This is a genomic window from Promicromonospora umidemergens, assembly GCF_024171995.1.
Taxonomy (GTDB): Bacteria; Actinomycetota; Actinomycetes; order Actinomycetales; family Cellulomonadaceae; genus Promicromonospora; species Promicromonospora umidemergens.
The window spans coordinates 170130-285472 of the sequence record NZ_JAMTCT010000001.1 but is presented as its reverse complement, the minus strand read 5'-3'; the positions used below and the strand labels follow the sequence as shown (position 1 = coordinate 285472).

Annotated in this window: 104 protein-coding genes (2 of these 104 cut by a window edge); 40 read left to right on the top strand and 64 right to left on the bottom strand. The window is 72.4% G+C overall.

The window, feature by feature from the left end:
- Window positions 1-3, bottom strand: partial view of an ABC transporter ATP-binding protein gene (locus APR04_RS01320; RefSeq protein WP_253867350.1) — the 5' portion only. 774 nt of this gene lie to the left of the window's left edge; 3 of the gene's 777 nt are visible here — the first part of the coding sequence; the start codon lies at window positions 1-3; its stop codon lies off the left edge, out of view.
- Between the two features lie 302 nt (window positions 4-305).
- Here APR04_RS01320 and APR04_RS01315 point away from each other — a divergent pair, with 302 nt between their 5' ends.
- The gene (locus APR04_RS01315) at window positions 306-1553 is read left to right on the top strand and encodes a helix-turn-helix domain-containing protein (RefSeq protein ID WP_253867349.1); all 1248 of its coding nucleotides are present in this window, start codon (window positions 306-308) and stop codon (window positions 1551-1553) included.
- A 174-nt stretch (window positions 1554-1727) separates the two neighbouring features.
- On the opposite strand, the gene amaB is transcribed toward APR04_RS01315, so the two are convergent.
- The 7 genes from amaB to APR04_RS01280 form a co-directional block, all read right to left on the bottom strand.
- Entirely contained in the window at window positions 1728-3275 is a 1548-nt protein-coding gene (amaB, locus tag APR04_RS01310) for an L-piperidine-6-carboxylate dehydrogenase (protein ID WP_253867348.1), read from the bottom strand.
- Complete coding sequence (hglS, locus tag APR04_RS01305; protein WP_253867347.1) at window positions 3272-4681, bottom strand: 2-oxoadipate dioxygenase/decarboxylase; 1410 nt, start codon at window positions 4679-4681, stop codon at window positions 3272-3274. Before hglS ends, amaB begins: the two co-directional genes overlap by 4 nt.
- Window positions 4682-4697: 16 nt before the next feature.
- Window positions 4698-5930, bottom strand: a complete 1233-nt coding sequence (locus APR04_RS01300) for an NAD(P)/FAD-dependent oxidoreductase (RefSeq protein ID WP_253867346.1) — start codon at window positions 5928-5930, stop codon at window positions 4698-4700.
- A 100-nt stretch (window positions 5931-6030) separates the two neighbouring features.
- Window positions 6031-6429 carry a Fur family transcriptional regulator gene (locus tag APR04_RS01295; protein ID WP_253867345.1) on the bottom strand — a complete coding sequence of 133 codons (399 nt, stop codon included), beginning with the start codon at window positions 6427-6429 and terminating at the stop codon, window positions 6031-6033.
- Window positions 6429-7364: a metal ABC transporter permease gene (locus APR04_RS01290; RefSeq protein ID WP_253867344.1), complete on the bottom strand. Its 936-nt coding sequence runs from the start codon at window positions 7362-7364 to the stop codon at window positions 6429-6431. Before APR04_RS01290 ends, APR04_RS01295 begins: the two co-directional genes overlap by 1 nt.
- Window positions 7361-8197, bottom strand: a complete 837-nt coding sequence (locus APR04_RS01285; RefSeq protein WP_301311942.1) for a metal ABC transporter ATP-binding protein — start codon at window positions 8195-8197, stop codon at window positions 7361-7363. Before APR04_RS01285 ends, APR04_RS01290 begins: the two co-directional genes overlap by 4 nt.
- A complete protein-coding gene (locus tag APR04_RS01280) occupies window positions 8194-9174 on the bottom strand; it encodes a metal ABC transporter substrate-binding protein (RefSeq protein WP_253867342.1) in 981 nt (326 codons plus the stop codon). The genes APR04_RS01285 and APR04_RS01280 overlap by 4 nt, the downstream gene beginning before the upstream one ends.
- A 182-nt stretch (window positions 9175-9356) precedes the next feature.
- Here APR04_RS01280 and APR04_RS01275 point away from each other — a divergent pair, with 182 nt between their 5' ends.
- From APR04_RS01275 to APR04_RS01250, 6 genes are all read left to right on the top strand, one after another.
- Complete coding sequence (locus APR04_RS01275) at window positions 9357-10769, top strand: glycine--tRNA ligase (protein WP_253867341.1); 1413 nt, start codon at window positions 9357-9359, stop codon at window positions 10767-10769.
- 337 nt (window positions 10770-11106) lie between these two features.
- Window positions 11107-11679 carry a hypothetical protein gene (locus tag APR04_RS01270; protein ID WP_253867340.1) on the top strand — a complete coding sequence of 191 codons (573 nt, stop codon included), beginning with the start codon at window positions 11107-11109 and terminating at the stop codon, window positions 11677-11679.
- A gap of 109 nt (window positions 11680-11788) precedes the next feature.
- Window positions 11789-12835 (top strand): FecCD family ABC transporter permease, encoded by a 1047-nt coding sequence (locus tag APR04_RS01265; protein WP_253867339.1) that lies wholly within the window; start codon window positions 11789-11791, stop codon window positions 12833-12835.
- Window positions 12835-13866 (top strand): FecCD family ABC transporter permease, encoded by a 1032-nt coding sequence (locus APR04_RS01260; protein WP_253867338.1) that lies wholly within the window; start codon window positions 12835-12837, stop codon window positions 13864-13866. The genes APR04_RS01265 and APR04_RS01260 overlap by 1 nt, the downstream gene beginning before the upstream one ends.
- On the top strand, window positions 13863-14660 hold the full coding sequence (locus APR04_RS01255; protein WP_253867337.1) for an ABC transporter ATP-binding protein: 798 nt from the start codon (window positions 13863-13865) through the stop codon (window positions 14658-14660). Before APR04_RS01260 ends, APR04_RS01255 begins: the two co-directional genes overlap by 4 nt.
- 152 nt (window positions 14661-14812) lie before the next feature.
- Window positions 14813-15862, top strand: a complete 1050-nt coding sequence (locus APR04_RS01250) for an iron-siderophore ABC transporter substrate-binding protein (protein ID WP_253867336.1) — start codon at window positions 14813-14815, stop codon at window positions 15860-15862.
- Window positions 15863-15928: 66 nt separating this feature from the next.
- Here APR04_RS01250 and APR04_RS01245 read toward each other — a convergent pair whose 3' ends face one another.
- The 4 genes from APR04_RS01245 to APR04_RS01230 form a co-directional block, all read right to left on the bottom strand.
- Complete coding sequence (locus tag APR04_RS01245) at window positions 15929-16729, bottom strand: isoprenyl transferase (RefSeq protein WP_253867335.1); 801 nt, start codon at window positions 16727-16729, stop codon at window positions 15929-15931.
- A complete protein-coding gene (recO, locus tag APR04_RS01240; RefSeq protein ID WP_253867334.1) occupies window positions 16729-17475 on the bottom strand; it encodes a DNA repair protein RecO in 747 nt (248 codons plus the stop codon). The genes APR04_RS01245 and recO overlap by 1 nt, the downstream gene beginning before the upstream one ends.
- Window positions 17476-17702: 227 nt before the next feature.
- Complete coding sequence (locus APR04_RS01235; protein WP_253867333.1) at window positions 17703-18332, bottom strand: hypothetical protein; 630 nt, start codon at window positions 18330-18332, stop codon at window positions 17703-17705.
- A gap of 58 nt (window positions 18333-18390) precedes the next feature.
- A complete protein-coding gene (locus APR04_RS01230) occupies window positions 18391-19146 on the bottom strand; it encodes a cytochrome d ubiquinol oxidase subunit II (RefSeq protein WP_253867332.1) in 756 nt (251 codons plus the stop codon).
- Between the two features lie 165 nt (window positions 19147-19311).
- Between APR04_RS01230 and APR04_RS01225 the strand changes: the two genes are divergently transcribed.
- Window positions 19312-20286, top strand: a complete 975-nt coding sequence (locus APR04_RS01225) for a type IV toxin-antitoxin system AbiEi family antitoxin domain-containing protein (protein ID WP_253867331.1) — start codon at window positions 19312-19314, stop codon at window positions 20284-20286.
- A 56-nt stretch (window positions 20287-20342) separates the two neighbouring features.
- Here the strand turns inward: APR04_RS01225 and APR04_RS01220 are convergent, their stop codons facing one another.
- Window positions 20343-20861, bottom strand: coding sequence for a nucleoside deaminase (locus tag APR04_RS01220; protein WP_372496047.1), 519 nt, complete (start codon window positions 20859-20861; stop codon window positions 20343-20345).
- 75 nt (window positions 20862-20936) lie between these two features.
- Between APR04_RS01220 and APR04_RS01215 the strand changes: the two genes are divergently transcribed.
- A complete protein-coding gene (locus APR04_RS01215) occupies window positions 20937-21908 on the top strand; it encodes a DUF2332 domain-containing protein (RefSeq protein ID WP_253867330.1) in 972 nt (323 codons plus the stop codon).
- Here APR04_RS01215 and APR04_RS01210 read toward each other — a convergent pair.
- The 6 genes from APR04_RS01210 to APR04_RS01185 all read right to left on the bottom strand — a co-directional run bounded on the left by APR04_RS01210 (window position 21905) and on the right by APR04_RS01185 (window position 27281).
- On the bottom strand, window positions 21905-23032 hold the full coding sequence (locus tag APR04_RS01210) for an amidohydrolase family protein (protein ID WP_253867329.1): 1128 nt from the start codon (window positions 23030-23032) through the stop codon (window positions 21905-21907). The genes APR04_RS01215 and APR04_RS01210 overlap by 4 nt on opposite strands.
- A 16-nt stretch (window positions 23033-23048) precedes the next feature.
- Window positions 23049-23567 carry a 2-oxo-4-hydroxy-4-carboxy-5-ureidoimidazoline decarboxylase gene (uraD, locus tag APR04_RS01205; RefSeq protein ID WP_253867328.1) on the bottom strand — a complete coding sequence of 173 codons (519 nt, stop codon included), beginning with the start codon at window positions 23565-23567 and terminating at the stop codon, window positions 23049-23051.
- A gap of 100 nt (window positions 23568-23667) precedes the next feature.
- The gene (locus tag APR04_RS01200; RefSeq protein ID WP_253867327.1) at window positions 23668-24447 is read right to left on the bottom strand and encodes a metallophosphoesterase family protein; all 780 of its coding nucleotides are present in this window, start codon (window positions 24445-24447) and stop codon (window positions 23668-23670) included.
- A gap of 9 nt (window positions 24448-24456) precedes the next feature.
- The gene (locus APR04_RS01195; protein WP_253867326.1) at window positions 24457-24963 is read right to left on the bottom strand and encodes a DUF4383 domain-containing protein; all 507 of its coding nucleotides are present in this window, start codon (window positions 24961-24963) and stop codon (window positions 24457-24459) included.
- A gap of 117 nt (window positions 24964-25080) precedes the next feature.
- Window positions 25081-25704: a TetR/AcrR family transcriptional regulator gene (locus APR04_RS01190; RefSeq protein WP_253867325.1), complete on the bottom strand. Its 624-nt coding sequence runs from the start codon at window positions 25702-25704 to the stop codon at window positions 25081-25083.
- Window positions 25701-27281, bottom strand: a complete 1581-nt coding sequence (locus APR04_RS01185) for an FAD-dependent oxidoreductase (RefSeq protein WP_253867324.1) — start codon at window positions 27279-27281, stop codon at window positions 25701-25703. The genes APR04_RS01190 and APR04_RS01185 overlap by 4 nt, the downstream gene beginning before the upstream one ends.
- A gap of 134 nt (window positions 27282-27415) precedes the next feature.
- On the opposite strand from APR04_RS01185, the gene APR04_RS01180 reads away from it, so the two are divergent.
- Together APR04_RS01180 and APR04_RS01175 are read left to right on the top strand one after the other, a co-directional pair.
- Window positions 27416-27796, top strand: a complete 381-nt coding sequence (locus tag APR04_RS01180; RefSeq protein WP_253867323.1) for an ArsR/SmtB family transcription factor — start codon at window positions 27416-27418, stop codon at window positions 27794-27796.
- A complete protein-coding gene (locus APR04_RS01175) occupies window positions 27793-28314 on the top strand; it encodes an SRPBCC family protein (RefSeq protein WP_253867322.1) in 522 nt (173 codons plus the stop codon). Before APR04_RS01180 ends, APR04_RS01175 begins: the two co-directional genes overlap by 4 nt.
- A 110-nt stretch (window positions 28315-28424) precedes the next feature.
- Here the strand turns inward: APR04_RS01175 and APR04_RS01170 are convergent, their stop codons facing one another.
- Complete coding sequence (locus APR04_RS01170; protein ID WP_253867319.1) at window positions 28425-29402, bottom strand: hypothetical protein; 978 nt, start codon at window positions 29400-29402, stop codon at window positions 28425-28427.
- 108 nt (window positions 29403-29510) lie between these two features.
- Between APR04_RS01170 and APR04_RS01165 the strand changes: the two genes are divergently transcribed.
- Complete coding sequence (locus APR04_RS01165) at window positions 29511-31094, top strand: serine/threonine-protein kinase (RefSeq protein WP_253867317.1); 1584 nt, start codon at window positions 29511-29513, stop codon at window positions 31092-31094.
- A gap of 82 nt (window positions 31095-31176) precedes the next feature.
- Here APR04_RS01165 and leuA read toward each other — a convergent pair whose 3' ends face one another.
- The 8 genes from leuA to APR04_RS01125 form a co-directional block, all read right to left on the bottom strand.
- On the bottom strand, window positions 31177-33003 hold the full coding sequence (leuA, locus tag APR04_RS01160; RefSeq protein WP_372496046.1) for a 2-isopropylmalate synthase: 1827 nt from the start codon (window positions 33001-33003) through the stop codon (window positions 31177-31179).
- A 229-nt stretch (window positions 33004-33232) separates the two neighbouring features.
- Window positions 33233-35404, bottom strand: coding sequence for a DUF7937 domain-containing protein (locus APR04_RS01155; RefSeq protein WP_253867316.1), 2172 nt, complete (start codon window positions 35402-35404; stop codon window positions 33233-33235).
- 388 nt (window positions 35405-35792) lie between these two features.
- Window positions 35793-37346, bottom strand: a complete 1554-nt coding sequence (locus tag APR04_RS01150; protein ID WP_253867310.1) for an alpha/beta hydrolase family protein — start codon at window positions 37344-37346, stop codon at window positions 35793-35795.
- 507 nt (window positions 37347-37853) lie between these two features.
- The gene (era, locus tag APR04_RS01145) at window positions 37854-38822 is read right to left on the bottom strand and encodes a GTPase Era (RefSeq protein WP_253867308.1); all 969 of its coding nucleotides are present in this window, start codon (window positions 38820-38822) and stop codon (window positions 37854-37856) included.
- Window positions 38819-40216, bottom strand: coding sequence for a hemolysin family protein (locus tag APR04_RS01140; protein WP_253867307.1), 1398 nt, complete (start codon window positions 40214-40216; stop codon window positions 38819-38821). Before APR04_RS01140 ends, era begins: the two co-directional genes overlap by 4 nt.
- 5 nt (window positions 40217-40221) lie before the next feature.
- On the bottom strand, window positions 40222-40674 hold the full coding sequence (gene ybeY, locus APR04_RS01135) for an rRNA maturation RNase YbeY (protein ID WP_253867305.1): 453 nt from the start codon (window positions 40672-40674) through the stop codon (window positions 40222-40224).
- Window positions 40671-41735 carry a PhoH family protein gene (locus APR04_RS01130; RefSeq protein WP_253867302.1) on the bottom strand — a complete coding sequence of 355 codons (1065 nt, stop codon included), beginning with the start codon at window positions 41733-41735 and terminating at the stop codon, window positions 40671-40673. Before APR04_RS01130 ends, ybeY begins: the two co-directional genes overlap by 4 nt.
- Before the next feature lie 113 nt (window positions 41736-41848).
- Window positions 41849-42199, bottom strand: coding sequence for a histidine triad nucleotide-binding protein (locus APR04_RS01125; RefSeq protein ID WP_253867300.1), 351 nt, complete (start codon window positions 42197-42199; stop codon window positions 41849-41851).
- Window positions 42200-42443: 244 nt separating this feature from the next.
- Between APR04_RS01125 and APR04_RS30850 the strand changes: the two genes are divergently transcribed.
- The gene (locus APR04_RS30850) at window positions 42444-43745 is read left to right on the top strand and encodes a helix-hairpin-helix domain-containing protein (RefSeq protein ID WP_253867299.1); all 1302 of its coding nucleotides are present in this window, start codon (window positions 42444-42446) and stop codon (window positions 43743-43745) included.
- Entirely contained in the window at window positions 43742-44581 is an 840-nt protein-coding gene (locus tag APR04_RS01115) for an OmpA family protein (RefSeq protein ID WP_253867298.1), read from the top strand. The genes APR04_RS30850 and APR04_RS01115 overlap by 4 nt, the downstream gene beginning before the upstream one ends.
- A 99-nt stretch (window positions 44582-44680) precedes the next feature.
- Here the strand turns inward: APR04_RS01115 and APR04_RS01110 are convergent, their stop codons facing one another.
- Genes APR04_RS01110 through hrcA form a run of 3 tightly spaced genes read right to left on the bottom strand, consistent with a single transcriptional unit; the run spans window position 44681 to window position 47640 of the window.
- Complete coding sequence (locus APR04_RS01110; protein ID WP_253867297.1) at window positions 44681-45448, bottom strand: 16S rRNA (uracil(1498)-N(3))-methyltransferase; 768 nt, start codon at window positions 45446-45448, stop codon at window positions 44681-44683.
- A gap of 10 nt (window positions 45449-45458) precedes the next feature.
- Complete coding sequence (dnaJ, locus tag APR04_RS01105; RefSeq protein WP_253867296.1) at window positions 45459-46580, bottom strand: molecular chaperone DnaJ; 1122 nt, start codon at window positions 46578-46580, stop codon at window positions 45459-45461.
- Window positions 46581-46620: 40 nt separating this feature from the next.
- Entirely contained in the window at window positions 46621-47640 is a 1020-nt protein-coding gene (hrcA, locus tag APR04_RS01100) for a heat-inducible transcriptional repressor HrcA (RefSeq protein WP_253867294.1), read from the bottom strand.
- Between the two features lie 349 nt (window positions 47641-47989).
- Between hrcA and APR04_RS01095 the strand changes: the two genes are divergently transcribed.
- From APR04_RS01095 to APR04_RS01080, 4 genes are all read left to right on the top strand, one after another.
- Window positions 47990-48181 carry a hypothetical protein gene (locus APR04_RS01095; RefSeq protein WP_253867292.1) on the top strand — a complete coding sequence of 64 codons (192 nt, stop codon included), beginning with the start codon at window positions 47990-47992 and terminating at the stop codon, window positions 48179-48181.
- A 102-nt stretch (window positions 48182-48283) separates the two neighbouring features.
- On the top strand, window positions 48284-51205 hold the full coding sequence (locus tag APR04_RS01090; RefSeq protein ID WP_253867290.1) for a helix-turn-helix transcriptional regulator: 2922 nt from the start codon (window positions 48284-48286) through the stop codon (window positions 51203-51205).
- Window positions 51206-51288: 83 nt separating this feature from the next.
- On the top strand, window positions 51289-52152 hold the full coding sequence (locus tag APR04_RS01085; protein ID WP_253867289.1) for a DUF3097 domain-containing protein: 864 nt from the start codon (window positions 51289-51291) through the stop codon (window positions 52150-52152).
- A 24-nt stretch (window positions 52153-52176) separates the two neighbouring features.
- On the top strand, window positions 52177-52734 hold the full coding sequence (locus APR04_RS01080) for a DUF4870 domain-containing protein (RefSeq protein ID WP_253867287.1): 558 nt from the start codon (window positions 52177-52179) through the stop codon (window positions 52732-52734).
- A gap of 72 nt (window positions 52735-52806) precedes the next feature.
- On the opposite strand, the gene APR04_RS01075 is transcribed toward APR04_RS01080, so the two are convergent.
- The 4 genes from APR04_RS01075 to lepA form a co-directional block, all read right to left on the bottom strand.
- Window positions 52807-53655: a DUF2189 domain-containing protein gene (locus APR04_RS01075; RefSeq protein WP_253867286.1), complete on the bottom strand. Its 849-nt coding sequence runs from the start codon at window positions 53653-53655 to the stop codon at window positions 52807-52809.
- A 91-nt stretch (window positions 53656-53746) separates the two neighbouring features.
- Window positions 53747-54733 (bottom strand): hypothetical protein, encoded by a 987-nt coding sequence (locus APR04_RS01070; RefSeq protein ID WP_253867283.1) that lies wholly within the window; start codon window positions 54731-54733, stop codon window positions 53747-53749.
- A gap of 129 nt (window positions 54734-54862) precedes the next feature.
- Window positions 54863-56212: a radical SAM family heme chaperone HemW gene (hemW, locus tag APR04_RS01065; protein WP_253867281.1), complete on the bottom strand. Its 1350-nt coding sequence runs from the start codon at window positions 56210-56212 to the stop codon at window positions 54863-54865.
- On the bottom strand, window positions 56213-58093 hold the full coding sequence (gene lepA / locus APR04_RS01060; protein WP_301311941.1) for a translation elongation factor 4: 1881 nt from the start codon (window positions 58091-58093) through the stop codon (window positions 56213-56215).
- Between the two features lie 122 nt (window positions 58094-58215).
- Here lepA and APR04_RS01055 point away from each other — a divergent pair, with 122 nt between their 5' ends.
- Entirely contained in the window at window positions 58216-58770 is a 555-nt protein-coding gene (locus tag APR04_RS01055) for a type 1 glutamine amidotransferase domain-containing protein (RefSeq protein WP_253867280.1), read from the top strand.
- Between the two features lie 6 nt (window positions 58771-58776).
- Here the strand turns inward: APR04_RS01055 and APR04_RS01050 are convergent, their stop codons facing one another.
- On the bottom strand, window positions 58777-59805 hold the full coding sequence (locus APR04_RS01050) for a CNNM domain-containing protein (protein ID WP_253867278.1): 1029 nt from the start codon (window positions 59803-59805) through the stop codon (window positions 58777-58779).
- Window positions 59802-61181 (bottom strand): hemolysin family protein, encoded by a 1380-nt coding sequence (locus APR04_RS01045; protein WP_253867277.1) that lies wholly within the window; start codon window positions 61179-61181, stop codon window positions 59802-59804. The genes APR04_RS01050 and APR04_RS01045 overlap by 4 nt, the downstream gene beginning before the upstream one ends.
- 258 nt (window positions 61182-61439) lie before the next feature.
- Here APR04_RS01045 and APR04_RS01040 point away from each other — a divergent pair, with 258 nt between their 5' ends.
- The 5 genes from APR04_RS01040 to APR04_RS01020 all read left to right on the top strand — a co-directional run bounded on the left by APR04_RS01040 (window position 61440) and on the right by APR04_RS01020 (window position 65187).
- On the top strand, window positions 61440-61988 hold the full coding sequence (locus APR04_RS01040; protein WP_253867275.1) for a hypothetical protein: 549 nt from the start codon (window positions 61440-61442) through the stop codon (window positions 61986-61988).
- Window positions 61989-62344: 356 nt separating this feature from the next.
- Window positions 62345-63085 carry a maleylpyruvate isomerase N-terminal domain-containing protein gene (locus APR04_RS01035; protein WP_253867274.1) on the top strand — a complete coding sequence of 247 codons (741 nt, stop codon included), beginning with the start codon at window positions 62345-62347 and terminating at the stop codon, window positions 63083-63085.
- Window positions 63086-63256: 171 nt separating this feature from the next.
- Window positions 63257-64045 carry an alpha/beta hydrolase gene (locus APR04_RS01030; protein WP_253867272.1) on the top strand — a complete coding sequence of 263 codons (789 nt, stop codon included), beginning with the start codon at window positions 63257-63259 and terminating at the stop codon, window positions 64043-64045.
- Between the two features lie 88 nt (window positions 64046-64133).
- Window positions 64134-64565, top strand: a complete 432-nt coding sequence (locus tag APR04_RS01025; protein ID WP_308292309.1) for a type II toxin-antitoxin system PemK/MazF family toxin — start codon at window positions 64134-64136, stop codon at window positions 64563-64565.
- A gap of 67 nt (window positions 64566-64632) precedes the next feature.
- Window positions 64633-65187: a type II toxin-antitoxin system PemK/MazF family toxin gene (locus APR04_RS01020; RefSeq protein WP_253867271.1), complete on the top strand. Its 555-nt coding sequence runs from the start codon at window positions 64633-64635 to the stop codon at window positions 65185-65187.
- A 13-nt stretch (window positions 65188-65200) separates the two neighbouring features.
- Here APR04_RS01020 and APR04_RS01015 read toward each other — a convergent pair whose 3' ends face one another.
- Window positions 65201-66325, bottom strand: a complete 1125-nt coding sequence (locus tag APR04_RS01015; protein WP_253867270.1) for a calcium:cation antiporter — start codon at window positions 66323-66325, stop codon at window positions 65201-65203.
- A 234-nt stretch (window positions 66326-66559) separates the two neighbouring features.
- On the opposite strand from APR04_RS01015, the gene rpsT reads away from it, so the two are divergent.
- Window positions 66560-66820 (top strand): 30S ribosomal protein S20, encoded by a 261-nt coding sequence (rpsT, locus tag APR04_RS01010; protein ID WP_253867268.1) that lies wholly within the window; start codon window positions 66560-66562, stop codon window positions 66818-66820.
- 113 nt (window positions 66821-66933) lie between these two features.
- Here rpsT and holA read toward each other — a convergent pair whose 3' ends face one another.
- From holA to APR04_RS00980, 6 genes are all read right to left on the bottom strand, one after another.
- A complete protein-coding gene (gene holA, locus APR04_RS01005; protein WP_253867265.1) occupies window positions 66934-67941 on the bottom strand; it encodes a DNA polymerase III subunit delta in 1008 nt (335 codons plus the stop codon).
- Between the two features lie 82 nt (window positions 67942-68023).
- Entirely contained in the window at window positions 68024-68929 is a 906-nt protein-coding gene (locus APR04_RS01000) for a neocarzinostatin apoprotein domain-containing protein (RefSeq protein ID WP_253867264.1), read from the bottom strand.
- Window positions 68929-69618: an N-acetylmuramoyl-L-alanine amidase gene (locus tag APR04_RS00995; protein WP_253867262.1), complete on the bottom strand. Its 690-nt coding sequence runs from the start codon at window positions 69616-69618 to the stop codon at window positions 68929-68931. The genes APR04_RS01000 and APR04_RS00995 overlap by 1 nt, the downstream gene beginning before the upstream one ends.
- 10 nt (window positions 69619-69628) lie before the next feature.
- Window positions 69629-70420, bottom strand: coding sequence for a hypothetical protein (locus tag APR04_RS00990; RefSeq protein WP_253867260.1), 792 nt, complete (start codon window positions 70418-70420; stop codon window positions 69629-69631).
- Window positions 70421-70589: 169 nt separating this feature from the next.
- Window positions 70590-72974, bottom strand: a complete 2385-nt coding sequence (locus tag APR04_RS00985) for a ComEC/Rec2 family competence protein (protein WP_253867258.1) — start codon at window positions 72972-72974, stop codon at window positions 70590-70592.
- On the bottom strand, window positions 72971-73945 hold the full coding sequence (locus tag APR04_RS00980; RefSeq protein WP_253867256.1) for a helix-hairpin-helix domain-containing protein: 975 nt from the start codon (window positions 73943-73945) through the stop codon (window positions 72971-72973). The genes APR04_RS00985 and APR04_RS00980 overlap by 4 nt, the downstream gene beginning before the upstream one ends.
- 247 nt (window positions 73946-74192) lie before the next feature.
- Here APR04_RS00980 and APR04_RS00975 point away from each other — a divergent pair, with 247 nt between their 5' ends.
- Entirely contained in the window at window positions 74193-75071 is an 879-nt protein-coding gene (locus APR04_RS00975; RefSeq protein ID WP_253867254.1) for an alpha/beta fold hydrolase, read from the top strand.
- Between the two features lie 133 nt (window positions 75072-75204).
- On the opposite strand, the gene APR04_RS00970 is transcribed toward APR04_RS00975, so the two are convergent.
- Together APR04_RS00970 and leuS are read right to left on the bottom strand one after the other, a co-directional pair.
- On the bottom strand, window positions 75205-76086 hold the full coding sequence (locus tag APR04_RS00970; RefSeq protein WP_253867253.1) for a DegV family protein: 882 nt from the start codon (window positions 76084-76086) through the stop codon (window positions 75205-75207).
- A gap of 119 nt (window positions 76087-76205) precedes the next feature.
- Window positions 76206-79145: a leucine--tRNA ligase gene (gene leuS / locus APR04_RS00965; protein ID WP_253867983.1), complete on the bottom strand. Its 2940-nt coding sequence runs from the start codon at window positions 79143-79145 to the stop codon at window positions 76206-76208.
- A gap of 150 nt (window positions 79146-79295) precedes the next feature.
- Between leuS and APR04_RS00960 the strand changes: the two genes are divergently transcribed.
- Window positions 79296-80594, top strand: coding sequence for an alkaline phosphatase family protein (locus tag APR04_RS00960; protein ID WP_253867252.1), 1299 nt, complete (start codon window positions 79296-79298; stop codon window positions 80592-80594).
- Window positions 80595-80658: 64 nt separating this feature from the next.
- On the opposite strand, the gene APR04_RS00955 is transcribed toward APR04_RS00960, so the two are convergent.
- From APR04_RS00955 to APR04_RS00940, 4 genes are all read right to left on the bottom strand, one after another.
- A complete protein-coding gene (locus APR04_RS00955) occupies window positions 80659-81318 on the bottom strand; it encodes a vitamin K epoxide reductase family protein (protein ID WP_253867251.1) in 660 nt (219 codons plus the stop codon).
- A 46-nt stretch (window positions 81319-81364) separates the two neighbouring features.
- Window positions 81365-82591 (bottom strand): MFS transporter, encoded by a 1227-nt coding sequence (locus APR04_RS00950; protein ID WP_253867250.1) that lies wholly within the window; start codon window positions 82589-82591, stop codon window positions 81365-81367.
- Between the two features lie 74 nt (window positions 82592-82665).
- Window positions 82666-83400 carry a metal-dependent transcriptional regulator gene (locus APR04_RS00945; protein ID WP_253867248.1) on the bottom strand — a complete coding sequence of 245 codons (735 nt, stop codon included), beginning with the start codon at window positions 83398-83400 and terminating at the stop codon, window positions 82666-82668.
- Between the two features lie 9 nt (window positions 83401-83409).
- Window positions 83410-85080, bottom strand: a complete 1671-nt coding sequence (locus APR04_RS00940) for a metallophosphoesterase family protein (RefSeq protein WP_253867246.1) — start codon at window positions 85078-85080, stop codon at window positions 83410-83412.
- Between the two features lie 358 nt (window positions 85081-85438).
- Between APR04_RS00940 and APR04_RS00935 the strand changes: the two genes are divergently transcribed.
- Complete coding sequence (locus APR04_RS00935; RefSeq protein WP_253867245.1) at window positions 85439-86170, top strand: SRPBCC family protein; 732 nt, start codon at window positions 85439-85441, stop codon at window positions 86168-86170.
- A 5-nt stretch (window positions 86171-86175) separates the two neighbouring features.
- Here APR04_RS00935 and ku read toward each other — a convergent pair whose 3' ends face one another.
- Window positions 86176-87060, bottom strand: a complete 885-nt coding sequence (gene ku / locus APR04_RS00930; RefSeq protein ID WP_253867244.1) for a non-homologous end joining protein Ku — start codon at window positions 87058-87060, stop codon at window positions 86176-86178.
- 69 nt (window positions 87061-87129) lie between these two features.
- Window positions 87130-87453 (bottom strand): glutaredoxin family protein, encoded by a 324-nt coding sequence (locus tag APR04_RS00925; protein WP_308292308.1) that lies wholly within the window; start codon window positions 87451-87453, stop codon window positions 87130-87132.
- A 101-nt stretch (window positions 87454-87554) separates the two neighbouring features.
- Between APR04_RS00925 and APR04_RS00920 the strand changes: the two genes are divergently transcribed.
- The 3 genes from APR04_RS00920 to APR04_RS00910 all read left to right on the top strand — a co-directional run bounded on the left by APR04_RS00920 (window position 87555) and on the right by APR04_RS00910 (window position 92158).
- Window positions 87555-90047 (top strand): ATP-dependent DNA ligase, encoded by a 2493-nt coding sequence (locus APR04_RS00920; protein ID WP_253867242.1) that lies wholly within the window; start codon window positions 87555-87557, stop codon window positions 90045-90047.
- A gap of 121 nt (window positions 90048-90168) precedes the next feature.
- Entirely contained in the window at window positions 90169-91158 is a 990-nt protein-coding gene (locus tag APR04_RS00915; RefSeq protein ID WP_253867241.1) for an SMP-30/gluconolactonase/LRE family protein, read from the top strand.
- A gap of 76 nt (window positions 91159-91234) precedes the next feature.
- Window positions 91235-92158 carry an NADP-dependent oxidoreductase gene (locus APR04_RS00910; protein WP_253867239.1) on the top strand — a complete coding sequence of 308 codons (924 nt, stop codon included), beginning with the start codon at window positions 91235-91237 and terminating at the stop codon, window positions 92156-92158.
- Window positions 92159-92274: 116 nt separating this feature from the next.
- Here the strand turns inward: APR04_RS00910 and APR04_RS00905 are convergent, their stop codons facing one another.
- The 4 genes from APR04_RS00905 to APR04_RS00890 form a co-directional block, all read right to left on the bottom strand.
- The gene (locus APR04_RS00905) at window positions 92275-92691 is read right to left on the bottom strand and encodes a VOC family protein (protein ID WP_253867238.1); all 417 of its coding nucleotides are present in this window, start codon (window positions 92689-92691) and stop codon (window positions 92275-92277) included.
- Between the two features lie 108 nt (window positions 92692-92799).
- Window positions 92800-93762 carry a hypothetical protein gene (locus APR04_RS00900; protein ID WP_253867236.1) on the bottom strand — a complete coding sequence of 321 codons (963 nt, stop codon included), beginning with the start codon at window positions 93760-93762 and terminating at the stop codon, window positions 92800-92802.
- Between the two features lie 126 nt (window positions 93763-93888).
- Entirely contained in the window at window positions 93889-94764 is an 876-nt protein-coding gene (locus APR04_RS00895) for a siderophore-interacting protein (RefSeq protein ID WP_253867234.1), read from the bottom strand.
- Between the two features lie 19 nt (window positions 94765-94783).
- Complete coding sequence (locus APR04_RS00890) at window positions 94784-96172, bottom strand: DHA2 family efflux MFS transporter permease subunit (protein WP_253867233.1); 1389 nt, start codon at window positions 96170-96172, stop codon at window positions 94784-94786.
- A 189-nt stretch (window positions 96173-96361) separates the two neighbouring features.
- On the opposite strand from APR04_RS00890, the gene APR04_RS00885 reads away from it, so the two are divergent.
- The 7 genes from APR04_RS00885 to mqo all read left to right on the top strand — a co-directional run bounded on the left by APR04_RS00885 (window position 96362) and on the right by mqo (window position 102210).
- A complete protein-coding gene (locus tag APR04_RS00885) occupies window positions 96362-96997 on the top strand; it encodes a GNAT family N-acetyltransferase (RefSeq protein WP_253867230.1) in 636 nt (211 codons plus the stop codon).
- Between the two features lie 115 nt (window positions 96998-97112).
- Window positions 97113-98318, top strand: coding sequence for a GNAT family N-acetyltransferase (locus tag APR04_RS00880; RefSeq protein WP_253867228.1), 1206 nt, complete (start codon window positions 97113-97115; stop codon window positions 98316-98318).
- 89 nt (window positions 98319-98407) lie between these two features.
- Entirely contained in the window at window positions 98408-98626 is a 219-nt protein-coding gene (locus APR04_RS00875) for an SCO4848 family membrane protein (protein ID WP_253867227.1), read from the top strand.
- Between the two features lie 66 nt (window positions 98627-98692).
- The gene (locus tag APR04_RS00870; protein WP_253867226.1) at window positions 98693-99253 is read left to right on the top strand and encodes a TetR/AcrR family transcriptional regulator; all 561 of its coding nucleotides are present in this window, start codon (window positions 98693-98695) and stop codon (window positions 99251-99253) included.
- On the top strand, window positions 99250-99903 hold the full coding sequence (locus tag APR04_RS00865) for a pyridoxine/pyridoxamine 5'-phosphate oxidase (protein WP_253867224.1): 654 nt from the start codon (window positions 99250-99252) through the stop codon (window positions 99901-99903). The genes APR04_RS00870 and APR04_RS00865 overlap by 4 nt, the downstream gene beginning before the upstream one ends.
- Window positions 99904-99943: 40 nt before the next feature.
- On the top strand, window positions 99944-100621 hold the full coding sequence (locus tag APR04_RS00860; protein ID WP_253867222.1) for a maleylpyruvate isomerase family mycothiol-dependent enzyme: 678 nt from the start codon (window positions 99944-99946) through the stop codon (window positions 100619-100621).
- Window positions 100622-100719: 98 nt separating this feature from the next.
- Window positions 100720-102210: a malate dehydrogenase (quinone) gene (mqo, locus tag APR04_RS00855; RefSeq protein ID WP_308292307.1), complete on the top strand. Its 1491-nt coding sequence runs from the start codon at window positions 100720-100722 to the stop codon at window positions 102208-102210.
- A gap of 113 nt (window positions 102211-102323) precedes the next feature.
- Here mqo and APR04_RS00850 read toward each other — a convergent pair whose 3' ends face one another.
- The 5 genes from APR04_RS00850 to APR04_RS00830 form a co-directional block, all read right to left on the bottom strand.
- On the bottom strand, window positions 102324-103604 hold the full coding sequence (locus APR04_RS00850; RefSeq protein ID WP_253867220.1) for an MFS transporter: 1281 nt from the start codon (window positions 103602-103604) through the stop codon (window positions 102324-102326).
- Between the two features lie 49 nt (window positions 103605-103653).
- Window positions 103654-104238 (bottom strand): ArsR/SmtB family transcription factor, encoded by a 585-nt coding sequence (locus APR04_RS00845; RefSeq protein WP_253867219.1) that lies wholly within the window; start codon window positions 104236-104238, stop codon window positions 103654-103656.
- A 99-nt stretch (window positions 104239-104337) separates the two neighbouring features.
- Entirely contained in the window at window positions 104338-105816 is a 1479-nt protein-coding gene (locus APR04_RS00840) for a condensation domain-containing protein (RefSeq protein WP_253867218.1), read from the bottom strand.
- A complete protein-coding gene (locus APR04_RS00835) occupies window positions 105797-107323 on the bottom strand; it encodes a hypothetical protein (RefSeq protein ID WP_253867217.1) in 1527 nt (508 codons plus the stop codon). Before APR04_RS00835 ends, APR04_RS00840 begins: the two co-directional genes overlap by 20 nt.
- Window positions 107320-108777: a condensation domain-containing protein gene (locus APR04_RS00830; protein WP_253867216.1), complete on the bottom strand. Its 1458-nt coding sequence runs from the start codon at window positions 108775-108777 to the stop codon at window positions 107320-107322. The genes APR04_RS00835 and APR04_RS00830 overlap by 4 nt, the downstream gene beginning before the upstream one ends.
- Window positions 108778-108954: 177 nt before the next feature.
- On the opposite strand from APR04_RS00830, the gene APR04_RS00825 reads away from it, so the two are divergent.
- The gene (locus APR04_RS00825) at window positions 108955-110352 is read left to right on the top strand and encodes a hypothetical protein (protein ID WP_253867215.1); all 1398 of its coding nucleotides are present in this window, start codon (window positions 108955-108957) and stop codon (window positions 110350-110352) included.
- Between the two features lie 29 nt (window positions 110353-110381).
- A complete protein-coding gene (locus APR04_RS00820) occupies window positions 110382-111803 on the top strand; it encodes a hypothetical protein (RefSeq protein WP_253867214.1) in 1422 nt (473 codons plus the stop codon).
- A gap of 30 nt (window positions 111804-111833) precedes the next feature.
- Here APR04_RS00820 and APR04_RS00815 read toward each other — a convergent pair whose 3' ends face one another.
- From APR04_RS00815 to APR04_RS00805, 3 genes are all read right to left on the bottom strand, one after another.
- On the bottom strand, window positions 111834-112262 hold the full coding sequence (locus APR04_RS00815; RefSeq protein ID WP_253867213.1) for a hypothetical protein: 429 nt from the start codon (window positions 112260-112262) through the stop codon (window positions 111834-111836).
- 153 nt (window positions 112263-112415) lie between these two features.
- A complete protein-coding gene (gene pntB / locus APR04_RS00810; RefSeq protein WP_253867212.1) occupies window positions 112416-113819 on the bottom strand; it encodes a Re/Si-specific NAD(P)(+) transhydrogenase subunit beta in 1404 nt (467 codons plus the stop codon).
- Window positions 113816-115343, bottom strand: the 3' portion of a protein-coding gene (locus APR04_RS00805; RefSeq protein WP_253867979.1) for a Re/Si-specific NAD(P)(+) transhydrogenase subunit alpha. Its footprint extends 98 nt past the window's final position; 1528 of the gene's 1626 nt are visible here — the last part of the coding sequence; its start codon lies beyond the right edge, outside the window; its stop codon occupies window positions 113816-113818. The genes pntB and APR04_RS00805 overlap by 4 nt, the downstream gene beginning before the upstream one ends.

The window sequence follows — 115343 nt, the reverse complement described above, 5'->3', positions numbered from 1 at the left end:
CATGGCCACACTCTGCTGCGGGACCGGCACCGGGTCCGCTGTCAGGCGTCACCGGTCCGGCATGACATCCGTCATCTCGTCGTCCGGCGGCAGCACCCGTCCCATGATCGACGACGCCATGACCAGCCCCGGCTCGTCCCGGACGGCCGACGGCGAGGTCTGTTGGCCTCGATCTCCTGCGGAAAGAGCACAAAGGGCCCAACATGGTCCAAGATCAGCCTTGCACCACGACGGCGGCCGAGATCCGATCACGCGCCCCGCCCCAGACTCACCCACCCGTACCGACGGAAAGGGATACACCCATCATGGCATCGGAGAAGCGCCCCCGACGCGTTCCTGCGGTCATCGCCGATATACGCAGGAACCCCGGATTCTTCCTGGGGGCCTTCGGGCTCTCGGCCTGGGCCTACATCGGCATGTCACACACCATCGCCGCCTATGAGGGGCCAGAGCTCGGCTACGCGCTCGGTGTCGCCTACGAGGCCCTGGTGATCGGCCTGGCCTGGGAGGGACGGCGCCGAGCCGACCGAGCGCTCGAGAGCGGCCGTCCGCCGACCGGGCACGGGCGCTGGCTCGGCGGCGCGATCGTCGTCGGCGTCCTGTCCGGCGCTCTCGCCGCCTGGCACGGCTGGCTGCTCGGTGAGGGCATCTTCGCCGCGTCGCGCGCCGTCGCTCCCGTCCTTGCAGCGGTCGCGGTACACCTGTTCTTCCAGTCGGCGTCGAGCGCGCGCAACCTCGATCGGCTGGCTCAGATCGAGACAGACCGTGAGACGGCGGTGCTCGACATGCTCGACGCGGTACGGCTCGCGCAGATCGCTCCCGAGGACGAGCGTGACGCACGCATCGCCGAGGTGAACGCCGCGGTGACGCGGGTCCACCGCCATGTGCCCGCCGGCGTCACCGCGGAGGTGACGCGCCCGCACCTGGAATCGGAACGCACGATCCGTGACGTCGTCCAGGAGGCCGCCTCGTTGGCCGGCGAGTGGATGCCGGGGCCGAAAGCACCCGAGCAGGCTGCGACCGGCCACGCGCTGACCCGCGTGAACCTGCCCGAGCTCGTCCTTCCCGCTGGTGTCCAGCTCGGCCTGGCCGTGACCGACGGGGGCGAGCACGACAGGTCCGCGCACGACGAGCCGGCCCTGCCCGGCAGCCCCGAGCCGGAGCCGGCCGCCGCGCCCGAACCGATCCGGTCCGAGCCCGCCCTGACCGGAGAGATCGAGCGCGTACAGCTGGAACGCAAGTACGCGCCCGTGAAGCCGGCTGCGGACCAGGGGGCCGCTCCGGCGAAGCGGCAGGACCCGGATCTCGTCAAGGGCTGGGACACTCTCTCCGCCAGCGTAACGACGCCCGCGGTCACCAGCCCGGCGCCGGAGCTCACCACGCAGCAGATCAGCGAGATCCGCGTGCTCCGGTGGGAGCAGAACCTCTCGCTCGAAGAGGTCGCGGAGCGGGTCGGGGTCCCCACCAGCGCCGTGAACAGGTACGCCCCGAGCACCGACGTGCCGACCACGGAGACCGGTTCGGTGGCGAGGGTCGGAGCAAGCCTCTTCTGACCACTTTCTGACCACTTTCGTCGGTCGAGCTTGTCGAGACCTCTGAACGGGTCTCGACAAGCTCGACCGGCGACGGGGCGGCTTGATCAGGCTCTTGGATATCGGCTGAGCCTGCGGTTCCGCTCCGGGCGCATGCCTCGTTCCTCGGCCCGCACCCTGCGCTACACCTCCGGCTCAGCCGAAGTTGACGCCCTGCGCCAGCGGCAGCTCCGTCGAGTAGTTCACCGTGTTCGTGGCGCGGCGCATGTACTGCTTCCAGGCGTCCGAGCCGGACTCGCGACCGCCACCCGTGGACTTCTCGCCGCCGAACGCGCCACCGATCTCCGCACCGGAGGTCCCGATGTTGACGTTCACGATGCCGCAGTCCGAGCCGACCTCCGACATGAACGTCTCGGCCTCGCGCACGTCGAGCGTGAAGATCGCCGACGACAGGCCCTGGGGCACGTCGTTGTGGACGGCGATCGCCTCGGAGAGCTCCGAGTAGGACAGCACGTACAGGATCGGCGCGAAGGTCTCGCGCTTGACGACGTCGGCCTGCGTCGGCATGCGCACGATGGCCGACTGCACGTACGCCGCGTCGTCGGCGCCGGCCACTGTCACCGCCGTGCCGCCCACCACGAGCTCACCGCCCGCGGCCACGGCCTCGTCGATCGAGGCGAGCATGCGCCTCTGCGCACCGGCGTCGACCAGCGGGCCGACCAGGGTGCCCTCGGCGCGCGGGTCGCCGACCGGGAGCCCGGTGTAGACCTTCGCGAGCCGGGCCACGACGTCGTCCACGATCGACTCGTGCACGATGAGGCGCCGCAGCGACGTGCAGCGCTGCCCGGCCGTGCCCGCGGCGGCGAACACCGCGCCGCGCACGGCGAGGTCCAGGTCCGCCGACGGCGCGACGACCGCCGCGTTGTTGCCGCCCAGCTCCAGCAGGTACCGGCCGCCACGCGCGGCGACGACGGGCGCGACCTGCTGGCCCATCCGCTCCGAGCCGGTCGCGGAGACGAGCGCGACGCGCGGGTCGGCCACGAGAGCCTCGCCGGCCTCGCGGTCACCGAGGAGGAGCTGCGAGACGCCGGCCGGGAAACCGGCCTCGTCCAGCGCCCGGTCCAGCAGCGCGGAGGCGCCGACCGCCGACAGCAGCGTCTTCTCGCTCGGCTTCCACACCACCGTGTCGCCGCAGACGAGCGCCACCGCCGTGTTCCAGGACCACACGGCCACCGGGAAGTTGAACGCGCTGATCACGCCGACGACGCCCATCGGGTGCCACGTCTCCATGAGACGGTGCCCCGGGCGCTCCGACGGCATGGTGCGTCCGCCGACCTGCCGCGACAGCCCGACGGCGTAGTCGCAGATGTCGATCATCTCCTGGACCTCGCCGAGGGCCTCGCTGGTGACCTTGCCCGCCTCGAGGGTCACGAGCTCGGCCAGGTCCGCCTTGTGCTCGGTGAGCAGCTCGCCCAGGCGCTTGACCACCTGGCCGCGCACCGGGGCTGGCACGGAGCGCCACGTCGTGAAGGCGTCGGCGGCCTGTCCGACGGCGGTGGCCGCCTCGGCCGCGCCGTCCCTGCGCAGGTGCAGCAGCGGCTGGCCCGAGAGGGGCGAGACGACGGGGAGGCCGGCCTCGGCAGCCTCGACCACCGCGGGTGTGGCGCCCAGCCGTTCCAGGGCGGCGAGGGCGGCGTCCCGCAGCTCGGTCGTCAGCGGGGTGTGGGTGGTGGTGCTGGTCATCGCGATGCTCCCGTTGTGCGGTTGGGCGTGGTGAGGGTGGCCGGGTCGACACCGAGGGTCTCGGCGGCTCCGGCGAGCGACCTGTCCACCTGGTCGGCGTACAGGTCGAAGGGGTCGTTCAGCTCGCGGCCGAGCGCGCCGGCCATCCAGTCGGCGTCCCGATCGGTGCCCTCCTGGCTGGCGTCCTTGGCGCCGTCGGAGGTCAGGTTGGACTGGAAGATGCCGGCCGCCGAGCGGGGCAGGAAGTCCTCGTAGACGACGGGTTCGCGGACGACGCCGGAGCCGCCCGGACCCACCTCGTAGGTGAACCAGCCCAGCTCCTGGGCGGCGAGCTCCGCCTCCGTCGTCGGGAAGGTCTGCTGCCAGACGCCGCGAGCGATCTCCTGGCGCTCCGCTTCCGTGAAGCCGGGGTCCTCTGCGCGGGCCGCCGCGGCCTTCTCGTCGATCTCGAGCACCGCGACGTCGTAGGCGGCCCGGCCCTCGCGGGTGAGCGCGATACCGCGTGCCTCGACCTCACCGAAGCGCACCCGGAGGGAATCGTGCACGACCGCTCCGTCGGCGGTGCGGAAGGTCCGCGGCTCGGCGAGGGCGCGGAACGACGTCTGGCGCAGCAGCACGTCCGGGCCGGCCCAGCGCGGCGGGCCCTGGACGGCGTCGATCATGGTGATCCCGCGCGCCTCCATGCGGGCGTACAGGTCGTCGATGTCGAGCACGCGGGGCGTGAGGTGGTTGATGTGCGTCGAGGCGATGCCGCCGATGTCCGCCGCGACGGCGCTGACCGCCTCCAGCTCGCGGTACCAGGACTGGTCCACCGGCTCGTCGGACAGCTCGAACGCCTCGGTCGCCAGGCGCAGGAACTCCGCCGCCGCGTCCTCGGGCAGCCCGCCTCCGGCCTCGGCGCGGTCCGCGAGCGCCAGCAGCTCCGGGCCGAACAGCGTGCGGGCGCCGAGGAAGGTCTCCAGGCGGCGCTCCAGGTCCGCGGTGAAGAACCGGCGGTCCGCCGTGACGAGCATCGACGTGAAGACCCGGAACGGGTTGCGGGCCAGCTCAGCGCGCTCGACCGGGCGGAACGCCGTCGAGATCACGGGGACCGAGCTCGACGACGCGTCACGGAGGTCGTAGAACCCGACCGGGTACATACCCATCGCGCCGAAGATCCGCGCGACCTGCGACATCTCGGTGGGCGTGCCCACGCGGATCGCGCCGTGCCGCTCCGCCGTGACGCGCGCGATGGAGCCGAGCCGCTCGGCGTCCGCGCCGTGCTGGGCCACGAAGTCCGCGTTGACCTCGTGCGCCACGTCGAGCAGCGTGGTGTAGGCGGGCACTTCCTTGCCGTACATGTCCGAGAGGCTGCGTGCGAACGCTGCCCTCAGCTGCCAGGGCTCGAGGAACGTCGGTGCCGACATCGATCTCTCCTGTTCGTCAGATGATGTTCGCCTCAGGGCCCCGTCGCCCTGGGCTCGTGGTGGATGGGCTCGTGGTGGTCTTCTCCGCGGTGGGTCCGGCGAACCGGTCCCCGCTGAACCCGGACACGTCGATCAGGGGCGTGCGGCCCGCGTACAGGTCGCGCACCACCTCGCCGACGGCGGGCGCCTGCAGGAACCCGTGGCCGGAGAAGCCCGCTGCGTACAGGACGCGCCCGGGAACTCCGGTGGCCTCGCCGATGAGGGCGTTGTGGTCCGGTGTCATCTCGTAGAGCCCTGCCCAGCCGCGGGCGACGGGCACGTCCACCAGGTCGGGAGCGCAGATCCCGAGCGCGCCGCGCAGCAGCGGCAGCCAGGACGCGTCGTAGGTGCGCTCGAACGCGATGGGCGTCGTGGGGTCCGCGATGCCGAGCAGGAGGCCGTCGGGCTCGGCGTTGTGGAAGTAGAACGTGGTGCCGTAGTCGATGGTGAACGGGACGCGCAGCGGCGCGGGGTCCAGCGCCGGGGTGAAGCCGATCTGCCGCCGGTACGGGTCGACGGGCAGGTCGAGACCCGCCTTGGCTGCCACTTCCCGGGTCCACGCGCCCGCGCACAGCACGACGGCGCCGGTCCGTACGCGGCCCTGGTTCGTCCAGACCGCGACGACGCCGTCGTCCCTCGTCTCGACGTCGGTGGCCGTGACGTGCGTGCGGACCGTCCCGCCGAGGCGCTCGACGCCCACCGCGTAGCCCTCGACGACGGCCTGTGGGTAGGCGTATCCGTCGCGCGCCGCGTAGGCGGCCCCAGCGTAGCTGTCGACGTCGACGTACGGGTTGAGCCGGCGGACGGCGTCGTGGTCGAGCATGCGGCTCGCCACCCCGTGCTCGTTCTGCATGGCAACCGACTGCTCGAACAGCGCGACGTCGTCGGCGTCGGGCAGGAGGAACAGGTAGCCGGGCTGCTGCAGCCGGATGTCCGCGCCCGGACGGTTGGCGAAGTCCTCGTACAGCTCGAGGCTGCGGTTGCCGAGGTCGACGTTCGCGGGGTCGGAGAACTGCGCCCGCACTCCCCCGATGGGCTTGCCCGAGCTGCCCGAGGCGAGCTCGTCGGCCTCCAGGAGCAGCACGTCGACGCCGTCCTCGGCGAGGTGGAACGCCACCGACGCGCCGATCGCGCCGCCGCCCACCACCACCACCTTAGCCCGCGCGGGAAGCGTGCCCCGCCGGTCCGCGGGGCGCCGTGCTGAGGTCATGCACGCATCCTGCCACGTGCTCCTGCAAATACGGACACCCGCCGGAACTATTCCTGTCCTGACCGACGACTCCGGGGAAACAGTTGCCGATCAAGGCCTGTCAGCCGGCCGACGCCGCGCGGCAGTCCGCGCAGGTGCCCCAGAGCTCGATCGTGTGCTCGATGTCGTCGAAGCCCTGCGCGGCGGCCACCTTCGAGGCCCAGGCCTCGACCGTGGGGCCGTCGATCTCGACGGTCCGGCCGCAGTGCCGGCACACCAGGTGGTGGTGGTGCTCGCGGCGCGCACAGCGGCGGTACAGGCTCTCGCCGTCCTCCGCGCGCAGGACGTCGACCTCGCTCGCCTCCGCGAGCGCCTGCAGCGCCCGGTAGACGGTCGCGAGGCCGACGGACTCCCCACGGGCGCGCAGGGTCTCGTGCAGCTGCTGGGCCGAGCGGAAGTCCGCGAGCTCGTCGAGCGCCTCGACGACAGCTGTCCGCTGGCGGGTCATACGTGCGGCCATCAGCGGCACTCCTTCGCGGCGGCCACCGCACGTTCCGTTGCGGCAGCCGGCAGGTCGACATCGTCGGGCAGATCAGGATGTGGGTCGTGCACGGGACGCCGTCGGGTCACGAACGGCGCCACCAGGGAGACCACCGCGTAGACCCCGATGGCAAGGACCACGATAGTCGCGCCGGGCGAGACGTTGTACCAGTAGGTGATGCTCAGTCCGGACACGCAGACCACGACGCCGACCACGCACGCGGTGAGCATGGTCCGCCCGAAGGCGTGCGTGACCTGCTGGGCCACGGCGACCGGCACGATCATGAGTGCGCTGACCAGCAGCAGGCCGACGACACGCATGGCTACCGTGACGGTGAGGGCGGACACGACGGCGACGACGATGTTCAGCGCCCAGACGGGCAGACCCGAGGCGGTGGCGAACTCCTCGTCGTGGCTCACGGAGAACAGCGCGTGCCGCAGGCCGACGCCGACGGCCAGCACCACGAGGGAGAGCACGACGGTGAGCCAGAGGTCGCCGTCGGTCACCGTGGAGATGGAGCCGAACAGGTACTGCATGAGGTTCCCGGAGGAACCGCCGGCGATCCCGATGAGGAAGACGCCGCCGGCGATGCCGCCGTAGAACATGATGGCGAGCGCGAGGTCGCCGGAGGTACGGCCGCGGCGTCGGACCACCTCGATGAGGACGGCACCGATCACCGCTGCGACGACGGCGCCAGGAATGGCGAGGGCGTCGTTCGGCGTCAGCCCCATGCCCGCGCCCACGAGCCAGCCGAGGGCGACGCCGGTCAGGGCGACGTGCCCGATGCCGTCGCCGAGCAGGGAGAGCCTGCGCTGCACCAGGTAGGTGCCGACGACGGGCGCCGTCACGCCCACGAGGAGCGCGGCGATGAGGGCGCGCTGCATGAACGGGTCGGTCAGCATGAGCATGATCATGGGCGTACCTCCAGGTCGAGCGCCCTGGTCTCGGCGGTGTCCCGCACCACCCGACCGCCGTTGTCGTCGCCGTGCGGGTGCTGGTGCCGGTGTCCGACCCGGTCGTGGTCGTCGCGGGCGCGCGGCGGGGCGCCGTCGTGCACGACCTTGCCGTGCCGCAGCACGACGGCGCGGGAGACGAGCGGCTCGAGCTCGCCGAGCTCGTGGAGCACGACGAGCACGGTCAGACCGCCGTCGACCAGCCGCTCCATGGTGGCGGCGAAGGCCTCCTGGCTCGCGACGTCCACACCGGCGACTGGCTCGTCCAGTACGAGCAGGTCCGGCTCGCGGACCAGGGCGCGCGCGATGAGGATGCGCTGCTGCTGCCCGCCCGACAGGAGGTGCACCGGGTCGCGCACGCGGTCGGCGAGCCCTACCTGCTCGAGAGCGTTCGCCACCTGGTCGCGCCAGCCGCGCGGCAGCCGTAGGCGGCGGCCGTGCAGCAGGCCGGAGGCGACGACCTCCTGCGCGGTCGACGGGATGCCGCCTCCGGCGCCGGCGCGCTGGGGCACGTAGCCGATGCGGCTCCAGTCGACCCCTGCGCCCCGCCGGCCGGCCCCGAGGGGCTCGCCGAGCAGCCGGACGGTGCCCTCCGACGGCGTGTTGATACCGACCAGCGCCCGGACCAGGGTGGACTTGCCCGAACCGTTCGCGCCGAGGAGCGCGACGACCTCGCCGCGGTCCACCGTCAGGTCGATGCCGCGCAGGATGTGGCTCGCACCCGCGCGAAAGTGCAGGCCGCGGGCCTCGATGACGGCTTCGCTCGACTCGGTCACCTGCCTAGTGTCCGTCATTCGCAGACCAGTCCTCCCTCCAGCGCGGCCAGGTTGGCCCGCATCACGGAGACGTAGTCGTCGCCGGCGGCCGTGGCGTCCTCGGACAGGCCCTCCAGCGGGTCGAGCACAGCGGTCTCGACGCCCAGGTCCGAGGCGAGCGTCTCGGTGACCTTGGGGCTCACGAGGGTCTCCGAGTAGAGGGTCTTGATGCCGCGCTGCTCGACGATGTCGCCGATCTCGCGGAGACGGGCCGGGGAGGGCTCCACCTCGGGGTCGAGCTCGGAGATGCCCACCTGCTCCAGCGCGTACCGGTCGGCGAGGTAGCCGAACGCCTCATGGCTCGTCACGAGCGTGGCGCCCTGGCAGGCGGCGAGCCCGTCAGCGAACTCCTGGTCCAGCTCGTCGAGCTGCTGCCCAAGGCGCAGTGCGCCGGCGGCGTACTCCTCCGCGTGCTCCGGGTCCACCTCGGCCAGCTCGTCCGCCACTGCCTGTCCGACGGCGGCGAGCCGGCTCGGGTCCAGCCAGAAGTGCGGGTCGGTCGCGCCGTGGTCGTGAGCGTCGCCCGCTTCGTCGGCGTGCTCCGCGTGCTCCTCCTCGGTCTCCCCTGCGTGCTCCTCCTCGGCGTCCTCCAGCAACCCGGCCGCGCCAGCGGCGTCGATCACGTGCTCGGGCGCGCGGGCCTCGACGCCCTCGTCAACGGCGTTCTGGAAGCCGGACAGGTAGACGACCAGGTCGGCGGTGCCGATCTCGCGGACCTGTGCGGGCGAGAGCTCGAGGTCGTGCGGCTCAGCGGCCGGGGGCGTGAGGTTGTCGACGGTCACCAGGTCGCCGCCGATCTGCTGCGCCACGTACTGGAGCGGGTAGAACGACGCGAGCACCGTGACACCGTCGGACTCGTCCGCCGGTCCACCCTGCGTCGAGCAGCCCGCGAGAGTCACCGTGGCGGCGAGAGCGAGGCTGGTGAGTGTGGCGCCGACGGCGCGGGACGATGTCATGAGAACGATTCTCACCTTATTGAGAACGGCTGTCAAAGTTCCCTGTCGAGAGGTCGGTCACGCGCCCGGCGCGCTCTCTGGTCGAGCCCGTCGAACCAGGTCCCGACAAGCTCGACCTCCGGGAGCGGACGGTAGGCTTGGCAGACATTTGTTTCCCGTCTGTTCCCCTGGAGAGAGCCCTCGTGTCCGACAAGTCAGTGCGCTCTGCGCAGACCGCCAAGCTCGACGCCGTCGTCTCGCTCGCCAAGCGACGAGGTTTCGTCTTCCCGTCGGGTGAGATCTACGGCGGAACGCGTTCGGCGTGGGACTACGGCCCCCTCGGCGTGGAGCTCAAGGAGAACATCAAGCGGCAGTGGTGGCGCTCGACGGTCACGAGCCGGGACGACATCGTCGGCCTGGACTCTGCGGTCATCCTGCCCCGCCAGGTGTGGGTGGCCTCCGGCCACGTCGGCGTGTTCACCGACCCGCTCACCGAGTGCCTCTCGTGCCACAAGCGCTACCGCGTGGACCAGATGCAGGAGGCGCACGCTGACAAGAAGGGTCTCGACGACCCGGACGCCGTGCCGCTGACCGACCTGGTGTGCGTCAACTGCGGCAACCGCGGCCAGTGGACCGAGCCCCGCGACTTCAACATGATGCTGAAGACGCACCTCGGCCCCGTCGAGGACGAGTCCGGCCTGCACTACCTGCGCCCCGAGACCGCCCAGGGCATCTTCGTGAACTTCGCCAACGTCGCCGGCGCGGCCCGCAAGAAGCCGCCGTTCGGCATCGGCCAGATCGGCAAGTCGTTCCGCAACGAGATCACGCCGGGCAACTTCATCTTCCGCACGCGCGAGTTCGAGCAGATGGAGATGGAGTACTTCGTCAAGCCGGGCGAGGACGAGGAGTGGCACCAGTACTGGATCGACTACCGCACGGCCTGGTACACGGACCTCGGCATCTCGGCCGACAACCTGCGCCACTTCGAGCACCCCAAGGACAAGCTGTCCCACTACTCGACCCGCACCGTGGACATCGAGTACCGCTTCGGCTTCCAGGGCAGCGAGTGGGGCGAGCTCGAGGGCATCGCGAACCGGACGGACTTCGACCTGAAGACCCACACGGAGAGCTCGGGCAAGGACCTGTCGTACCGCGACCCCGTGACCAACGAGAAGTACTTCCCGTACGTCATCGAGCCGGCTGCCGGCCTGACCCGGTCTCTCATGGCCTTCCTCGTCGAGGCGTACGCAGAGGACGAGGCGCCGAACACCAAGGGCGGCGTCGACAAGCGCACCGTGCTGCGCCTCGACCCGCGCCTGGCCCCGGTCAAGGCAGCGGTGCTGCCGCTGTCCAAGACGGCGGACCTGCTCCCGGCGTCGGAGGCCCTGGCCGCCGAGCTGCGCAAGTACTGGAACGTCGACTACGACGTGACGCAGGCCATCGGCAAGCGCTACCGCCGACAGGACGAGATCGGTACGCCGTTCTGCATCACGGTGGACTTCGACACGCTCGACGACCAGGCAGTCACCATCCGGCACCGCGACTCCATGCAGCAGGAGCGCGTCGCGCTGGACAAGGTGGTCAGCTACCTGGCCGGTCACCTCGTCGGAGCCTGAGGCCTCGACCGGCTCGGCTCGCGACTGCAGACTTGGTCGCGGGCCTCCGGCGCGAGTGCAGACATCGTTGCGGTTGCAGCCCCTCAGACCGCGACCAGGTCTGCAGTCGTCGACCGGCGACGCGCCGAAGTCTGCAGTCGGCGGCGAGGACCCGGGCAAGGACCCCGTGAGGACCCCCGCAAGGACCATAAACCGGGTCCCGCCCGGGGACCGGCCACGCCGCCCGCCTATCACCCGGGTGAGGTCCGGCCGAATTGGGCCAGTTTGAGCGATCTGGGGTGCCGGTGCCCGTAGCGTGCCGCTCCTGGCACCACGAGCTCCAGGAGAGGTTGGCCCCATGATCCGCCGAACCGTCGTCGCACTGACGAGCGTTCTCGCACTCACCCTCACGGCGTCCGTGCCCGCGTACGCAGCGTCCGCACCCGCCCACGCACCCACCCTCGCCGTCGCGGCCGACTACGACACCAACGTCACCGCCAACGCCGGACCCGAACCGGTTGCCGAGGGGCGGACCCTCACCGTCAAGGGATCCCTGAAGCGCAATACGGACGGGCAGTGGCGCCCGTACTCGGCACGGGTCCTCACCGTTCATCACGACCCCACCGGCAGTGCCGGGTCCCGCCAGGTCGCCACGGTGCGGACCACCAGCAACGGCAGCTACACCCGCCAGTTCACCGCGTCCCGCTCGGGCACGTGGACCGTGAAGTTCGGGGGCAACAGCTCCCACCAGCCCGACCACGCGGCCGACGGCATCTGCGTCTACTCCGCCGGCCGGTGGCAGTGCCCCGTCTCGTCGACCAACCCCGACCTCGACTGCGCCGACGTCGGCGAGAGGGTCTGGGTGGGATCCAAGGACTATCACCGCCTCGACGCCGACGACGACGGCTGGGGCTGCGACTCCTTGGGGTGACCGTCTTCCGCTGGTCGAGCGTGCTGAGGCACCGGCCTCGGCGCGCTCGACCAGCGGGCCGGTGACCAGCGCGTCGTGACCACCCTCTGGCTTGTGGAAGACTTAGGCAATGCTTACCTCACCTGCGGCAGCGCCCGCGGGACGCCGTGAGGGTGCGGAAGCCGTAGCTCACCGTGCCCGGCGCAGGACGATCGCGTCGGCCACGGCGCTCACCGCCCTGCTGCTGGTCATCCTCGCAAGCCTCGCGCTCGGCGTCCGCGACATCAACCCTGCGGAGGTCTGGCGCGCGCTGACCGCGCCGGTCGCCGGGTTCGTGGACCACGACGTGGTACTGGACCAGCGGCTGCCGCGCACCATCGTCGGCCTCGCGGCCGGGGTGGCGCTCGGCGCGGCGGGCACCCTGATCCAGGGCGTCACACGCAACCCGATCGCAGACCCCGGCCTGCTGGGCCTCAACTCCGGCGCCTCGCTCGCCGTCGTCTGCGCGGTCTGGCTGTTCGGCATCACCTCGCCCATCGGCTACGTGTGGTTCGCGTTCCTCGGCGCCGCCGGCGCAGCGGCGATCGTGTTCTCGGTGGGCCGCGGCCAGCCCGTGCGGCTCGCGCTGGTCGGCGCCGCCGTGACCGCGCTCATCACGCCGCTCATCACGCTGGTCCTGCTCCGCGACCAGCAGGCGTTCAACCTGTACCGGTTCTGGTCCGTCGGCTCGCTGACCGGCCGCGGCCTGGACACCGTGACGGCGCTCTGGCCGTTCATCGTGGTCGGGGTCGTCCTGGCCGCTGTGCTGTCGCACCGCCTCAACATGCTGGCGCTCGGCGACGACGTCGCCACCGCCCTCGGGCAGCGGGTCGGCACCACGCGGCTCTTCGCGGCGGTCGCCATCGTGCTGCTCGCGGGGACGGCGACCTCGCTCGCCGGGCCCATCGCGCTCGTCGGGCTCGTCGTCCCGCACGCGGCTCGGCGCCTCGTCGGCACGGACTACCGCTGGATCATGGGGATCGGCATGCTACTGGGCCCGGTGATGCTGCTGTCTGCCGACGTCCTGGGCCGGCTGATCCTGCCCCGCGCAGAGCTCGAGGCCGGTGTGGTCGCCGCGCTCCTCGGTGCGCCGGTCCTGATCGCCGTCGCGCGAAGCAAGAACGTGGTGGGGGCCTGATGAGTACCAGCACCAGCACCGCCGTCGCCGACCTGCGCACCGTCCGGCGCCGTCGTCAGGTCCTCGTCGTGGCCGGGATGATCCTCGTGGTGCTCGTCGCGGGGACCGGCGCACTCCTGGTCGGCGCCGCCGGCCTGTCCCCCGGCCAGGCGATCGCCGGCGCCCTGGGCCTCGGTGACAAGGGCGACGTCTTCATCATCCAGAAGCTGCGCCTGCCGCGGATCGAGGCGGCCGTCGTGGTCGGCGCGGCGTTCGGCCTGGCCGGCGCCCTGTTCCAGGCGACCCTCCGCAACCCGCTCGCCTCCCCCGACATCCTCGGCATCTCCAGCGGCGCGAGCCTCGGCGCCGTGATCGGCCTGCTGGCGCTCGGCCTGAGCGGGGTCGCCCTGTCCGGGCTGGCGTTCGCGGGCGCCGGCATCATCGCGCTCGCGATCTGGCTGCTGGCCTGGCGCAAGGGCCTGCACTCGATCCGGTTCGTGCTGGTCGGCGTCGGCTTCGCCTACCTGTGCTCCTCCCTGCTCGCGTGGGCCATGGCGCGTTCGCAGGAGCACGAGGCGGCAGCGGTCCTGACCTGGACCGTCGGGTCCGTGTCCGACATCCGCGGCGAGCAGCTCGCGCTCGTCGCCGCCGGAACCCTCGTGCTGTCCGCAGCGGTCGCCGTCGTCGCACGGCTGCAGGGACCGCTCTCGCTCGGGGACGACAACGCGCGCGCCCTCGGCGTGCACGTCGACGCCGCCCGGATCGGCACGCTGCTGCTCGCGGTGGCGCTCGTCGCCCTCGCGACCAGCGCCGCCGGCCCGATCGCGTTCGTCGCCCTGGTCGCCCCCGCCATCGCCCGCCGCCTGGTGAACGACGGCGGCGCCGCGCTCACCGCGTCCACCGCCACCGGTGCCGCCCTGACCCTGGTGGCGGACGTCGTCGGGCAGCACGCGCTGCTCGGCGTCGCCGCGCCCGTCGGCATCGTCACGGGGCTCGTGGGCGCCCCCTACCTGCTGTGGCTGCTCGCCACGACCGAGAAGAGGAGCCGATGACCAACCTGCGCGCCGAGAGCGTCAGCCTTGGCTACGACGGCCTACGTGTCATCGAGGAGCTCGACCTGACACTGCCCGACGGCAAGATCACCGCCGTCGTCGGACCGAACGCCTGCGGCAAGTCCACGCTGCTGCGCGGCCTGGCCCGTCTGCACCCGCTCGACGGCGGCCGGATCACCCTCGACGGCGCCGACATCACGGCGATGCCCCGCAAGGAGCTGGCCCGCAAGGTCGGCATGCTGCCGCAGTCGTCCATCGCGCCCGACGGCGTCCGTGTCGCCGAGCTCGTCAGCCGCGGCCGGTACCCGCACCAGGGCTGGTTCGGCCGGCACTCCTCCGACGACGACGCCGTGGTCACCACGGCGCTGGAGTCCACGGGCGTCGCGGACCTCGCGGACCGGCCGGTCGCAGAGCTGTCGGGCGGTCAGCGCCAGCGCGTATGGATAGCCATGGTCCTGGCGCAGCAGACGGACATCGTGCTGCTCGACGAACCGACGACGTTCCTTGACGTGCGCCACCAGCTCGACCTGCTGGACCTGCTCACGGAGCTCAACCGGGACCGTGGCACCACCGTCGCGATGGTGCTGCACGAGCTCAACCTCGCCGCGCGGTACGCGGACCACCTGGTCGTGATGGCCGCGGGGCGGATCGTCGCGGAGGGAGCGCCGTCGGACGTGCTCACCCGTGAGGTGGTGGACGAGGCGTTCGGGCTGCGCGCCCAGGTCGTGCTCGACCCGGTCGCCGGCTCGCCGCTCGTGGTCCCCGTTGGTCGCTACCACTCCTCCGCGGGCTGATCCTCCGCAGGCTGAGCCCTGCTCCACCGGCACGTGGTTTTCCTCACCTCGAACCTGGACAATTTCGCAACATCGTCGTTACCTAATGAGGTTAGGGTTACCTCATTAGACCGGCGCCTGTCGGTCATCGACCGAGCATCCAGGAGAAACCCGTGCGCCATCGCCGTTCCTTCGCGGCGGCCGTCGGCCTTGTCGCCGCGTCCGCCCTCGCCCTGTCGGGCTGCGCGTCCGAAGCCCCGACCGCTGACGGCGCGACGCCGTCGGGCAACGCTTCCGGCGCGACCGACGAGTTCCCCCTGACCATCGAGCACGCCCTCGGTGAGACCTCCGTCGAGGAGGCGCCCGTGCGCGTCGCGACGTGGGGCTGGGGCTCGACCGAGGCCGCGATCGCTGCGGGCGTCTACCCCGTCGCCGTCGCGGAGCAGACCTGGACCGTCGGCGAGGGCAACCTCCTGCCGTGGGTCGAGGACGCCTACGACGAGGCAGGCATCGAGCACCCGACCGTCCTGACCGACGCCGAGGCGGGTGCGTCGGTCCCGTACGAGGAGTTCGCCGCCGCCGAACCCGACCTCATCGTCGCCCCGTACTCCGGCATCACCCAGGAGCAGTACGACCTGCTCAGCGAGATCGCACCGACGGTCGCCTACCCGGAGACCCCGTGGCAGACGCCGTGGGACGAGATCATCACCGCGACGGCCGACGCCCTGGGCCGCAGCGCCGCGGGAGAGGCCAAGGTCGACGAGATCAACCAGTACCTGGCCGACGAGGCGGAAGCGCACCCCGAGTTCGCGGGCAAGACGTTCGCGGCGATCGTGGACTCGCCCGAGGAGGGCCTGATCTACGTCTACCGGGCCGGTGACCCGCGCGCCGGATTCCTCGAGGGCCTCGGCCTGGAGAGCGCCCCTGCCGTTGAGGAGCTCGCGCCGGACGACGGCGAGTTCTTCTACACGCTCTCGTACGAGGAGCTCGACAAGCTCGAGTCCGACATCGTCGTCGCCTATACCTACACCGAGGAGGAGGCGGAGGCGCTCCCGACCAAGAAGGAGCTGCAGGCTCTTCCTGCCGTCAAGGACGGCATGGTGGCGCAGCAGATCGGCACCGTAGCGGTCTCAGCGGTCTCGCCGCCGACGGCGCTCTCGGTCCAGTACCCCGAGGGCATGCCGAAGCTGATCGACGCCCTGACGGAGACGCTCGCCGAGTAGCGCACGCGCGGCTGCTCGACCGGCGGAGCCCGCTCCGCCGGTCGAGCTCGTCGAGACCCGGCTGCGTTACCTCGCGGCGTCCGGGCTGTCCAGCGCCCCGCCGTAGCGGCGGTCGCGCCTCGCGTACTCCTCGACGGCCTTCCAGAGGTGCCGGCGGTCGACGTCGGGCCACGGCTCGTCGAGGAACACCATCTCCGCGTACGCGGCCTGCCACAGCATGAAGTTGGACGTGCGCTGCTCGCCGGACGACCGCAGGAACAGGTCCACGTCGGGCAGGTCGGCCAGGTACAGGTACTTCTGCACGGTCTTCTCGTTGACCCGCTTCGGGTCGAGCTTGCCGGAGGCGGCATCTCGCGCCATGGCCGCCGCGGCGTCCGCCAGCTCTGCCCGGCCGCCGTAGTTGACGCACATCGTCAGGGTGCAGAGGTCGTTGTCCTTGGTGCGCTCCTCGGCCTCCTGGAGCACGTTGATCACCGACTTCCACAGCTTCGGCCGGCGTCCGGCCCAGCGGATGCGCACGCCCCACGACGCCATGACGTCGCACTGGCGCCGCATCACGTCCTGCGTGAAGTTCATCAGGAAGCGCACCTCCTCGGGCGAGCGCTTCCAGTTCTCGGTGCTGAAGGCGTACGCCGAGACGTACTTGACGCCGACGTCGACGGCCCCGGCGACGACGTCGAGCAGCGACATCTCACCCGCGCGGTGACCCTCGATGCGGGGCAGTCCACGGGCGTTCGCCCAGCGCCCGTTGCCGTCCATGACTATGGCGACGTGCTGCGGCACGAACTCCTTCGGGATCCGCGGGGCCTGCGCGCCGGACGGGTGCGGGAAGGGCGCTACCAGGGCACGGCTCGCGGTCCGGGCCATCAGCGCTCCACCATCTTCAACGATCGCAACGTTCTCTCCAGGTAGTACTGGCCGTAGGCGGCGACGAGGCCGCTCGCCTCCTTGCGGTGCCGCGCGTCGGACGCGTCGGCGGTCACCCAGTCCCCTGCGAGCAGCGAGGACAGCAGGGCGAAGGTCTCGGGCGCGGGCGCGGTGGAGCCCGGCGGCCGGCAGCGCGGGCAGACGGCGCCGCCCTGCGCGACGTTGAACGAGTGGTGCGGCCCGGGCTCGCCGCAGCGTGCGCAGTCCTCGAACGACGGCGCCCAGCCCGCCACCGCGAGCGCGCGCAGCAGATAGGAGTCGAGCACCAGGTTGGCATCGTGGTGCCGCTCCGACAGGGCTCGTAGCCCGCCGGCGAGCAGCCAGTACTGCTGGACCGACGGCTCGTGCTCCTGCGCGACGAGGCGGTCGGCAGCCTCCAGCATCACGGTGCCCGCCGTGTACAGGCCGTAGTCCTGGCAGATGGTGCGTGCGTACGCCCCGATGGTCTCGACCTGCGTCACGGTGTCGAGCCCCATGCCGGGCCGCGGGCTGCGGCCGGTGTGGAACTGCACGTCGACGGCCATGAACGGCTCCAGCCGCGCCCCGAACTTGGACGACGTGCGCCGCACGCCCTTGCCCACTCCGCGCACCTTGCCGTGCTCCCGCGTCAGGAACGTGATGATGCGGTCCGCCTCACCCAGCTTGTGGGTGCGCAGCACGATCGCGTCGTCTCGGTACAGGGGCACGGGTCCATCATCCCAGGTGCGTCTGACAGTCCGGGCCGACCTCAGCGCTCTCCATCTTATGGTCGCGCTGACGCTGCGCTCCGCTACGGCCGGGTGCCTCGTTCCTCGGCCCCCACCCTGCGCTGCAGCCTTCGTCAGCGCTCTCCATCTTCTGGTCGCGCTGACGCTGCGCTCCGCTACGGCCGGGTGCCTCGTTCCTCGGCCCCCAACCTCCGCTGCGCTCCGCGTCAGCGCTCCACGAACCGTGTGCCGTCCGGCGTCAGCTCCGGCTCCCACACGAACCGGTGGATCACGTGCTTCTCGAGCACGCCCCGCGCGATCAGCGCGACGGTGCCCCAGATCGCGAAGAGCAGGACCGTCTGCAGGAAGTTGTTGCCGATCTTCTCGAACCCGCTGAGCGCCAGCGTGGGGATCAGGAACACCAGGCCGAGGAAGGCGGGCAGCAGGTGCACGCCGACCCACTGCACCACCGACAGCAGCTCGATCCGGCGTTCGGCGACGACGCCGTGGAAGTCCATCACGTTGACCACGTGGTCGGCACGCCACTTGGCGACGTGCCGGGCGACGGTCCACTGCGCGTCCCGGGCGTCGAGGGCTGAGCTGCCCGAGGGCAGCCAGATCCCGAGGATCTGGTGGATCTCGGCGGGTGTCAGGTAGCCCTTGTCGAGGATCGAGAGGCTGTGCACGGGCGGCTGCCGCGTGTTCGTCGGCAGCACCAGCGCGGCGAGGAACAGCAGCACGCCACCGGTGCCGAGCAGTCCCACGAGTGCGTCCGGGAGCCACGGCAGGAGCAGGGTCGCGGTGGCGACAGCCAGCGCGCCGAGCAGCGCGCAGACTATGCGGTTCTTCATCGTCATGGTGAGCAGGACTTTACCGGCATCTCACCCCGGCCGGTGGCGAAAGTCCGGTGACCGGTCAGAAGACCTGCGTGTCCCGGCCACCCAGCGGGCGGGACACGAGCCACCACGCGAGGCCCTGGAGCGCGAGGACCACGGGGAGCACCACGAGTGCCACGAGCCCGAGCGATGCCATGGCCTGCGCGGAGACGCCGCCCTCGACCAGGTGCGGCCACGCCGAGACGGCCGTGCCCACCACGGGAGCCGTGATCATCACCGAGGTGACGACCACCGGCAGCGGTCCCGTCCGGCGCAGGCGCCACGCGACGACGGCGTCGCCGTGCAGGCGTGTCACGACCACCGCCACGATGCCGAGGACCAGCGCGGCCAGGCCGCTCCCCCAGGCGATGCCGAGCAGCGCGCCCCAGCTCCCGGCGAGCACGATGCTCGCCACCACCAGCGCGACGTCCCACACGTCCCGCCAGACCCGACCCGGCCGCCGGCTGCGCAGCCAGATCCCGGCATCGCGCAGCACCCACGACCCGACGAGCATGATCACGACGGGGTACCCGGCGTCCAGCAGCTCCGCCCCAGCCTGCGGGAAGACGCCGACCAGCACCGCGACAGCGGCCACGAGCCACACCTCACCGGGCAGCAGCAGCGGCCAGACGGCGCCCAGCACCACGCGCCGCTCGGCCGGCTCGCGCCGCCGGTCGCCGCCGTCGTGGTCGCGCTCCTGCAGCAGGGTCGCGCCGGCTCCCTGGATCGCGCCGTCGAGCAGCACCCACCCGGCCACCAGAACGGTCAGGAGGACGGACCAGGCCGCTGCGTTCATCGGACCACCTCCGGCTCGTCGGGCACCGCCAGCCTAACGAGGTGCCCGCTGATGGGCCTGCGAGAACGGGGTTGTGTCCGCCTCACCGTGCGAGAGGAACACAACCCCGTTCTCACCTTACCGAGCCAACCAGCACGATCAACCATCATGTGGTCACATATACCGGTGATCGACATCCCTGCCCAGCTCCTTGGCCTCGCGCGCCGGCAAGCGGGGCTCGTCTCGTCCGCACAGTGCGACGTGCACGGAGTGACCAACGGACGCCGGCGTCGGCTGGTAGCGGCCGGTCGCTGGCAGCGGCCGACGCGTGGGGTCTTCGACACGGACCTGCCGGATTCTGGCCTGCACCCGTATGACCTGAGCCGCCTCCGCTCAGCCTGGCTGGCGCTGCTCGCCTACCCTGGATCGGCCGCGGTCGGAGCCTGTGCACTCGCGCTTCTCGGGGCCGCCGGGCTCCCCCGGGACATCACGCCAGAAGCCGCGTTCCCCAACGGGTCCGGTCGCGAGCCGCGCGACGGGATCCTCCTCCGGCAGTACCGATGGTTCCCCCGCGTGGCCGTGGACGACCACTTCGCGGCCGAGCCCGCCCACGCCCTTGCCCAGGCGCTACCGCTGCTCGACCGCGAGCACGGGGTGGCGGTCATGGACTCGCTCCAGAACAAGCGGATCCTCACGCAGTCCGGCGTGCGCAGAGCACAGCGGCTCACCGAGAGCCGCCGGCACCGCACCAGGTCTCGCACCTGGTGGGGCCAGTCCAACGGCCGGTCGCAGTCCCCGGTCGAGACAGCCGCACGGCTACGCCTGGTAGATGCCGGGATAGGGCCCGACGACCTGCAACGCGACCTGTTCGACGCCACGGGGCAGTTTCTCGGCCGTGCCGACCTGGCCTGGTACCTCGGGAACGGACGCTGGCTGCTGGTCGAGCTGGACAGCGACGAGTTCCATACGTCGCCGGATCAGGTGCGCCCGGACGCCGTCCGCCAGAACGGGCTGCTCCGGGACGGCCGGCACGTGCTGCTTCGGTTCTTCGCCCGGCACGTCCACGAGGGCAGCACCATGGTCGACACGGTCCGATCCGTGCTGGACCGCGAGGGCTGGGCGCCGGGCCGCCCGATCCCGCCCCGTGACCGACGAAGGTGACCGAGAACGGGGTTGTGTTCACCTGTCCGGGCGAAAGGAGCACAACCCCGTTCTCGTCAGTACGGGTCGCGTGACGGGAGTGCTCGCCAAGCCTCGAAGGGTTCGACCGCCCTGGCGATCCGGTGCTCGACGACGGGGCTGGGCCACGTCGACCGGTCACGCGCGAGCAGCTCGTAGAACTCGCGGTCGTCGAACCCCGCCCTTTCGGCGTCGTACCGGTTCGCGGCGAACACGACCCGGTCCACGCGGGCCCACAGCGCCGCGGACAGGCACAACGGGCAAGGTTCGCACGAGGCGTAGAGCGTGGCCCCGGCCAGGGAGAACGTGTTCAGGGCGCGGCACGCGACCCGGATCGCCACCACCTCGGCATGTGCGGTCGGATCGAGGTCGCGGGTCACGCGGTTCCCCTCGGCCGCCACCTCGGCTCCCGCTCGCACGACGACGGCGCCGAAGGGCCCACCGCCGTCGGCCACGTTCCGCGTGGCGACCTCGACGGCGCGGGCGAGCCAGACGCCGTCGTCGGGATCGCCGGGTGTCACGGACCGGGTGCCGGGCTTGTCGCTGGGGCTGCTCACCGTTCGATGCTCGCACCGCAGCGTTTCATCGGCGTTTCATCGGCAGGCGCACGCCCACTGGGTACCGTGACCGGCATGGACACCGCCGCCGTCTACGCCCAGTTCGCCGAGAGCCAGGCCTTGAACGGCGGGTCCCCGACCTACCAGGACTGGGCGCGAGGTATCGCCGCCGATCCCGAGCTCCGCGCCCTGCTCGACACGTTGCCGCCGGCCAAGCGGCAGCCCAACCTCCTTTTCGCGGCGGCCCGGCTGGTCGGGGCACCGTCCGCAGGCTGGGCCGAGGTGCGGCCCTGGCTGCTGGCCGCCTGGGACGACGTCGAGCGGGAGATGCGCACCCGCACCACCCAGACGAACGAGCCGCGGCGCTGCGCGACGTTCCTGCCGACGCTCGCGGCGCTCGACTCCCCGGTCGCGCTGATCGAGGTCGGCGCCTCGGCGGGGCTGTGCCTCTGTCCCGACCGGTATTCCTACCTGTACACCTCGCCGGACGGCACCCGGACCCGCGTCGACCCTGCCGACGGCCCGAGCGAGGTGCTGTTGCACTGTGCCATCGAAGGACCGGCCCCCGAGCGGATGCCCGAGATCGTGTGGCGCGCCGGCCTCGACCTGAACCCGCTGGACGTGCGCGACCCCGCCGACCTCGCCTGGCTCGAAGCCCTCGTGTGGCCGGAGCATGCCGACCGGGTCGAGACGCTGCGGGCCGCCGCTCGCGTGGTGGCGAGCGACCCACCGCGCGTGGTCGAGGGTGACCTGCTGGTCGGCCTGCGCGACCTCGTCGACGCCGCGCCGGCCGAGGCCACCGTGGTGGTGCTGCACTCGGCAGTGCTCTACTACCTCACGGAGCCGGACAGGTCGACGTTCGCCGGCTTGATGAGCGACCTGCGCCGGAGTCGTGGCGTGGTGTGGCTCAGCAACGAGGGCTGGACCGTCCTGCCCGACGTCGCGGCGCAGCTTCCCGAAGGCCTCTCGCCCCAGTTCATCCTGGCTGAGGACGGCGCGCCGGTGGCTCTCACCGATCCGCACGGCCGGTCGGTCCGGCTGCTCTAACGCCCGGTACCGGGCCTGCTGAGCAGCGAAGGGCCTGGCCCGACCGGCGCGGGGTCGACCGCATCCCGAGCGGCAGGGAAGGTGGTGCCCGCCTCGGGGTCGTAGACGATCAGGTCGGCGGCGGCGCCCTCTGCGATCACTCCCTTCCGGCGCGGCCCCCGGTCCAGCCCTACGAGCGCGGCGGTGTTCGCCGAGGTCCAGCGGGAGACGTCGGCCAGCGGCACGCCCCGACGTCGGGCGGCGTCGGCAAGGGCTGCCAACCCGCTCCCCCCGGGCGAGCCGACGCCGCCCACGCAGTCGAGCGCACCCTCCCGGAGCGCGTACCAGAGCGCGTCCTGGTCGCCGCCGTCGCGGACGGGCGAGCAGCACGTGTCCGCGCCGCCACCGCCGCCCGCACCGCCGCCGCCGGCGATGCCCTCCACGTCGAGGACCAGGTTGTGGTGGCAGGTCTCGGCGGTGACCGGGAGGCCCTCGTCCTTGGCCTCGGCGATCAGGTCGAGCGCCCGCGCGGAGGACAGGTGCGGCACATGGGTGCGCGCGCCGGTCTCGCGGACGGCGTCGAGCAGGCCGGCCAGCGCTGCCGGGCCCTCGGCGTGCACCGCCAGCAGCCCGCCGAACCAGGCGATCCGGCCCATGGCGTCCAGGAGCTCGTCCGGCGCGAGCGGCGGAAGCGCCGACACACCCGAGCCTGGGAGCACGCACCTGAGGCCGAGCACCCCGGCGGCCCAGAGCGGCTCCAGGTCCTCGGCGTTGCCGGGGACCACGCCACCCCAGAAGCCGACGTCGCCGTGCAGCTCGCCGCGCGCTCGCGCCGCCTCGGCCGCCGCACGCCTGGCCTCCAGCGCGCGCACCGTGGTGGTGGGCGGGAGGGAGCCGAGCGACAGGTGCGTGTCGACGACGCCCGGCAGCACCACCCGGCTGCCCAGCGCGATGGTCTCGCCGGAGACCTTCGCCCTCGCGGGATCGGCAGAGCCCCACCACACCTGGTGGACCGCGCCCTCCTGGATGCTCAGGACCGCCGGCTGGAGCTCGCCCTCGATCAGGACCCGTTCGGACGCGAGGACCAGGGTCGGCGGCTCCGCTCGTGGCGTCCCGCCGAGGATGATGTCGTCGTCGAGGCTCATCCGAGTCCCCCGCCGGTCACGCCGAGACCGCGACGGCCGCCGTCATGGGTTCCTCGACGAGGGTCTCCAGGCGCCGGAGCGCTATCTGGCGCAGCTGCTCCGCGGTCACCAGGGCCTCGGTGGCGGGGTCGTTGGCGAGGCGTTCGGTCAGGTTGGCGAGGATGTCCTCCGCGGTGCGCCCGGCGGCCCGGACCAGGAAGATCCGGCCGAACCTCGCCTCGTAGGCGGCGTTGCCGTCGGCGATCCGGGCGGCCGTCTCATCGGCCGCCGCCGGCTGCTCCTTGCGGGACAGGCGTGCCTCGGTACTGTCGCCGGAGGCACGCTCGCCGATGCGGGGATGGTGCGCGAGCGCCGCGTCCACGTCGGCGGTCGTCCATTCGGCGGCGGCTCGCATGGCGCGCAGCAGCAGGGAGTCACGGCACCGGTACGGGCGGCCGGCCACGACGTCGTCGACCCAAGGGCCGATGTCGGCGCACGGCCGGACCGTCGCAGCGGCGTCGGTGGCGGGCAGGGCGTTGAAGGTCGCGAGGTCCACGGGGCAAATCTATGGTTCCGACGCGGTGCAGGACGAGTACCTGGGTTTCCGGCCCGTAAATCTTCGGCCGCTGCCGCTGCCGTTGCCGACGCCGGGCCCGTCAGGGCAGCCGACCCGTACGCAGCATGTGTGCGAGGTCCGGCCTGCCGAGCCGCTCTGCCGACGACGCGGCCTCCTCGTAGTCGTACGGGACAGCGAGCAGCTCGGCCGTCCAGCCGCCGCCCCCGCCGTCCTCCGTCCGCGACAGGATCGCGAACCGGGCCTCGGGCGCTCCCGCCTCGACCCGGTGCGGGTGGGGGTGCTCGTCCGCGTACGCGGGCCAGCCCACGCTGCCGGGGTTGACCAGCAGCGAACCGTCCGGGAGCGGCCGGGTGCGCGCCTGGTGCGTGTGCCCGCACAGGTACAGCCCGTACGCGCCGTACGCCGTCCCGAGGCGTTCGACGAGCTCGCGGTCCGTCGCCTCGCGCACACCCTGCGGGTTCTCCGCCGTCGGCGCGACGACGGTCTGGGTGAGGTACGTGGCGTCGTCGTCGGGCACGGCGTGGAAGGCGAGCACATCAGGGGCTGGGCGGACGGTGAGCGGGAGCGAGCCGAGCCACGTCCGGTCGGCGTCGGTCAGCACGCCTGAGGCGATCCGGTCCGCGCCGCCCATCTCGTCGTACGACAGCGTCAGTACCTGCCGCTCGTGGTTGCCGCGGACGGTCACGATGTCGGGGCGCTCGGCGAGCAGGTCGAGGGTGCCGCGCGGGTCGACGGCGCCCGCGACGATGTCGCCGAGGTTCAGCACGAGATCGACCGCCTCGGCGTCGACGGCGGCGAGGACCGCCGCGAGCGCCGGGGTGTTGCCGTGGATGTCGGAGAGGACGGCGATGCGGGTCATCCACGGAGGCTAGCGGGCCGGCGGCCCTGCTTCACCGGTATGCGGACCCCGGACCTCCGGCGGCATCGCCTCCGAGGTTCCGGGCTGCTCGACGACGCGGGCCGGGGCCGGCCACACGGCGATCAGCAGACCGACCAGGGCGCTGCCGAGGTGCAGCCAGTTGTCGGCCTGGTTGATGTTCAGGTAGTTGATCTCCGGGTTGTTCACGGCGAAGAGCCCGTAGACGAACGCCGCGCCGTAGCCGAGCAGGAGGAGCCAGCCGAAGGTGCGCGCGCTCGCCGATCTGGACCACGCGCCGATGCCCAGGATTCCGATCACCAGGTGCACGATGTTGTGCAACGGGTTGATGGCGAAGCCCAGCAGCGTCTGGTCAGGGTCGTGCTCCATGAAGCCGGCCATGTCGAACCCGGTCACGAAGAAGCCGGCTATCCCCACCAGCAGGTAGACCACGCCGACCACGAGGGCGAGCCACTGGTGGGCGCCGCGGGGGCGCCGAGTAGCCGTCGTGTGGGTCATGATGCCTCTCCCGTCCGTCTGGTATCCCTTCTGGATCCCACAGTCACGCGGTCCGGGTCCGCTCGCACGCTGGGGCTGCGCCGACATTCTGAACGGCCGGGCCTGGTCCCCGCTGGGTCACTGCCCCGGGATCATCCCCGCCTGCGCATAGACGGTGCGCAGGTACTCCAGCAGCTCGTCCGCGTCGGGGGGCTCGGGGCGCAGCAGCCGGTAGACGACCGCGCCGACCGTCATGTCGATGAGCGCCTCGATGTTCGTCTCCGCCGGCAGCACGCCCTCCTCCACGGCCCGCGACAGCGCCAGGTGCGCGGTATGCCGCCGGGGCAGGAGGTGGTTGCGCCAGAAGGCCGCCATGACGCCGGGATGGGTGACGCTGGAGCCGAGGACTTGGGCGAGCATCGCCCGGTAGCCGGGCTCGGCGAGGGTCCTGGCGCTGACCGGTAGCGCGTCGACGATCACCTGGGAGATCTCGGCGTAGGACAGGTCTGCCAGGTCGTCCGGGCCAGGGCTGGGGATCTCGCCGCGCGCCGACTCGACGGCCGCCGCGATGAGCTCGTCCTTGCTCGCCCAGCGCCGGTACACGGTGAGCTTGCCGACGCCCGCCTGCCGGGCGATCTGCTCGATGCTGGTCCCGGCGTGGCCGTGCTCGGTGAACAGCTCGAGCGCAGCCCGAAGGATCGCCTCGTCGGTTCGGGGGTCTCGCGGCCGCCCGCGGCCGCGGCGCACGTCGGCGGCGGTCATCGGGCGCTGCCCGTGCGCAGGACCTCGGCGAGCCACGGTCCCGACTCCGCCGGGTCCACGCCGCGCCAGGCCAGGTGCCCGTCCGGGCGCACGAGCCAGGCCTCGGGGACGCCGTCCGTCCGGGTGAGGCGCGCCGGCTCGCCGTCCGGCTCAGCACCGGTCGCGCCGTCCGACGGCGGCACGAGCAGCGCCCAGCGCCCGCCGAGCTCTGCGTGCAGGCGGGTCGGCGCCCCGTCCGCGCGGACACAGCCGAGGTTCGGCACGCGGTCGCCGACGCACGTCCGACGCCGGAGCCGGGCGGCGACCCGCTCGGCCGGCCCGACCCCCAGCGGCCCGGACCGGTAGCTCACCCAGAGCTGCGAGGTCGTGAACGTGGCCCAGCGCTGGATCCACGGCTGGTTGAAGAGCCGGATCAGCACCTGGTCCCGCAGGAACCGGCCGACGGGGCTGGTCGCCACGTTGATCCGCGTCACGTTGGCGGTGCCGCGCAGCACGTCGGTGGCCAGCGGACGCCGCTCGCCCTCATAGGTGTCGAGCAGCCCGTCGGACGCCCGGCCGCGCACCACGAGCGCCAGCTTCCAGGCCAGGTTCTCGGCATCACCGAGCCCGGTCAGCATGCCCTGCCCGCCGAACGGCGCATGCGCGTGCGCTGCGTCGCCTGCGATGAAGACCCGGCCGCGCCGGTACTGGTCGGCCAGCCGCCGATGGATGGTGAACTCGGACAGCCACTCGCTGTCCAGGACCCACACCTCGCGGCCGGTGCGCTCGGGCAGGATCGCGCGGAACCGGTCCAGGATCTGCGCCTCGGTCAGCCGGCTGCGCCGCCCGTAGGCGTCAGCGGCCCTCGGCTCGGCGGCATCCGGCGGGGCCTCCGACAGTGCGCTCTGCGGGTCGTACGCGATCAGCCGCCACAGGTCGGCCCGCCCGTCGTCGTCGGGCATCGGCATGGCGCCGAGCATCCCCGTCGGGTGCACCCAGCCGGACGTCCCGGTCCGGTCCACGTCCCAGTCCAGGTGCACGTCGGCCAGCAGGAACCGTTCGCTCAGGCGCACCCCTGGGGCGTTGATGCCCGCGGCGCTCCGGACGGCACTGCTGGTCCCGTCGCAGCCGACGAGCCAACGGGCCCGCACGGTCCGCCCGTCGTCGAGCTCCGCGGTCACGCCGTCGTCGTCCTGCACGAGACCCGTGAGCGACGCGCCCCACTCGGGCGTCACGCCCAGCTCCGCGAGGCGTCGGCGCAGCTCGCCCTCCACGAGGGCCTGGGACACCACCATCGGTGGTGCAGCGGTCCGCAGGCCGGGATCACCGAACCGGATGCGCATCATGGGCTCGTCGCCAAGGTAGGTGGTGATCCGCATCGCCCGCACCGCACGCTGCGGCAGGTCCCCGAGGGCACCGAGCCGGTCGAGCACCTCGGACCCGCGCACGTGCACGAAGTTGGCGCGCGACGTCGTCGCCGGGGCCGGCATGCGGTCCACGACCCGCACGTCGACCCCCTGCAGGCGGAGCCCGCACGCCAGCGCGAGGCCCGTGGGTCCGGCGCCGACCACGAGCACGTCGGTGACCGCTTGCGTCATGGCTGCTCCTTTTGTTAACGGACCGGTACCGTTAACAAATTAGCGCAGTCCCGCCGTGACCGGAAGGGCCGGGATGCTTTGTGCCACCGATCCCGGCCTTGACAGATTGGTAACCCACGGGTTACCAATAGTCCATGGACGCCTTCACCGCCCTCGCCGACCCGGTCCGCCGCGAGCTGCTCCGGCAGCTCGCGGCCGGTCCGGCGAGGGTCGTCGACATGGCATCCGCTCACCCGATCAGCCGTCCGGCCATCAGCAAGCACCTGCGCGCCCTGGGTTCGGCAGGACTCGTCGTCGCCGACGACGTCGGCCGCGAGCGGCACTACCGGCTCGACCGAGCAGGGATCGCACCCGTGACCGCACTCCTCGCCGAGCTTGCTCCCGCCCCTCCGATCGGCGAGCGAGCGCTCGACGGGCTGGAGCTGGAGGTGCGGCGCGCGGGCCGGGACCGCCAGGCGGCCGAGGGCGCACGACACACCGACGACACAACCCGCACCACGGAGGAGACAGCATGAGCACCAGCCCAACGGCCACCGGCCGCAACGAGCGGCGCGGCGACGGCACGTACATCGTCCTCACCCGCACCTTCCGTGCCCCGATCGAGGACGTGTGGGCAGCGATCACCGAGCCGGAGCGGCTCGCCCGCTGGATCGGGCGGTGGACGGGCGACCCGGCACAGGGCACCGTGCGGTTCGAGATGCTCTTCGAGGGTGAGGGTGTCGAACCCGAGGAGTACACGATCGACGCGTGCGACGCTCCGGCCCGCCTCGAGCTCACGTCCCGCACGGCCTACGACGAGCAGACGCCGGCGACCTGGCACCTGCAGCTCGACCTGACCGAGGCGGACGGTGTCACCACGCTCACGTTCGCCCAGTCGATGGACGACCCCGCCATGGCCGAGAACGTCGGGCCCGGCTGGGAGTACTACCTGGACCGGCTCGTCGCCGCCGAGACGGGCGGCGACCCGGAAGCGATCGACTTCGCCGACTACTACCCCGCGCTGGCCGGGCACTACCGCGCCCTGTCCGGCTGATCAGTGTCTTCGGGCGGCAGCCGCCACGCGTCGTGGTGCCTCTCGTGCCAGACGCTCAGGTCACCAGGGTGACCTGAGCGTCTGGCACGGAGCGAGACGAAGTGCTCGGGTCAGCTCTGGACCTCGAGCATCCGGCGCCGCGCCCGGACCAGCGCAGCGCCCGCCGCCGTGAGGGCGAGACCAGCGGCAGCCACGCCGACGACCTGGCCACCGGTCTGCGCCAGCGCGCCCGGCGCCTGCGCCTCCCCGGCTGACTGGATGGGCGTGACGGGGTTCATCCCGGCCTCGGCGCCGCCGCTGCCCGGGTGACCGATCGGAAACGTGCCACCGTCGCCGGAGCCGTCGTCCCAGCCGCCGTCACCCGGGTCGCCTCCGCCCGGACCGCCGTCACCCGGGTCGCCTCCGCCCGGGTTGCCTCCGCCCGGGTCGCTGACGTACACCGGGCTCTCCAGCAGGTCGTCCACGACGCCGTCCGGGCCGGCGACCACGCCGACCGTGCCCGGCACGTCGGCGTTCCCGACGTTCTCGCCGACGGAACCGATGTCGTTGATGATCTCTGCGGGCAGGTTGTCGGTCACGCCCTCCTCGGGTGCGTCAGCGCCCAGGACGTCGTCCGCGGCACCGTCGTCGCCGGCCACCGCGTTGACTGCGCCGGTGACACCGTTCGCCACGTCCTGGACAGGTCCGCCCGCGTTGGCCGACGCAGGAGCCGCTGTCGCGACGACCTCGTCGGACCGCGCCGACGCGCCGCCACCTGTCACGCCCTGCACGACGTCCTCGACCGCGCCGTCCTTGCCGGCCGCCGAGTCGACGACGCCCGTGACACCCCGCACGGTGTCGTCCACGGCACCGTCCTTCTTGGTGACCTGCTGGGCCGTGTCCGACACCTGGTTCAGCGTGGTGTCGACCGCGCCGTCCTTGCCGACGACCGATTCGACGGTGCCTGTGAGGAGCCCCCCGAGTCCCCCCGTCGACTGCGCGGCGTTCGGCGCCTCGTCAGCCGCCGTCGCGGACGTCGCGCCCGCGATGATCAAGCCGCCCGCGACGAGCGCGGACGGGAGCGCCCGGCTCACGAACTTCCTCTTCATGTGTCCCCCTGTATCGGTATCTCTGTCTAGTTGCCCGCTCTGAGCGGATGCGCGATCACCCTGGCCGATAACCCGGGTGAATTCAAGGACATCGGGTATGTTTCCCCCATGATCGTGCCAGGCTCAGGGGCAGCCCCGCAGATCCAACCGCTCGAACCGTCCGACCCGCAGGAGCTGGGTGGTTATCAGCTCCTCGGACGGATCGGCGCTGGCGGTATGGGAGTGGTGTACCTCGCAGAAACCCGAACCGGACGGAAGCTGGCCGTCAAGGCCATCCTGAAGGAGTTCGTCCAGGATCTGGAGTTCCGCACCCGGTTCCGCAGAGAGGCCGCCGCGGCGATGAAGGTGCGCGGCCGACATCTCGCCACGCTGATCGACGCCGATCCGGACGGCGCCCAGCCGTGGCTGGCCGTCGAGTACGTGGCGGGACCGGCGCTGACCGCCGTCGTGCAGGCCGACGGCCCGCTGCCGGAGCCCGACGTGCGCCGCATGCTGGCGGGCGTGGCAGAGGCCTTGCGGTCCGTGCATCAGGCCGGCATCGTGCACCGGGACCTCAAGCCGTCCAACATCCTGCTCGGCGAGGACGGCCCGATCGTCATCGACTTCGGGATCGCCCAGGCGTCCGACTCGACGTCCCTGACGCGCACCGGTCTCAAGGTGGGCACGCCCTCGTTCATGGCGCCGGAGCAGGTACGTGGGAGCATCGCGACTCCGGCGGCCGACATCTGGGCGCTGGGTGCCGTCGCCCTCTACGCCGCGACCGGCCAGCGGGCGTTCGGCGAGGGCGACACCACCGTCGTCTACTACCGCGTGGTCCACGAGGAGCCCGACCTCAGCGCCTGCCCGCCCTGGCTGTTCCCCCTGGTCCGTGCCTGTCTCGACAAGGATCCCGAGGCCCGGCCGGACCTCCAGGACGTGCTCGACTTCCTCAACGAGGTACCGGCCGGCCTCCGGGCGACGAAGATCGCTCCGGGACCCGCCGTCAGCCCTCTCGACGAGGAGACGACGCTGCGCGACGACGCCACTGTGGTCAAGGCGGAGCAGGTGTCCCCCGCGGAGCCCACGCCGGCCCCCGACCCGGCCGCTGCCGAGCCGGAGGAGGCCCGCCGCGGCCTGCTGTCCCGGCCGACCACGTGGCTCGTCGCTACCGGAGGTGTGCTCGTCGTCGGCGCGATAGCGACCGCGTTCGCGCTGGGCCTGCCGCCCGGCACCCCGGACGCCGCTGCCACGACGTCGGCGTCGCCCTCCGGGGAGGCGTCGCCGGTGGCCATCGACGAGTGCCTGGTGGGCGAGTGGCGACTGGACAGCCTGACCACGAAGATGCGCATCGAGGCTCTCGACGAGACCGTGGAGGCCAGCGGCTTCGACGGGCGGGTGACCGAGTTCCGCGCCGACGGGACCCAGCTCGTCCACTACGACGACGCCCAGCCGGCCCGCGCGGAGACCTCGCTCGGGGTGCTCACCGAGACCTGGAGCGGCACTGCGAAGTACCTCGTCACGACCAGCGACGACGGCATCCTGACGACCGCTGGATCAGACTTCCGGGACGTCACGCTCACCATCGCCCTCGCCGGGGAGAGCGTCGAGCGCCAGCCGAACGCCCCGACACAGGAGCTGCGCTACACCTGCGACGACCAGACCTATACGGAACAGGCGGACGGCTTCGAGGCCACCTACACCAAGCTCCGTTGAACCAAGCTCCGTTGAGTGCTGGAGACTCGCCCTTCTGGGCCGGCATACGGGCGAGTCTCCAGCACTCAACAGGGCAGGAGGGTCAGGCGGTTCGTTCCGCTCGGTTGACCGCCGAGACGATCGCCTTGAGCGACGACAGCGTGATGGACGGGTCGATGCCGACGCCCCACAGGACGTCGTCGCCCACCGCGCACTCGACGTAGGCCGCCGCGCTGGCGTCCCCGCCCTCCGACAGGGCGTGCTCCGTGTAGTCCAGCACGCGGACGTCGACGCCGACCTGGGCGATCGCGTTCACGAACGCGTCGATGGGCCCGTTGCCGGTACCGGTCAGCGTCAGCTCCTGACCGCGGTCGATCACGTCGACCTCGAGCGTGTCCTGCTCACCCTCCGCCGACACCGCACGGGTTCCTCGCAGCGTGAGCCGGCCCCAGTGCTCCAGGCCGGACGGCGCGCCCTCCTCGACGGGCAGGTACTCGTCCGTGAAGATGCGCCAGATGTCCGCACCGGTCACCTCGGTGCCCTGGGTCTCGGTCACCTTCTGCACGGCGTGCGAGAACTCGATCTGCAGGCGGCGCGGCAGGTCCAGCCTGTGCTCGCTCTTGAGCAGGTAGGACACCCCGCCCTTGCCGGACTGCGAGTTGACCCGGATGACGGCCTCGTACGAGCGTCCGACGTCGCGCGGGTCGATCGGCAGGTACGGCACGCCCCAGTGCAGGTCGTCGACGCCGACACCGGCCGCCTCCGCCCGCCCGGCCATGTGCTCGAAGCCCTTCTTGATGGCGTCCTGGTGCGAGCCGGAGAACGCCGTGAACACCAGGTCGCCCACGTACGGGTGCCGCTCGTGGACGGGCATCTGGTTGCAGTGCTCCACGGTCCGACGGATCTCGTCGATGTCGCCGAAGTCGATCTGCGGGTCGATCCCCTGCGAGAACAGGTTCAGGCCCAGGGTCACCAGGTCGACGTTGCCGGTGCGCTCACCGTTGCCGAACAGGCAGCCCTCGATGCGGTCGGCACCTGCCAGGTAGCCCAGCTCGGCGGCCGCGACGGCTGTGCCGCGGTCGTTGTGCGGGTGCAGCGAGAGGATGACGTTCTCGCGGTGGTGCAGGTGCCTGCTCATCCACTCGATCGAGTCGGCGTAGACGTTGGGCGTGGCCATCTCGACCGTGGCCGGCAGGTTGATGATGACCTTGCGCTCCGGCGTCGGCTCGAAGACCTCGATGACCTCGTTGCAGATGCGCGCGGCGAACTCGAGCTCGGTGCCCGTGTACGACTCCGGCGAGTACTCGTAGTAGATCCGCGTGTCCGGGACGGTCTCCTCGAGCTTGCGGCACAGCTTGGCGCCGTCCAGCGCGATGTCGACGATCCCGTCCTGGTCGGACCGGAACACGACCTCGCGCTGCAGCACGGACGTCGAGTTGTACAGGTGCACGATCGCCTGCTTGGCACCCGCCAGCGACTCGTACGTGCGCTCGATCAGGTGCGCACGCGCCTGGGTGAGGACCTGGATCACGACGTCGTCGGGGATCCGGTTCTCCTCGATGAGCTTGCGCACGAAGTCGAAGTCGATCTGGCTCGCCGACGGGAAGCCGACCTCGATCTCCTTGTAGCCCATCGACACCAGCAGCTCGAACATGCGGAGCTTGCGCGCCGGGTCCATCGGCTCGATGAGGGCCTGGTTGCCGTCACGCAGGTCGACCGCGCACCAGCGGGGTGCCTGCTCGATGCGCTTGGCGGGCCAGGTCCGGTCGGGGATGTCCACGCGGATCTGCTCGTGGAAGGGCTGGTACTTCTGGATCGGCATGCCCGACGTCTGCTGCGGGTTGTCGGCGATGATCCCGCCCGCTGCGCCGTGCACTGCTACGTCGTGAACTCCGCCGGGGGTGGTGGCGGTGATGCTGTTCTCCATCATGTGTCCTTCGCTCGGTGAGGTTGGCCGGCACACCAAGCCTCCGCGACGAGGGACCGACCTGTCTAGGCCTCGTCGCGGCAGCGAAGGAGAAGAATCACCGTCGGGCGCACGCTGTCACTGTACTCCTGGTGCCTGTTCCGGACGCCAGTCCCGCCCATGATGCGGACGACGTGTCGGACGTGCAGGTTCCCTGGGGGCCTGCACGTCCGGCACGTCGTCAGGAGGGTCGTCAGCGGCGGTTGCGCAGCGCGGCGTCGACCTGCGGGTCGCCGAGGGCGCCCAGCCAGTCGAGCAGCGCCGGGTAGGTCGACGGGTTGGCGGCGACCTGCGGACGCAGGTGCGGCGCCTCCTGCACGATCTTCGCCAGGTCGGCCAGCGGGGTGGCCGGGTCGAGCGCCAGCGCGGCGCTCCACCTGCCGCCCACGGGCGGCAGCACAGCGGTGTGGCCCGCCTCGGCCCCGTTGCCGGACGCCGCGGCGCCCTGCCCGTGCCCGTGCCCCTGCCCCTGCCCCTGCCCGACGACGGTCCGGCGCGTGACCTGTTCCTGCTCCCGGCCACCGGCCGCGCTGCCCGACGGCGCCTGGGCGACCGGCTGACCGCTCGTCGCCGGCCCGGTGGCCGCCGTCTGCTGCACCGGAGCCACCGGCTGCTGCGCGGACACCGGCCGCCGTGCGGGGGTGGCCGGCGCCGCGCCCGACCGGATCGGGGGCATCGTCGCCGTCTCGCCCATCGAGGAGCCCGCAGGCGGGCCTGCTGCCGGCATCTCCTCGACGGTGCGCATGGCGGAGAGCGAGACCTCGCCGGACTGCGGCTCGACGGTCTGCACCGGAGTCGCCCCCCGCTGAGCCGCCGCGGCACCCGCGACGGTCCGCACGGCGCCCGTCGAGCTGACCCGGCGGGGCTCCGCGGGCCGGCGCAGCTCCGGGGCGGACCGCACGGGCTGCTCGGGGAGCGCGACCGGCGGAGCCTTGTTGCCCTTGGGGCGTTGCGGGGCCCACAGGTAGGCCTGGCTGCGGTCGACGTCGGTGTCGCCACCGATCCCGACGGTCTGGAAGTGCTCGCGCACGGCCTTGGGGACCATCAGCGCGGAAGCCGCGACCACTGGCAGGCCGAGGGCCATCAGCAGGTCGCCCAGGTTCACGCCGAGGCTCGCACCGGACGTCGCGATGACCACGACGAGCCCGAGCACGCCCGCGATGCACGCGGCACCCACTGCGGGGACGTGCCCCGTCCCGGGGTCGCGCTGCAGCGAACGGCGCGCGAACCAGGCGATGCCTGCCACGACGACGCCGAGGACGAGCCGCACCACCAGCGGCACGCCGGCACCGGAGCCGATGAAGCCCGGGTCGATGAGCTGCACGAGCGCGGCGAGGGCGCTGCACACCGCGAGCAGCACGATGATGTCGAAGGCGCGGATGGCCACTCGCACCCAGAGGCCCGCGGCGCGCTCGATGCTGGCATCGGCCTCGGCAGCGGGATCCCTGCGCACGGCGGGCGAACCCGCGACGGCCGCGGCGAGCGGCAGGAGCACCAGGCCGAACCGGCTCGGGTCCGTCACGCCGGGGCGCATGGACTCCAGCCCGGCCAGCGAGTCACCCGAGGTGAAGATGAAGAGCAGGGCCAGCACGATACCCGCGGCGACCAGCACGAGCCGCGAGGGGCGGTCGTGCCGCACCGTGCCGCCCACCAGGAGCCACGCCAGGCCGACGACGAGCACGAGCCACACGGGCGACAGCAGCCGGTCGCCCAGCGTCGCGTCGGCGGCGAACTCCGCGAGCAGCGTCGAGGTGACGGCGCCCACCGCGATCAGCACGCCGACCCCGGCGAGCCCGAGGCGCCAGCCGCGTACCACCGCGCCGTCCTGCTCGACGGGGCCGAGCTCGCTGTCGCGCGGGGTCGCGGCGAGCGCCCCGCCCGCCAGTGCGAGGCCGAGGCCGGTGCCGACACCCGTACCGCTGCGGACGTCGAAGACGAGGTGCAGCAGGCCGATCACGGCCAGCGGGAGCCCGGCGAGCAGGCGTGCGCGGCGCGTCGAGTGCACGGTCCACGTCGCAGGCAGCGCGCCGAAGCGCGCGAGGTACGGCAGGCTCAGCGAGGCGAGGGACAGCGCGACGGCCAGGACCACCTCTACCCGGTCCGCCGAGCGGTCGGCGAGGTTCCAGGGCAGCGCCAGCGAGACGAGCAGGGCCAGGGCGGCGATCGCGTCCCGCACGTAGTCGGCCACCGCGATGTTCGCGAAGGGTCTGTCGGTGTCGGAGCTGTCGGGCTCGGGCCCGGACCCGATCTCGGGCGAGATCATGGCGACGTACTCGTGGTCGAGGCTCTCCGTGGGTGCGCCGTTCGTGTCCTGCGCACCGTCGGCCGAAGCTCTCTCGTCACGCTCGGAAGCGTGCTGGTCCATCATCCGTTCACTCCTCGATAACGCCGCTGGTCGAGACTGGGAAGGGTGGCTGGCGGCGCGGGGTCCCTGACGTTTGTACCCGCTCGGAACGGAACCTGTCAGGCCAAACGACGGCGAGTCCGGTCACACCCCGCAATTCTGCGCACGTCCATCACATTCGGCATGCGCAGAACACCACCGTCGGCGGCAGCCGACGGCACGTCGAGGTCACAGGAGAACGCGCTGGGCTCGGCTGCCGCACCAGCATCCCGCACCTGCGACGTCTGGCTCGTTCCGATCGGCCGCCGAAAAGCCTGGACGCGCTTGCTGACCGTACCGGATCGGGAGCACGTCGTGGGCCTCGACGCGGTGGCCACCACCGTCCGTCCTCGGTCAGCGTCGCGGCGCGTCAGATGCCGAGCTGGTATGCGCCCCAGTACGCCAGAGTCACCAGGAGCGCCGTCGCGCCGAGCACGGTGAGCCAGAAGCCGGTCGAGACGACGGCGGTGGCCCGCACGCCCGGATCGGTCCCCGGCACGAGCACGACCCGTCCGCGCAGGTCGCGGATCCGGTCGAGCAGCAGCGCCGCCGCGACGACGGTCACGACGCCGAGCAGCCGCACGCCGAGCCAGCCGCCCTGGACCACTACCGCGTCCTTCTCGTACTCCAGGGCGAGGCGTGCGACGACGGCGAGGTACGCGACGAGCGCGACCGTCGTCGCGGCAGCGCCGACGCCCAGCCCCGCCAGTGGCGCGCGCAGCCCAGGGGCGAGCCGAGCGCCCGGGCGACCGGAACGCCGTCGGGCGAGGCGGCCCGTCAGCACCGCACCGCCCACGAGCAGCGGGCCGACGACGAGCAGCCCGCCCGCGGTGATGACCACCCCGACGAGCCAGTCGCCGTCGCCGTACCAGTGCGGCTGGGGCACCGGCGCCGCGAGGTAGAGCTGCTCCGGCTGGGCGCCTGCGACCTGCGGCGGCGCGGACGCCGTAGCGGGCAGACCGAGCAGCCAGCCGGCGACGTCGGCCGCGAAGTCGGGGTGCAGCAGCAGCCCGTCGGGTGTCTCCACGTTGATGCCGTGGTTCGCGCGGTCGTAGAAGCGCACGGTCACGTCGTCGGCGGCCTCGACGAGCTCCCGCGTGCCCTGCTCGAGCGGCATCGAGGCGTCGTTCGTGCCGTACACGGCGAGGATCGGGTCCTCCTGCTCCCGCAGCCACGGCCGGACGTCGAAGTCGGCGTACTCGAAGCCGCCGCCGGGCACCTTCATGCCCACCGCGCGCGGGATCGCGCGGAAGACGCCGGCGGGCACGTCCGTGTTCCGCAGGTAGTTGTCGACGGCGTACGCGGCCTGCTGCCGTGGCGGCACCACCGGGGCGGAGACCAGGACCTGGAACGCGAGCCGCGGGTCGTCCACCATCATCACCGGCGACACCCACGCGCCCTCCGACTCCGCGTACAGACCGACGGCGTCGGGGTCGACGCCGGGGACACCGCGCAGGTAGCTGACCGAGTGGGCGTAGTCACGCGCCATGGCCTCGTAGTCCCGGTGACGGGTGGAGTAGTTGTCCAGCCGTTTGTCGGGCACGAGCGTGGTGATCCCCGCGCTGGCCAGGGCGGTCGCGGCCAGCGTGAACGCGTCGGCGGCCTTGCCGGTGCCCGCGCCGTGCACGAACACGATGCCAGGGCGGTCCTCGGCACCGGCCTGCCCGTCGGCGCCGACCGGCTCGCGGAGCAGCCCGGCCACCTCGAGCCCGTCGGCGAGCGGGATCGTGACGGCGGACTCGCGCACCTCGTGGTCGCCCGGCTCGCCGCCGTCGGCCGAGGTGCCACCGATCGCCGTCGACACGGTGGCCGGCTCCAGATGGTCGGTGACGGGTTCGGGCTCCCAGGCCGGTCCTGCGACCGCGCCGGTGACCGCGAGCGCGACCAGGATCGCGGAGGAGGTGGCAACGGTCCGGAAGAACACCTTCGGATGCTACGCCCGCGGCCCTGCCCTCTCGACGGTAAAGAACTGGCGCGTCCCGCGCCCCATCGTCTGATCCCCTTCCAAACCTAGGTTTCTTCGCTTTCAGCCCCCTCAAAACGAAGCAACCTAGGTCTCGAAGGGGAGTCAGGCCGGGTGGCCGTGGCGGCCGGCGCCCGACGCGAAGCGCGCAGCTCCGGCGTAGGCGCTCGCTGTCAGCGAGCGCTCTCCGTGCAGCCACTCCTGGGCCAGGGCGTCCGCCTCGGGCAGGGGCCACTGGTGGGACGTGCGGGCTGCGGTTCGCCCGCCGAACCGCAGCCTAGACGTCCCTGCCGCCGCGCTCGCCCGCCGAACCGCAACCTAGACGTCCCCGCCGCCGCCGATCCGAAGGTTGCGCGTCCGAACAAGGGCCGGAGGACTCGCAACCTTCGGTTCGCCGCCGCCGATGACGTGCAACTTGCGGTTCGGCACCACCCCCGGGCAGTGGTGGACACCCAACTTGCGGTTCGGCTAGAAGCCCAGCCTGCGCAGCTGCTTCGGGTCCCGCTGCCAGTCCTTGGCGACCTTGACGTGCAGGTCGAGGTAGATGCGCTGGCCCAGCAGCTTCTCGATGCCCTGGCGCGCCTCGGTGCCCACCGACCGCAGCCGTGAGCCGCCGCGCCCGATGATGATCGCCTTCTGGGAGTCACGCTCCACGAAGAGGTTGACCCGCACGTCCAGGAGCGCGGGCTTGCCCTTCTCCGGGTCGCCGGTCCCCTCGCGCTCGACGATCTCGTCCACGACCACGGCGAGGGAGTGCGGGAGCTCGTCGCGCACGCCCTCCAGGGCCGCCTCGCGCACGAGCTCTGCCACCATGACGGCCTCCGGCTCGTCGGTCAGCTCGCCGTCCGGGTACAGGTCGGGGCCCTCGGGCAGGTGGGAGATGAGCACGGCCTCGAGCTCCTCGACCTGGTAGCCGTCCTTCGCGGACACGGGAACGATGTCGGCCCACTCGCGGTCGACGGTCTTCGCCAGCTGGTCCACGGAGATGAGGTGCTGCATGAGGGTCTCGCGCGGCACGAGGTCGGCCTTGGTCACGACCGCGACCACCGGCCTGCCCCGGCGGCCCGTCATCAGCTCGGCCAGCTGAGCCGCGATGTACCGGTCGCCCGGGCCCACCTTCTGGTCGGCGGGCAGGCAGAACGCGATGACGTCCACCTCGGACAGCGTGTCGCGCACCAGGTCGTTGAGGCGTTCGCCCAGCAGGGTCCGCGGGCGGTGCAGGCCCGGCGTGTCCACGAGCACGAGCTGCGCGTCCTCGCGGTGCACGATCCCGCGGATCGTGTGGCGCGTGGTCTGCGGCCGTGCCGACATGATCGCGACCTTCTGCCCCACCAGCGCGTTGGTCAGGGTGGACTTGCCGGCATTGGGACGGCCCACCAGGCAGGCGAAGCCGCTCCGGTGCTCGGCGGTCTGATGCACTGCGGGCTGGTCGCTCACGAGGTCACTTCCTTCTGGTCACGCTTCTGATCACGGTGGTCATGCTGCTCGGGACCACCGTTGCTGTCATCCGGCTCGGTCGCCGGCTCCGTGCGGTGCACGAGGATCGTAGAGATCTGCTTGCGGCGGCCCTCCACCCGCTCCGCCTCGAGGTGCATCCCGCCCACCTCGGCGGACGAGCCCGCCAGGGGCACCTTGCCCAGCGCCTTGGCGAGCAGACCACCGGCGGTGTCCACGTCGTCGTCGTCCAGGCGCAGGTCGAACAGGTCACCGAGCTCGTCCACCGGGAGGCGGGCCGGCACCCGGAGGACGCCGTCGCCGAGGTCCTCCACCTCCTGGACGGGCACGGTGTCGTGCTCGTCGGTGAGCTCACCGACCACCTCCTCGAGGAGGTCCTCGATGGTCACCAGGCCTGCCACGCCACCGTACTCGTCCACGACGAGCGCGATGTGGCTGGCCGAGGCCTGCATCTCCCGCAGCAGGTCGTCGATCGGCTTGGACTCGGGCACGAAGACGGCGTCGCGCGCCACGTCCGACGCGGGACGCCGCGAAGGCTCCCGCGCGCCGGGGTCGCCGTCGCCCACCGGCCAGTGCACCGCGGCCACCACGTCCTTGAGGTAGGCGACCCCGACGACGTCGTCCACCGACTCCCCGATCACCGGAACCCGCGAGAAACCGGATCGCAGCAGCAGCCGCAGCACCCGGTCCAGCGAGGTGCCCGCGGTGACCGTCACCATGTCGGTGCGGGGCACCATGACCTCACGCGTGATGGTGCCGCCCAGCTCGATCACCGAGCGGATGAGCTCCCGGTCGGACTCCTCGAACGCGCTGCTCTCCGAGAGGCTCTCCCCCACCCGGTCGGCGATGTCGCGCAGCTCGGCCTCGGTGGGCGGCGACGGGTCGTACCGCGGCACCGAGAACCGGGTGAGCCACGCGACCGCGCGTGAGACCCCGGTCAACGGGCCCACCAGCGCGAGGAGCACGGCCACCGGCTTGCGGAAGCCGAGCGCGCGCGGCGACACCCGCACGAAGATGACGCCGATGACGACGCCCACCACGAGCGCGATGAGCATGACCGGGAGCTCGTCGGGGACTCCCTCGCCCGGCATCGCCTGCTGCACCAGCAGGGTCCCGGCCGCGATCGCGACCACCTCCGACATGACACGCACGAGCGCGAAGGAGGCGACGATCGCCGTCGGGTCCACGACGAGCGCCTGGGCGCGCCGGATCCGGGCGGCGCGCTCCGGCTCGGGCGACTGCCCCAGCTCCGCCTCCGCGAGCGCCTCCGTGAGGGACGCGCGGGTGACGCGCAGGAGCGCGGCCTCTCCGGCCGAGAGCATGCCCGCCAGGGAGAGCCCGACCAGCATCACGAGGGTGAGGAGCAGATCGATCACGCCGGTCACCGCGTAGCGAGGAAGGTCAGGAGGAGCTTGCGCTGGAGCGCGAACATCTCCTTCTCCTCCTCCGGCTCGGCATGGTCATAGCCGAGCAGGTGCAGAATCCCGTGCGTGGTCAGGAGCAGGAGCTCCTCGGTCGTGGAGTGGCCGGCGGCCTTGGCCTGCGTGACCGCCACCTCCGGGCACAGCACGATGTCGCCGAGCATGCCGGGCGGGGTGACGTCACCGTCGCGTCCCGGACGCAGCTCGTCCATCGGGAAGGAGAGGACGTCGGTGGGGCCCGGCTCGTCCATCCACTGCACGTGCAGGTCGGACATGACGGTGGTGTCGACGAAGATGAGCGACAGCTCCGACTGCGGGTGCACCCGCATGGAGTCGAGCACGAAGCGGCCGATCGCGGCGAACTCCGCCTCGTCGACCTCGAACCCGGACTCGTTGTTGACCTCGATGCTCACCGGCGCTGCCTCTTGCTCCCCTGGTTGCCGCCCTGACGGTGGTCCTGCGGCTGACGGCCCGGGCGCCGGTCATCGGTGAGGACGTCCCAGCGCGCGTACGCGTCGATGATGTCGCTCACCAGCCGGTGCCGCACGACGTCGGAAGACGTGAGGCGGCAGAACTCGACGTCGTCGACGCCCAGCAGGATGTCCTCGACCACGCGCAGGCCGGAGGTGGTGCCGCCCGGCAGGTCGATCTGCGTGGCATCGCCGGTGATCACCATCCTGGAGCCGAACCCCAGACGGGTCAGGAACATCTTCATCTGCTCGGTCGACGTGTTCTGCGCCTCGTCCAGGACGACAAAAGCGTCATTGAGTGACCTACCGCGCATATAAGCCAGCGGCGCGACCTCGATGGTGCCGGCCTCGATCAGCTTGGGCACCTGCTCGGGGTCGACCATGTCGTGCAGCGCGTCGTACAGCGGACGCAGGTAAGGGTCGATCTTCTCGGACAGCGTGCCGGGCAGGAACCCGAGGCGCTCCCCCGCCTCGACGGCGGGACGCGTCAGGATGATCCGGTTGACCTGCTTGGCCTGCAGCGCCTGCACGGCCTTGGCCATGGCGAGATAGGTCTTGCCGGTACCGGCAGGGCCGATGCCGAACGTGATGGTGTTGGTGTCGATGGCGTCGACGTAGGCCTTCTGCCCGACCGTCTTGGGCCGGATGGTGCGGCCCCGGCTGGACAGGATGTTGAACGTGAGGACCTCGGCGGGACGCGACGCCGACGCGTCGCTCAGCATCGCCACCGAGCGTTTCACGACCTCGGGGGTGAGCTGGGTGCCCGCCTCCACCACCTCGATCAGCTCGTCGAGCAGCTGGGTGACCAGGGCCACGTCGCCCGCCGGTCCGTTTACTGCGATCTCGTTGCCACGGGCATGGATTTCGACGCCGGGGAAGCCCTCTTCGACGGCCCGCAGCACCGAGTCCCGGCTCCCGAGGAGCGCGACCGTCGGGAGGTGGGCCGGAACGACGATCTTGTGCTCGATCCGCGTCTGGGACTGTGTGCTGGACGAAGTTGTCATGAGCCGGCCCCGCGGGGCCGATCCGCTCCTTATGCGGTAGGGATGCTGTGCGGTATGGGTGACGACATCTCATCCTATCGACCCGCCCGGGTACCGCCACGGTCTTTCGCTCGTCAGGCGAGACCGGGCAGCTCCCCGCCCGCGAGCAGGTGCGCGTGCACGTGGAACACTGTCTGCCCGGCCTTGGGCCCCGTGTTGAAGATCAGGCGGTGCTGGCCGTCGCCGAGATCGCTCGCGACGCCGTCGGCGAGCCCGATCACGGCGGCCAGGCCCTCGGGGTCCGACGCGGCGAACGCAGGCACGTCCGGATAGTGCTCCTTCGGCACCACGAGCACGTGCACGGGCGCCTTGGGCGCGATGTCCCGGAACGCGATCGCGGTGTCCGACGACGCCACGACATCCGCGGGGATGTCCCCCGCCACGATCTTGCAGAAGAGGCAGTCAGCGTTGTCGGTGCTCGTCATGTTCCGCAGGCTACCGGCGGCGTCCGCCCACCCGCCCCCGGGAGCGGCCGGGCGGCCCGGGCGGGACGCCGGCCGGTTTTCCGTACCGTCCCGCAGTTGGTAATGCCTGGGTGAATGGGATGTGGGAGAGTTTGCCGCGTTCGATGGAGATTGGCTCACTGCGGCACCGTTTCTTCGGTGCCGGCCCAGCGGATCCCGTCGTCGCCCGCACACCACACACTGCAGTAGTCACCTGGAGGTTCGCGTGGGTTGGTTCATCACCCAATCGCTCGCATTCATCATCATCGCGGCCCTGATCGGTCTCGCGATCGGCATCTGGATCGGTTGGCTCGTCTGGGGCCGCCGCGCCAAGGGCAAGCACGCGGCAGCGAAGGCCGAGGCGGCCGCGCGCGCGGACGCCGTCGCGCAGCCCGTGCCCGCCCTCGCTGTAGCCGCCTCAGGCACCGGCACCACGACCGAGGCAGAGCCCGTCGCCACGTCCGGCTCGGACGCAGCGACGAGCGAGGCGGCCGGCGCTGAGCCGGCGGCCGACACCGTCCCGCCGGTCGCGGACGGCGCGCCGGGCCCCGACCCGGACGGCACGGACCGCGCCGATGCCGGCGAGGCCGAGGCCGCCAGGGCCGACGTCATCGCCGAGGCCGAGGCCGTCGCACGCCGCGCCGCCGAGGCGGACGCCACGGCCACGGCCACGGCCGGATCGGGTGCGGAGGCAGAGGCCTCCGCCGCGGAGACGGCAGAGATCGCAGAGACGGCAGAGACCGCAGCGGTTCCTGACGACCTGCGGCGCATCGAGGGCGTCGGCCCCAAGATCGCCGCCGCGCTGGTCGCCGCGGGCTACCCGACCTACGCCAGGATCGCCGCCGCGACCGAGGACGAGCTGCGCGAGGCCGTCGCGGGGCAGGGCATCAAGTTCGCGCCGTCGGCCGCCAGCTGGGCCGACCAGGCGCAGTACCTCGTGGACAGCGACACGAAGGGCCTGGACGAGTACCAGGACTACCTCGTCGGCGGCCAGGAGCGACGCGGGAAGTTCACGGAGAACGTCGACTACACCGACGTCGACGAGATCGACGGCGCCGCCGCCAAGGCCGCCGCGATCGCCGCGGACGAGGCCGAGGCCGCCGCCGCGGTCGAGGCGGAGCCCGAGCCGGAGCCCCAGGACCTGCGCCGCATCGAGGGCATCGGCCCCAAGATCGACGCCACGCTCAAGGCCGCCGGCTACACGACGTACGCGAAGGTGGCGGGAGCGTCCGAGACCGAGCTCCGCGAGGCGCTCGCCGCGGGCGGCATCAAGTTCGCCCCTGCCGCCACGAGCTGGGCCGACCAGGCGCAGTACCTCGTGGACAGCGACACGAAGGGCCTGGACGAGTACCAGGACTACCTGGTCGGCGGGCAGGACCGCGCCGCGAGGTTCAAGAAGGACGTCGACTACACCGACGTCGACGAGATCGACGGCGCCGCCGGCAAGGCGGCGGCCATCAGCGAGGACGAGGCCAAGACGGCGGCCGACGGCGACACCGAGGCCGCGGGGTCCGAGGCGCGGGCATGAGCCTGAGGACGGTGCTGCCCCCGGTGGTCGTCGCGGTCCTCGGCCTGGGTGCGCTCTCCGCCGTCCAGGACACCGGGTTTCGCGAACGAATCGAGTCGGACCTGACGGAGCGCGCGCAGGGGGCGCTCTCCGCGGCCCGCCTCTACGAGGCGGACGTCGAGATCACGGGTCGGGACGCTGACGTGACCGCCCCGACCGCCCTGGAGGCGATCGAGGCCGCCGACGTCGTGAGCGGCGTCGACGGCATCCGGGTGGCAGCGGCGTACGGGCCGGACGGGCCGGTGTCCGCGGACGCGGGCGAGACGGAGAGCTCGTTGTCGCAGAGCTCCCCCGCGTCGACGGCCGTCGTCGACGTCGGCGACGTCGCGTCCGCCGAGGCGACGCTGTTGCCCGAGCCGACCGAGACGCCGTCGGACGACGCGAACGGGGACGCGGAGGCGGAGAGCGACGGGCCCCGGCGGACCCCGACGAGCGCGGAGCGGGAGATGGCCCAGCAGGACCTGGTCGAGATCCCGAACATCACGTTCGTCACGGACAGCGCTCGGCTGACCAGGGACGGCCGACGGGTGGTGCGCGAGGCCGCCGAGGTGCTCGAGGAGCACCCAGAGGTGGAGGTCCGCATCGAGGGACACACCGACTCGCGCGGCTCCGAGACGCACAACCGGCGGCTGAGCGAGCGCCGGGCCGACGAGGTGCTCGACCGGCTGGCCGAGCTGGGCGTCGACCACGACCGGCTGACGTCGGAGGGCTACGGCGAGAGCGACCCGCTGGTCGTCCCGAGGACCTTCGCGGACCTGGAGAAGAACCGCCGCGTGGAGCTCATCGTCCAGGACTGACTCCAGAATGGCCTTGGGTACCGGATCCGGCCGCCGGACTCGGTACCCAGGGTCATTCTCAGCCGGCCCTGTGCCGGGCGAGGACCGTGGCCGGTCAGGTCAGGACCAGCGGCCCAGACGCTCGCTCAGCAGGGCTATCGCTACGGGGCCCGCCGTCGAGGTGCGCAGGACGTGCGGGCCCAGCCTTGCGGTGACCGCGCCCGCCTCCGTCAGCAGGGTTGCCTCACCCTCCGAGATCCCGCCCTCCGGTCCGACGACGACGAGCACCTCGCCGGCGTCGGGCAGCGGCACGGTCGCGAGGGCTGCCGTCGCCTCCTCGTGCAGCACCACCACCGTCCCACCCGCCGCGACGACGGAACGGGTCCGGGCGGCGAGCTGCTTGGTGGACAGGGGCACCTCGACGTCGGGGATGCGGCACCGGCGGGCCTGCTTGGTCGCGGCCCGCACGGTGCTGATCCAGCGCGCCCGCGACTTCGCGGCGCGGTCGCCGCGCCACACGACCACCGAACGCTCCGCCTGCCACGGGATGATCGCGTCCGTGCCGACCTCGGTGGCCGCCTCGATGGCCATCTCGTCACGGTCGCCCTTGGCGAGGGCCTGGACGAGCGTCACGACGACGGCGGGCACCGGCTCGACGTCGGCCCGCTCGACCCGCAGGTGCACCTCGGCACCGTTCACCGACTCGACGACGGTCCGCAGGCGCACCCCGGCGCCGTCGACCACGTCGATCCGTTCCCCGGGGCCGCGCCGCTGGACCACGCCGGCGTGCCGGCCCTCCGCGCCGTCGAGCACATAGACCGAGCCCACGGCGTACTCCGACAGCGGATGGGCGGTGGACGCCTCCGCGAGAAAGACCGGTGCGCTCATGGGTGGGTGGTCAGCGCCCGCTCAGCTTGTCGCGCAGCCGTGAGAACACGCCGCCGTGGACCGACGCGAGCCGCGACTCGGGCCGCTCCTCGCCACGCAGGACCGCGAGCTGCTGCATGAGCGCCGTCTGCTCCTCGTCAAGGGCCGTGGGCACCTGGACCTCGATGTGCACGTTGAGGTCGCCACGCCCGGTCGAGTGCAGGTGCCCCACGCCGAGACCTTTGATGGTCATGACCTGGCCGGGCTGCGTGCCGGGGCGCAGGTCGATCTCCTGGAGGCCGTCCAGCGTGTCGAGCTCGAGGACCGTACCGAGGGCGGCCGCAGTCATCGGCACCTGGAGGGTGCAGTGCAGCTCGTCGCCACGCCGCACGAACGTGTCGTGCGCGCGCTCCCGGATCTCGACGTACAGGTCGCCGGCGGGGCCACCACCGGGGCCCACCTCGCCCTGCGCGGAGAGCTTGATGCGCGTTCCGGTGTCGACGCCGGCCGGCACGTTCACCGAGACGGTGCGGCGCGAGCGCACGCGACCCTCGCCGGAGCAGTCGGTGCAGGGCTCGGGGATCACGGTGCCGAAGCCGCCGCAGGCGGAGCACGGCTGGTTCGTCATGACCTGGCCGAGGAACGAGCGGGCGACCCGCTGCACGGAGCCACGGCCGTGGCAGACGTCGCAGGTGCGCGCCGAGGTACCCGGCCGAGCGCCGTCGCCGCCGCAGGTGTTGCACGCCACCGCGGTGTCGACCTGGATCTCCCGCTTGGCGCCGAAGACCGCCTCGGCCAGCTCTAGGTCGAGGCGCACCAGCGCGTCGTTGCCGCGCCGGGCGCGGGGCACCGGCCCTGCGGGCTGCCCGCCGCCGAAGAAGGTCTCGAAGATGTCCTGGAAACCGAACCCGGCCCCGAACCCGCCGCCCGCGCCGCCGCCCGGCGACGTGGGGTCCACCCCCATGTCGTACTGCTGGCGCTTGTCCGGGTTGGACAGCACCTCGTAGGCGCGCGCCACGTCCTTGAACCGGTCCTCACCCACGTCGCCTGCCACGTCGGGGTGCAGCTCGCGGGCCAGCTTGCGGTATGCCTTCTTGATCTGCTCGGGCGAGGCGTCGCGCGGAACACCGAGAATCTCGTAGTAGTCGGTCACAGGTCTCTCTTTGTGGGGAGGTTTGTGGAAGGTCGGGATGTCAGCTGGGCAGCACTCGCGACAGGTAGCGCGCGACGGCGCGCACCGCGGCGATGGTGCCCGGGTAGTCCATACGGGTGGGGCCGATCGAGCTCAGGATCGCGACGGTGTCGCCGTCGGACGAGCCGTAGCCGGACGTGACCACGGAGGTCTCCGCCAGGCCCGCCAGCCGGTTCTCGTGGCCGATGCTCACGGCCACCCCGGCGTCGTCGGTCATGTCGGTGAGGAGACCGAGCAGGACCACCTGCTCCTCGAGCGCCTCGAGCACGGGACGCAGGCCCTGTTCGAACCGCATGCTCGACCGGGCCAGGTTGGCCTGACCGGCCAGGACTATGCGTTCCTCGCTCTCCTCGCCGAGCGCGGCGGTCACGACCGCTGCCACGGCCGTGGCCAGCGCCCGGTGGTCGTCCGGCATCGCCTCGGTGACCCGCTCGAAGGCGGTGCCGATCTCGGTGAGACGGTGGCCGGCGGCCGCGGCGTTGAAGCGCGCACGCAGCTCGCCGAGCGTCCCGTCGTCCATCCCGACCGGCACGTCGAGGAAACGCTGCTCCACCCGTCCCGTGTCGGTGATGACGACGACGAGGAGCCGCCCCTCGGCCGTCGGCACCAGCTCCAGGTGCCGCAGCCCGGAACGACGCAGCGACGGATACTGCACGACGGCGACCTGGCCCGTCAGCTGGGCGATGAGCCGCCCGGCCCTGGCCACGACGTCGTCCAGGTCGACCGCCTCGGACAGGAACGTCTCGATGGCCCGCCTCTGGGGCACGGTCAGCGGCCGCACCTCGGCGAGCTGGTCCACGAACAGGCGGTAGCCCTTGTCCGTGGGGATACGACCGGCCGAGGTGTGCGGCTGGGCGATGAGCCCAGCCTCCTCGAGCGCCGCCATGTCGTTGCGCACGGTGGCCGGAGAGACACCGAGCCGGTGCCGTTCGGTGAGTATGCGGGATCCGACGGGCTCCCGTGTCCGGACATAGTCCTCCACGATCGCTCGCAAGACATCGAGCCTGCGTTCCTCGCTCACCGCACTCACCTCCGTCCCAGGTAGAACGTCCGGGAACGGCACCCGGGTTCCTGCCTGCTCTCCAGCACTCTCGCCAACCGAGTGCCAATCCTACGCGGCACACGCCAGGGGCCAAGTCCCCGACCCGCCAACGGACCATCAGGTACGCATCATCCGCGCAGGTCACCGGCCGACCTACCCGACCGAACCGTTCGCGCGGGGCGTATAGGGCGATGGCTTAGACGCGTCCGGCCGGGCCGGCGAGACCGGTCCGAAAGATGCGGCGGCCGCCCGATCCGGGCGGGCTACCTCAGCGACGAACCTGGAACCACTGCCGGCGAGAGACCGGCTTCGACCAGGAGGCACCACCATGTTCGGGTTTTCCGACTACGCCGAGTACCGCAGGAACGAGCAGGAGCTCGACCGCCGGGCAGAGCAGTCACGGGCCGCACGCGAGCACGCCACCCGCCAGGACGTGGCCGCGCGGCGCACCGCCGTGCGCACCACCGAGCGCACCGCTCGGACCACGGACGCCGACCGGACCCGTCCGCGCGTCGCCTGACGCCACGGCACCCGGCCCGTGCGGAACGACCGTGACCAGCAGCGATGACCAGCAGCGATGACCAGCGGACCGACGACAGGACCGGCATGGGACGATGAGCCCATGCCGGTTCCGCGCGCCCGCCTGGTGGGTCGAGCCCGTGAGCTCGCCGCGCTCCGGACCGCCCTCGACGACGTCCGCTCGCAGACCAACCGCACCATCGTGATCGCAGGCGAGGCGGGGATCGGCAAGACCCGCCTGCTCGACGAGCTCACCGCACGCGCCGACGGCGTCACGGTCCTCTCCGGCCAGTGCGCGGACTCCGGCTCCGGCCCCGTTCCCTACGCCGCCCTCGCCGGCCTCCTGCACGGGACGGTCCAGGCGATCGGCCCCGAGGCCACCGTCGCAGCGGCCGGACCTGCGGCCGACGCCCTGTCCGCCGTCGCACCTCAGCTCGTCGCGCCGGCGTCCGACGCCGGAGCCGACCGCATCCCCGAGGTCTTCGCCGACCTGCTGGCCACGTTCGCCGCCGAACGACCGGTCGCCGTGATCATGGAGGACCTGCACTGGTCCGACGACATCACCCGCGCCGTCGCCCTCCGCCTCGCCCGCACCGCACCCCCCGGCCTGCTCCTGCTGCTCACCTATCGCAGCGACGACGTCGGACGCACGCACCCCCTGCGCGCCGTCATGGCCGAGCTCGACCGGGCCCGGCTCACGACCCGCCTCGACCTGAGCCGCCTGGGCGAGCCAGAGATCCGGGAGATGGCCCAGGACCTGCTCGGCGCCCCTGCCGGGCGCGACGGCCACCACGACCAAGGGATCGAGCGGGAGGCGCTCGCGGACCTCGCCGACCGCAGCGAGGGCGTCCCGTTCTACGTCGAGGAGCTCGTCGGCTTCCTCGGGACCGACCTGCCGGACTCGCTCCGGGACATCCTCCTGCTGCGCTACTGGAGCCTGAGCGGGGAGGCGCGGGCCCTGTGCCGGGTCGTCGCCGCGGCCGGACCGCGCGTGTGGCACGACGTGCTCGACGACGTCCTCGCGGACTCCTCGGGAGGCTCGGGCAAGCCCGTCGGTGCCGGCGTCGGGCCCGATCCCGAGGAGACGGCGCGTGCGGCCGTCGACGCACAGGTGCTGGTAGCCACCGACGTCGGGTACACGTTCCGGCACGCCCTGGTCCAGGAGGCCGTCTACGGCGAGCTGCTGCCCGGCGAGCGCCGTCGGCTGCACGCGGCGTACGCGCGAGCACTGGAGCGCGCCCTCGTCCGGCGCGCGCGGTCCGTCGCGAAGCTCTCCCGGATCGCCGACCACTGGTGGCGCGCCGGGATGCTCGACAAGGCGCTGGCGGCCGCCGTCGTCGGGCACGACGCCGCGGCGGACGGCGCGGCGTCGTCCACCGCGGTCACCCTGGGCGAACGCTCCCTGGAGCTCTGGGAGCAGGTGCCCGACGCCGAGGCGGTGGCCGGCCTGCCGCACCACGAGCTGCTGCGCCGGGTTGCCGAGTCCCTGCGTGCGTCCACCCGGACCACGCGCGCCCTGGCCGTGGCGCACGAGGCGATCGACGAGTGGCCCGACGACGACCCGGCAGGTCTCGCGCGGGCTCTCTGCGACACGGCGCTCATCGCCGGTCACGCCGGCTCGGACGAAGGGCCTCGGCTCATCGACCGGGCCCTCGCGCTCGTGGAACCCGGTCGGGACGACGCGGTGCGCGGCCAGCTCCTCATCCTGCGGGCGCGCCACGCCATGCTCGACGGCCGGCCCCACGAGGGGATCGAGGCCGCGACGGCCGCCTACGAGGCCGGCACCGCGATCGGTAGTGCCGAGGTCGTCTCGGTCGCCCTGAACCTGCGCGGGGTGAGCCGGGTCCAGCTCGGCGACACCGGCGGCTTCGCGGAGATCGACGCCGGCCGCGAGGCGGCCGAGGACTCCTGGCAGGGGCTGAGCCGCTACTACATCAACGGTTCGGACGTCCGGCTGCACGGCGGCGACTGGGCAGGCGCGGCGAAGATCGCCGAGGAGGGTGTCGCGGTGGCGCGCCGGCACGGCTCGTCCGAGGGGTCCCGGATCATGATCGAGGGGAACCTCGTCGACGCGTGGATCGGGCGCGGCGACTGGACCGAGGCGGCCGCCTGGTACGAGCGCATCGTGCCGCTGATCCACGACAGCGTGTACACCGCCTACCTGAGCGAGCGCCTCACCTGGCTCACGATGTGGCGGGGCGACGTCGAGCGGGCGCAGGCCGAAGCCCGCCGTAAGGCCGCCACCTGGGAGCGGTTCGGGCGTCTTGAGGAGCAGATCAGGTCGCGGACCAGCACGACCATGGCGGAGCTCGCCCTGCTGCGTGACGACCCGGCGGAGGCCCTCGAGCGTGTGTCGGCGGTGATCGCCCCTGACCGCACGCGCAGCGCGGCCTATGACCTGCCGCAGCTCGCCGTGGCCGCCCAGGCGATCGCCCGCCTGCGCGCGGCCGGTCACGTCGTGGACGACACCGGCTACCGTGCGGCGCTCGCCGAGTGCGCCGGCTGGCCCACGTTCCCCGTGTGGTCGGCGATGTTCGAGGCGGAGCTCGGCACCGGGTCGTGGACGGCGGCGGTCGACGTGCCGGATCCACGTCCCGCGCACCTGCGCCCCTACGCGCTGTACCGCGAGGGCGCGCGGCTGCTGGAGACGGGCGACCGCGTCGGTGCACGGTCGGCGCTGGGTGCCGCGGTGACCGAGGCGGAGAAGATCGGTGCGGGCCTGGTGGTCCGGCTCGCGCGGGGCCTGATCGAGCGGGCAGGACTTCTTGGGCGTGCGGGGACGGCCGGGCGCACCGGGACGGCCGGTGCGGTCGGAGCAGACGCACCGCCGTCGGCCAGCGGACCGGACCCGCTCACCGCACGGGAGCAGCAGGTGCTCGCGCTCGTCGCGGAGGGGCTGACCAACGGGCAGATCGCCGAGCGGCTCTTCATCTCGGCCAAGACCGTGTCGGTGCACGTCTCGGCGATCCTGCGCAAGCTGGGCGTGGCGTCGCGGACCGAGGCGGCCCTGCGCGCAGCGCGCTGACCTCTGGGTCCGGCGCTGGGTCGAGACACTCCGACCGCGCAGAGATCCGGGGCTCGGCGCAGCTGCCGATCTAGGCTCGCGGCGTGTTCGACGAACGGTATGGCCCCGACGTCCTGTCCCCCGCCTTTCCCGGCGCGCACCGGGGGCGGCGGCCGACGTCGCAACCCACCCCCGCCGAGCCGGGGCTCGTGGTCGAGGAGGTCGAGACCGGCTGGGTCGGCGCCGTCGTGCGGGTCGAGAAGTCGGGTGGGATGCACGTCGTCGTCCTGGAGGACCGCCGTGGCCGCACCCGCACCTTCCCGCTCGGGCCGGGCTTCTGGGTGGAGGGCAAGCCCGTCGTGCTCACCGCGCCCGTCCTGAACCGGGCTCCCGCGCAGCCCACGCGCACGGCCTCCGGGTCCGTGGCGGTGCACGGGTCCAGGGCGCGCGTGGCGCGCGGCAGCCGCATCTGGGTGGAGGGCAAGCACGACGCCGAGCTCGTCGAGAAGGTCTGGGGCGACGACCTGCGCATCGAGGGCGTCGTGGTCGAGATGCTCGACGGCGTGGACCATCTCGCCGAACGCCTCGCCGAGTTCGCGCCCGACGCCGAGCGGCGCGTGGGCGTCCTGGTGGACCACCTGGTTCCCGGCTCGAAGGAGCAGCGGCTGACCGACGACGCCCTGCGTCACGTCCCGCGAGGCACCGTCCTGGTGCTGGGCCACCCGTACGTCGACGTGTGGCAGGCCGTGCGCGCCGAGCGGCTCGGGCTGGACCGCTGGCCGGTGATCGACCGGGGCACCGAGTGGAAGCTCGGCATCCTGCGTTCCCTTGGCTGGCCTGCAGAGACGCAGGCCGACGTCGCCCGTGGCTGGCAGCGTGTCCTCGGCACCGTGCGCGACTTCCGCGACCTCGATCCGGCGCTGCTGGGCCGGGTCGAAGAACTTATCGATTTCGTGACCGCGTCGTGAGGCGGAGCCTCTACCGTTAGGGCCATGTCCGAGAACCCACAGCAACCGCAGCCGCCGCAGCAGCCCGACCCGCAGCCGCAGCCGGCTCCCGCCTATGGCTCTCCCCAGCCCGGCCAGACGCCGTATCAGGACCAGCCGTCCCAGCCCCACCCTGGCCAGCCGCAGCCTGGCCAGCCGCAGCCTGGCCAGCCGCAGCAGGGCCCGGTGCACGGCTCCCCCTACACCTACGGCGGGCAGTACCAGCCTCAGCCGCTCAACCCGTCGGACGAGCGGATGTGGTCCGTCTTCGCCCAGATCGGTCCGCTCCTGCTGAGCTTCATCGCACCGCTGGTGATCTGGCTGGTGCTCAAGGACCGCAGCCGGTTCGTGGACCAGGAAGCCAAGGAGTCGCTGAACTTCCAGATCACGCTGGCCATCGCGTACATCGCCACCACGATCCTCACGGTGGTCACGTTCGGGATCGGCGGGTTCCTCTATGCCGCTATCGTCGTCGTCGCGATCGTGTTCCAGATCCTGGCCGCCGTGCAGAACGGCAAGGGTGCCCCGTACCGCTACCCGGTGAACATCCGCTTCATCAAGTAGTGGCTGGACGACCATGCACCTGCTGCCAGGTCCGGACCGGACCTGGCAGCAGGTGCATGGTCGTCTCTGGGCTCAGGCTGCTACCACCGGGCCGCCGGTGAGCCGGCGGTACGCGTAGGCCATCGCCAGCACGGACAGCGGGATCGTGACGAACAGGCCGAGCCCGCACAGCAGGGCGCCGACGACGTTGATCCCGAGGAGTGCGAGCTCCAGCAGGAACACCGCACCGAAGTTCTTGCCCACCAGCGCGAACGACGAGGTGAAGGCGGCCCACGCGTTCATGCCCTTGTCGACCACGTTGTGGTAGGTGAACACCGCGAAGATCGCCACCGCGATGAGCCCGAGCCCGCACAGGAGAGCGCCCACGAAGCTCGCGGCCGCCAGCAGGAGCGCGGCCAGGATGATCATCCCGTAGCTGTTGACCTTGAAGAGGGTGCCCCAGCTCGCCTTCTCGCCGGAGACCTCGCGCAGCGCGGCGTTGATCCCGAGCGCCTGGAGCACCGCCACCACCAGCGAGCCGATCAGCTGGAGCAGCGAGCTCGCTCCGGACATGTCGGCCGCGAGCTCCGCCATCGCCTCCGGGTCGGAGGACGCGTTGATCTGCTCCTGGACGTCGCCGATCGACCCCGAGCTGAAGATGGCGCTGACGGCGAACGTCAGCAGCACGAACAGCACCCAGAACAGCCAGTTCGCCTTGAACCGGTTCCAGCCGAAGCTCAGCGCCTCCCCGACCCGGAACGGGCTGGACGGCTGCGTACCGTACGGCACCGCCGGTCCGCCGTAGGCCGGCGGCTGGCTCGGACCGCCCGACGGCGGGTTGACCGGCAGGTTGACCGGGCCGGGAGCCGGCCCACCCGCTGGCGGCGGTGTGGGCCCGCCCGGCCTGGGCTCGTACGGGCTCCGTGGTGTGTTCTCGCTCATGTGCCGTCCCTTGGGTGGTCAGTGGTCCGAAGCCACCTTCACCTCTTCTTCGCGCCTGCGCATGCGCAGGCGCGAAGTTGTTGCCGGGCGCTCAGCCGTGGACCGGTTCTCCGGTCCAGCGCTGGACGAGATACGCCCCGACCAGCAGCATCGCGGGGGCGATCACCACAAGACCGATCCCGCAGGTAAAGACCGAGGCGAGGGCCAGCCCGGCAACGATCCCGAAGACCGCGAGCGCGGTCCCGAGGTGCGAGAGCACCAGCCCGACGCCACCGGCGACAGCCTTGCCGAAGCCCGCTCCCCCGAGGATCAGGAAGGGCACCGGCAGCAGGAGCAGCGTGCCGATGATCTGCACCACCCAGCCGGCCATCGGCACGCTGATGCTGACGAAACCGAGCGCCCCGGAGAGCACCGCGTACGCCAGGAGCCCGCCGAAGCCGCGGAGCACGAAGAAGTCGCGGAGGCGAACCTTGTGGGTCCGCGTCGCCGCGAGCGCTCCGGCGTACAGGAGGGCCTGCAGCAGGACGCAGATCGCCGTGCCTGCCGCCGCCAGCCCCTTGGCCGTCAGCGTCTGGCCGCCGGCTTGCGCGGCGGCGACCGCCGCGGGGTCGGTCGCGTTCGCGAAGCCGTCCATGGTGGACGGGTTGAACGCGAGGAGGACGGCGAGCTGCGCCAGGCCGATCAGCAGGGTCATCAGCACCCAGAGGCCCCAGCTCGCACCGAACGCGCTCCAGCCCCAGCGCCACGCGCCGCCGACCGTCGGCGGCCCGCCCACCTCGGACCGGTGCTCGGCCCCCGGGACGGCGGAGTACTGCGGGAGCTCCGGCTGCTGCCGGGGCTGGTAGTCGGGCCGGCCGTACGGGTTGGCGGGGCGGCCGTAGGGGTCGCGCGGGCCGTACGGGTCGTACGGCTGGGGGGCCACAGGCTGCTGCTCCCGGCCGTACGGGTCCCGGGCGCCGTACGGGTCCCGGGCCGGCTCCTGCTGTCCGTCCGGGTTCGCGTCCTGCGCCCGCCGGGACTCAGGAGCCTGCCGACGGTACGGATCCTCTGGGTTCCAGCCGCCGTAGGTGCTGCTCATGCGCGTACCCCTCGTCAGGCGTGCCCGGGCCGCCTCGTAACGGTGTGAATCGGCACAAGATATCGACGTTTTCGCCCACTACGCAAACAAACCATTCAGGACTTCGGCGAAATGTTCAGGTCCTTGCCGTCACGCGGTGAGGTCGCGCACCACGGTGTCGGCCAGCAGGCGGCCGCGGCGGGTGAGCACGGCCCGGGCGGGCATGCCCCCCGCGCCGACCGCCGCGTGGCCGTCGAGCAGCCCGCGCGCCACGAGGCCCGCCACCGCGGTGCGGCCCGCGGCCGACAGCGCCCCCAGGTCAAGGCCCTCGCGCAGCCGCACCCCGAGCATGACGCGCTCGAGGTGCGCCTCCTGACGGGTGAGCAGCTCGCGCCCCGCGCCGGGGCTCTGCCCTGCCTCCAGCCGCGTGGCGTAGGCACGGGGATGCTTGACGTTCCACCAGCGGACACCGGCGAGCGTCTCGTCGGTGGCCGGGCCTGCGTCGGTGGTCGAACCTGCGTCGGTGGTCGAACCTGTCGGGACCCGCGGGGCGGGCGCCGACACGTAGCTGTGCGCGCCCGGGCCGATGCCCCACCAGTCGTCACCGCGCCAGTACCCGATGTTGTGGCGGCACTCGTGCCCGGCACGCGCCCAGTTCGACACCTCGTACCAGCGCAGGCCGGCCTCCGTGAGCAGGTCGTCGAGAAGCTCGTACTTGGCGGCCTGGTCGTCGTCGTCGGGCAGCATGACCTCGCCCCGGCGGACCTGGGCGGCCATCTTGGTCCCGGGCTCCACCACGAGCGCATACGCGGACACGTGATCGACGCCGGTGGCCAGCGCCGTCTCCACGCTGGTGCGCCAGTCGTCGAGGGACTCGCCGGGGGTGCCGTAGATGAGGTCGAGGGACACGTCCAGCCCGGCGTCGCGGGCCCACCGGACGACGTCGGGGATGCGCAGCGGGTCGTGGGTGCGCTCGAGCGTCGCCAGCACGTGCGGCACCGCCGACTGCATCCCGAAGGAGACGCGCGTGAACCCGGCGTCGGCAAGGAGCCGCAGCGACTCGGGCGTCACCGAGTCGGGGTTCGCCTCGGTGGTGACCTCGGCGGCGTGCCCCGAGCCGGTCGAGGCGCCGGCCAGGCCCCAGGCGTCCTTGATGCCGCCGAGCACCCGGGCGAGGTCCGTCGCAGGCAGCATCGTGGGCGTGCCGCCGCCGAAGAACACGGTGGAGACCGCTGCGGGCGCGCGCCCGGCGTCGGACAGCACCTTCGCGGCGAGGTCGACCTCCAGCAGCGCCGTCGTGGCGTACTGCGCCTGGTTCGCGCCGCCGCCCAGCTCGGACGCCGTGTAGGTGTTGAAGTCGCAGTAGCCGCAGCGCACCGTGCAGAACGGGACGTGCACGTAGACCCCGAAGGGCCGCTCCGCTGGTCCGGACGACGGGCGCACCCAGGCGGGCAGCCCGCCGTCGTCGGGCACGGGGATGCCGGAGGGAAGAGCGGGCACCTACTTCTTCTTGTCCTTCGGCGCATCGGAGTCGGAGGAGAGCGCGGCGATGAACGCCTCCTTCGGCACCTCGACGGAACCGATGTTCTTCATGCGCTTCTTGCCCTCCTTCTGCTTCTCCAGCAGCTTGCGCTTACGGCTGATGTCGCCGCCGTAGCACTTGGCAAGCACGTCCTTGCGCATGGCGCGGATGGTCTCGCGGGCGATCACGCGCGCGCCGATGGCGGCCTGGATCGGCACCTCGAACTGCTGGCGCGGGATGAGCTCCTTGAGCTTGGCGGTCATCATGACGCCGTACGAGTACGCCTTGTCACGGTGCGCGATCGAGCTGAACGCGTCGACGTGCTCACCCTGGAGCAGGATGTCGACCTTCACGAGGTCGGCCACCTGGTCGCCGGTCGTGTCGTAGTCGAGGGACGCGTAGCCGCGGGTCTTGGACTTGAGCTGGTCGAAGAAGTCGAAGACGATCTCGCCGAGCGGCAGGTGGTAACGCAGCTCCACGCGCTCCTCGGACAGGTAGTCCATGCCCTGCAGGTCGCCGCGCTTGGACTGCGCGAGCTCCATGACCGCGCCCACGAACTCGCTCGGGGTGAGGATGGTGGCCTTGACGACGGGCTCACGGACCTCCTTGATCTTTCCCCCGGGGAACTCCGACGGGTTGGTCACCTCGACCTTCGTGCCGTCCTCCATCGTCACCTGGTAGATGACGTTCGGGGCGGTCGAGATCAGCTCGAGGTTGAACTCGCGCTCGAGACGCTCGCGCACGATCTCGAGGTGCAGCAGGCCGAGGAAGCCCACGCGGAAGCCGAAGCCGAGGGCCACCGACGTCTCGGGCTCGTAGTTGAGCGCGGCGTCGCTGAGCTTGAGCTTGTCCAGGGCGTCGCGCAGCACCGGGTAGTCGGAGCCGTCGATCGGGTACAGGCCCGAGAAGACCATGGGCTTGGGGTCGCTGTAGCCGGCGAGCGCGGTGGTGGCGGGCTTGGCCGCGTTGGTCACGGTGTCGCCGACCTTGGACTGGCGCACGTCCTTCACGCCCGTGATCAGGTAGCCCACCTCGCCGACGCCGAGACCCTTGGTCGCGTGCGGCTCGGGCGAGCTGACCCCGATCTCGAGGAGCTCGTGCGTGGCACGCGTCGACATCATCGCGATCTTCTCGCGCGGGTTCAGGTCACCGTCGATCACGCGCACATACGTCACGACGCCGCGGTAGGTGTCGTAGACGGAGTCGAAGATCATGGCCCGGGCCGGGCCGTTCGGGTCGCCGGTCGGGGCCGGCACCCGCTGGACGATGCGGTCGAGCAGCGGCTCGACGCCGACACCGGTCTTGCCACTGACCTTCAGCACGTCCTCGGGCTCGCAGCCCACCAGCTTCGCGAGCTCCTCGCCGTACTTCTCCGGCTGCGCCGCCGGCAGGTCGATCTTGTTCAGGACCGGGATGATCTCGAGGTCGTTCTCCATGGCCAGGTACAGGTTGGCCAGGGTCTGCGCCTCGATGCCCTGGGCGGCGTCGACCAGGAGCACGGCGCCCTCGCACGCGGCCAGCGACCGGGAGACCTCGTACGTGAAGTCGACGTGGCCAGGGGTGTCGATCATGTTCAGGGCGTGCGGCGTCAGCACGCCCGCGTCGTCGGCCAGAGCCCACGGCATGCGCACGGCCTGCGACTTGATGGTGATGCCGCGCTCGCGCTCGATGTCCATCCGGTCCAGGTACTGCGCGCGCATGGCACGCGAGTCGACCACGCCGGTGAGCTGGAGCATGCGGTCGGCCAGGGTGGACTTGCCGTGGTCGATGTGCGCGATGATGCAGAAGTTCCGGATCAGCTCCGGCGCGGTGGCATTCGGCTGGATGCGCGCGGTGAGCGCAGGACCGGGGATGGGCAAAGCGTTCTCGCTCCGTTGTCAGGGTGGGCGGGCCAACGGCCATTCTCCCACGTCCCGTGCGAGCGGGGCGCGGTCGTGCCTACTGTCGTGACGTAGCGAACCCGACCGCCAGGAGGAGACCCATGCCGCATCTGACGAGCAAGCAAGTGCTGGCGCTCGTGACCAACTACGGCGTCGAGCAGGACGAGCTCCTCGTGCCCATGCGCCACCTGCGCGACCGCGGTGCCGTGGTCACCCTGGCCGCCGTGTCACGGGACGACGTCCGAACCCTGGTCGGCGACGAGAAGCCCGGCGAGGCCGTGGCCCCGGACACCACCATCGACGAGGTCGACCCGGCGGGGTTCGACCTGCTGCTCGTTCCCGGCGGCACGATCAACGCCGACAGCCTGCGCCTGCACGCAAGGGCCGTCGAGATGGTCGAGGCGTTCACGTCCTCCGGGCGCCCGGTGGCCGCGATCTGCCACGGGCCGTGGGCGCTCGTGGAGGCGGGACGGGTCGCCGGCGCGACGCTCACCAGCTACCCGTCCCTCGCCACCGACATCCGCAACGCCGGCGGCACCTGGGTCGACGAGCCGGTCGTCCGGGACAGCGGGGCCGGGTTCCCTCTGATCACGTCCCGCAACCCCAAGGACATCCCGGACTTCCTCCGCGAGGTCGACGCCGTGCTGGCCGGCTGACCGTCGTCAGCCGGCCCGGCCGGCCGTGGTGCGCGGCAGCAGCCTCCTCAGCACGTCGGCGAGCGTGACGACGCCGTAGTCCGCGGCGCTCCCCGGCCGGGCCACGATCGCGAGCAGGTTGCCCGTCTCCCGCATGCTCGTCAGGGCGCTGTGCAGCGGCACGTCGGCGGCCAGCTCGAAGACCGGCCGGGTGACGTCCGCGACGGACGCGTCGTCAGCCAGCAGGAGCGTGTCGCGCACGTGCACCACGCCGTCCGGCAGACTCCCGGCGGCCTGCACGAGGATCCGCAGGTGGCCGGACGCTCTGGACGCCTCCTGCACCTCAGCGGCGGTCGCGTCGTGGCCGACGGCGGCGGGTGCCGTGCCAGAGGTCAGCAGGTCCTCGACCGTCATGCGGCGCAGGTCCAGCGCTCCGGAGAGCTGGTCGGAGTAGGCGACGGAGAGCGCACCGACGCTGGCGGAGTGCTCCACGAGGTGCCGCAGGTCGTCCGGCCCCTGCCCGGACGCGAGCTGGTCCGCCGGCTCGACGCCGACCCGCCGCAGGCACCAGTTCGCCGCGCCGTTCAGCGCGACGAGCGCCGGCCGGGTCAGCAGCATGAACGCCCGCATCGGCAGCGCCAGCATGGTGGCGCTGGCCTCCGGGTGCGCGATGGCCCACGACTTGGGCGCCATCTCCCCCACGACCAGGTGCAGGAACGTGACGATGACCAGCGCCAGCACGAAGCTGGCGACGTCGGCGGCCCAGAACGGCGCACCCCACGTCTCGAACACCGGCGTCAGCCAGTGGTGCACCGCCGGCTTGGTGATGGCGCCCAGCGCCAGCGTGCAGACCGTGATGCCGAGCTGCGAGCCCGCCAGGAGCACCGTCAGCTCGCTCGCGCTGCGGAGCGCGGCCCGGGCGGAGCGGCTCGTGGACGCCGCGTCCTCCAGGCGGTGCCGCTTGGCCGCGAGCAGCGCGAACTCCACCGCCACGAAGAACGCGCTCAGAGCGATGATGGCGACGGTCACGGCAACGACCACCCAGGGGTTGCTCATCGGGTCTCCTCGCTCTCGGTCTCGGTGGCCACGCCGGCGTCGACGACGGTGACCCGGACGCGGGACGGCACGTGCCGCTCCACCTCGAGCACCTCGATCCTGAGCACCTCTGCGGGATGTGGCTCCAGCGCGACGAGGTCGGCCGGGTCGGCGGGCAGGCCGACGTCGACGACGTCACCCGCCGTCGGCAGCGAGCCGTGGACGGCGATCGCCAGCCCGGCGATCGTCTCGTGGTCGCCCTCGGGCAGGTCGCGCCCGACGGACCGTTCGACCTCGTCGAGGTGGACGTCGCCGGCCATCACCCACACCCCGTCCGACGCCGCGGTCACGGGGTCGATCTCGTCGTCGTGCTCGTCGGTGATCTCGCCGACCAGCTCCTCCGCGAGGTCCTCCACGGTGAGCACGCCCGCGAACCCGCCGTACTCGTCGACCACGCACGCCATCTGGTTGTGCGTGGCCGACAGCTCCCGCAGCGCGTCGGGCAGGGCCATCGCCGTGGGCAGCACGAGCGCCGGCCGCAGGAGGTCCGCGACGGTCGCCGCCCCCGGGCGCGCCGACAGCAGGTCCGCGAGGTGCACGACGCCGACCACCTCGCCGTCGTCGTCGACCACCGGGTAGCGGGAGTGCCCGCGGGCCATCAGCTCGCGGACCTGGGCGAGCGTGTCGTCGGCCTGCACGACGCCGACCCTGGCCCGCGGGATCATCGCGTGCTCGACGTCCTGGCGCGGGAAGTCGAGGATGCGGTCCAGCAGCACCGAGAGGTCCCCTGGGAGGTCACCGCTGGCACGCGAGTCCGCGACGATGTGCTCGAGGTCGCGCACGGTCGCCGAGTGCTCGACGTCGTGCACCGGCTCGATGCGCAGCAGCCGCAGGAGGGCGTTGGACGCGGCGTCGAACACCTTGATGAGCCAGCCGAAGACGGCGAGGTAGACAGTGGTCGAGCGGGCGAGCCACAGCGCCACCGGCTCCGGGCGGGCGATCGCCAGGTTCTTCGGGACGAGCTCGCCGAACAGCATCTGGACGAGCGTCGAGAACACCAGCGCGAGGACGGTGCCGATCGCGACGCCCGTACCGACAGGCACGCCGACGCCGCCGAGCGCCTCGCCCAGCGACTCACCGACGAGCGGCTCGGCGACATAGCCGACGAGCAGGCCCGTGACGGTGATGCCGAGCTGGGCACCGGAGAGCATGAAGCTGGTCCGCCGGGTCACGCCGAGCGCGCGGCGCGCCCCCGCGTCGCCGGACTCGGAGCGGGCCGCGAGGCGCGCGCGGTCGACCGCCATGTACGCGAACTCCTGCGCGACGAAGTAGCCCGTCACGGCGGTGATCGCCAGGATCACCAGCACCCCCAGCAGGAGGGAGACCACCCAGCTCAACGCCACCACCCCCGACCGGTGGTTCGACGACGTGCCTGTGGGCGGGGTCTATGACTGGAGTCCATGATCCTTCGCTGGAGGTGGTGCGGTTCGGTGGCGGCCCGAGGGTCTCCGGCCGGATACCCGCTCGGGCATCGCGTGGAGAACGACGGACGTAGCCCAACGGTTCCACGACGCGCGGCAGTCGTCATCCGGAGCGTCGGACACCGTCCAGTTTCACGAGATGCGCCCCTGCCGAAGGACCTCTAGATTCGCCTGGTGCCCTCTGATGCTCTGGAGAAGTGGCGTGGCGCGCGCGCGGCGCGCCTCGACAACCTCGTTGCCGCACACCGCGCGGTCGCCGGCGACGGTGCTGGCCGCCGGTGGTTGACGGTCGAGGTCAACCACGCGCTGATCGTGAGACTGGCTTCGGAGTTCCAGGGGTTCTGCCGCGAACTGCATGACGAAGCGATCGACTCGTTCCTCGCATCAACATTCGAAGCCGGGAGCCCGGCTGCTCCGATCGTCCGCCGCCTCCTCACGAGCGGACGCAAGCTCGACTCCGGCAACGCAGGCTGGGCGAACGTGAACAACGACTTTGCGCGCCTCGGAATGAGCATCAAGGCGGAGCTGACCAGTCGATATCCAAAGCGGTCAGGGCCCTGGACCGAGAAGCTCGAACGGCTCAATACGGCCCGCAACGCCATCGCCCACGACAACAGCACCCAGCTCGCGGAGTGTCACGCCGAGCAGCCCCTGACCATGGTCACGTTCCGTGCATGCGTTCGGGCCTGGACCAGATGGCATCTGGCATCGACCGTGCGGTGACGGCATACTTGGAAGATCTGAACGGAGAGAAGCCATGGTGAGGAGGCTGGTCATGTCTGTACACAAGAAGACTCGGTCCGGTCGGCGGCCTCGCCCCAACGAGGCATTTCCCGTGGGATCCCACCTCACCGTGCCATTCGGCGTTCGCCGGTACAACGCGACAGTGATCGAGCGATACGGGGACCGAGTGCGTATCCAGATCGAAGTTCCAGGCGCCGACGAGCCGATTACATCCTCGTACTCCGTGGCGGACCTGGCACGTTCCGCCTGACGAACCTGCTCGACGCGAATTCTGGCCGCCCGGAACTCAAGAGACCAGAGTCGTCTCGTCGGTCGGTAGCGGTACGTTGCGGCACATGAGCCTCGATCACCTTGCGCTGCTGGCCCGGTTCCAGGGCGACTTCCTCGCCGCCGTGCCCGACGCCGACGCCGACGCGCGGGTTCCCGCCTGCGGCGACTGGACGGTCCGCGAGCTGGTGGAGCACCTTGCGGAGGTCCATCACTGGGCGGCGGGCAACGTCCGCGGGGCCAAGGGGGCGCCGCTCGGCGACGGACCGTTCGAGCTGGCACCGCACTACGCGGCTCAGGCCGCGGCCCTCCGACGGGCTCTGGCCGAGACCGATCCCGACAGCGTCGGCCGAGTGCTGGCTCATCCCGAACCCCTGGGTCAGGGACCCGTGCGGTTCTGGCACCGCCGACAGGTCCACGAGACGCTCGTGCACCTGCACGACCTGTTGGCCGCGACGGCCGGCGCGAGCCTCCTCGGCCTGGTGGAGGCCGAGCCCGGGGTGTGGGCGGACGCCGTCGACGAGGTGGTCACCGTGCTCCAGCCCCGGCAGGTGGGCCTTGGCCGCATGGAGCCGCTGAGGCACCCGCTCTGCCTCGTGGCGACCGACGTCGCCGGGACGCCCGTGTGGGTGCTCGGCGCCCCGGGTGAGCGAGCGGACGAGGTGGCGCCCGACGTCGTCGTCTCCGGGCCCGCCGAAGCGCTCGCGCTGACGCTGTGGCACCGCCTCACGCCCGCCGAGGCGGGACTCACCGTGGCGGGCGACCGGGCGGACCTCGAGACGGCGCTGACGCAGTCGATAGTGCCGTAGCCGCCGCCCGTCAGCCCGTCAGTCCTCGAGGACCGCCGCGGCACGAGGACCGGGGCGTCGAACGTAGGTGTGGTCGCTCTATGAGCCCTGACAGAGCGACCAGGCCTACGTTCGGCGTCCCGGAGTCGCCGTCACCGATGAGTTGCGCCCCGCTGCGGCGTCGGACTGGCCATGACCGAATATGCAACCACCAGCCAGGGTGACCGCGTCGCCTACGACCTGCACGGCTCCGGACCGGCCGTCGTGTTCGTGACGGGCGCCGGACCCGACCGGGCCGACGACCCGGTCACCGCCGAGACCGCCGAGCGCGTCGCCGACGCCGGGCTGACCGCCCTCACGTTCGACCGGCTCGGGCGCGGGGAGAGCCCCGCCGAGGGCCGCCTCGACCTCGACCGCGAGCTGGCGGCCGTCGCCGCGATGATCGAGGTCGCGGGCAGCCCCGCAGTGTTGGTCGGGCACTCGTCCGGCTGCTCGGTCAGCCTGCGGGCCGCCGACGCCGGGCTGCCGGTCGCCGGCCTCGCCCTCTGGGAGGCGCCTCTCGGCGGCCCCGCCGTGAAGGCGCAGGCGTGGGCCGACGAGATCGAGCGCCTGCTCGACGCCGGCGACCACGAGAACGCGATGCGGCACTACATGAAGGACATGCCGCCCGAGTGGCTCGCCGGGATGGAGGCGTCCCCGGCCTGGCCCCTGATCGCGCGGACCGTCGCCGCCTACCGTGCCGACGCGCAGTCGCTCGCCTGGGCGCAGCACGCGCTGGAGGACGGCACGCTCGACGTGACCGTCCCCGTGCTGGCCATGTACGGGGCGGAGACCTTCCCGGAGATGCCCGTGGCCGCGGCGAGCATCGTGGTCGCGGTGCCGAACGGCACCGAGAAGGAGATGCCGGGCGCCATGCACTCGTGGGAGCCGGAGCCGATGGCGGCCCAGCTCACCGAGCTCGCCCGGCGGTGCGCCGGGTAGGCCTGCGCCAGGCAAGTCTGCGCCAGGTAAGTCCTGCGCCAGGTAAGTCCTGGATGCGCGCTTCACCCGTTCCGGTACGGTTCCGGGCGTGACCTTCGCATCAGACACGAGCTACCCCGGCGACTACGAGGGTGATGTGCACCCCATCTACAACCCTGAGCTGGACGGTGACCCGGACCCCGGCGAGGTGGTCTGGACCTGGGTGCCCTACGAGGAGGACCACAGCCAGGGCAAGGACCGCCCCGTGCTGCTCGTGGGCAAGGACGGTCCCTGGCTGCTCGGGCTCCAGCTGACCAGCCAGGACCATGACCGCGACATGCTGCAGGAGGTGCGCGCCGGCCGGATCTGGATGGACGTCGGCACCGGCCGCTGGGACAGCACCGGCCGTGACTCGGAGGTCCGGATCAACCGCGTCATCCGCATCGACCCGGACGACGTGCGCCGCGAGGGCGACATCCTCGACGAGGACATGTTCAACGAGGTCGTGAAGTACATGGACCGGGCGCTCGACCTGACCTGAGCCGGCCGCCCGCCGCCCGGCGTCGGCCTGCGTCTCTCGCGGGACGGCGCCGGGCTACCCTGCCTCCGTGACTCAGAACCCATGGATCAAGCTGCTCGGCGACGTCGTCGAGGCCGTGGCACGCGCAGCCTTCGACCAGAACGACCACCGCCCGGGCGCCGGCAGGCCCACCCCGGGTACCCGGCCCGCCGGCCGGCGCACGTCGCAGGGCCAGGAGGTGCCCGACACCGAGAGCTACCCCGGCGACTTCGAGGGCAGGGTCACGCCGGTCTACCGCCCAGAGCTGGACGGCGAGCCCGACCCGGGCGAGGTCGTGTGGTCCTGGGTCCCGTATGAAGAAGATCACAGCCAGGGCAAGGACCGGCCCGTGCTCCTGGTGGGCAACGACGGCCCCTGGCTGCTCGCGCTGCAGCTCACCAGCCAGGACCACGATCGCGACGCCGAGCAGGAGAACCGCGCGGGGCGGCGCTGGATGGACATCGGGACCGGAGCGTGGGACCGCTCGGGCCGCCCGTCCGAGGTGCGCCTCAACCGCGTGATCCGCATCCACCCGGACGCCGTGCGCCGCGAGGGAGCCATCCTCGACAAGGCGGTCTTCGACCAGGTCGCCGCTGCCCTCTGAGGCGTCGAGCGGGCTACGGCTGGACCGACACCACGAGGAACGCGGCGAACAGCACCAGGTGCACCACGCCCTGCAGGGTCTGGGCCCGGCCCGGGGCGATGCTCAGCATCGCCACCGCCACCGACACCGCGAACAGCACCATCTGGACCGGTTCGAGGCCGAGGGTGAGCGGGCCGTCCATCCAGATCATCGCGACGGCGATGGTGGGGATGGTCAGGCCGATCGACGCCATCGCGGAGCCGTAGGCGAGATTGAGGCTGGTCTGCACGCGATTCCGCAGTGCGTTGCGCACCGCTGCTATCGACTCCGGCGCGAGCACGAGGAGCGCGATGACGACGCCGACGACGGTGTACGGCAGGCCGGCCGCCGCGACCCCGTGCTCGATGGTCGGGGAGAGCATCTTGGCCAGGAAGACCACCGAGACCAGCGCGACCACCAGCAGCGCGACACTGAACCACGCCTGCTTGGCGGACGGCGGGTCGGCGTGGTCGTCGCCGTCCGCGTCTCGGATCACGCCGGTGACACGGCCGTACTTGTCGCTCGTCACGGGCAGGAAGAAGTCGCGGTGGCGCACGGTCTGCGTGAAGACGAACGCCCCGTACAGCACCAGCGACGCCACAGCGGCGAAGGCCAGCTGGAATCCGGTGTAGGCGCCGCCGTCCGCCGACGTCGTGAAGCGGGGCAGGACCAGGGTGACCCCGGCCAGCGCGATCACGGTGGCGAGCGCCGACCCGGTGCCCGACGGGTTGAAGCTGACCAGGTGGTGCTTGCTCGCCCCCACCAGCAAGGTCAGCCCGACGATCCCGTTGAAGGTGATCATCACGGCGGCGAAGACGGTGTCGCGGGCATAGGTGCTGGACGCGTCGCCACCGCTGCTCATCAGCATGAGGATCAGCCCGACCTCGATGACGGTCACCGCGACCGCGAGGATGAGGGAGCCGAACGGTTCACCTACTTTGTGCGCCACCACCTCCGCGTGGTGGACTGCCGCGAGGACGGCGCCGATCAAGGCCGCGCCGATGGCCGACAAGATGGCCGGGTGGTCATGGCTGGTCCACGTGGCCACGAGAAGCACCAGAGCTAGAACCGGTACGACCACGGTCCACTGGAGATGTCCGCGCAGTGTCCTGGTGCTCATGGGGAAATTCTAAGGTCCCATGTCAGAGGCCGTTTCCGGCAGTCGCGGGAGTCACGTCCCGCACCGCGCTCGGAGTCCCGTCCCCTCTGGTAACCTTGGAGGTCGCGTGTCCGCCCAGGTCGGCGGGCACAGTCACAGTTCCTCTCCACGGGTCCCCACCCCAGTCCCGGAGCTGTGACCGCCCTCTACGACCTATCCGCTCGCCATCAGGCGAACACACCAGGAAGTACACTCGTGGCAAACATCAAGTCCCAGATGAAGCGCATCAAGACGAACGAGAAGGCTCGTCTGCGCAACAAGTCCGTCAAGTCGGAGCTGAAGACCCACGTCCGCAAGGTGCGTGAGGCCGTCGCAGCCGGCGACAAGGAGACCGCGACGGTCAGCCTTGCCACCGCGTCGCGCAAGCTCGACAAGGCTGTCGCCAAGGGCGTCATCCACTCGAACCAGGCTGCGAACCGCAAGTCGGCCCTCGCGAAGTCGGTCGCCGCTCTCTGAGCACACTTCGTCGGACGCCGTTCGCCCCTCGGGCGGGCGGCGTCTTTCGTGCGCCCTGACTCGGGCGCCGCTCGGGCTGCGCGGCGCGCATCATCCCCGCCTCGGCGGTGCGGTCAGGAGCGGCGGGAGCGCGCGATCGTCAGCACCGCGCGCTCCACGGCGAACACCGGGTCGCGCGCCTCGCCCTTGACGTCCGCGTCGGCCTGCGCGACGGCGGAGATCGCCGCCGCCAGGCCCTCCGGCGTCCAGCTCCGCAGGTCCTTGCGTGCGCGGTCCACCTGCCACGGCGCCATGCCCAGGTCTCGTGCCGCGAGCCCGCCGCCCCGCATCGACGCGACCTTCGCGAGGTTGCGCAGGCGCAGCGCCAGGGCCGCGACGATGGGCACCGGGTCGAGCCCGGTGTCCAGCGCGTGCCGCAGGAGGGCGACCGCACCGCCGGCGTCGCCCGCCACGGCGGCGTCGGCGACCCGGAAACCCGTTGCCTCGACGCGCCCGCCGTAGTACTTGTCCACGGTGGCGGCCGTGATGGTGCCGGTCGTGTCGGCGACCAGCTGCGAGCAGGCCGAGGCGAGCTCACGCAGGTCGCTGCCGAGCGCGTCCACCAGGGCGCGCACGGCCTCGGCGTCGGCCCGACGGCGGGCGGCCCTGAACTCCCCGACCACGAACGACGCCTTCTCGGCGTCCTTCGTCACCGGCTCGCACACCATGACGGGCGCGCCCGACCTCGTGACGGTGTCGAGCATCTTCTTGCCGCGCTGCCCACCGCCGTGCACCACCACGACCGTGGTCTCCTCGTCCGGCGCGGCGACGTACGCGATGAGGTCGGCCATCAGGTCCTCGGTGCCGGACTCCGTCGACCGGACCACCACGACCTTGGCCTCGCCGAAGAGGGACGGACTCGTCGCGACCAGCAGCTGGCCCGCGCCGTACGTGGCGCCCTCGAGCTCGACCTTCTCGACCTCGGGGTCACGCGCGCGCGCCAGCCCGACGACGCCGTCCACCGCGCGCTCGGTCAGGAGCGGTTCGGCGCCGCGCACGAGCAGGACCGGGGCGAGCGTCGGCTCGTCCCAGCTGCGGCCGGCGGGCGGTGAGGCGGTACGGCGTCTGGTCGCTGGAGGCACGGACACAGCCTGCCATGCACCACCGACAGCCGACGGTGGCGCGGGCAGGTGCTGTCCTCGCAGCACCTGCCCACGCGGCCACCTACTCCCAGAGGAGATCGGCCAGTGCCATCCGTCCGCCGTCGGTCCACGCGTTCGCGACCACGCACGTACCCGCCACGGCACAGTCGGCCACCCCTCCGCCGACCAGCTCGATCTCGCGCTGGACCGGCAACCGCGCGATCACGGAGCCGGAGCGATCGGCGACCACGCGCTTGCCGTCGTCGTACAGACAGTTGTCCCCGTCCACCGCTCCATCCGAGGTGGTGGCGCACTGCACGATCCGGACAGCCGAGCCCTTCGCGTAGCCGGTGCCCGTCACCGTGACGTGGCCCTTCTCCGGCCCGAGCTCCAGCTCGGACAGCACGAGGCTTGGTGCTTCCGGCGGCTCGGAGCCGTCGGGCAACGGGGCAGCGGCGGCCGCGAGCACGACATCGGCCAGGTCGGCGACGGCCAGCGCGCACGGATCCTCCGTGCAGTCCACCTCGGACACCGCGCCGACGTTGACGAACGCCCTGGCCGGCCGCGTCGCCGAGATCTCGCCACGCTCGTCGGCGACCACCTGCTCGCTCGTCGACATGTCGCACTCTTCGAGGGCGCTCGCACCCGCCATCGTGCCACCCGCGCACTGGACCAGGTACTGGTTGCTACCCGTGAAGCCCGTGCCGTGCACCACCCACATGCCGTCGGCGGCCCTGACGGTGATGGCCGGGTCGCCGCTCGCGTCCGGCGTGGGGCTCGCGTCCGGGGCGTCCGGCGTGGGGCTCGCGTCCGGGGCGCCCGGCGTCGGACTTGCGTCCGGGGTGTCCGGCGTCGGGCTCGCGTCCGGATCACGCTGGACCCCGGCCTCCGGCGGAGGCCCCGACGGGACCGTGCCCTCCGGGGCCGCTGTGCACGCGGCCAGCGTGAGCACGACGGCGGCGACCGGGACGAGCAGGCGCGCGCGCATCACGGGTAACCCAGGTAGGCGTCGACACTGTGACCGATCCGCCAGGACCAGGTGTCGCGGTCCCGCATCCACTGCACACCGCGGTCCCAGACGTGGAACTCCTGCTCCAGGTAGCAGGCCACGGCGTTGGTCTGGTTGAGCTCGCCCAGGTCGGTGCGATACAGGCGGGCGTCGTTGGTGCCGGGGCTGGCAGCGCCCACGCGCTTCACCATGTCCAGCGCGCACTCCCGGCCGGCAGTGGACACGTACATCACGTGGGTGCCGTAGCGGTCCTCCGAGTAGCCGGTCTCGCACGAATCGCTGATCGCGTTGGAGTGGATCGGCACGTGCAGGTCCGCCCCCACCCGGTTCGAGTTCGCGATGTTCGACCGGGTCAGGCCGTTGCCGCGCACCACCTTGTAGCCCCGTTCGACCAGGTTCAGACGGTGGGAACCCTGTTGGGTCGCGGCGGATATCGCCACCTGGCGCGAGTACCAGTTCTCGCTGAACCCGTCACAGCCGATGTTGGTGTGGCACACCGTGTCGCCGCGGTCATGGCACGCCTGGGACAGATAGATCACCTTGCCGTTCCAGCGGTCCGGCACGTAGGTCACGTCGGCGGCCGCGGTCGGGGCCACGGCGAGCAACCCGCCGGCAGCCAGTGCAAGGGGCCCGAAGAGGGCAAGAACCCTGCGGAGCGTTGCGTGCATCGTCGTCCCCTCAGCCCAGGTCTATCGGCAGGTCGGTCGAGGCGCACATGTCCCCGCCCGTCGCATACGCGAAGGCGAGACAGTCCCCCTCGAGCGTGAACTTCACCGAGTCGATGGCGCCGTTGCTGTGCGCGGTGAACAGAAGCGCCTTCCAGACGTCGCCCGGGTACACCCCCGCGTCGGCCAGCGCCTGCTCGAACCCGGCTGCGACGTCGATCGTCGCCTCGCCCTTGACGATCCGCACCTTGGTGCGCGGCAGGTCCGCGCCCGGCAGATGGGCCGCGAGCACCTGGTCGACCGCCTTGGCCAGCGTGGTGGTGGACGCGCCCCCCTCGACCGACCGCGCGGTCGACTGGACGCCCCCGGCCGGCTCGCAGCCCAGGTAGGGCGTCGTGGCGCCGTCGGCCGAGCGCGGCCCCTGAGGGAGCTCCGGACAGGATTCGGTGGTCGACGGCGGGTCGCCGGCTACCGCTTCGGCGTCGAGCCGCGCGCGCTCCTCACCAGTCTTGGCGTCCATGCCCTCTACGACGACGGTCCAGCCGTCCAGCACCTCTCCCGACTCGTCGAGCCAGGCCCCCGCGGCCGCCGGGTCCGTGGCGACGTCAACCCGGACCACCTGTTCGGCCTCGGAGACGTCGGTGACGACGGACTGCGCCAGCAGCTCCTGTCGAAGCTGGAGCTGGGCGGCCGTCTGGTCCCGCCCGACGGCGCTGAGCGCCGCAACCGGAACGAGCAGAGCAGCCGCTGCGGTTATCGCGATGGTCCGGCGATACCGCCGGGCCATGTGCTTGAGATCAACCACGAGCCCCCCTGGTACGTGATGATGAAACTCTCCGACATACTCAACGGTAGGGCCGCGGACAGGATCCGCAACGTTTCGCGATGTGTGGCGCTGCGCCAGGTGAGTTGCCTCCGGACCTGGTATAGGACGTCCCGCGCCGCGCTCGGGGGCCGCTCGGGGAACATCGTGGTCAGCAGCCCGCCAAGGACACCTCCTGTTCCCGCACCACGAGCGCCACCGTCCCGCACTCGTCGGTCCGGACCACCGCGGCGCCCACGCCCGCGTACAGCTCGAGGGCCTCGTCGGTCGGATGACCGTAGTCGTTGTCCCTGCCGGACGAGACGAGCGCGACCGCGGGCCGTACCCGCTCCGCCAGGGCGCGCGACTGCACCGCCGAGCCGTGATGGGCGACCTTGACGACGTCGGCGGGACCCACCAGCGGGACCAGGTCCGCCTGGCCCGCTTCCTCCAGGTCGCCGAGCGTCAGCACGTCCAGCCCGGCGGTCCGGGCGGCGAGCACGACGCTCGAGTCGTTCGCCCCCTCGCCCGCCCCGGCCAGCAGCACCTGCCACGTCAGCGCACCGGCCGTGCCCCGCTCGCCGGCCCGCGCGGCCCGCACCGGCACCCCTGCGGCCGCCAGCGCCGCGCCGGTCGCCGCGGCGTTCGCGGCGGGCTCCGGCACCGGGGACACGAGCGCGGCGGCCACCTCCCGCCCCGCCAGCACCGGCCCGAGGCCGCCCACGTGGTCCGCGTGGAAGTGGCTGAGCACCAGCAGATCGACCCGGGTGACGCCGAGCTGGTCCAGGCACCGGCCCGCCGCGGGCCCGTCCGGCCCCACGTCCACCACCACCGCCGACGTCGGTCCCGTGCGCAGAGCCAGCGCGTCACCCTGCCCGACGTCGCACGCCGCCACCTGCCAGTCCGCCGGCAACCCTGAACGGGCGGCGAGGCGCGGTACCGCCACCACGACGACCAGCACCGCCACCGAACCCACCGCTACGATGGCGACGAAGCGCGCCCGGCTGAGCCTCTGACGCCGCGCGCCGAGCGCGTCGCGCAGGCCCGAACGCGCCGCCGTCCGCCACGACTCGGGCCAGCCCGGTCGTGGAGCGCGCCGCAGCACGGCCCACAGCACCACCGCGGTGAGCACGGCCAGCAGGAGCGCGCCCGGCGGCCCGCCCAGCCAGGGGACCATCGCACCGGGGAGCCCGGCGCACCAGTGCGCGACCCCGGCGATCCACCACGTGGCGGCGCTCGCCGCCCAGGCCACGAGCCCGGCGAGGGCCGGTAGCCCGGGGGCGAGGACCGTCGCGACCAGCCCGAGTACCGTCGCAGGCACCAGCGCCGGCGCGGCCAGCAGGTTCGCGAGCACCGACACCGTGGAGACCGACGGGTCGAGCAGCACCAGCACCGGGCCGCACGCCGCCTGTGCGGCGAGCGGGACCGCCAGGGCGAACGCCGCGGCGTCCCCCGTCCAGGGCGCGAGCCGGGCCGCCAGCGGTGCCGCGAGCAGCACGAGGCCCGCTGTCGCCGCGGCGGAGAGCACGAACCCGAAGGAGCGGGCGAGCCACGGGTCGACCACCAGCAGCCCGACGACCGACGCGGCGAGCGCCGGGACCGACTGCGCCGGCCGTCCGATCGCGACCCCTGTCAGCGCGAATGCCGCCATGACCGCCGCGCGGAGCACCGCGGGCTCGGGTCGGACGAGCGCCACGAAGGTGAGGGAAGCGAGCGCGACGAGGGCCACCCTGGCCGGCCTCGGGAGCCGGGCCGACGAGCAGAGCAGGGTCAGGACGGCGACGACCACGGCGAAGTGGCCACCCGAGACTGCCGTGATGTGCGTCAGACCGGTCGCTCTCATCTCCTCGGCCAGGTCCTCCGGGAGGCGCGTGGTGTCGCCGATGGCAGCGCCCGGCACCAGCCCGCGAGCCTGCGCGGGCAGCGGGTCGGTCACGTCGAGGAGCGCGGTGCGGTGGGTGTCGAGCACGCGCAGGGCCGACGGCGGAGCACGGATCTCGCTCGCGCCGTCGGCCGCCAGCCGGGCAGTCTCCGCTGCGCCTGCGTCGGCGGGCCGTAACCCGCCCGACACGGTCACGGTCGCCCCGTACCGGGGCGCCGTGCTCGACAGGACCTGGACGTGCGCTCGTGCCGCTGAGACGACGCCCCGGGCGTCGAGCGCGCGGGCGGCAAGCACCCAGCGGTACTGCCCCGTTCCAGGAGCGGGAGGCCCCTGGGCGAACGAGAACGGCTCCGGCTGGGAGACGACGACGCCGGTGAGGGTCGCGGTCACCCGCTGCTCGGCGAGCTCGGCGAGCGGTGCCCTGCCGGCCAGCTGGACGTGCGCGGAAGCCGTGACCGCCAGCACGCAGGCAGCCGCGAGCGCAGCGTGGGCGACGGTCGGCCAGGCGGCACGGTGCAGCAGCGCTGCCGTCGCCGTCAGGCAGAGGCAGGCTGCTGCCACCACGCCCGCCGCGATCCACGTCGCCGGGCCGCTCCAGGCGACCCCCGAGCCGGTCAGCAGCCATGCCGCGACCCAGACGGCCAGGGCCGCCGGAACCAACCGCAGGTCGATCATGGCCCGACCCGTGCGCTGTCCCGGATCTCGTCGAGCGTGGCGGGGCCGATGCCCGGCACGTCCTCGAGCTCGTCGACGCTCGCGAACGGCCCGTTGGTCTCGCGCCACTCGACGATCGCGTGTGCGATCGACGGCCCGACGCCGGGAAGCTCCTCCAGCGCCGCGGCATCCGCCGCGTTGATGTCGACGGTGCCGCCGGCCGACGGCCCGGCGCCCGTGCCCGGCGCGGCTCCGGTGCCTGGTGTCGGGCCGGGCACCGGCTCCCCGGGCCTCGGCACGTACAGCTGCTCACCGTCGACGACCGTGCGGGCCAGGTTGACGGCCGTCAGATCGGCTTTGCCGGTGGTGCCGCCGGCTGCCTGCAGCGCATCGGCCACGCGGGCGCCGTCTGGCACGGTGACCAGGCCTGGTTCGGCCACCTCGCCGACGACGTGCACGAGCAGCCCGCTGGCCGCCCCGCTGGGTTCCGGGCCTGCGTCCGACCCTGCGTCGGTCTCGGGTGCGGCCGGTGCCGGTTCGCCGGAGGCGGGCGGGCTCTCCGCGCCACCGCCGCTCTGCTGGCCCACGGGCTCGTCGCCAGCGGGGTTCGCGCCCGCGACCACCCCGGCCAGCGGCTCGACGCCGTCGCCACGCAGTGACAGCACCGCCACGCCGACGGCGAGCAGGAGCACGGCCACGACAGCGACCACCGCCGTCGTCCCGGTCAGTGCCCATCTGCGGGCGCCGTGCTCGACCCGGGGGTCGGCCGGATGACCGTGCGCCGCCGCATACGCGGCTGCCACCCCGGAGGCGGACCGCCTGGCACGCAGCCGGGCCACCAGCTCGTCGGTGTCCGCACCTGGCTGGTCCCGAGCGGCGGGCACGGCGGACGGCGCGGGCGGCAGGTCGTCCCCGTCCCTGTCCCCTGGCCCGGGCACCGGGCTGAACGGCCACGGGTCGGGAAGTCGCTGCTGAACGGTCTCTGGCTGCATGGCACCGGACGCTAGGCGCGCGTCGCACCCTCCGGTGTGCCGAGGCAGCCCTGCTGTGCACAGACCTCGAAAGTCGCCTCCTGTGGTCGCGCTCGTCGCCGCACCGGGCCGTGCCGGGGGTCCGTGTGCTCGCACGAAAGATTCGCCGACGTGCACCGATGAGTTCCTCCCGGCACCGTCGTCAGACCTGGCAGCGAGCGCCCGAGCCAACCCGGCCGGGCCGAGGCGTACGAGCAGGAGCCACACGATGACCGACAAGAAGACCTTCACCCTCGAAGCGCCGAGCGGCGTCCTCACCTATGACGTGCGCGAGGCCGCAGCGCCGACCGACGAGGTTCCCCTGGTGCTGATCGGCCTCCCGATGGGAGCGGAGGGGTTCAGCACGCTCGCCGGCCACTTCACCGACCGGACCGTCGTGACGTACGACCCGCGTGGTGTCGAGCGCAGCACGCGAGACCTGGCTACCGAGGCGGAGCTGCCTGGCGTCGCCACCCACGCAGACGACGTGCACCGCATCATCGGCGCGGTCGGCGGCGGACCGGTCGACCTGTTCGCCTCCAGCGGCGGCGCCGTCGTGGCGCTGGAGCTCGCGGCGACCCACCCCGCGGACCTCCGGACCGTCGTGGCGCACGAGCCGCCCCTGGCCACCGTGCTCCCCGACCGTGACGCGATGGTCGCCGCCATGACCGGCATGCACGACACCTACCAGGCCAAGGGCTTCGGCGCCGCGATGGCGAAGTTCATCACGGTGCTCATGGCCGAGGGCGAGCTCACCGCGGACCACGCGAAGCAGCCCGACCCGGACCCGGCGGCATTCGGCCTGCCCACCGAGGACGACGGTTCCCGCGACGACCTGATGTTCGGCGTCAACATGCTGGTGCTGCCGCCCTACGAGCCACGGTACGAGACCATCGCGGCCGGCGCTCCGCGAGTGGTGATCGGCGTCGGCGAAGACACCGGCGAGCAGATGACGGGCCGAGCCGCTCGCGGGGCGGCTGCGCGGCTCGGTACCGAACCGGTCGTCTTCCCGGGTGGCCACGGCGGTTTCAGCGGCGGCGAGTACGGCCAGCCGGCCGACAAGCCCGTCGAGTTCGCGACAAGGCTGCGCGAGGTCCTCGCCGGCTGATCCGTGCCGGTGGGATGGTCGGTAGGACGTCAGATGATCGGTCGCCCGGGCGGCCGATCATCTGACGTCCTACCGACCACGGCGAGGGTCCGCGAGGGTCCGCGAGGGTCCGCGAGGGTCCGCGAGCAGCAGCTCAGTGGGAGTGGTCGCCCAGGTCCGCGACGACGACGGCGAGGGTGCCCGGACCGACGTGCACGCCCAGCACGGCACTCAGCGGTGTGACCTCGACCTCCGCTCGCGTACGGGTGTGCAGGCGGCCGGCCAGCGCGAGTGCCCGGTCGTACGCGCCGAAGTGGTGCACGGCGACCACCGGCCGCTTCGCCTCGGCGACGAAGCCTGCGGCCTGATCCAGCAGCCGTTCGGCACCGACAGCACGAGTGCGCACTCGCTGGGAGAGCTCCACCACGCCGTCGGACAGCCGCAGGATCGGCTTGACGCCCAGGACCGTGCCGAGCGCCGCGGCAGGCCCGGAGAGCCGTCCGCCGCGGCGCAGGTGCTCCAGGGTGTCGACGACGAACACGGCGTTCGCCGTGCCGGCGACCTCGATGGCCCGGGCGGCGACATGGGCGGCGTCGGCCCCGGCGGCGGCGCACTCTGCCGCCGCGCGCGCGGCGAACCCGAGGCCGGCGGCGCCGGTACGCGAGTCCACGGCGCGCACCTGCAGTGGCGACCGCGCTGCGGCCGTCCCCGCTGAGCCCACCGTGCCGGACAGCGCCCCGGACAGGTGCACCGAGACGATGGACCGGGCACCCTCCTCACCGAGGCCGCGGTAGACGGCGGCGAACGCCTCCGGAGGCGGCTGGGAGGTGGTCACCTGCGCACCCTCTGCGACCAGCTCGGCGAGCCGCTCGGGGGTGATGTCCTCGCCCTCGGCGTAGGCCTCGTCGCCGACCAGGACGCGCAGGGGCACCACGACCGGGCCGCCCGGCAGACCGGCGGGCAGGCAGGCGGTCGAGTCGGTGACGACCCGCACCTCCTGGGGAGCCGGGCTGGGAGATCGACGTCGGGTGCGCATGACCGCGCCACTCTATCCGCGCGAGGAACCGGACAGCGAAACCGTCGGCACCTCCCGCGCGAAACGCCGGAGCCCGACCACGGTCCAGAGGGTAAGGACCGTGGTCGGACGGACTGAACCTAGGCCGGGACTATGTTGACCAGCTTCGGGGCGCGGACGATGACCTTGCGGGTGCCCCGGCCGTCCAGGAACTTGACCACGTTCGGCTCGCTGAGGGCTGCCGCCTCCAGGTCCTCGGCGGAGATGTCCGGGGCGACCTCGAACCGGGCGCGCACCTTGCCCTGGACCTGGACCACGCAGGTGACGGTGTCCTGGACGAGGTACGCAGCGTCGGCTGCCGGGAACGGCGCGTGCGCCAGCGACTCCTCGTGACCGAGCCGGGACCACAGCTCCTCCGCGATGTGCGGCGCGATGGGCGCCGTCATCAGGACCAGCGGCTCGACGGCGGCACGCGGAACCGAGTCCAGCCCCGTGAGGTGGTTGTTCAGCGTGATGAGCTTGGCGATCGCCGTGTTGGGCCGCATGTTCTCCATCTCGACATGGACGTCGGCGATGGTGCGGTGCACGGCCCGCAGGGTGGCGGTGTCCGCCTCGTCGTCGGTCACCGTGAGCTCGCCGGTCTCCTCAGAGACGACGTTGCGCCACAGCCGCTGCAGGAACCGCTGCGAGCCGACGACGTCGCGGGTGTTCCACGGACGTGACTGGTCGAGCGGACCCATCGACATCTCGTAGACCCGGAACGTGTCGGCGCCGTACGCCTCGTACATCTCGTCCGGCGAGACCACGTTCTTCAGCGACTTGCCGATCTTGCCGTACTCGCGGTTCACGGGCTCGCCGCGCCAGGTGAAGCCGGCCTGCTCGTCACCATCGACCTCGGCCGCCGGGACGTACACGCCGCGCGCGTCCGTGAACGCGTACGCCTGGATGTACCCCTGGTTGAAGAGCTTGCCGAACGGCTCGAGGCTCGTCACGAAGCCCAGGTCGAACAGGACCTTGTGCCAGAACCGCGCGTACAGCAGGTGCAGCACCGCGTGCTCCACGCCACCGACGTACAGGTCGACGCCGCCCGCCGGACCGGACGTCGGGTTGTGCCGCGGGCCCAGCCAGTACTTCTCGAGCTCCGGGTCCACGGCGTGCGCCGTGTCGGTCGGGTCCAGGTAGCGCAGGTAGTACCAGCACGAGCCGGCCCAGTTCGGCATGGTGTTCGTGTCGCGGCGGTAGGTCTTCGCGCCGTCGCCGAGGTCGAGCTCGACGTTGACCCAGTCCTCGTTGCGGCCGAGCGGCGCCTCCGGCTCCGAGGCCGCGTCGTCGGGCTCGAACGTGCGCGGCGAGAAGTCGGGCACCTCGGGCAGCTCGACGGGCAGCATCGAGTCCGGCAGCGCCATCGGGCGGTTCTGCTCGTCCCACACCACGGGGAAGGGCTCGCCCCAGTAGCGCTGGCGGGAGAACAGCCAGTCGTTCAGGCGGTAGGTGGTCGTGCCCTCGCCGATGCCCTTCGCCTCGAGCCACTCGACGATCCGTGCCTTGGCCTCGGTCACGCCGAGCCCGTCCAGCGAGATCTCGTCGTTCGAGGACCTGACCGCGACGCCGTCGGCGGTGTAGGCGCCGACGTGCCCATCGGGGAGGCCGCCCTCTGGCTCCACCGTGTGGATCACCGGCAGGTCGTAGGCCTCCGCGAACGCGAAGTCACGCTCGTCGCCGCCCGGCACCGCCATGATCGCGCCGGTGCCGTAGCCCATGAGCACGTAGTCGGCGGTGAACACCGGGACCGACGTACCCGTCACCGGGTTCACGGCCAGGTGCCCCGTGAACACACCCGTCTTCTTGCCGGCGTCTGCCTGCCGCTCCACTGCGGTCTTCGCGGCGGACTCACGCCGGTAGGCGGCGACCGCCTCGCCCGGCGTCTCGTAACCACCGGTCCACGCCGAGCGTGTGCCCTCCGGCCACGCGCTCGGGACCTCGTCGAGCAGCGGGTGCTCAGGGGCCACGACCATGAAGGTCGCGCCGAACAGCGTGTCCGGACGTGTCGTGAACACCTCGAGGCTGCCGCCCGCACCGGCCGGGTCGTACTCGGCGGTGCCCACCACGTCGAACCGCACGGCGGCGCCCGTGGACCGGCCGATCCAGTTGCGCTGCATCGACTTGACCTTGTCCGGCCAGTCGATGAGCTCCAGGTCGTCGGTCAGGCGGTCCGCGTACGCGGTGATGCGCATCTTCCACTGGCGCAGGTTCTTGGTGAACACCGGGAAGTTGCCGCGCTCGGACCGGCCGTCGCTGGTGACCTCCTCGTTCGCCAGCACGGTACCGAGGCCGGGTGCCCAGTTCACCGGCGAGGAGTCCACGTAGGCCAGCCGCTGCGCGTCCACGACGTCGCGCTGCTGCCCCTCGCTCAGCGCAGCCCAGACGGCGCCGTCCGTGTTGTCCCCCTCGTGGCCGGGTACGGGACGTGCGCCCGACGCCAGCTCGTCGGGCAGCTCGCCGATCCGCCGGGCTCGCCCGCGTCCGCCGTCTGGCCGCTGTGCCTCCTCGTCGTACCAGGAGTCGAAGATCTGCAGGAAGATCCACTGGGTCCAGCGGACGTACTCGGGATCGATCGTGGCGAACGAACGGCGCGGGTCGTGTGCGAGGCCCGCCCGCCGGAGCTGCCGCTTGTACGTGACGATGTTGCGCTCGGTGACCAGGCGGGGGTGCTCGCCCGTCTGCACCGCGTACTGCTCGGCGGGCAGGCCGAACGCGTCGAAACCCATGGTGTGCAGCACGTTGTCGCCGCACATGCGCCGGAACCGGCCGACCACGTCCGTGGCGATGAAGCCCAGCGGGTGCCCAACGTGCAGCCCCGCACCCGAGGGGTACGGGAACATGTCCATGATGAAGTACGGGTTGCCCTCCGCCGGGCGCCCGCCCGGCCCGGTAAGTCGCCCCTGCGGGTTCGCCGCATGGAAGGTTCCGCGCTCCTCCCAGACGTCCTGCCAGCGCAGCTCGATCTGCTGCGCGAGGGCTGGGGTGTAGCGGAAACGGGGCTCGTCCGAAGACGCGGTGCGCTCGGGTGCGTCGGGCATTGTCACGCCGCAGAGTCTACCGACCGAGCGGATACCCGGCTCTCGGTCGTCCACAGGGCAAAAGACCGGGCGAAGGTTCATCCGACATTCGCCCGCGCCTCCCCCGAAGTTGTCCGCCGGAGTGCTCGAATTGCCCGCATGATGCCCTCGTTGCGAAAGCTCCTCGCCGCCAGCATCGCCGCCACCGTCGTGTGGACGGCCCCGACCGCAGCAGCCGTGCCGTCGCCGACGGACGAGACCGGCCCTGCCGGCAGAAGTCCCGCCGACCACGTGGTCTTCCTCGCGCTCGACGGGTTCGACATCGAGTACCTCGACCTGGTCCGTGACGGCTCCGGGGAGATGCCGAACCTGCGGCGCCTCCTGCACCGTGGCAGCGTCACGACCTCGACCGGCGTGATGACCTCCATCACCAACCCGTCCTGGTCGTCGGTGGCGACCGGTGCCTGGCCAGAGACCCACCGCAACACCGCCTACTGGTTCAACACAGAGACGAACACGGCGCGCGGGCAGCAGCGCGACCTCGCGGTACCCACCATCGCGCAGTCGGTCCGCGAGCAGGGCGGCACCGTGTTCTCCTCCCAGTGGTTCATCCTGCAGAACTACGGCGTCACCTACGGCGACCCCGACGGCCTCTACACCCAGCCCGGTGGTGACTGCGCGCGCCGTACCGACGACGCCGTCGCCGTGCTGCGCGGCGAGCCCGTCAGCTCGGGCGGGCAGCTGGTGACCGCGAACGGCATCCCGGAGCTCATGACCGTCTACTGCGACACCCTCGACGCGATAGGGCACGAGGGCGGCGACGAGGACCCGCGGATCCCCGGCGTCCTGACGGAGATCGACCGCCAGATCGGGCGGATCGTCGCGGCCACGAAGGACGCGGGCATCTACGGCCGCACCGCGTTCGTCATCACGGGCGACCACGGCATGACGACCTTCGACAAGGGCTTCGGGGCCGAAGGGCTCGCCGCGGTCGAGGCCGCAGGCTTCACCCCGCAGATCCTCACGAGCGGCCAGTCACCGGCCCCCGGCACCGACGTCGCGATAGTCGTCGGCGGGGTCGCGGACGTACGGATCATCGGCGAGCGGGCGGGCGACCCGGCGGCGGTCCGCCGGCTGGAGGGGGCGCTGACGGCGCTGCCGCAGGTGCGGAACGTCTTCGACAAGGCCGACCAGCGGCGCATGCGCATGAGCCCGAACTACGGCGACCTGCTCGTCGAGCCGAAGCCCGGCTGGTCGTTCGGCACGACGCCGGCGGGACCGTCCGGGCGGCACGGCTCGACCACCGAGCTGCACGTGCCGCTGTTCCTGGCCGGAGCGGGGGTCCGACCAGGTGCGCACCCCCGCGCGCCGCGGCACATCGACATCGCGCCGACGATCTCGGCGCTGCTGGGCTACGCGCCGCCGTCGGGCAGCGAGGGCCGGGCGCTGCGCGAGTCGCTGCGCCGCTGAGCCGTGCCGCAGCCCGGCCCCGGCCCGCTTACCGCGGCCTGGGCCGGGCCGGGCGCTGAACGTGTCAGAACGACGCGATCAGGTGCTCGCCCACCGCCAGCATCAGCCACGCCACAGCGGCGACGTAGCCGATGATCAGGATGATCGTGCGGTTGCCCACCAGCGCGTCCCGCAGTCCAGCGCCCATGGGCAGGTCGCCGGACTGGGCGCCTCGCACGATCTGGTACCAGAGCAGCGGCCACATGATGGTCCACACGACCATGCAGTAGGGGCACAGCGCGACGATCACCTCGAAGCTGGTCCACATCAGGAAGAAGATGAGCGCCTGGCCGAGCACCGTCGCGGCCAGCAGCGACGTCCAGTACCAGCGGGGCAGACGCGTACCGAGCAGCAGCATCACCCCCGTCGTGACGACGACGGGGAACGCCGCCACGCCGATGTACGGGTTGGGGAAGCCGAGCAGCGCGCCCTGCCACGAGTCCATGGCGGCGCTGCAGGTGACGAACAGGTTGACGGTGCAGGACGCCGTCCGGTCCGGATCGACGAACGCCAGGTACTTCTCCCACGCGAGGGCGAACGAGGCCACGAAGCCGATCCCGCCCAGCACCACGAGAAGCAGCCCCATCGTCCGGCCGGCGAGCGGTCTGGCCCCCGTCGCGGCGACGTCGTTCTCATCGTTCATCGAGCTCTCCGACGACGTCGTGGTCGCCCCTGTCTCAGTCACCCGCCCCACGCTACCGGCGCGGGCTGGGACATTGCTGGATCTCGGGTCACAAAGTTGTCTCCGCGGCCTGATGCACCACCCGCTGCCGCCCGAACGCCAGGATCATGCCGAGCCCCAGCAGGGTGACTCCCACCCCGGCCCAGGCGGGTGCGAGGTAGCCCCAGCCTGCATCGATGACCACGCCGCCGAGGAACGCCCCCGCGCCGTTGGCCACGTTGAGGCCTGCGTGGCACAGCGCCGCACCCAGCGACGACGCACCGGGCGCCAGGTCCATCAGCCTGGTCTGGAACGCGAGGCCCAACATCTGCGAGGTGACGCCCAGCAGGAACAGGGAGACCAGGGCGGGCACCACCGAGGCGCCGGTCAGCGCGAACAGCGCCAGCGACGCCGCGGTCGCCACGAAGCCGATCAGCACCGCGCGCAGCACGCCGCGGTCGGCGAGCCGGCCGCCGATCTGCGTCCCCACCGTCATCCCGACGCCGAACAGGGCGAGCACCCACGGCACCGCACCGCCGGGCAGACCGGTCACGCCGGTCATGGTGGGGGCCACGTAGGTGTAGACGGCGAACATGCCACCGAACCCGACGGCGCCCGCGGCGAACGCGAACCACAGAGGACCGTTCCGCAGGGTCGCCAGCTCGGTGCGCACCGAGCGCCCGGGACCGCCTGCGGCATCCGGCACGAGCCGCCACAGCCCCAGCAGCGTGACGATACCGAGCGCTCCGATCAGCACGTAGGACGTGCGCCACCCGAAGACCTGCCCCACCCAGGTGGACAGGGGCACGCCGATGACGTTCGCGACGGTCAGGCCGGTCATCATCATCGCGACGGCCCGGCCCCGCTGGGCCGGCCCCGCGACCGCGGCACCCACCGCCGCGCCCACGCCGAAGAACGCCCCGTGCGGCAGACCGGCGAAGAACCGCCCCGCCACGAGCCAGCCGAGGTCCGGCGCCGCCGCCGACAGCACGTTCGCGAGCGTGTAGGCGCCCATCAGCACGAGCAGCAGCCGCTTGCGCGACATCCGCGCGGCGGCCACCGTCAGCAGCGGCGCCCCGACGACGACGCCGAGCGCGTACGCGGTGATGGTGTGCCCCACCTGCGGGTCGGTCGCGCCGAAGTCCGCACCGACGTCGGGCAGCAGGCCCATCGCGGCGAACTCGGTGGTGCCGATGGTGAAGCCGCCGACCGCCAGCGCGACGAGCGCGGGCGCCGCGCGGCGCATCGAACCGGTCGCCGTCGCCTCGTCCGGGGCGCGCTCAGGGGTGGTCGCCATGGGGCTCTCCAGGGTGTCGTATCGATTCGAACAGACCGTCGGCGACACCGGCGACGAGCACAACGGGGAGCAGACTACTCCTGAGCGACCCACACGCGGGACGCCGCCAGCAGGCCGAGGTCCGCCACCCGCTCGGCCGTGCCGAGCGGCTCACCGGCGCCGCCCTGCCCCGGCTGCGGCGCCGGGCACGTCCAGGCCACGGCGACCGTGCCAGCGAACTCGCGCCGCGTCGTGACCTCGACCCGCATGTCGAGGTCCAGGCCGAGCTCCGCGAGGTAGCGCAGCGCTTCGGGATCAGCGTCGGAGATGCGCACGACGGTACCGACGTCGCCGGCGTGCATCGACGACAGGGGTACGGCAGAGGGCCGGACGACCGTTCCGTCGGCGGCCGGGATCGGGTCACCGTGCGGATCGCGCGAAGGGTTACCCAGGCGCTCGGCCATGCGCTCGACGAAGACGTCCGAGACCGCGTGCTCCAGCACCTCTGCCTCGTCGTGCACCTCGTCCCAGCCGTACCCGAGCTGGTCCACCAGAAACGTCTCAAGGAGCCGGTGCCTGCGCACCATCGCCAGGGCGAGACGGCGGCCGTCGTCGGTCAGCCGGATCGCACCGTACCGCTCGTGCTCCAGCAGGCCCTGCCCGGACAGGCGACGCACCGTCTCCGACACCGTGGACGCGCCCACCCCGAGCCGGTCGGCAAGCTGCTTGGTGGTCACCTTCTCGTCCGACCACTCCTGCGCCGACCACACCGCCTTCAGGTAGTCCTGGGCGACGGGCGTCAGCTCGGCCGGGTCGGTTGCGATCTCCACGCCCCGAGCCTAGTTGCCCGACGGCGCCGACGACGGCGTCCACCCGGTGCCGGACATCACACCCTCCGCGGTGTCGCCAGGCACCTCGTCGGGCAACGGGACCGGCGGCGGGATCGGCGTGCGCTCGCTCACCGACGCCTCCCCCTCCGGCGTGACCTCGACGAGCTGCCAGTCCACGAACCGGCGCCGCTCCGGGTCGAACCGCAGCACCGTCATCTCCGAGGAGTCCCGCAGCGGACCCACCGACGTGTTGCCCTTCGTCGCGCCACCGGTGCTCGCGTTCACGTACCGCACGCCGTATCCCACGACCTCCGGCCCCATCCGCGTGTGCATGTGCCCAGATATCTGGAACGGCACACATCCCGACTCCAGCGCCGCGTCGCCCACGGCGGGCTGGTGGATCAGCAGCAGGTCCACCCGGTCCTCCGCGGTGTACCCGCCGAGTCCGGGCTCCCCCGCGGCCTCGCACGCGACGTCCCGCAGGCGCTCGCCGGCCTCCTCGGGGGTCTCCTCGCGAGCGATCACCGTGCCGCTGCCGATCCGCGTCTCCAGCGGGTCCCGGTCGCCGAGGATCCGTACGCCCTCGACCTCGACGATGTCGCCGTCGAGCACGATCTGGCCGTTCGCCAGCTCCGTCGCTGTCGTCAGGCGGGAGTCGTGGTTGCCGTCGGAGACGACGAACGGGACGCCGTCGGGCACCGCCGACGCGAACGAGTCGACGCACACCGACTCAACGCTCGTGCCGTTGATGGTGGTGTCCCCGGCGTTGAGCATGACGTCGGGGGCCAGCCGGCTGGCGAGGTCCCGGATCAGCGGCGTCATGCCCGTGTTGCAGTGCAGGTCGGAGACCAGGAGGAGCGTCACGTAGTCGGTGCTCTCCGGGCTGTCCGACGCCGTGGGACCCTGCTCGGCCTCCGCGGCCTCCTGCTCGGCGACCCGGGCGTCCCAGGCTTCGTTCAGCCGTTCCCGCGCTCCGGCGTAGAACACCTCGTTGGCCTGGTAGGTCTCCACCAGCTGCCCGCTGTAGGTGTCGATGACGCCGGCCAGGCGGCCGGTGATGCGCGCGCCCTCCAGTGCGGTCCCCTCGAACACCGGCGAGGCGGGCAGCGAGGCCCGCTCCTCGGGACCCGCGCTCGAGGTGGCCGTGCTCGCCACGAGCACGACGACGAGCACGGCGCCGGTGATCTCCCAGGTGCGGGGCGCCAGCACCCGGGCGAGATCCCGCCGTCGGGCAGCACCCAGCAGGATCCGCAGGCCGAAGCCGGCCGCGACCAGCACGAGGGCGGCCGCTCCTGTCCCGCGGGCCGCGTCCCAGACCAGCGCCCACGCCACGGTGCGCACCGTCTGCTGCGGGGTGTCGAAGAACTGGAGATACCCGTCGAGGTCGCCGGAGAGCGCGTCGAAGCTGGCCGTGTCCACGGCCGAGAGGTCGGCGGGGATCTCGTGCACGGTGATGCGCACGCCGAGATTGAGCGGCAGCGGGGAGTCCGTCACGACGGTGCCGAGCGGGCCGAGGTCGGCGAGCAGCCTGTCGTTCGCGGTGACCCCGTACGTGGCCTCGTGCGGGCCGAGGCTGAGGTCTGCCCTGGCGGTCGTGATCCCGAACGTGAGGCACACGACGGCTGCTGCCACGCCGGCAAGGGTCCAGCGCAGCCAGCGGGGCGGGTTGGGACGGCTCATCGGTCCTACCTTTTCATGCGGCGCGGCCGATGCGTGCCGCGCGTTCATGCGGCGCGGCCGATGCGTGCCGCGCGCCGCCGAGGCCTGCTTGGTGCTCGGCGCAGGTGCCGGCGCCGAGACGGAGGTTGCGCGTTGACCGGGCCGACGGTCGGCGGCGCCGAACCGCAAGGTACACGTCGATCGGTCCGGAGGCCGGCGCCGAACCGCAGGTTGGGCGCCGATCAGCCCACCGGCAGGAGCCGAACCGCAAGATGCGCGTCGATCGGTCTGGGCGGCGGCGCCCAACCGCAAGTTGACGGTGGCCTCGGACGCCGAACCGATGCGAACACGTCACCGGACACCCGTATAGACGCGTGACTTGCGGCTCGACGCCACCCGCACCACCAACTTGCGGCTCGACGCCACCCGCACCACCAACTTGCGGCTCGACGCCACCCGGACGACCAACTTGCGGCTCGGCGCCGCCCGCACGACGAACTTGCAGCTCAGACGGCACGATGGACCGATGTTCGTGCTCGAATCGGTCTGGCGCCCGGCCGCGCCAGTGACGCGCGTCTGGCCGGTCCTCGCGGACCCCGGGTTCACCTGGCCCGACTGGTGGCCCGGGCTGACCGCGCTCGCCACCCACCCCGTCGTCGGGCCGGACGGGCTGGCCGCGCCCGGAGCCTGGGCCCGGCTGCAGGTCCGCAGCCCGCTCGGCTACGCGCTGCGGTTCCGGCTGGACCTGGTCGAGACGCGGGAGCCACGCCATCGTCCGCGGGCCATGCCATCTTCCACGCATGAGCCGGCGGAAGCGCAGACGATGGCGTGGCCCGCGGAGGATGGCGTGGCGCGGCTGCGGGTGTCCGGGGATCTGGTCGGGTCTGCGCTGGTGACGGTGTCGGCGGGGGCAGGCGGGCAGGGAGCAGGCGGCCCAGGTCCGGCCGATGGTGGCGAGGCCTCGGCCGAGGTGAGCCTGCGCTGGGAGGTCGCCCCCGTCCCCACCTGGTTCCGGGCCGCCGCCCGGATCGGCCCCGGACCGCTCGCCTGGGCGCACGCCCACGTGATGCGGGCAGGAGAGCGCGGCCTGACGGCGCGGCTGCGCCGCTGAGCCCGTCAGCCCGCCTTGCGGGACTTCGACTTCGGCTTCGACCTGGCCGACGTCGACGAGGTCCCGGACCCGGACCGTGACCCGGACTTCGACCCAGACTTCGACTTCGACTCCGCGACGCTGCGCTTGAGCGCCTCCATCAGGTCGACCACCTCGGCGCCCTCGCCCTCCTCCTCGGCCGTCTCACCGAAGGTCGCGGCCGTGTCGACCGTCTCGCCGGCCTCGAGCTTCGCCTCGACGAGCTTGCGCAGCTGTACCTGGTACTCGTCCTCGTAGTCCTCGGGCGTGAAGTCGGCCTCGAAGCTGCTGACCAGCTGGGCCGACATCGTGAGCTCCTTCTCGGAGATCTTCGCGGGCTCGTCGAGGGAGGGGAACGCGGCCTCGCGGACCTCGTCGGCCCACAGCAGGGTCTGCAGCACGAGCACCTCGTCGCGCACGCGCAGCGCGGCCAGCCGGGTGCGCTGGCGGAGCGCGAACTTCACGACGGCCGTGCGCTCGGTCTCCTCCAGCGTGCGGCGCAGCAGCACGTACGCCTTCGTGGACTTGGAGTCCGGCTCGAGGTAGTACGTCCGGTCGAACATGATCGGGTCGATCTGGTCGCTGGGCACGAACTCCACCACCGAGATCTCGCGGTCCCGTTCGGCAGGGAGATCCGCGAGGTCCTTCTTGGTGAGCACGACCGTGCGCTCACCGTCGTCGTAGGCGCGGTCGATGTGCTCGTACGGCACCACTTCGCCGTCGATCTCGCACACGCGCTTGTACCGGATACGTCCACCGTCGGCATCGTGTACCTGGTGCAGCGACACGTCGTGGTCCTCGGTCGCGCTGTACAGCTTGACCGGAACGTTGACGAGGCCGAAGGTCACGGCGCCCTTCCAGATCGCCCTCATCCTTCTATGGTGCGCCTGGGGAGCACTACATGCCCAGGTTTCGGTCTGGGCCGACGAACAGGGGTGGCGTCAGAGGCCGGCGCGGTCCAGCTTCGCGCAGAGCTCTGCGTTGGTCGGCTCGACGAGCTGCTCGCCGTCGGGGAAGACCAGCACCGGGATGGTCTTTCGCCCGGTCAGCGCCTCGGCCTCGTCGGCACGGGTCGGGTGGGCTGCGAGGTCCACGTAGACATAGCTGACGCGGCGGACGTCGAGAACGGCCTTGCTGCGGCGGCAGTCACGGCACCACTCGGCGCCGTAGACGGTGAGCTGCTCAGGTCGGGCGGCCGACGAGGCATCGCCTGCAGTCGCCAGAGGCGCTGCGAGCGCGTCGATCGCGCGGTAGTCCGAAATCACTCGCCGGAGCCTAGCGGAGTTCCCGCCGCCGTCACGACCCTCCAGCACGTGATCTCGGTGACGTCTGGGCACGAGAACCCGACCGGCGGCACGATGGTGTGATGGCGTCCACGCAGCAGACGGTCATGGTCGACGGACATCGCCTCCGCCTGAGCAACCTCGACAAGGTGCTGTTCCCCGCGTCCGGGACCACCAAGGGCGAGGTCCTGCACTACCTGACACAGGTCGCGCCCGTGCTGCTGCCGCACGCCGCCAACCGCCCCGCCACGCGCAAGCGGTGGCCCGACGGCACGGGCGGGCAGATGTTCTTCCAGAAGAACCTCGACGCCTCCACCCCCGACTGGGTCAAGCGCCGGTCGATCCAGCACAGGACGTCGGCCAACGACTACGTGCTCGTCAACGACCTCGCGACCCTCACATGGCTGGGCCAGACCGCGACCCTCGAGCTGCACACCCCGCAGTGGCAGTTCGGCCGCACGGGCGCCCGCCTCGACCCCGACCGCCTGGTGCTCGACCTCGACCCCGGCCCGGGCGCCGGCCTGCCCGAGTGCGCACAGGTCGCCCGCTGGGCGCGCGAGATCCTGCAGGGCATGGGCCTGGAGCCGTATCCAGTGACGTCGGGCTCCAAGGGCATCCACCTGTACGCGGCGCTCGGCAAGGCGCAGGACACCCGGCTCGACTCCGACGCCGTCTCCGCCGTCGCGCACGAGCTCGCGCGCTACCTCGAGTCCGAGCACCCCGACCTCGTCGTCAGCGACATGAGCAAGAGCCTGCGGCAGGGCAAGGTGCTGGTCGACTGGTCCCAGAACAACGGCAGCAAGACCACCATCGCGCCCTACTCCCTGCGCGGCCGCGACCAGCCATGGGTGGCAGCACCTCGCACCTGGGAAGAGCTCGACGACCCGGACCTCGCGCAGCTCACGCCCGACGAGGTCGTCGCACGCGTCGAGGCCGACGGCGACCTCCTCGCCCCGCTCCTGGAGGGTCACCTCTCCGCGCTCGAGCCGACGCCGGAGCGCCTGGCCACCTTCCAGAAGCTGGAGAACTACCGGGCCAAGCGCGACCCCACCAAGACCCCGGAACCGTTCGGCCCCGACTCCGACGACGCACGGGCCGCCGGAGAGCCCACGTTCGTCATCCAGGAGCACCACGCCCGCCGCCTCCACTGGGACTTCCGCCTGGAGCACGACGGCGTGCTCGTCAGCTGGGCGCTCCCCCGCGGTGAACCGACGGACCCCGCGAAGAACCACCTGGCCGTCCAGACCGAGGACCACCCGCTGGAGTACGGGTCCTTCGAGGGCACCATCCCGAGCGGCGAGTACGGCGGCGGCGAGGTCACGATCTGGGACTCCGGCACGTACGAGCTGGAGAAATGGCGCGACGACGAGGTGATCGTCACGCTCCGCTCCGCGGAACGCGGTGCGCGGCGCCTCGCCCTGATCCGCACGGGCGGCCGCGACGGCGACGCCGAGAACAACTGGCTGATCCACCTCACCAAGGCCCAGCCCGGCGCCCCGGCCCCGCCGGGTGCCGCACGTTCCCCCAGCAAGAAGGCCCTGTCGGGGCAGAAGGCCAGCACCCAGCGAGACAAGGCGCGCCGGCCGATGCTCGCCACCAACGCGGCGCCCGGCGAGCTCGTCGAGCCGGAGGGCTGGACGTTCGAGATGAAGTGGGACGGGTTCCGCGCCCTCGCCCACGTCGAGGACCTTGAGACCGTGCGCCTGGTCAGCCGCTCCGGCCAGGACCTCACCGTCACCTTCCCCGAGCTGTCCGCGCTCGCCGGCCAGGTCGACCCGGCCCGGCTGCCCGTCGTGCTCGACGGCGAGATCGTCGCCCTCGACCGCGACGGCCGCCCCGACTTCCGCCGCCTCCAGCAGCGCGCCAACCTCCGCAAGGAGCGCGACGTCGCACGCGCGCGGGCCCGCGTCCAGGTGGACCTCATGCTCTTCGACGTCCTGGAGGCCGACGGCCACAGCGTCACCGACCAGCCCTACACCGAGCGGCGTGAGCTGCTGGAGTCCCTCCTCACGCCCAGCGCCCCCATCCACCTCCCGCCCGCGTTCGACGGCGACCTCGACTCAGCCATGCGCACCTCACGCACCCTGCGGCTCGAGGGCGTGGTCGCCAAGCGCCGCACCTCCACCTACGCGGAACGGCGCTCGCGGGAGTGGCTCAAGCTCAAGCACAGCGCGATGCAGGAGGTCGTGATCGTGGGCTGGCGCCCGGGCCGGGCGAACACCTCGGTGATGGGTTCCCTCCTCATGGCGGTGCCCGACGACGGCGACGTGCGCGACGGCCTGCGCTACGTCGGACGGGTCGGCACGGGCTTCACCGAGCGTGAGCGCCGGGAGATCACCACCCGGCTGCAGGGCATGGAGCGCAAGACCCCCGGTGCGTCGGGTGTCCCGGCGGAGGACGCGTCCGACGCCCGCTGGGTGACGCCGAAGCTGGTGGGCGAGGTGACGTACGCCGACTGGGCGGAGGGCAGCGGTAGCGCGTCCGGCGAGCGGCGGATGCGCCACTCGGTGTGGCGCGGGTGGCGCCCGGACAAGTCGCCGGAGGACGTCCTGGTGGAGGGTCCGGGTCAGGGTTGACGCCCCGATGCCCCCGACGCTGACGGGCTTCCAGGCGTCGGCGCTTGGCACACTTTTACCGCTTTCCTCCCCTTTCGCGGACCATCGACGTACCGTGTTCTGCGACGGACGGAGGACATAGATGTTCAGACACCCCCAGCGTCTGGCCGCCCCGGTGGCCATCCTTGCCGCGCTCACGCTCGCGGCCGTCCCGGCGACAGCAGTCGCCGCACCCGGAGCGACCCCCAGCAGCTCCCCCGAGCAGCAGCTCGGCCAGGCCCTGCGCGACCCCTTCCCCCAGATCGAGCTCCCGGACCGGATCAAGCTTCCCGACGCCTTCCAGCCCGAGGGCATCACGACGGCGGGTCCGCTCGCCTGGTTCGGCTCGCGGGCCGACGGCGACATCTATCGCGCCGATCTGCTGACCGGCGAGGGCGAGGTGATCAGCCAGGGGCCGGGCACGCCGTCGGTGGGGCTCACCGTGGACGCCAAGGGCCGGCTGTTCGTCTCGGGCGGCACCGGCGGCGACGCACGCGTCGTCGACGGGCGCACCGGCGAGGTCCTCGCGACGTACGACTTCGGCGGCGGCTTCGTGAACGACGTCGTCGTGACGAAGCACTACGCCTACTTCACCGACTCCGAGCGCTCCGTGGTCCACCGGCTCCACCTGGGACCGGGCGGCACGCCCACCGACACGTCCGACGAGCTGGCGCTGCACGGCGACTGGGAGCAGGTCGACGGGTTCAACGCCAACGGCATCACGACGTCGCCCGACGGCAGGTCGCTGCTCGTCGTGAACTCGACGACCGGTGACCTCTTCCGCGTGGACCCCGCCAACGGGCATGCCTACCTGGTCGATCTCGGCGATGACCAGCTCGCCAACGGCGACGGCATGCTCCGGACCGGCCGCACCCTCTACGTCGCGCAGAACACCCGCAACCAGGTGGCGACGGTGCGGCTCGACCGGGCGGCGTCGGAAGGGCGGGTGCTGCAGACACGGACCAGCGACGACTTCGACACGCCCACCACCATCGCGGGCTTCGCCGGTGCGCTGTACCTGCCGAACGCCAGGTTCACCACGACGCCGCAGGAAGACACCGGGTACTGGGTCACCCGCCTGCCGTTGCACTGAGCGCCCGGGGCGCCTGTGCTCCAGCCCACCCGGCGGCCGTGGAATACCGGCGTCCGCCGGGTGGGTTGTGGCTGGAATGCGAGCCATCACATATTCGGAGTTCGGCAGCGCGGACGTCCTGGAGCTCACCGAGCAGCCCGACCCGCACATCGGTCCCGACACCCTGCTGGTCCGGGTCAAGGCGGCCTCGGTCAACCCGGTCGACTGGAAGGTCCGCCAGGGCTATCTGGAGGGTCTGATCGACACGGAGCTCCCGGCGATCCCGGGCTGGGACGTGGCGGGCGTCGTCGAGCAGGTCGGCCTGGACACCACCGAGCTCGAGGTCGGCGACGAGGTGTACGGGTACGTACGCAAGGACACGGTGCGGGGCGGCACGTTCGCGGAGCTCGTCGCAGCGCCCGTGCGCACGCTGGCCCGCAAGCCGGCCTCGCTGAGCTTCGAGGAGGCCGCTGCGGTACCGCTCGCCGGCCTCACCGCCTACCAGGCGATCCAGCGCGCCGGGGTCAAGGACGGCCAGACGGTGCTGGTGCACGCGGCGGCCGGCGGCGTCGGCGCGTTCGGCGTACAGCTCGCCAAGGCCCTGGGCGCCCGCGTCATCGGCACCGCGAGCGAGGGCAACCACGAGTTCCTGCGCGGGCTCGGGGCCGAGCCGGTGACCTACGGCGACGGCCTGGCCGACCGCGTCCGAGCGATCGCGCCCGACGGCATCGACGTCGCCCTCGACTTCGCCGGCGGCGACGCTGTCGCCACCAGCGCGGAGCTGCTGGCCGACGGCGGCACCATCGCCTCGATCGCCGACGCCGCCGCCCGCACCGAGCACGGCGGGCACTACGTCTGGGTGCGCCCGTCCACCGCGGACCTCGACGCGCTCACTGCGCTCTTCGACGCAGGCAAGCTGTCGGTCGAGATCGCTCAGACCTTCGACCTGGCCGACGCGGCGGAAGCGCACCGGGCCAACGAGACGGGCCACACGCGCGGCAAGGTGGTCGTCCGGATCTGACGCGCGACTGCGCGCAGTCCGCCGTGCAGTCGGCAGAACGTCAGGTGATCGGTAGCTCAGGCTGCCGATCACCTGACGTTCTGCCGACTGCACGGGCGGGCGGGGCCGAGTACCCCTCAGCCGAAGACCGGCGCGGGCTGCTCCTGGACCTCGGCGGGCGAGCGGAGGATGCAGAACTCGTTGCCCTCCGGGTCGGCGAGCACCACCCAGCCCGTAACGGGGCCGTACTGCCCGCGCCGGTCGGCCACGACCGTGGCGCCGTGCGCGATCACGCGTTCGACCTCCGTGTCCTGCAGGTCCGTGCGCGGCCGCAGGTCGAGGTGCAGCCGGTTCTTCACCGACTTGGCCTCCGGCACCTCGATGAACAGGACCGTCGGGCCCTTTCCCTCCGGGTCGACGAGCAGGCACTCGTCGTGGCCGGGCAGGTTCGGGTCGCCGGGCTCGTCCTCGTAGCCGAGCACCGGTTTCCACCACTCGGAGAGCGAGTAGGCGTCGGAGCAGTCGATGGACAGGTGCGAGATGAAGGAAGCCACCGTCGGACCCTGGCACACCCGAGGCCCCCGCCCAACGGATTTAGGGTGGCACGGTGGTCGGCAGAACGTCAGGTGATCGGTAGCTCGGATTACCGATTTCATGACGTTCTACCGACCACGTGGGCTGCCCATGGCACCCGGCGGGGCCGGGAGCAGCCGGATAGGGGTCAGCGCCGCACGCACCTCCTCCGGCACGTGGCGCAGCACCCGGGCGAGCGCCGGGCCGGCGCCGTCCGACGACGTCACGCGCACCACTCCCCAGCGTTCCTCCCGCAGATGGTCCTCGCGGCGCTTCTCGTCGAACAGCGCACGGCCGGCGTCGTGCTGCGGGCCCAGCGCCCCGGCGGCGTACTTGACCCGCCCATCGAACTCGGCCAGCAGCCGGAACGCCTCCCAGCCCAGGTCGGCCCGGTACTCACCGTGCGGCGTGCGCACCCGCAGCTGCGTGGTCGGTCGGGGCAGACCGGCCCGCAGGACCAGGTACCGCAGCCAGGTCTCCCAGGCCGATTCCGCCCCCGCGTCCGCCAGCTCGAGCACCAGGAGCGCCCGACGACGCCCGCGCACGTCCCGCATCCCGGTGACGATCTCGCGTGCGCGCTCGATGTCCAGGCCGAGCGCGAGCGCGTGATCCACGATGACGAGCGCGAGCAGCGGGTGCAGCGATACGCAGCAGTCCGCGATCGTGCGCGCCAGGCTGGTCACCGGCACGCCGCCCAGGGTGGTCCGTTCGTGATCGGCGAGCGTCAGACGATGCCGTGCGACGTCACGGGCGGATGCCGACGACGCCCGGTACGACTGGATGACGTGGACGTGCCCGGGTGGCTGCCACAGACGCAACCCGTGCAGCAACGCCGCCGACTCGTGACTCACCACGGCGCGGCGGATCTGGGTGCTCACGGCGACGACGCGTGCGACCGCCCTGTCCCGGGCGACCTCGTACCGGTCACCGGTCGTGCCCTGGCGACGGCGATAGGCACCCCGGCGGATCCGCTCCATCTTCTGGTCCCGCACGGCGCGGCGCAACGCCTCGCGGTCGTGCTCGCGGGCCAGGACGATCTCGACTTCGTTCACCCCACGAGGTTCGCTCAGACCAGGGCCGGCGCGGCGCTCCTGCCGGTCGCCCTGTGCACAACCCTTCGAGATCAGCGCCTGTGGTCGCGCTCGACACCACCCAAGCAGGCCGAGCGAGTGGTCGGCTCAGCCCGGCGCCGAACGACCGTGGCGCCAGTAGCCCACGAAGTCCACGTACGCCTTGGGCACCCCGCACTCGTTCACCAGGTACCGGCGCGCCCCCGTGGCCAGCGACGACTCCCCGACCGTGAACGCGTACACCTCGGTACCGAGACCGGCCAGGTCCAGCCCCCGCAGCTCGGCGAGCGCGGCCTGTCCCGGTACGGCGTGCGGGTCACCGTCGGACCGGACCACCCACCGCAGCTCGACGCCGGACGGTGCCCGGAACTCCTGCTTGTCCCCGGCCGTCGGCACCTCGATGACCGCGATGCCACGGGCGTCCTCGGGGAGGGACTCGCAGATGCCCGCGACGGCGGGCAGCCCCGACTCGTCGGCCACCAGGAGCGTCCAGTCGTGCGCGTGGCGCGGGTCGTAGGAGATGCCCTGGTCGAGGATGCCGACCCGCAGGCCCGGTTCGGCGGCCTGCGCGAAGCCGGCGCCCGGCCCCGAGCCGTGCGTGGAGGCACCTCCCGGGCCGTGCTCGGCAGTGTCTCCGGGGGCGTCGTCGGGGCCGGCGTGCAGCACGAAGTCGACATCGATCTCGTTCAGGTCGGGCCGTGCTGCACGGACGGTGTAGTTGCGCACCCAGGGCCTCCGGGCCTTCGGGGTGGTGAGGTACTCGGCGTACCAGAGCCCTGACGTGCGGGTCGGCAGACGCAGCATGTCCTGGCCGGCGCGCGGCAGAAAGAGGCGGAACCACTGGTCGTATCCGACCGGCGTGAGCTGGGCGAGCTCGTCACCACCGAGGGTCACCCGCATCATGTTCGGCGTGACTCGCTTGGTGTTGACGACGTCGGCCATCACGACGTGCGGATCGACCGCCTTGCGCCCCTTGTGTGCCATGTACTGAGGTTAGGCACACCTAAGTCGGTTTGACCAGGGTCTGGTCCGGATGGATCCGGCGCGTGTTCCGGATACCCACGAAGGACAGCAGCCCGCCGACCACGAGGAGGGCAGCGGTGACGAGGAGCGCACGGTGGAACGAGGCGACGTCGAGCACCCCGCCCGTGATGATGCCCGCGAACGCCACGGTCACCAGGCCCGCGACGCGTGCCACGGCGTTGTTCACCGCAGAGCCGATGCCGGCGTCGTGGGCGGGGACGGCGCCAAGGATGGCCGCTGTCAGGGGCGCCACCGTGATCGCGAGGCCGAGCCCGAACACGAGCTGCCCGGGCAGGACCTGCGTGGGGTAGAAGGCCGTCTCGTCGATCGAGAGCATGAGGAGGTACCCGGCCCCTGCCACGATCGGCCCCACCGTCATGAACAACCGCGGTCCGTAGCGGCCCGCCAGCGTGCCGAACCAGGCAGACAGCAGGATCATCGCGAACGTGGTCGGCAGCTGCGCCACACCGGACCACGTCGCGGAGTACCCGGCGACCTGCTGCAGGAACAGCGTGAGCACGAAACCACCCAGCGAGAGCGCCCCGTAGATCGCGGTGGTGGCCAGGTTGCCCCAGGCGAAGTTGCGCGCCCGGAACAGGCTCAGCGGGAGCATCGGGTCCGCCGCCCGCCGCTGATGGAGCACGAACGCCACCAGCATCGTGGCGCCCGCGACGACCGGTATCAGGACGCCGAGCGAGGTCCACCCGAGCCGCTCCCCCTCGATGAGCCCGAACACGACGCCCGCCAGGCCGAACGCGGCCAGGACAGCACCGGGAACGTCCACCCGGCGCCCCGGCACGCCCGCTGCAGCCGGTACCCCGCGCAGCAGCCAGAGCGTCACGCCGATGACGGGCACGTTGATCCAGAACACCCAGCGCCAGGACACGAGGTCGACCAGCAGGCCGCCGACGAACGGGCCGACGATCATCGCGGCGGTCGTCCACGAGGTCCACCGGCCGATCGCGCGGGCCTGCGGCTCACCGCTGAACGTCGCGACGATCAGGGCGAGCGAGCTCGGCACCAGCAGGGCGCCCGCCACTCCCTGGAGGGCACGCGCGATGACGAGGACCGGACCGGTCGGCGCGAGCGCGCACAGCACCGAGGCCGCCGCGAACCCGACGAGCCCGACCGCCAGCACCCGGCGCCGCCCGTAGACGTCGGACACCGAGCCGGCCACGAGCATCAGCGCGCCGAGCGTCACCAGGTACGCGTCGACGACCCACTGCTGCAGGGCCAGCCCCGCCACGCCGGGTCCCCCGAGCTCTCGCGCGATGGCGGGCAGCGCCACGCTCACGACCGTGCCGTCGAGGAACGACACGAACGAGCCGAGGATGGCGACGAGAAGCACCCGTCTCTGGAGCGTGGTCACGGGCCACACGCTATGCCCAGCCACCGACACGCGCCCCGGCACTGCCGACGGCTGCGGCCACGTGAGCAACCCGCACAGTGGCGCGCGAGCTACCCGCTCAGTGGCCCACGTGAGCTACCCGCTCAGAGCACTGCCGTCAAGCCCACGCTGCGATCATCGCGCGCCGTCGGTTCACGGCAAGATCCGTCCATGGACAGCATCGTCCGCGTCGCGACACCAGACGACGCCGCAGCCTGCGCCGGGATCTACGCCCCCTTCGTCGCCGACTCGGCGGCGACCTTCGAGACCAACCCGCCGGACTCTCGCGAGATGACGCGCCGCATCGAGCGGTTCTTCGGCCGGGAGACGTGGCTGGTGCTCGAGGCGGAGGGTGCCGTGGCCGGCTTCGCCTACGCCAAGCCGTTCGCGGACCGCCCGACGTTCCGGTGGACTCTTGAAACCAACGTCTACGTCGCAGCCGACCACCAGCGGCGCGGCGGCGGCCGTGCCCTCTACGACACGCTGCTGGCGCGGCTCGCGCACCGCGGGTACCACCGCGTCGTAGCGAGCATCGTGCTGCCGAACGACCCGGCCATCGCGCTGCACGAGGCGGCGGGCTTCCACCGTGCGGGCGCCTTCGAGAAGATCGGCTGGAAGCTGGGCCAGTGGCACGACGCCGTGCTCTTCCAGCGCGACCTCGTGCCCGACGACGGGATCACCCCCGGCGACCGCACGGCCGACGCCGAGCTACCTGGCCTGCTCACGCCCGAGCCGCTCGAGGTCACGCGTACCCCGCTGCTCCGGCCCCACCCGGCCGAGGACCTGGTCGCCTACTTCGGCGACTGAGCCGTCATGAACGGAGCTGTCATGAACGGAGCCGCAGACTCAGCCGGCATGAACGGAGCCTGAACCCGTTCGCCAGACCGCTCCCGCCGTACCGAACATGTCTAAGGTCGGCTGCATGAGTATTACCGTGCGCCCTGTCGGGTATGCCGACCAGCCGGACTACACCCGCCTCGGCGGAGAGGCGTTCGGTACGCCCGACGGCGGGCGTCCCTTGCCGACCCGCGAGGAGTGGGCGGCGTCGGGTTTCCGGGAGTGGGCAGCGTTCGACAGCGACGGCATGGCCGCCCGCCTGCGGGTGTACGGGTTCACGTCGTGGTTCCACGGCGCGCGGGTCCCGACGGCAGGCGTCGCCGGGGTCGCCGTCGAGCCGGAGCGCCGCGGCGCCGGGCACCTCGCGCACCTGTTCGCCGCTGCCCTCGACGAAGCGCGCGAACGCGGCGAGGCGATCTCCACGCTCTTCCCGAGCGCCCCGGGCATCTACCGCGGGCTGGGCTACGAGGTGGTCGGCTCGTTCGACGACGTCGACGTCCCGCTGCCGGAGCTGGGCCGCGTGGCGGCGCCCAGCGGCATCGTCACCCGGCGGGCGGGAGTCGCGGACTTCGACGCGATCACGGCCGTCCACCGCACGTGGGCCGCCGCGCAGAACGGGCCGGTCTCGCGGGCGGAGAAGCCCTTCTGGACCCCGCCCGAGAAGTTCTTCGCCGACTACACGGGCGTCACGCTGGCCGTGGACGGCTCGGGCGAGGTGGTCGGCTTCGTGAGCTGGGTCCGCGGCGAGGGGTTCACGCCAGCGAGCGCCGTCATGGAGGTCGACGACCTCATCGCCCTGACGCCCGACGCGGCCCGTGCCCTGTGGCGCACGATCGGCAGCTTCTCGACGGTGGTGGGCACGGCACGGGTGTCGACGTCGGGCCTGGACCCTGCCTGGCTGGTCCTGCCCGGTCTGACCACGACGGTCCACTCGGCCCACCCCTACATGCTGCGGGTCCTGGACGTGGCCGGTGCGCTGGGTGGTGTGCGGTCGCCGCTCGAGGGTGCGCGGGTCCCGTTCGCGGTGCGCGGTGCTCAGGACCTCGACGGTACCTGGACGCTCACGGTGTCCGACGGCGTCACGCACGTCGAGCGCGACGCGGTCGCTCTCGAGGACGCGCACCACGAGCGGCCGGTGCTGAGCCCGAACGGGCTGGCGCTGCTGTACGCGGGGGCGCAGTCGGCGGGCAACCTGAGGCTCGCGGGCCACCTGACCGGCAGCCCTGCCCGGGACGCCGTCCTGACAGCGCTGTTCGCGGGCCGCCAGCTCCACGTCCGCGACTACTTCTAGGACTCCCCTTGTTGGGCGCGCCTGTTGCGGCTACCTGCCCGTTCCAGGCGCAACGGTCGCGCCCACGACCAAGGCTCATACTGGGGCACGTGGATATTCCGGTTGCCTGGTCCGTCGTCCTGATCGTCACCGCCGCGTGGAACCTGCTCATCTGGCCGCGGTTCTGGCAGCGCATAGCCGCCGACCCCCGGTCGCGCGACGCGAACGGCAGGGCGACGAAGTTCCTCACCGTGCACACCGTCCTGATCGCGGTCTCGCTCACCCTGGCCCTGGCGGTCGGGGTGCTGGGCCTGCTGACGCTGTTCTGAGCCCCGGCTGCGCCCGCCGGGTGATCCGCTCTTGCGACCATACCTGGAGGTAGGTATGGTGCGGCCATGAGTACGCCCACCGCACGTGACCGCCTCATCGGCGCCGCACAGGACCTCTTCGCCGTCCAGGGCGTCGGACCGACCAGCCCGCGCGCGGTGCTGACGGCGTCCGGCGTCGGGCAGGGCAGCCTGTACCACCACTTCCCCACCAAGCACGACCTCGCCGTCGCCGCCGTCGGCGCGAACGTGGACCAGGCGCTCGCCCAGGCGATGCGCACGCTCGGCAGCGACTCCCCGGCGATCGAACGCCTGGTCGCCTACCTCGAGCGGCCACGCGACGCGCTGGCGGGCTGCAAGATCGGCCGCCTCACCGCCGACCAGGCGGTGATGGACGACGACGGCCTGCGCGACGTGCTCGACGCCTACTTCGTGCGGCTGCTCGGCGTCGTCACCGGCATCTTTCGCGAGACGGGCCTGCCCGACGACGTCGCCCGCGACCGCGCGCACGCCGCCCTCGCGATCATCCAGGGCGGGTACGTCCTCGCCCGCGCCACGCAGGACCCGGACGCGCTGACCGCGGCGGTGCGCGGCTTCGTCGGCCTGCTGACCCAGAAGGAGCACCCATGACCTTCCGCGAGCGCCTGCGCGCGCTGCCCACGTTCGCCCGGCCCGGGCTCCCGCCCTTCGACCCGGACGCCGCCCCGTCCACACCGCACGAGCTGTTCGTCGCCTGGCTGGACGAGGCGATCGAGGCGGAGCTGCTCGCCGCGCATGCCGCGACGCTCTCGACCGCCGACGCCGCCGGGCACGTCCACGCGCGAACGCTGCTCCTCAAGGACGTGACGGCGGACGGCTGGTGGTTCGCGTCGCAGTCCACGAGCCCGAAGGGCCGTGATCTGGCGGCCAACCCGCACGCCGCCCTGACGTTCTTCTGGCCCGGGCTGGGCCGCCAGGTCAAGGTCACGGGGAGTGCGGCGCCGGCGAGCCCGGAGGCGAGCCGCGCCGACTTCCTCGCGCGCCCGGACGTCTCGCGTGCCGCCGGCCTGGTCAACCACCAGAGCGAGCCGCTGGCCTCCCCGCAGGAGTATGACCAGGCATTCGCCGAGGCACTGCGCGCCGTCAGCGCCGACCCCCAGCTCGCCGCGCCGGACTGGACCGCCTACGTGGTCGCTCCCACGGAGGTCGAGTTCTGGCAGGCGCCCGACGACGGCCCGCACACCCGCCTGCTCTACCGGGCGGGGGCCGACGGCTGGATCACCGGCCTGCTCTGGCCCTGACCCCCGCACACCACCACTTCCTCGACACGGAGAGACATCGATGACCACGAGCACGAGCACGGACCCGATCGCCCACGCCCTCGCCGACTCGACAGCGGGACTCGAGGCGCTGCTGGCCGCCGTCGGGCACCTGACCGAGGAGGACGTCGCAGCGCCGTCACCCCTGGCGGGCTGGACCCGCGGGCACGTCCTGTCCCACGTCGCGGGGATCGGCGGCGCGATGCTGGGTCAGGCCCAGGCCGCCGAGCGCGGCGAGGTGGTGCCCGTCTACGCGAGCCAGGAGGCGCGCGACGCGGGGATCGAGGCGGGCGCGGGGCGTTCCGTCGCCGAGCACGTGGCGGTCCTGGAGCGCCTGCGTGCGGACCTGGCGCAGGCCTGGCCGGCACCGGGCTCGCCGCTCTGGGACGCGCCGAGCGGGTATCGCGGCGGGCCACTGTCCGGCTGTCTGCTCGCCTGGTGGCGCGAGGTCCGGATCCACGGGGTGGACGCGCTGGCGGGCACTCCCCAGGCCGTCGGGTACGAGACCTGGGACGACGCCCTGTGCGCCCAGCTGCGGGAGTTCCTGGCCGTGCGGCTGCCCGACGGCGTGTCCGTCGCCGACCTCGACGGCGACCCGCGTGACGTCGTGGCGTGGCTGGCCGGGCGCGTCCCGACGACGCCGCTGCGCGGTGCCGTGCCGGAGCTCGGGCCCTGGCCGTCCGCCGTGCCGGCCCGGTGACGCCTGCGGAACGAGCGTGAGGGAGGTCACGGCCGAGACCACGTGATCCGTGCCACAGCGCTCGTTCCGCTTTTCACAAGCCCGCTAATGTTCTTGACGTGACTTCTTACCTCCAGACAGCCCCGCGTCCCTCCGAAGAGGTCGATGTCGCGCTGATCGGCGGAGGGATCATGAGTGCCACCCTCGGCGCGCTGCTCACGATCCTCGAGCCGACCTGGCGTATCGGAATCTACGAGCGCCTCGACGAGGTAGCGCTCGAGTCGTCGAACCCGTGGAACAACGCGGGTACCGGCCACTCCGCGCTCTGCGAGCTGAACTACACGCCCGAGCGCAAGGACGGCTCCGTCGACATCTCCAAGGCGGTGACGATCAACGAGCAGTTCCACACCTCCCGCGAGTTCTGGAACCACCTCCTGACCGCCGGCCTGATGGAGGGCACCGACTTCATCAACGTCACGCCGCACATGACGTTCGTGCGCGGCGCCGACAACGTGGACTTCCTGCGCCGGCGCTACGAGGCCCTGAGCGTGCACCCGCTGTTCAGCGACATGGAGTTCAGCGCGGACCCCGCCGTCATCGGCCGGTGGGCACCGCTGATGACCCTGGACCGCGACACGGACGAGCCGGTCGCCGCGACGCGCGCGGCCGCAGGGACCGACGTCGACTTCGGGTCGCTGACCAAGAAGCTGATCGGCTTCGCGGAGGCGCACAACACGGAGCTGCACCTGAACCACGAGGTCCGGGGCCTCAAGAAGCTGCGTGACGGCCGCTGGCGCCTGAACCTGCGCGACCGGTCCTGGAACGCCGGGACCCGCGGCCGCACCGTCACCGCGAAGTTCGTCTTCGTCGGTGCGGGCGGCGGTGCGCTGCCGCTGCTGCAGGCGTCGGGCATCAAGGAGGCGCGCGGTTACGGCGGCTTCCCGATCTCGGGCGAGTTCCTCCGCACGGCGAAGCCGGAGCTCGTCGCCCAGCACCAGGCCAAGGTGTACGGCAAGGCCGACGTCGGCGCGCCGCCGATGTCCGTGCCCCACCTGGACACGCGCATCGTGGACGGCAAGGGCTACCTGATGTTCGGCCCGTACGCCGGGTTCAGCCCCAAGTACCTCAAGAAGGGCAAGTACCTGGGCCTCATCACGTCGCTGCGCCTGCACAACGTCTTCTCGATGCTGGGCGCCGGCGTGAAGAACCTCGACCTCACCGGCTACCTGGTGGGCCAGGTCGCGGCGGCCCCTGAGACCAAGTTCCACGAGCTGCAGCGGTTCATGCCGACCGCGCAGCCGGGCGACTGGGAGAAGATCGCCGCCGGTCAGCGCGTCCAGGTCATCAAGTGGGTCAAGGGCAAGGGTGGCGTGCTGGAGTTCGGCACCGAGGTCGTCGCGGCCAAGGACGGCACCATCGCCGGCCTGCTGGGCGCGTCCCCGGGTGCCTCGACCGCCGTCGCCGCGATGACCGGGCTGCTGGAGCGCTGCTTCCCCGGCAGGTACGACGAGTGGAAGCCGCAGCTCACCTCGATGATGCCGAGCCTCGGCGGCGGCGCGGACTACGACACAACGGAGCTCACCGCGGACCGGGTCACGGCAGGCGCCTGAGCCCGGCCGCCGGCGACCGTAGGCCCGGTCACGGCACGGAGTCGAACGTAGGGGTGGTCGCCTCATCGAACCTGATGAGGCGACCACCCCTACGTTCGTCCGACGTCAACCAGCTACCCCCCCAGCGGTCCGGTCGGCAGCTCGCGCATCCTCGCCATGGGCGAGAGCAGCACGGTCCACGAGGCGAGGCAGTGGACGGCCGCCATCACCAGGATGGTCTCGCGGACGCCGATCGCCCCGCCGAGCCAGCCCGCGACGACGCCGGCCAGCGGCATGGTGCCGAAGTTCACCACCTGCATCACTGTCATCACCCGACCGCGCAGCCCGGCCGGCACGTAGCGCAGCCGCCACGCGTTCCGGATCACGTTGCCCGCCACCACGAACATGCCGGTCAGGAAGCCGCCGGCCGCGCTGACCGCCGCACCCCACCCCGGAAGCCCTGCACCGACCAGCAGCGCGGCGGGACCGCAGAGCAGCAGCAGGGCGACGAAGGCCCGCCCGCTCCCGAGGCGCCGGCTCAGGAACGGGGCGACGACTGCGCCAAGGACGCCGCCACCACCTGACGCCGCGAGGACCGCGCCGACCCCCGCCTCGGTCAGGTGCAGGTCGCGCACGAGAAACAGGACCGCGAGCGCCCCGTACCCGGTGAGCCCGAAGTTGGACACGCCGCCGATGCCTACGAGCCACGGGATGTAGCGGTCCCTGCGCACCAGGTCCACACCCTCCCGGATGCGCGCGAGCAGGGGCTCGGCGAGCCCTTGCGGCGCCTTCGTCGGCCGCGGCAGCCGGATCCGCCACAGGCATACGGCAGACCAGAGGAAGGTTACGGCGTCGAGCGCGATCCCGGCCGCCGCCGTCAGCCACTGGGCAAGGAGGCCGCCCAGGCCGGGACCGGCCACGTTCGCCGCGGACTCGGTACCGAAGAGACGCGCGTTCGCGGACTCGAGCTGGTCGGCCCGCACCACCTCGGGCAGGAACACCTGGTAGGCGGTCCGGAAGAACACCGTGCATGTCCCACCCACCAGACCGACCACCGCGATGTGCGACAGGGTGAGCATCCCGAGCGCGAAGGCGACAGGCAGGCTCCCCAGAGCGGCAGCGGACACGATGTTCGCGATGATCATCACCTGCCTGGCCGGGAGCCGGTCGACCCAGGCGCCCGCCGGCAGGCCGATCACCAGCCACGGCAGCCAGGTTGCGGCCGCGATGAGCCCCATCCAGCCGGGTCCGGCGTCGAGCTGCGTCACGGCGAGCAGGGGCAGCAGCGTCGAGGTTGTCGCGTTGCCGACCACACTCACGCCCTCGCCGAGCCAGAGGAGACCGAAGGGCCGGTTGCGGGCGAGGGACCGGCCCTCGGGCACGGTGCTGCGGGAGGGCGCTGTCGACGTCGTCATACCCGCAGACTAGATGTACAAGACTCCTTGTACAACATGCGTTGTTCGATCAGGGGCGCGACGGGAACGCCCGCGCGAACAGGAAGACGTGCTCGCGTCCCTCCGTGTCGTCCCCCGCACCGCCGGTTCTGCCGCGCTCCTTCCAGCGCCCGACGAGCTCGTTGATCTCGTCACCGAGCTCGCCCAGCTCCTCGGGGGTGAGCCGAAGCCAGGAGTCCGTGGAGAGCTCGGCCCTGCTCCACTCGTCCGTAGCGCCAGGGCGCTCCAGCCAGGTGCGAGCCCGCTCGACCTGGCGCGCCAGCATGAACTCCTCGGCCGCCACGGCCTGGCGCTGGCTCTCGGCGTCCCGCGGCAGCGTCGTCCGGCCCCAGGTGATGGACCGTGCCGCGCGGCGCCACCAGCGTTCCCGCCGGTCACGGGCGAGCTCCGGCGCCTCCTCGACGAGGCCGGCAGCGGCGAGCGTCCGCATGTGATGGCTGATGCTCCCGATGGCCAGCCCCGTGCGCTCGGCGAGCACCGACGCCGTGGCGGGCCCCTGGGCCGTCAGCGAGTCGAGCAGGCGGGAACGGGCGGGGTTGGCCAGGGCGGTGACCGCTCTGGCCTCGGTGAGCGTGCGGACGTCGTCGGAAGCCATGCAGGCAGGGTAGGACGGCGCCGACAACAGCGCTGCCCCCGACGCCCTCCATGACGCCTTGAGCTTTCTAGCCGTCCAACCGCGCGAGCAGCAGCTCGCTCAGGCCGGAGCCAAGTCCGCCAGTCGTGCCGCCCAGCGGTCGAGCAGCGCGTCGATCGTCCCGACCGCCGTCGGTGTGCGCGGCATGCGGGCCCGCACCGCCACGCCGTCGTCGGTGCGCGACACCCAGACCTGGAGGTCGTCGGCCCAGGTCGCGGCCGAGACGTGGTGCGCTCGCCGCCCGGCGGCCGCGGGGTGGCCGGGGAGGCGCCGGTAGTCGAGGTACGACACCTGGAAGATGTCCACCCGCGGGAGCCGCAGCGCGCGCGGCAGCGTCCCCAGGACCTGCTCCAGCGGCACCGCGGACAGCTCGCGCGCGGCCCGCAGCGCCTTGCCGGTCGCCGCGAGCGCCAGGTCCGTGACGGTGCCGGCACCGTCACGGGTATCGGGCGCCGCCCAGGGGCCCACCTCGACCGGGGTGTCCACCTCGATCCGCAGCGGGACCGTGGTCGTGTGCCAGCCGACGGACCCGCGAGCCGCCTCGTCGGTACGGGTATGCACCGGTAGGAGGGTCTCCAGCACGGTGGGGCCACCGAGGTCCGCGACGGCCCGGGCGAAGGTGGCCAGCACGGCGGCCGACGTCGACGCACCGGCGGCCGCAGCACGTACGGCGACGGCGTCCGCGGTCGCGGCGTCGGCCAAGGACCGCACGACGGTGCGCTGCGGCACCCGCTCGCCGTCGGGCGTACCGAGCGAGAGAGGGAACGTGGGCAGCGCCCAGCCGTGGTCGCGAAGGAAGCCGTGCCAGGTCGCGAGGCGCGGGTCGTCGGCGCTCACGAGCTTTGGTTCGGCGGGCGGACCGGCCGGTCCGTTCGCCGCCGGAGCAGCGGAGGCGACCAGGCCGGCCGCCGCGGGAGCGGCGGTCGCGACGACGGGATCCGCCGCACCGCGCCGCGCGCGCTGCGTATACAGCCCCGCCAGGTCGTCGACGACGACGGCGGTGGACCACGCGTCCGTGTGCAGGTGATCCATGCCGAGCACGATCGTTGACCGGTCCGGGCGGCTGATCGCCGCAGGCAGGAACGCCGGGTAGCCGAAGGGGGCGCACCGTCGGCCGAGCTCGGCCACCAGGTGCTCGCGAGTGTCCTCGACCGTCCGGGTGACCGGGCCGTCGTGCCGCTGCCAGACGAGGCGGGCAGGATCGTGCCGCACCAGTCCGATGCCGCCGGCCCGATCGGTCCCGCCGACGCCGCCGGCCCGGTCGAGCGGCCCGCGGACCGCCTCCACGCCGAGCCCAGGGCACCTGGCGACGAGCTCGCGGAAGGCCGTTTCGAGCACCTCGGGGTCGACCGGGCCGTCGACGTCGAACGCGGCGGTGATCCACACGCTCGGCTCGCCGCCCCGAGCACCGAGCAGGTGGTTGCGCTGGTTGAAGGTGATCGGTGCGGCGGCCGGCGCCAGGCCGACCCCTGGGGTGACGTCCCAGGTGAGCACCTGCCCGGGCGCCGGCTCCCAGAGGTCAGCCGAGACGACCCGCACCGCTCGCCTCCAGGCGTTCGTCCCGGGTGCGGCCCGCCGGCCGGGACGCCCCGGTCGCGGCCTGGAACGTGGCGGTCAGCTCAGCGATGTAGCGGTCGACGGCGGCCTGCGCCGCCGGGGTGTCCGGGGTCTGCGTGACGACGTACAGCCGCTCGTGGTCGCGGTTGACCCACAGGGACGCGTTGGCGGTACGGCCCTCCCCGGTGAAGTGCAGTCCCCGGTCGTAGGCGGGCCGCCCGACGCCGGGGAACCGCCGCAGGTCGAGGTAGCTGATCAGCTGCGGGCTGCCGAGGGAGGCGGGGTCGAGCACGCCGTCCGCCAGCATGATGCCGAGGGCCGCGTGCACCGGGACGGCGGCCACCTTCCTGGCCCGCCGGAACGCCGCGTGCGCAGCGGGCAGGACGTCGGTGAACGACGCCGGGACACCGCAGTGGGCCACCGGGAACGTGACCGGGGCGAAGTTGCACAGCCAGCCCTGCGTGGTCTCGAACCCGGGCCCGCGCGTGCCCACCACGGTGACGCCGAACCAGTCGGTGGCCCCGGTCAGCCGGGCGTCCGTGAGCGCGATCCCCGCGAACACCGCGCCGGTGGTGCGCGCACCGTGGGCGGCCGCCACCTCGTCCAGGCGCGCGAGGCCGTCGACGTCGAGCAGGGTCGCTGAGCGGATCCGCACGGGCGCGGTCTCGCCCGGCGCCAGCCCGAGGTCCAGCGCGAAGCCGGGCAGGCGGCCGTCGTGCGCGGTCACGGCGTCCGCCCAGGCCCGGATCTCGGGGGCGTCCGCGGGGGTCGCGGCCGCGAGGGTGTGCTCGGCTCGCGCGTGGTCGAGGAAGGACCCGGCGGCGTCGTGGTCAGGGTCAGGGCTCGACCCGCGAGAGCCGCGAGAGCCGCCCGACCGGCGCAGGAGCTCCTCCGCGTACAGCTCCTCGATCTCGCTGAGCACCATCAGCTGCGACGCGCCGTCGGTGAACGCGTGGTCGCACCCCCAGAAGAGGCCGAACCCGTCGGCGGCGGCCACGGCCCCGAGGGCGAACGGTGCCCAGGAGTCGGGGCGGCACGCGGCGTCGAACGTCTCGGTCAGGTGCGTGGTCACCCAGCCGTCCCACGAGCGGCCAGGCGCCGGAGAGAAGCCCGGGACCTCGACCGTCTCGAAGACGACCGCCTCCGCGGGCACCAGGCGGCGCACCGGTGGGCCGCCCCCGGTGCAGGCGTCGACGTCGAACCAGGTCCGCAGTCCCTCGTGCCGCCGGACCAGCCGGGTCAGCGCGCGGGCCAGGGCGGGTCGGTCGAGCACGCCGTCGAGACGGGTCGCGGTGCCGGTCCAGGCGCGGTGCCGCCCGTCGGCCGCCCGTCGGGCAGCGAAGGCGCGCAGGTGGTCACCCTGGAGGAACGACGGTGGTCCGGGATCCACCGGGGCCGACGCCGCCGCGGCGAGCGCCTCCGCCGTCGGCCGTACGTGCAGCACCTGACCGGGCCGCGTGGCCCAGGTGCCCATCGCGCCGAGGATCATGCGACCGCCTCCCTCTTGCCGTCCGACCCGAGGGCTTGGAAGCAGCCGCGCAGCTCCTCGACCAGCGCGTCCACCGCGGCGTGCGCCTCGGGCGTGTCCGGGTACCGGGTGGAGACGTTGAGCCCGTCGTGGGTGCGCAGGAACCACAGGTAGAGCTCGTCGGTGCCGTACGCGGGGCTGCGCAGGGTCCTGGCCTGCCAGGTGCTCCAGCGCTCCGCCCCTGGCACGAACCGGGTGTCGACGTACGACACGGCGAAGTGCGGGCTGTCGGTGATGCCGCCCAGCTCCGCTATCCGCGCGAACGAGTACCGGACCAGGGGCTTGCCGGCCAGGACCGCTGCGTGCACGCGCTCGACGGTGGTGGTCAGCGCGTTGCCGTCGACCATGCGGGCCGGGTGCGCCCGGCCGGCGTCGACGTCACGCAGCACCGGGTCGATGCCGCTGAGGTCGAGGTCCACGGGGCACAGGCCCACGTACCAGCCGACGGCGGCCGCGTGCTGCGGCGCGTACCGGGTGTGCATCGGCAGGACGAACCGCAGCCGGTCGAGCCCGTGCACCCGGCGCGCGGCGTGCGCGAACGCGGCCAGGACCCCGGACTGGGCGGAGGCACCGCTGGCCCGGCTGCGGGCGCCCAGGTCGTCGGTCTGCTCGACGGTGGCGAGCCACGACGACCGGGACGCCTGCGGGCGGCTCGCCTCGCCGGCGTCGGCGGCGGGACGGGTGACGCCGTCCGTCCCGTAGCGGGGAAATGCCGCGTCCGGCCCGAGGAAGTCGAGCCAGCGGCGCACGGGCTCGCCGTCGGCGGCGAGCGTCATCGCGAGCTTGCGGTCCTCGGCCGAGAAGTCCACGTGCGAGCCGACCTCCAGCGCACGCAGCTCGGCGTCTGCCACGCCCTGGCGGGCGGCGTCGTACAGCGAGACGATCTCCTCGAACCAGAGGAGCTGGGAGTAGGCGTCCATCACCGAGTGGTCGGCGCCGAACGCGAGCACGAAGTGGTCGGCGCGCTCCGGCCCGGCGCCGACCGGCTCGACGCTCGCCAGGACGCAGTGCGGCCAGGCGGGGGGTGAGACGTCGGCGAGCAGGCTCGGCAGCAGGGCCGTCACCTGGCCGGCCGTCAGGTCGCCGACGACCAGGTCCCGGACGGCGACGGCCTCGGCGGGAGCCGTCACCCGCCGCCAGCCCTGGCCCGCGTCGCGCGTGACCGTGGTGCGCAGCACCTCGTGGCGGCACATCCAGGCGTGGATCGCGCGGCGCAGCGGCTCCGGCTCGTACGGGCCGGGCACGCGCAGCACGGACCCGATCCAGGAACCCGGCTCGGAGTCGCGCAGGTGCGCCTCGTGCCCGGGCGACAGGTCCCGTGGGTCCTGCTGCCAGCGCCCGGCGTCGGCGCGCGGCGTCCACGACGTCACGGTCCCCGCAGGCAGGTCGTAGGCCGCGAGCTCGGTGTATTCCATGCGGTCGGGTCCCTCGATCGATCGGTGGGCACGCCAGCACGACGTCGAACGAGTTCCGCGGCCCCCTTGCGGCGACCTTTATATCGGATCCAGCGGGTGAAAGTCAGTCTCATGGGTAATGTTCACCCGAACACGATGACCGCCCCTGGGCCAGGGGCGCCCGAGACGGAGGAATGCGTGCCGAACCCGCCGCCCGCACTACGGCTGCAGTTTGCCGACGACATGTTCCTGCGCCGGCACGACGGAGAGACCAGCCCTGTCGTGAACCAGGTGCTGTGGCGCCTCGACGGGCCGTACGACGCCGACCGCCTGCGTGATCTGGCCGACGGGATCGCCGCCGGGTCGCTCCACCGGCGCGTGGTGCGCGCCCGGGTGCCCGGCGCCCGGCACTGCTGGGCGCCCGCCGGCACCCTGCCCGTCCTCGACCTGCAGACGGCGGCCGTGGCCGAGAGCTCGGTCGGGGCCTGGGCCCAGGCGCAGGCCGACCTCCCGCTCGACCCGGCACACGGGAGCTCCTGGCGGCTCGCCGCCGCCGACGTGGCGACGCAGGGCGCGGACGCCGCGGGCTCCGCCCGCGGCGGGATCGTCTCCCTCACCTGCGCGCACGCGGTCGCGGACGGCGCAGCGCTCATCGACGCCCTCGTGCGCGCCTCGACGCACGCCGACCCGCTGGTCGTGCCGCCGCCCGGACGCGGTGCCCGGGCGCTCCTGGCGGACGCCGCCGACGCCGCCGCGCAGGCCGGCGCGGTCGCGCGCTGGGCGGGGGCCAGAGCGCGGCAGGTCGCCCGGGAGCGCAGCGCGGTCGTCGAGCCCTCCTCGCTGGTCTCGACGAGCCCGACCAGCGAGCCGGGCGGAGCCTCGGTCCCGGCGGGCTCGGCCCGCGGTTCGGCGGACGACGTCGGCTGGCGCGCCCCCGTGCTGCACCTCGAGCTCCCTGCCGACCGGGTCGCCCAGGCCGCCGCCGGGCACGGCGGGACGCCCAACACGTGGTTCGTGGCGTTCCTCGCCCGGCTCGTGCACGCCACCGGCCGGTTCCCGGGCGAGCCGGTGCCCGTCGCGCTGCCCGTGTCCACGCGCGGCGAGGAGGACCCGCGGGCCAACTCCACCAAGATCGCCCGGGTGACGGTCCCTGCCGACGTGCTCGCCGCGCGCGACCTGGGCTGGGTGCGGGCTGCCGCCAAGGAGGCGTACACGGCCGTCGGGGCCGAGCCGAGAGTGGCTCCCGTACCGCTCGAGCTGGTGCAGATGCTGCCCGACCTGGCCGTGAGCCGCCTGCCGCAGCCGCCGGTCGCCGCGGCCCTTGCGTCCAACCTCGGCACGCCACCCGACGGGTTCACGCAGGCGCCGGGCGGCATGGTGCGCGCGGTCGCCACCCTGTCGCACTACCAGGGTGCCTCCGCCGCCGAGCTGCGCGCCGCGGGTGGCGGGCTGGTCGCCTTCTGCACCACCGCGGGCCGGACGACGACGCTCAGCGTCGCGGCTCTTGACCCCGACCGGGTGCCCGACGCCGAGACCTTGCGCCGTCTCGTGCTCACCGAGACGGACGGCTGGCAGATCCCGGCGGTGTCCTGGTGACCGCCACCCTTCCCCGCACCGGAGGCCCCGTGACCAGCCCAGCGACCACCAGCGACCCCGCGGCCAGCAACCGCCTCACCTATGACGACGACCTCTTTCTGCGCACCCGGCGCGTGCTCGGGGTCGCGGTGGTGAACCAGACCGTCTGGCGGCTGCCCGCACCGCTGGACGCCGACGCCGTGCGCGCGCTGCACCGCGCCCTCGCGGACGGGCCGCTGCAGCGCGTGGTCCGGCCGGGCCGCCTTCCAGGCGCCCGGGACCGCTGGTCCCTCTCCAGCATGTCGCTCGACCCGCTGGTCGAGTCCACCCCCGTGCGTGACGACGCGGTGCTCACCTGGGCGGACCGGCAGGCCCAGGCGAACCTGGACCCGGAGCACGGCCCCACCTGGGCCCTCGCGGCGGCGCCGACGGTGAGCGGCAGAAGCGTGCTCAGCTACGTGACGTCGCACGTGGTGGCCGACGGCGGGATGCACGTGGGCGCGCTCCAGGCCGCCGTCGCCGCCGCGGGGTTCAGGGCGGACGACGCCGGGGTGTTCGCCTCGGCGTCCGGCACCCGCCGCCTGCCGAGGGAGGACGAACGTATCCGCACCGGGCTGGTGGCCGACCTGCGCGACGCCACCGGCCAGGCCCGCGCGGCCGTCGCTGGTCTGCGGCACGCGGCCCGGCAGGGCCCGGTGCCGCCGGTGCTGGCGCAGCAGTCGGCGGACCGGCCCCGGCCGGCCGCCCGCACCGACGACGCGCAGCCGGCCAACCCTCCGGTCGTCGTGGTCGACACCGATGCCTCCACCTGGCACCGTGCGGCCCACGCGGCCGGCGGTACGGCGAACAGCCTCCTGATCGCGGTGTGCACGGAGATCCTGCTCGCCGCCGGCGCCGCGACGGCCGGCATGCCGGTGCGCGTCTCCGTGCCCGTCAGCCTCCGCGGCAAGGACGACCTACGGTCCAACGCGACGTCCGGCGTCTCCGTCGCCGTCGACACCACGGTGACACCGGCACCGGAGCGGGCCGGGGCGGTGGCCGACATGGGGCAGATCCGGGCCGGTGTCGCGGCCGCGTTCCGGGGCCTGGCGTCCGGCACGCGGGTGGACGCGCTCGGCCCGCTGAAGCCCCTCCTGCAGATGGTGCCCGACGCCGTCGCCAGGCACGCCGCGCGCGATGCCACCGCACCGCTGTGCCTGGCCTCGAACCTGGGCAGGCTGCCAGCGACCTTCGCGGCGCCGCTGGGCGTGCCAGCCTCCAGCGTGCTGATGCGGGGCGTCACGCAGAGCCTGACCCGCGGGCGGCTGCGTCAGATGCGCGGCGGCCTGGACTCCTGGTGGTCGGAGCACGACGGCGTGGCGACGCTCGTGGTGCTCGGGCTGGACGACGAACGGCTCGGCGAGCCCGGTCAGGTACGGGCGGCGGTGGAGGCCGTGTACGCCCGCTACGCCCTCCCGACCCGCTTCTGGTAACCCCACCCTCGCTGTGAGAGGACCAAGGAGCTAGGCGGGCAGCTGGATCGCAGGGTGGCTCTCCGGGCTGGACACCGCGCCGGCCTGGGCGGGACGCCGACGTCGGAGCGTCGCCAGCACGCCGGCCGACGCCGCGGCGAACGACAGCGCACCGAACCCGGTGGCCCAGCCGTCCAGGTCGATCGTCACGGCGAAGGCGACGATCGCCGCCACCGGCCCGACCATGCCGACGAGCACCGAGAAGCGGGTCAGGCGCAGGGCTCGCGCTGTCCGCGCGACGCACCAGCCGACGCCGGCCCAGGTGAGCAGCGTGAGGGCCGCACCACCGAGCGAGGCGAAGACCTCGCCGCCGTTCTGGGCGCCATCGGGGGGTCCGAAATAGAAGAGCTCAGTGGTCGCGACAAGCACCAGGAACCCCACGATCGTGACCGTTCCGATCACGAGAGAGCGTGTCAACACTCGGCCTCCGCACTGAGGGACAGCACCGGGCTTTCCTGGCGCACCCCGTTATACCAACTCGTTACCGCGCCATGTCAGCGCGTCACCTTCAATTCACCCACACATGACGACCCGAATGCAAAAGACAGCACCGTGACGCAGGGACCAGCCTAGTCATAGCGCCTGAACTATGAGCTCCACCTGGTCCTTCGCATCTCCGAACAGCATGGCGGTGTTCTCACGGAAGAACAACGGGTTCTGTACCCCCGCGTAGCCCGTCGCCATGGATCGCTTGAAGACGACCACCTCACGAGCCTGCCACACCTCGAGCACCGGCATGCCCGCGATGGGCGACGCAGGGTCGTCCTGGGCCGCCGGGTTCACGGTGTCGTTGGCGCCGATCACGAGCACGACGTCGGTGCTGCCGAAGTCGCCGTTGATCTCGTCCATGCCGAGCACCTGGTCGTAGGGCACCTTGGCCTCGGCGAGCAGCACGTTCATGTGCCCGGGCAGCCGGCCGGCGACCGGGTGGATACCGAACCGCACGACGGTCCCGCGGGCCGTGAGCCGAGCCACCAGGTCCGCCACGGGGTACTGGGCCTTCGCCACGGCCATGCCGTAGCCCGGCACGACGATCACGGACCGGGCGGCGGTCAGCCGGTCGGCCACCTCGAGCGCCGTCGTCTCGCGATGGGTGCCCTGCTCGGCGTCACCGCCCGCCGCCGCGACGCCGGGACCGGTACCGAACCCGCCAAGGATCACGCTCACGAACGACCGGTTCATCGCGCGACACATGAGGTAGCTGAGGATCGCACCGGACGACCCGACGAGCGCACCCGTGATGATGAGCAGGTCGTTGCCCAGCATGAACCCCGCCGCGGCGGCCGCCCACCCGGAGTAGGAGTTCAGCATCGAGACGACGACGGGCATGTCGCCCCCGCCGATCGCCGCCACCAGGTGCCAGCCCAGCGCCAGCGCCACCACCGTCATGAGCAGCAGCGGGACCAGGCCCGCAGTGCCCGCCGCGAGGAACCACCAGAGCAGCCCGCCGCACGCGACGACGGCCGCCAGGTTGAGCCAGTTGCGGCCGGGCAGCATCAGCGGCGACGACCTCAGCCGTCCAGACAGCTTGCCGAACGCCACCACGGAGCCGGTGAACGTCACGGCCCCGATCAGCACGCCGAGGAACACCTCGACGAGGTGCACCGCACCGCCGGACCCCGCCGGCTCGGACAGGTAGGACCCGAGGCCCACGAGCACCGCCGCCGCGCCCACGAACGAGTGCAGCAGCGCGATGAGCTCCGGCATCTGCGTCATCTCGACGGTCCGCGCCCGCCACGTGCCCACGGCGGCGCCCACCACGAGCACCAGGAGGATCAGGCCCGCCGTCTGGCCGACGGGCCGCTCGGACCGGTCCAGCGCGAGCGCTACGGTCGCCGCAAGGGCGAGCCCCATGCCGGTCATGCCGAGCAGCACGCCGCGCCGTGCGGTCTCCTGCTTCGACAGCCCGGCCAGGGAGAGGACGAACAGCACCGCCGCCACGAGGTAGACGGCCTGGACCATGGACTCGACGGTCATCGGCCGCTCCCGTCGGTCGGGGCGCCCCTGCGGAACATCCCGAGCATGCGGTGGGTCACGAGGAACCCGCCGAAGATGTTGATGCTCGCGACCGCGGACGCCAGCACGGCCAGCGTCGTCACCACCGGGTCGGACGAGCCGATCTGCAGCATCCCACCGACGAGGATGATGCCGGAGATGGCGTTGGTCTGGGACATCAGCGGAGTGTGCAGGGCGTGGCTGACGTGCGAGATCACGTAGAACCCGACCACGACGGCGAGCGCCAGCACGGTGAGGTGTGCGACCTGGTCGGCGGGTGACGCGGCCACGGCGAGCGCGGCGAGCACTGCGCCGAGCCCGAGCAGCACGGCCCGCGTCGCCGGATGGGCCTGTCGCGACCCGGCCCCCGTCGGTCGAGCCTGTCGGGACCCTGGCGCGGTCTCGGCGGGCTCGACCGCCGAGGCCGGCCTGACCGGTGACGCCGGCGCAGACACCGCCACCGGCGGAGGCGGCCACAGCACCTCGCCGCGGGCGGCGACGGTCATGCCGCGCACGACGACGTCGTCCGGGTCGAGCGCGAGGCGGCCGTCGCGGTTCGGCGTGCCGAGCTGGACCAGGTTGGCGACCGCCGTGCCGAGCAGCTCGGAGGTGTGCCGTGGCATGCGGTCGGGCAGGTCCGTGTAGCCGAGGACCACGACGCCGTTGGCGCTGACCACCCGCTCCCCCGGCACGGTCAGCTCGCAGTTGCCGCCGCCCGGTGCCGCGAGGTCGACGATCACGCTTCCCGGCCGCATGTTCGCGACCATCTCGGCGGTGATGGTGGTGGGCGCGGTGCCGCGCACGAGGGCCGTCGTGACGACGATGTCGGCGGCGGCGGTCTCGACGGCGTACGCGCGCAGCGCCGCCGCCTCCTGGTCGGTGGTGAGCGCTGAGGCGTAGCCGTCGGCGCTGACCTGCTGCGCGGCGTCGTCGGCCCGGACGACGGTCGCGCCCATGGACTCGATCTGCTCCGCGACCTCTGGCCGGACGTCGAAGGCGCGCACCTGTGCGCCGAGGCTGCCTGCCGCGCCGATGGCGGCGAGCCCGGCCACGCCCGCGCCGATGACGAAGACGTTCGCCGGTGGGGTGGTGCCTGCCGCGGTGACCTGGCCGGAGAACATGCCGCCGAACTCGGCGGCCGCCTCGACCACCGCGCGGTACCCCGCGACGTTCGACAGGGCGCTCAGCACGTCGAGCGACTGCGCCCGCGAGATGCGCGGCACGGCGTCAAGGGCGAAGGCGGTGACGCCGCGGTTGGCGAGCGCGCGCACCAGGTCGGGGCGTGCGGCGGGAGCGATCTGCGCGATCAGGACCGCTCCGATCCGCAGCCCGTCCGGGCCGCGCGCGCCCGGTCGCAGTCCCGCGGGGCCGGACGCGGCCAGCACGTCGGGCGCCCGGGTGATCGCCACGACGTCGGCGGACCATGCCTCGCCGTCGGGCACGACGACGGCGCCCGCTGCCTCGTACGCCGTGTCCGGAAAGCCCGCCCCGGCGCCGGCGCCGGTG

Bases quoted from the DNA above. Each gene is read 5' to 3' on its own strand.
- APR04_RS01315 (WP_253867349.1), top strand. From the start codon at position 306: ATGGCATCGGAGAAGCGCCCCCGACGCGTTCCTGCGGTCATCGCCGAT.
- amaB (WP_253867348.1), bottom strand. From the start codon at position 3,275: ATGACCAGCACCACCACCCACACCCCGCTGACGACCGAGCTGCGGGAC.
- hglS (WP_253867347.1), bottom strand. From the start codon at position 4,681: ATGTCGGCACCGACGTTCCTCGAGCCCTGGCAGCTGAGGGCAGCGTTC.
- APR04_RS01300 (WP_253867346.1), bottom strand. From the start codon at position 5,930: ATGACCTCAGCACGGCGCCCCGCGGACCGGCGGGGCACGCTTCCCGCG.
- APR04_RS01295 (WP_253867345.1), bottom strand. From the start codon at position 6,429: ATGGCCGCACGTATGACCCGCCAGCGGACAGCTGTCGTCGAGGCGCTC.
- APR04_RS01290 (WP_253867344.1), bottom strand. From the start codon at position 7,364: ATGATCATGCTCATGCTGACCGACCCGTTCATGCAGCGCGCCCTCATC.
- APR04_RS01285 (WP_301311942.1), bottom strand. From the start codon at position 8,197: ATGACGGACACTAGGCAGGTGACCGAGTCGAGCGAAGCCGTCATCGAG.
- APR04_RS01280 (WP_253867342.1), bottom strand. From the start codon at position 9,174: ATGACATCGTCCCGCGCCGTCGGCGCCACACTCACCAGCCTCGCTCTC.
- APR04_RS01270 (WP_253867340.1), top strand. From the start codon at position 11,107: ATGATCCGCCGAACCGTCGTCGCACTGACGAGCGTTCTCGCACTCACC.
- APR04_RS01265 (WP_253867339.1), top strand. From the start codon at position 11,789: ATGCTTACCTCACCTGCGGCAGCGCCCGCGGGACGCCGTGAGGGTGCG.
- APR04_RS01260 (WP_253867338.1), top strand. From the start codon at position 12,835: ATGAGTACCAGCACCAGCACCGCCGTCGCCGACCTGCGCACCGTCCGG.
- APR04_RS01255 (WP_253867337.1), top strand. From the start codon at position 13,863: ATGACCAACCTGCGCGCCGAGAGCGTCAGCCTTGGCTACGACGGCCTA.
- APR04_RS01245 (WP_253867335.1), bottom strand. From the start codon at position 16,729: ATGGCCCGGACCGCGAGCCGTGCCCTGGTAGCGCCCTTCCCGCACCCG.
- APR04_RS01235 (WP_253867333.1), bottom strand. From the start codon at position 18,332: ATGACGATGAAGAACCGCATAGTCTGCGCGCTGCTCGGCGCGCTGGCT.
- APR04_RS01230 (WP_253867332.1), bottom strand. From the start codon at position 19,146: ATGAACGCAGCGGCCTGGTCCGTCCTCCTGACCGTTCTGGTGGCCGGG.
- APR04_RS01215 (WP_253867330.1), top strand. From the start codon at position 20,937: ATGGACACCGCCGCCGTCTACGCCCAGTTCGCCGAGAGCCAGGCCTTG.
- APR04_RS01210 (WP_253867329.1), bottom strand. From the start codon at position 23,032: ATGAGCCTCGACGACGACATCATCCTCGGCGGGACGCCACGAGCGGAG.
- APR04_RS01200 (WP_253867327.1), bottom strand. From the start codon at position 24,447: ATGACCCGCATCGCCGTCCTCTCCGACATCCACGGCAACACCCCGGCG.
- APR04_RS01195 (WP_253867326.1), bottom strand. From the start codon at position 24,963: ATGACCCACACGACGGCTACTCGGCGCCCCCGCGGCGCCCACCAGTGG.
- APR04_RS01190 (WP_253867325.1), bottom strand. From the start codon at position 25,704: ATGACCGCCGCCGACGTGCGCCGCGGCCGCGGGCGGCCGCGAGACCCC.
- APR04_RS01185 (WP_253867324.1), bottom strand. From the start codon at position 27,281: ATGACGCAAGCGGTCACCGACGTGCTCGTGGTCGGCGCCGGACCCACG.
- APR04_RS01180 (WP_253867323.1), top strand. From the start codon at position 27,416: ATGGACGCCTTCACCGCCCTCGCCGACCCGGTCCGCCGCGAGCTGCTC.
- APR04_RS01175 (WP_253867322.1), top strand. From the start codon at position 27,793: ATGAGCACCAGCCCAACGGCCACCGGCCGCAACGAGCGGCGCGGCGAC.
- APR04_RS01170 (WP_253867319.1), bottom strand. From the start codon at position 29,402: ATGAAGAGGAAGTTCGTGAGCCGGGCGCTCCCGTCCGCGCTCGTCGCG.
- APR04_RS01165 (WP_253867317.1), top strand. From the start codon at position 29,511: ATGATCGTGCCAGGCTCAGGGGCAGCCCCGCAGATCCAACCGCTCGAA.
- leuA (WP_372496046.1), bottom strand. From the start codon at position 33,003: ATGATGGAGAACAGCATCACCGCCACCACCCCCGGCGGAGTTCACGAC.
- APR04_RS01155 (WP_253867316.1), bottom strand. From the start codon at position 35,404: ATGGACCAGCACGCTTCCGAGCGTGACGAGAGAGCTTCGGCCGACGGT.
- APR04_RS01130 (WP_253867302.1), bottom strand. From the start codon at position 41,735: ATGACAACTTCGTCCAGCACACAGTCCCAGACGCGGATCGAGCACAAG.
- APR04_RS01125 (WP_253867300.1), bottom strand. From the start codon at position 42,199: ATGACGAGCACCGACAACGCTGACTGCCTCTTCTGCAAGATCGTGGCG.
- APR04_RS01115 (WP_253867298.1), top strand. From the start codon at position 43,742: ATGAGCCTGAGGACGGTGCTGCCCCCGGTGGTCGTCGCGGTCCTCGGC.
- APR04_RS01110 (WP_253867297.1), bottom strand. From the start codon at position 45,448: ATGAGCGCACCGGTCTTTCTCGCGGAGGCGTCCACCGCCCATCCGCTG.
- APR04_RS01095 (WP_253867292.1), top strand. From the start codon at position 47,990: ATGTTCGGGTTTTCCGACTACGCCGAGTACCGCAGGAACGAGCAGGAG.
- APR04_RS01090 (WP_253867290.1), top strand. From the start codon at position 48,284: ATGCCGGTTCCGCGCGCCCGCCTGGTGGGTCGAGCCCGTGAGCTCGCC.
- APR04_RS01080 (WP_253867287.1), top strand. From the start codon at position 52,177: ATGTCCGAGAACCCACAGCAACCGCAGCCGCCGCAGCAGCCCGACCCG.
- APR04_RS01075 (WP_253867286.1), bottom strand. From the start codon at position 53,655: ATGAGCGAGAACACACCACGGAGCCCGTACGAGCCCAGGCCGGGCGGG.
- APR04_RS01070 (WP_253867283.1), bottom strand. From the start codon at position 54,733: ATGAGCAGCACCTACGGCGGCTGGAACCCAGAGGATCCGTACCGTCGG.
- APR04_RS01055 (WP_253867280.1), top strand. From the start codon at position 58,216: ATGCCGCATCTGACGAGCAAGCAAGTGCTGGCGCTCGTGACCAACTAC.
- APR04_RS01050 (WP_253867278.1), bottom strand. From the start codon at position 59,805: ATGAGCAACCCCTGGGTGGTCGTTGCCGTGACCGTCGCCATCATCGCT.
- APR04_RS01035 (WP_253867274.1), top strand. From the start codon at position 62,345: ATGAGCCTCGATCACCTTGCGCTGCTGGCCCGGTTCCAGGGCGACTTC.
- APR04_RS01030 (WP_253867272.1), top strand. From the start codon at position 63,257: ATGACCGAATATGCAACCACCAGCCAGGGTGACCGCGTCGCCTACGAC.
- APR04_RS01015 (WP_253867270.1), bottom strand. From the start codon at position 66,325: ATGAGCACCAGGACACTGCGCGGACATCTCCAGTGGACCGTGGTCGTA.
- APR04_RS01000 (WP_253867264.1), bottom strand. From the start codon at position 68,929: ATGCGCGCGCGCCTGCTCGTCCCGGTCGCCGCCGTCGTGCTCACGCTG.
- APR04_RS00995 (WP_253867262.1), bottom strand. From the start codon at position 69,618: ATGCACGCAACGCTCCGCAGGGTTCTTGCCCTCTTCGGGCCCCTTGCA.
- APR04_RS00985 (WP_253867258.1), bottom strand. From the start codon at position 72,974: ATGATCGACCTGCGGTTGGTTCCGGCGGCCCTGGCCGTCTGGGTCGCG.
- APR04_RS00980 (WP_253867256.1), bottom strand. From the start codon at position 73,945: ATGCAGCCAGAGACCGTTCAGCAGCGACTTCCCGACCCGTGGCCGTTC.
- APR04_RS00975 (WP_253867254.1), top strand. From the start codon at position 74,193: ATGACCGACAAGAAGACCTTCACCCTCGAAGCGCCGAGCGGCGTCCTC.
- APR04_RS00970 (WP_253867253.1), bottom strand. From the start codon at position 76,086: ATGCGCACCCGACGTCGATCTCCCAGCCCGGCTCCCCAGGAGGTGCGG.
- leuS (WP_253867983.1), bottom strand. From the start codon at position 79,145: ATGCCCGACGCACCCGAGCGCACCGCGTCTTCGGACGAGCCCCGTTTC.
- APR04_RS00950 (WP_253867250.1), bottom strand. From the start codon at position 82,591: ATGGCGACCACCCCTGAGCGCGCCCCGGACGAGGCGACGGCGACCGGT.
- APR04_RS00940 (WP_253867246.1), bottom strand. From the start codon at position 85,080: ATGAGCCGTCCCAACCCGCCCCGCTGGCTGCGCTGGACCCTTGCCGGC.
- ku (WP_253867244.1), bottom strand. From the start codon at position 87,060: ATGAGGGCGATCTGGAAGGGCGCCGTGACCTTCGGCCTCGTCAACGTT.
- APR04_RS00920 (WP_253867242.1), top strand. From the start codon at position 87,555: ATGGCGTCCACGCAGCAGACGGTCATGGTCGACGGACATCGCCTCCGC.
- APR04_RS00915 (WP_253867241.1), top strand. From the start codon at position 90,169: ATGTTCAGACACCCCCAGCGTCTGGCCGCCCCGGTGGCCATCCTTGCC.
- APR04_RS00910 (WP_253867239.1), top strand. From the start codon at position 91,235: ATGCGAGCCATCACATATTCGGAGTTCGGCAGCGCGGACGTCCTGGAG.
- APR04_RS00895 (WP_253867234.1), bottom strand. From the start codon at position 94,764: ATGGCACACAAGGGGCGCAAGGCGGTCGATCCGCACGTCGTGATGGCC.
- APR04_RS00885 (WP_253867230.1), top strand. From the start codon at position 96,362: ATGGACAGCATCGTCCGCGTCGCGACACCAGACGACGCCGCAGCCTGC.
- APR04_RS00880 (WP_253867228.1), top strand. From the start codon at position 97,113: ATGAGTATTACCGTGCGCCCTGTCGGGTATGCCGACCAGCCGGACTAC.
- APR04_RS00870 (WP_253867226.1), top strand. From the start codon at position 98,693: ATGAGTACGCCCACCGCACGTGACCGCCTCATCGGCGCCGCACAGGAC.
- APR04_RS00865 (WP_253867224.1), top strand. From the start codon at position 99,250: ATGACCTTCCGCGAGCGCCTGCGCGCGCTGCCCACGTTCGCCCGGCCC.
- APR04_RS00860 (WP_253867222.1), top strand. From the start codon at position 99,944: ATGACCACGAGCACGAGCACGGACCCGATCGCCCACGCCCTCGCCGAC.
- APR04_RS00850 (WP_253867220.1), bottom strand. From the start codon at position 103,604: ATGACGACGTCGACAGCGCCCTCCCGCAGCACCGTGCCCGAGGGCCGG.
- APR04_RS00845 (WP_253867219.1), bottom strand. From the start codon at position 104,238: ATGGCTTCCGACGACGTCCGCACGCTCACCGAGGCCAGAGCGGTCACC.
- APR04_RS00835 (WP_253867217.1), bottom strand. From the start codon at position 107,323: ATGATCCTCGGCGCGATGGGCACCTGGGCCACGCGGCCCGGTCAGGTG.
- APR04_RS00830 (WP_253867216.1), bottom strand. From the start codon at position 108,777: ATGGAATACACCGAGCTCGCGGCCTACGACCTGCCTGCGGGGACCGTG.
- pntB (WP_253867212.1), bottom strand. From the start codon at position 113,819: ATGACCGTCGAGTCCATGGTCCAGGCCGTCTACCTCGTGGCGGCGGTG.